A 115,343-nucleotide genomic window follows, 5' to 3' on the forward strand; every position below is an offset into this window, starting at 1 on the left:
CACCTGGTCCATGGCCATTTTACCCTATGGGACTCTGTTTTGGGATGACAGGTTATCCCTGTCATCCCCTTCGATTGCGGAATGCCGTCAGGCGGCCTGAACCCGCGTTTCGTGCGAAGCCAAAATCTCCGGAAGGGATACGGAAAGCTGATCCCTCATATCGGCGCGCAGCATGGAAAACGCGACATTCGCCTCGATGAAGCCGCGCTTGCTGCCGCAATCGAACGTACGGCCCTGATAGGGATGGGCGTGGAACGATTGCGTCTTTGCAAGACGCTGCATGCTGTCGGTCAGCTGGATCTCGTTGCCTGCGCCGCGCTCCTGTCCGGCAAGCAGTTCGAAAATCTCCGGCTGCAGGATGTAGCGTCCGTTGATGTAGTAATTCGATGGCGCTACGGAGGGATCCGGCTTTTCAACCATGCCCGTTACCTCGAAACCGTGCTGTACCGATGTACCCGTGGCGACGATGCCGTAGCTGGAGGTTTCCTCCGGCGCGCATTCTTCCACCGCGATGACATTGCCGCCGACTTCCTCGTAGAGTTCCATGAGACCTGCCATGCAGCCCTGGCGCCCATAGGAGACCATATCGGGAAGCAGAAGCGCGAAAGGTTCGTTGCCAACCAGCTCCCGCGCGCACCATACCGCATGTCCAAGCCCGAGCGGCACTTGCTGGCGCGTATAGCTGACGGTTCCTGCCACCGGCAGCATCTTTTCGAGCTGTGTGACCTGGGTAGTCTTGCCCGAACGGGTAAGCGTCGCGATCAGTTCGGGCGCGCTGTCGAAGTAGTCTTCGATTGCGGTTTTGTTGCGGCTCGTCACGAAGATGATGTGCTCGATACCGGCTTGCATCGCCTCATCGACCGCATATTGCACGACCGGACGATCGACGATCGTCAGCATCTCCTTGGGCATCGCCTTGGTGGCCGGCAGGAATCGGGTTCCGTTTCCGGCGACCGGAATGACGGCTTTCCGAACTGGTCTGTTCTGCTCCATTGCTTAGTCCTTTCTTGAAGGGCTGCCCTTTGTCCGGGTGGCAGTTCAGTGAGCGCCGGCCGCTCCTATCAACCGGCGCATGCGAATTGCGATCGGCATCCGCAAATGCCGGAGGGCACGCGGATTTTCGAGCGCGGTTTTCAAAAAGCCGCCGATGGACCGCTTCTTGATCTCGTTGACGAGCGTAAGGAAGGAGCTCGCCTCCACCAGGCTGCTGGTGCGCTGATATTGCGCTGCCATCGCCTCGGCATCCAGTTTGAAACGCGACAGGAACACCTTGTCCGCGGCGAGCATCGCCTCGACATGGCGGTGCTCGAGTACCCGCGAAATCGACCCTTGGCGGATATGGTAGATGTAGCCGACCTCCGGCTCGATAACGCAGAGCGCGCCGCTTGCAAGCGCCGAAGCGAAGAGAATGTAATCCTCGCCGATCCTCAAGGCCTCATCGAAGCCGAGGCCGTGCTCAACAAGGAAGGCCCTTTCGAAGATCGGCTTCATATAGCCGAAATTGAAGGTGGATTCGAAAATGACGTTCGAGCGAATGAAATCCGGAAGGGTCACCACCCCACGCCGTTCCAGATCGTCCGATGAGAACATCGTCGTCCTGGAGCCGCCCATGGAGACGACGTCGAGATTGTCGACGACGATCTGAGCGCCTGCCGCCTCGGCTCGGGCGATCATGCACGCCAGGCGGTGGGGCAGCACGGCATCGTCGGAATCGAGGGTCGCTATCCATCGCCCGGATGCTGCGGCGATGCCGGCATTGCGCGCCGCGCCCGGCCCGCCGTTGCGAGCCTGTAAAATCAGCCGAACCCGCGGATCGGGATATCTGCGGACGAGATCGGCGGTGCCGTCCGTCGAGCAATCGTCCACGACGATAACTTCGACGGTCACCGCTTCCTGAGCGAGCGCGCTGTCGATCGCGCGCTTAAGCGTATCCTCCGAATTATAGGCGGCGATCACGAAGCTGACATCAGGGAAAATCGTGCTCGCGGTCATGCAGCCTCCGCAGTCCCGTATTGCCGAATTTCACGTATTCCAAGAACACCGCTCAGCGTACCCACATGCAGGACGCCCCGGAGAAAATTGCGGTTGCGGCGCACCGGCGAAAGGCAGGTCACCGCCATAAAGACCGCGCAATAGGCCGCTTTCAGCCCTGCCACGACCGCATGCTTCAGCACACCGAAGGAACTGCTCTTTTCCGCGAGAATGCGCCCATGCGTCTGGCCGAAGCGGAAGCGCCGTTTGACCAGCCAGTTCAGGCTCGCACGCGTAGCCGGCACAGGTTCGTAGACCAGCGCGCCCTCGGCAAAGGCGATCACACCGCCTGTTTCGAAAATATCGGAGAAGAACTGCGTGTCCTCTCCGCCGCTCTGACCGAGAGCCCGGGAGAACCGCCGCGCTTCGACATCCGGCGAGCGCATGTCGAGCAGGACATTGCAGGTATAGCCGGTCCTGATGGTCTTGCCGACCCAGACCGGCATGGTCGAATGGAAATCACCCTGACGCATCCAGTCGGGCGCTTCCGCATCATAGAGCGAGCGAACCGGTCCGAGCACGGCGGCGGCTCCGGTTTCCCTCGCGACCTTCAGAAGCTCGGCCAGCCATTGCGGCGACGCCGTCTCGTCGTCGTCTATGAAAACAAGATAGTCCGCATCGCATTCGGCAAGGCATGCATTGCGCGCGATCGAAATATTCGATTTCGGGCAATGGACATAGGCGATCTGGAAGGGCGACTGCTGCCGCAGGCCATCGACCAACGACCGGGCGCTCGGGCCGGCATCATTGTCCGCGACGATCAGGCGGATTCTGACGCCCTCCGGCACACGGAGCGCGAAAAGCGACAGGAGCGTGTCTTCGAGCCCCGGCCTCCGGAAAGTGCAGATGCCGATATCGATGCGGGTTGGCGCTTGCAGCTTGATCAGCTCGCCCATCCGGTCGTCCTCCGTGAGGGTATGCGCAGAGAAGGTATGCGCAGGAGTTCCAGCCAGAACCCGGCAGACCAGGCAAAGTGCATGATCATCGCCGAGATCGCGGCAAGCGGTCCGTAGGCATTCCTTTGGCCGATGGCGATCCAGAAGCCGTAACCGAGGCAGGCGGCCGCCCAGAGAAGAAAGGGTATGGCGGCCGACCAGTGCAGGACGGCAAGACAGGCGCCGATCGCGACCGGCACCACCGCCAGCGGCAACGCCTGCCTGAGCTTCGGGATCGCGCGATGCTTGATGAGGTTCCTGGCGCGCCCGCGCCCATAGCCGAGATATTGCCGGAAGAGCTTGCCCGCGCTCGAACGCGGGTAGTAGATCATGTAGGTCTTTCCGGTCATCCAGATCCGGAACCCTGCCTTTCGCAGCCGGAAATCCAGTTCCGCATCCTCGTTATGGCTGAAGCTCTCGTCATAGCCCGCAACCGTGCGGAACGCCGCGATGCGCATCAGCGCGTGATGGCCGTGGTCTACCCATTGGCCGGCTGCGCCGCTTCGATGTTTCGAGCCGCCATTGCCGAGCTTGGAGTTCTGGGCGACGGCGGTCGCCTTCTGGAAAGCGCCGAAGCCGATCGTATCCATCGCGACCACGATGGAATCGGCGCCCGTATCGACGGCTTCCTGGAGAAGGACCTGGCAGAAATCCGTCGGATAATCGCCATGCGCATCGATGCGGATCAGATAGTCCCTTCCCTCGCCATATCCCTCGACGGCCAGGTTGACCGCCGCACTTTGGAGGCGCTTCGGATTGTCCAGCAGAACGAGATCGGGAATTTCGCCCTTCAGGTCGCTGACGATCTCACGCGTGCCGTCCGTGCTCCCGCCATCGGCCACGACGATCAGGAAATTCATGTTGCCGCGGCTGTCGGTCAACTGTCGCAGGAGGCGAGCGATATTGGCCGCCTCATTGAGGCAGGGAATGACGATCAGCGCTTTCATATCGGGCAGAGGACGCGAGATCATGACTTCCACCTCAGGATTGGACGGTTGAGACGACCGGGCTGGTTGCCCGTGAGGATCGCCCGGAGCCGAGCGCCGCGAGCTTGCCGACAAGCGCGCGGCATTCCGCCGGTCCGGTTACCCATTGCGAACGCTCCACCGATGCGAGGCGGGTAAAGAGCGTTGCGTAACGGGCGGCATCCATCGTTTCAAAAAGTGTCACCAGTTCGTCAGGATCGGCACTTTTCAGTGTCAATCCTATGCCCCGCTCCTGAACGAAGCGTCCGGTTTCGGTCCGGGAGAGCGCAATCGGCACGGCGCCGTGCAGGCCGCCTTCGTAAAGCCTGTTCGGCAGAAGCCATTCGGAATTCAGCCCTTCCTCGAAGAAATCGATCGCCCAGGTGAACTGAACGTCGTCATAGATCGCCGCCAGATCCTCCGGGTTTCGATAGGCGCCATGGAATTCGACATGAGGCGCTGCCTTCACGATCGCGTCGAAATCGGAAAATTCACTGTAGGCGGGCCGACCGCGCAGAACGATCTCCACGCGGCCGTCCATCCGTCTTGCAAATTCCACGAGGCGTTCCAGCGACTTGCGGCAGCGAAGCGCTCCGAACCAGCCGATGCGCCACGGCTTTCCCGGAGCCGGCGGCCGGGCGGCCGGCGGGCTCGGCGCAGAAGAGGAATCGAGTTCGAGCACCTTGTTTTCAAGAAGCAGGACCGGCAGGTTCAGCGCGGAGCGAGGTTTAAAGTAGTTTTCGACGAAAGCCGGCGAACTGGTGATCAGCAGTCGCGCATGCCGCCCATAATACCATTCCGCCAGCCTCAGAATGCGGCCCTTTACACCTTCGTCGAGCAGCAGCCGGTGAATGTCGAGGCATTCGTAGACGATCGGAACGCCGCCACCGAAGAGCGAGGCGGCACTGCCGGCAAGCGCCAGCGTCTCGAGGTTTCGCGCGATGATGACATCCGGTTTCGGAACGCCCGCAAGAAGGGTTTTCAGCTTCGAACGGGCGGAGACCACCGCACCGATCCGCTGAGCGAAGCGGCCGTCGGCGGTCCTGCCGAGCTCGATGGTGGTGACATCCGGATCCTCCGCCAGCAGGCTCTCCCCCCGCACGAATCCGGCGATGGTGAGCGTCGCCCCTCCCGTCTTGAGAGTCAGCACGCGCCGCCGGATGGCCGCATCGGCGAGATCATGTGCCAGATAGAGGATATGCATGGTCACCCGTTCCAACTCCATTCTTCGTGGGGAGAGCCGACCCGTTCAGTCGAGCTTGCAGACTACGGATTCAGGAAAGTGGCAGTCTTCTCCGAGCGCCGTGAACGCCACGCGGTCGATGCTCATGGAAACCGGGCCGTTATAGGAGAACGGCCCCATCCAGCTCGTCAGCGTATCCGAACCCCATAGGCTCAGGAATATCTTCTGGGCGTTGGAGGGGATCTTCGCCGGATCCGTCACTTCCTGCACCAACTCGCCGTTCACGAAATAGCGCAGACGGTTCTCTTCCCAGATGAAGGCATAATCGTTGAAGTCCTTGTCGGCGCCGTTGGCGACAGGCACGAGCTTTTCATTGCCGCCCTTGCCGGAGATGTACTGATTGACCTGCACCTCACCGGTGTTCTTGCCGAGGACTTCGAAATCGATCTCGTCATGCGGCTTCTGGTCCACCGGACCGATATAACCGAAGAAGGCGGAGTTCAGGCCGGAGCCGGTGGCCGTCTTCATCCGCACCTCATAGGTGCCGTAGCCAAAGCGGGCTCGGGTCTGTATCTCGCCGCAAGCATAGTTTCGCTCGCCGGCAGCCGCCTCGACGAACCCGAGCTGAAGCACGCCGTTTTCGACGCTCACCTGCTTTTTCGACCAAGTGCAGTTCTGATGGCTGCCGTTGCTCCATCCATCGGAGACATACCAGAACGAGGTATCCAGCCGATCGAAATTCTCGACGAAGGACGTTCCGTTCGCGTCGTCTTGAGCGGACACAGCCGGAGCCGCAATGCCGAAGCTTAGAGCAAGAGCGAGGGCGCCCGATTTGCAGGTTCGTCGAAAATGCGGGGAGTTCATCATGGCGTTCACCTCTGCTGTTGTACTATTGCCTCGCCGGCCACGCTCGGGCCGACGGGTGTGCGTTCTTCGTCTGACCCCGGAGGCAAACGCTTGCGCCCCCGGCTACCCGTCAGCACCTGGTAGAGTGACGGCGCCATGCGCAGAACGAGGCGGTTCGAAACGATGAGAACGAGAAAGACGAGAGAGATCGCGCCGACATAGAAATAGGGATAGGCGTCTTCGCTGCCGACCCGGTTCCAGACCATCCAGAGAAGAACCAGCAGCGGATAATGGCCGCAGAACATCCAGAAGCTGAGACTTCCGGTGCCTGCGAGCTTCTTGCCGACCGAACTTCGAATGAGGAAGGAAGACATCAGCCAGAACCCGATGGCGCCGACGATCGCGAGTGTGTTGCGGCCAAGCTCGAGCCAGAAGGGGAAATCCGGACCGGTATGATATTGCCCGATGGCGAGCAGCATGGCCGCGGCCAGAACCGCGATGGAGCCCACGAGCGCGTATCCGTCCAATGCTTTCGGATCGAATTGCCGGAGGGCAAGGAAGATGCCGAAGGTGAAGCTGAACAGGATCGACTTCTTCAGCACGATACCCATGGTCACATCCGGCAGGATCGCCAGCAGGAACAGCACGGACAGGGTGATGGCCGCATAGCGGCGCACCAGAAACGCCAATATGGGAGAAAGCAGAATGCAGACCACCAGGTCACGCAGGAAATAGAGCGGCAGGTTGATCGGGAAACCTTCCGCTGCCACGGCATGGCTCGCGAATTCGCGGGGCGAGGCGCTCCACAGGTCCGGGAAATAGCCATCTCCGATTCCCACGTGTTGCATCGCCAGGACGGTGGCCAGAAGCACGCCGTTCCAAAGGAGAAACGGAAGCAGGACGGTCTTCGCCTTCGAACGCAAGACCTTTCCATAGTCGAACGCCTGCCGCCCCCGCTGGAACAGGAGATAGCCGGAAATTACGCTGAGGCACGGCACGCCGATGCGGAACAGGCTATCGCCGATGAAAACCCGCAACCAGTCGAACAGGCCATTCGCCCCCAGGAAGGGGCTCGTTGCCGGATTGTGAGGCACGTGTACGAAGACAATGCCCGAGATCAGGACGATCCGCATCAAATTGATACGGGAGGAGATGTTCTGATCGACAGTCAAAACGAGTCACTCCTTTTGGGGCTGTGCCTCCCGTCACCGCCATTTCAATCAGAGCAGACTTGAGCCCGCAACGAAAAGGATCATATCCAGTTTGGTACAAAATGTGGCGGTGCAGCAAAAATTGTAGGGGCTTACGAAAACGGCCGTCATGATAGTGTCACCTAACGCATCGACCGATGATCTAAATCGCTCCTCCAGTCGCATGAGAACGCTTGGAACCTCGATTAAATTCGAAAGTGCTTATTTTGCATTCTACCGCACTGCAGCATCACCAAAAATAAATTTCCGGTGATGTGGAAAAGTTCCGTTTCGAGCCCGCGGGAAGACGCGCACGCGCGCCATCGCGACTCAAATGTGGCGAAATGTGGGCAATTGAGAGGCAAACTCAAGCCGAAGAGATCGCGCTCTCCGGGGCAATTCCACGCCGGCGAACCATCTGGAAAATTTTTCGCAGCAGCGCCCGTTCGGTGACCAACACCAGCACCCCATAGAGCACGGCGCCGACGATCCCGCCCGCCGCCACCTGCAGATAGGGATTGGTTAACTGTGATTCGAAGGCATGCAGGAAGAACCGAACGCCAAGCCCCATCGCAAGCGCGGTCACCATGGAACGGCTGGTGGTCATCAGCCCCTTGAAGAATGGGATGTCGTCGACCCTGAAGACCGCCCAGGAATAACCGAAGAGGGTGATGGCGTTGACGACGCAGAGCGCGACCATGGCGTCGACGAGATCGCCCCAATAGGCGGCCCCGGCGATCGCCACCGTGGTCGCGATCGCGCGGATGACGGCCGACCAGAACAGGACCTGCCCGTGCCCCGTGCCCTTGAGATAGGGGATGAAGGTGCTGCAGGGCGTGACGATCGCCTTCGAAACCGCCAGCAAGCCGAGTACCGGCCAGGCATAAGCCCATTGGGGACCGAAAAGCACCAGCATGGCCGGTTCCGCGATGGCCCACAGACCGAACATCGCCGGCGCCAGCAGCACCGTCGTCACCTGCGTGCTCAGCATCAGGGCATCCGAGCGGCGCTTGCGGTCATCGCCCATGAGGCTGAATGCCGGAAAAAGCACGCCCATGACGGCCGAAAGAACGACCTGGTTGGGAATACTGGCGAACCGGTTCGCGGCGGAAAAAGCGCCAGCATCGCTGAGGCCGAGAAGACGCGCGATAACGATCATCGGCGACTGGAAAGTAACGAAATTGGCGATTTCGGAGCCCATGATACCCGAAGTGAAGGACAGCAGGGGAACGATCTTGCGCGGCTTCATGACGAAGCGCGGCACATAGCCCGAGACGAAATAAAGGCCGACGAGCCGGATCAGCGCGGAGGAGAAGAGTTGCACCACGAGCGCCCATACTCCGAAGCCGAAATAGGCGAGCGCCACGGCGAGGAGCGCGGCGGCGCATTCGGAAACCGTGCTGAGAACCGCATCCTTGCTGAAATTCATCTGCCGCGCGAGCAGCGAATAGGCGACATCACCGGCAAGCTGGAGCGGAATGAGCAGTGCCATGATCCGCAAAAGATAGGCGCTTTCGGCCGCTCCCATCAGCACAGCAAGCTCGTCGGACCACCAGAAAAGCGCAAGCGCCATCAGGCAGGCCATGGCCAGATTCGCCCAGAAGACCGTATGGACGGTCTCGTCATCCCCTTCCCTGTCGACCACCAGGGCGGACGTCAAACCCGCGCCGCCGATCATGGCCAGAAACTGCACCACGGTGAGCGCAACCGCGACCGCGCCAAAGTCCTCCGGCGTCAGCAGCCGCGCCAGAATAGGCACCGTGACAAATTTCAGCCCGAATGTCGCGGTCTTTGATAGCACGCTCCAGCCGACGTTGGTCGTGATCGTTTTCACGCCTTGCGTTGGAGGCATATCTAGATTCCTATAGCTGGAGTTTACCGGAATACGGCACGAACTGCCGCTTACCCAAGCCCGACGAGGTCCTCGGCGGGCAATTCTTTGAAGAAAGCAGGGGCGAAAGAATGGCGACGTTCACGGTTGTTATCCCATTTTACCAGAAAGAATCCGGAATATTGCGCCGCGCGCTGAAATCGGTCTTCGAGCAAAGCTTTCAGGATTTTGATATCATCGTCGTGGACGACGAGTCACCCCTCCCCGCGGATATCGAGCTTCAACCTCTTGAAGAAGAGCAGAAATCCCGCATCAAGGTGGTCAAGCAGGCGAATGCCGGCCCGGGCGGCGCGCGCAACACGGGCCTTGATAACGTGCCGGCCTCCACCCGTTTCGTGGCCCTTCTCGATTCCGACGATCTATGGCTGCCGCATCACCTGCAGAACGCTTACGACACCATGACCCGCTTCGATGCAGAGTGCTACTGGGCCTCGATGCAGGCAAGCGACGATTTCTACTACCACTTCGGCATGGCGGAACTCGAGCGGCAGGAAGGCGGCACACGTCTCAGCGAAGCCCCGCTGGTGATCGAGATGCCGGACCTCGCAAGCGTGATGCTGAAGAACTGGAGCTTCCTGCATCTCTCCTGCATGGTGATCGGACGCAAACTCTTTGAGAACGTCCGCTTCGAGCCGTCGCTGCGCCTTGCGGCCGAGGACGTGCTGTTCTTCTGCGATTGCATCCTCAAGGCGAACCGCACCCTGCTGTGCGACGAAGACGGTGCGACCCGCGGCAGGGGCCTCAACATCTTCCACAGCATCGACAACCAATCGCCCCAGTTCCTGCGCCAGCAATTCAATACCTGGGTCGCGCTCGACACCCTGGAACAACGTTTTGCGGCACGTCCGAAAGACGTCGCGTCGATCGCCTCCTACAAGAACACCACGAGGCGGCAGGCCCTGTGGAGCCAGGCGGGCCTCGTCAAGCGCCGTAGGGTGCCCGATTTGAGCCTGCTCGCACGCTGGGCCGTTCGCGATCCCGGCCTCTTGCGGGCCGCCTTCGAACTCGGCGCCGGAAAGTTCAGCCGCGCCGGGCGCTGACCGCATGGCGACATCCAGTCATCCATTCTTAGAAACCCTCCCGAGGAGGCCATCATGAAGCCCTACTACTGGGAATCGCATCACGGAAACTTCGGCGACGACCTCAATCTCTGGCTATGGGATTTCCTCCTGCCGGGGTTCCGGGAGGTGCAGCCAGATATGCTGCTTGTCGGGGTCGGAACCGTTCTTACCCCTGATCTTCTGCCGGCCGGCACCCGCAAGCTGGTGATCGGCAGCGGCACCGGCTACGGTGCGCAGCCGGATGTGAGCGACACGACGGAATGGGACGTCCGCTGCGTGCGCGGCCCGCTGACCGCCAGCAAGCTCGGGCTTCCGCCGGAGCGCGCGATCACCGATCCAGCGGTCATGATTTCCGATATGCCGGAATTCCAGAACCTGCCGAAGCTTCACCAGAAAACCTTCGTTCCCCACTGGGAATCGGCCGAATTCGGCATGTGGGAGGCGGTTTGCGAGCCAGCCGGCCTCACCTATCTCGATCCGCGCGGCGAAGCGAAATCCGTCATCCGCCACATTGCGCAATCGGAACTCGTGATCGCCGAATCCATGCACGGCGCGATCCTTGCCGACGCCTTCCGGGTGCCCTGGATTGCGGTCAGCACCTCGCGCGCGATCAACAGCTTCAAGTGGACCGATTGGGCAAGCACCGTTGGCGCGACCTATAGGCCCCGCCATGTCCCGGTTTCGACCCGCGCGGAAGCGATCGCCAAGCGTTCGCGTTTCTGGGGCATGCGCTTCGATGCCCAGGGAGCCGCAGCAGCCCCGAATACCGGCCACCAGCAAAGCGATGAAGTGCTGACGCGGCCTGCGCCATCCGGGCCCGGCCTCAAAGGCATGGCGAAGCAGCTGCTCGCAGCCCCTTCCGTGCTGGCGCTCTGGCAGGCGAGCCGCGCTGAACCGCAACTGAGCTCCGACGAGGCGCTGGAACGCCAGAAAGGGCGTTTCCGCGACGTCCTGGAAGGTATCCGGCGCGATTACTTCTGAGTCGCCGGAACCCCCGGCAGCAGATAGCGGAGGTTCTGTGTGGGAGCGGGTCTGTCGAGGCCCGATCTTTTGCGCAGAGCCTCCAGCTTGTCGGAGAGAATACCCGTCGCGATTGCCGGAACCGCCATCGGCCGACGCAATGTCCAGGCAATCGCCGCCGCCTTGCCGGACTGTGCCTTCGTGTCGAGAAATGCCCGCAATTCATAGCGTTCCCGGATATGCCGCTCATGGCGGGCGATCGCCGCCCTTCCCTCAGGCGATAGCAGGCCCGGTACCGCCTGCAGCGCGCGATCGGCCTCGTAGAGCCGTCTGAGGTCTTCGGTGCGATGGCGGCCGCTGAGCGAGTCGTGGCGGACGATCGCGCCATAGCCGCAGTGTTCGATCACCGTATAGCGCGCGCCTTTCGCCAGCGCCTGGACATAGAATTCGTAGTCCTCTCCAAGCCGCAGATCCTCGTTATACCGAAGGCCGTGCGCCTCGAGAAACGAGCGGCGGATTATCGGCTTCAGAAAGCCGATCTCACCGCGCTTGAGCCCACGCTTGGAAATGTTTCCCTCAATGAACTCGACCAGCGAGATCCGGCGAGGCCGGGGTTCGAAGCGGGCCGGCTCCACGGCCCCCGAGGAACCGTGGATGAAGGCGATATTGTCCGCAATCAGATCCCAGCCCTGCTCCTGCAGCATCGGCCTGAAGCGGCCCGGAAAGAAGAAATCGTCGGCGTCCAGAATGGCGATCAGGGGCGAGCGCGAGACCGAGATCGCGTGATTGCGCGCCGCCGAAGGCCCCCTGTTTTGGCTGAATGAGACGACGTTGAGCCGCCCCGATCGGTCATCCGCGCGGCTTGCCGCAAGGGCCGTGTCATCCGATGATCCATCGTCGACCACCACCACTTCGGCAACCTCCGGCTCCCGCAGCGCGGAACGAATGGCATCCCCGATAGTGCCTGCCGCGTTCTTCGCGGCGATGATGACGCAGATTGCTTCGGTCGAGGTGGCGTTCATGTCACTTCCCTTCGCTTTTGTCTCGCAGACTATGAAGTGAGGAAAATGACGACTGTATGGAGGAGACCGGGGTTATGTCCACCGGCTGGGAGATTCGCGTGCTTTGCTTCAGTGATCGCTGATCTCGAGCTTGGCGGCGGCTTTCGCCGGAAGCTCGTCGTGCCGGCTCGCATCCCCCTTGCGCCTGATTGCTGCCGAATCCGGGGCATTTTCCTGCCGCGACATCTTTTCGCGACGTACAAGATAGAGGACGCCAATAAAATACCCGATCTGCAACAGAACCGCACAGATCACGGTCTGTATAAAAGTCGTCAGGATGGACCCATTGATAAAATACGAGGCGATCGCGAAAGCGAGGAGTGCCACAGTCATGCTTACAAAAACACGTGGTGCGTACATGAACTTTCCTCCCAAACCGATATCTTCTCAGTTTGTCGGTCCTCTTGGCTCCTCTCATCGAGAACCATATTGGGATGACTGCGATGTTTCAAGGTTTTCGCCCCATCTCATGCCACGCATTTCGTGAAACTTTCGTAAGCTTTCATCGCTTTCTTGGCTTCGCGAAGAACATCACGACAAGATCTTCGCCGCATTTTTGCCATTTTATCGCCCCACTTGGCCGCATTGTTGGGGCTATCGCGGGCTCAGCCGTGGAGTTCGTCCGGAACTCCGATCAACTTTTGTTACAAACTTCTGAGCCGGCAAACTGCCTCTTTGCGCTGCAGCATTGTATTGCAGTGCAAAAAACTTAGGCCTTAGGTCCTAGCGGGAAGATTCTTTGGTCGGAGCTCCCTGCAACAAGCAAGCGCTAGACTTGGCTTACCCATACAAGAAATCGGGGAAACACCCTGCTATCTCTCAAGTCCGACCATGTTTTTCAGGAGCTTTACGCACCCGCTCAAGTAATCATTTAGACGTAGGCGAGTTTTAATCGACCCGATACGGGTACAAATGCGTCTCTCGGAACCCTCCCATACCTCCAAGAGCACCTGCCCCGAAAAAAGAACATTCGCATCAAATTCAGAACACAGACATATTATCCCATCGTTACGGCATGATGCCAGCGACGGCACCGACTATCGCAAAACCTAAATGGAGTTTTCTCTATGAAGTCCGCGACACGTTCGGCAGATTCTCCGTTTTCGACCGACGGCGAGGTTGAACTCTCCTTACCCATTGGTGGTATCGCAAAACGCAGTTTCGATGTGACCATGGCCGTTCTGGCCCTGGTCCTACTCAGCCCCATCTTCCTGATGATCATGGGGCTGGTGAAGTTCACCGATGGAGGCAAGGTCTTTTACGGCCACCGCCGGATCGGTCATAACGGCAGGTATTTCAAATGCCTGAAATTCCGCACCATGGTCGTCAACGGCGACGAGGTCCTGCGGAACCATCTCGCGACCAATCCGCAGGCCGCGGAAGAGTGGCGTGCGACCCGGAAACTGAAGAACGATCCACGCGTCACGGCGGTTGGAACCGTTCTGCGCAAATTGAGCCTCGATGAGCTTCCCCAGCTCATCAACATCATCCGGGGCGAGATGAGCGTTGTCGGCCCGCGGCCCGTGGTGGATGAGGAACTCGGCCTCTACGACTCCTCCGCCGTCTATTATCTGCGCACCCGCCCGGGGCTCACCGGTCTGTGGCAGATCAGCGGCCGCAACGACGTTTCCTATGAACGCCGCATCGCTTTCGACACGCACTATGTCGAGAACTGGTCGCTGCGGCGAGACGTCTGGATCATCGCCATGACCATACCTGCCGTTTGCCTCTCCCGCGGCAGTTACTGAACATCGGCCAGGCCGAAGCAGAATGCACAATTCAGATCAGGCTCACGGCCCCTTAGCGCGGGGCCATACCCGCGCTGAACGAAGGAATTCTTTCATGATACGCCACTTCACTACCGCCCGCAGTTCCGGACGATTGCGCATTGCAGCGGGCTTCCTTCTGCTTGCCTTCGCCTGCCCGGCTGCGGCAGCGGAGGATACTTCCTACAAGCTCGGCGTCATGGATAAGATCCGCGTCCGGGTTGCCGAATGGCAGCCTGCCGACGGTAGCGTCCGCAACTGGGATGTGATCGGCGGCGAATACACGGTAGGCCCTCAGGGCGCCGTCTCGCTTCCCTTTGTCGGCGACCTGGATACCGCCGGTAAAACGACTTCCGAAGTGGCGGCTGAGATCGGGAAACGGCTGCAGAGCGAGTTCGCCCTGCGCAATCTCCCCTCAGCCTCGGTGGAAGTAGCGGAGTTCCGGCCGATCTTCGTGGCGGGCGACGTCCATACTCCGGGGGAATACCCCTTCAAGCCTAACCTTACCGTGCTGAAGGCAGTGAGCCTTGCCGGAGGGCTGCGCAGATCCGATGCGGGCCAGCGGTTCGCCCGTGATTTCATCAATGCTCGCGGCGATGCCGCCGTATACGATTCCGAACGCAGCCGTCTTCTGGCGCGCCGCGCCCGGTTGCTTGCGGAGGTTTCAGGCGCCGGCGAACTGAATGTTCCCAAGGAACTCGAGAGTGCAGGTAACGCCAAGGAACTCATCGAGAGCGAAGCGGCGCTGATGAAATCCCGCCGGGAGCGCTATGAGGCGCAGCTCAAGGCACTCGCAGACCTGCGCGCTCTTCTCGAGACCGAGGTCGAATCGCTCGGCCGGAAGGCCGCGACCCAGAAGCAGCGGCTGGAACTGGTCACGCAAGACCGCGACAGGGTCAGCCGGCTCACCGAGCAGGGCCTCGCCACGAGCGCCCGGCGGCTCTCCGTCGAGGAGGATGCCGCGGATGTCGAATCGACGCTTCTCGATATCGATACCGCCACCCTGCGCGCCAAGCAGGATATAACCAAGGCGAACCAGGACGAGATCAACCTGCGCAACGACTGGGTGGCCCAGCGCGCCAAGGAGCTTCAGGACACCGAAGCCGAACTCGACAAGCTCGGTCTACAGATCACCACCAGCCGCGAACTGATGTCGGAAGCTCTGGCGCAATCGGCCGAGGCCCTGAAATTCGACCCGAACGGCCAGGCCGCGACGATAAAATACGTCGTTGTGCGCGACGAAGGACAGGGACCGAAAGAGGTCTCCGTCGATGAGCACGTGCAGCTTCGGCCCGGCGACGTCGTGAAGGTCAGCTCCGAACTGCTGATGCAATGAGGGTGGCATGAAGATCGCCAAGTCGGTTCTCATCGAACCTCAGCGTAACGATCTCTACGGGATGGCGGCAATCGCGCTGTCCTTCTTCGTCTTCGCCTATTCGAGCAACTTCGGAGCGGTTTCCATTCTGGCCTATTATGCCTTGTGGTTCCCCCTCCTCCTGGTCGATTATCGTCGCGTGGCGGGCAATTCCTTCCGCTATCTCTGGATCTTCGGCTTCGCGCTCTTCTGCTTCCTTTCGGTGTTCTGGTCTCTTGCGCCTTCGGTTTCGATGCGCGCGGCCATCCAGTATATGACACATCTCATCTGCGCGCTCATCGCCATGCGGACGATGTCCGTCGAGACCCTTTGCCGCGGAGCGATCCTCGGCTGCGGGCTCGTGCTCGTCTATTCGCTTCTGTTCGGCGGTTATCACTACGACGCACTGGACGGCACATACAGCTTCGTGGGCGCCTTCGCCTCGAAAAACCAGCTCGGCTTCTATGCCTCGCTCGGCGTTTTCTTCTCCTTCGCAACGGTAGCGGTTTTCCGCGCACGCAATCTCTGGCTCGCAGGCTGCGGGGTGGTCGGACTTCTCTCCGCCTATTCGCTTTTCGCCTCCCAATCGGCGACTTCCGTCATCACGACGCTGGCCGTCGTCGCCCTCTGCGCCGGCCTCTATGCCATCATGATGCTCGCTCCCCGCAACCGGCGGCTATTCTTCGGCGCAGCACTCGTGCTTGCGGCGGGCGCGGGCGCTGCCGCGCTGCAATTCGGGGCTATGGATGCGATCCTTGCCATCTTCGGCAAGGACTCCACCCTCACGGGCAGGACCTACCTCTGGCAGCAGGGTATTGCCGCCGCTGGCGAGACGCCGTTCTTCGGGGTCGGCTATCAGGGCTACTGGGTTCCGGGCTTTGCCGAGGCGGAGAGACTGTGGCAGGAGTTCTATATCGGATCGCGCAGCGGCTTCCATTTCCACAATACCTATATCGAGGCCATGGTGGAAACAGGTCTGGGCGGAACCCTTATCCTGTCATTCATCCTGCTTTCGACGCTCACCGGCCATCTGAGACGTTTCCTGACCGTGGAACGGAGCCCGGAATCGCTCGTCCTCCTCGGTGTGGCGAGCCTGCTTCTCGTCCGTTCCTTCGTGGAGGTGGATATCATCCACCCCTATCACATCGGCTCCTTCCTGTTCTATTTCGCTGCGGGAAAGCTCACGGTTCCCGAGCGCCGCACCGTCCGGACCCATTTCGAGCCCTTCGTTTCCGGCCCCAGCAGCGCGCAGCCTGGCTGAAGGATTTAGCCGCATGCCGACGCTCTATTCTATCCAATATCTCAGGGCATTCGCGGCAATCGCGGTGGTTGTCTTTCATGCCGCCCACCGCATGGGCCTGCCATTTACGATCGGTGCTGCCGGCGTCGATATCTTTTTCGTCGTCAGCGGCTTCATCATGATGGCGATCAGCGACAATCGCGCCTCATCTCCAGCCAGCTTCCTCCGCAACCGCGTTCTGCGCATCGCACCCACCTATTGGATAGCGACTGTGGTGATGGTCCTCGGCGCGATCCTCGGCCTCTTTCCCAACCTGAAGCTCGACCCGGCACACATCGCCGGATCATTCCTGTTCATCCCGGTCGCCTCGCCCAATTCCGGAAACCTCTGGCCGGTGCTTGTTCAGGGATGGACGCTGAACTACGAAATCTTCTTCTACGCCGTCTTCGCGCTCGTCCTTTTCCTGAAACCGGCATTGCGATTGCCGGCGCTGGCGCTTCTGTTCGGTCTGCTCGTCGTCGGCGGCGCCCTGCTGCAGCCGGCAAACCCGCTCGCCGGTTTCTATACCGCGCCGGTGATCCTGGAGTTCGTGGCAGGCGCGGCGATCGCGAAAGCCTGGCAGTCGGGACGCCTCCCTTCGCCCGGGATCGGCCTGCTTCTCGTTTGCCTATCGATAGCGGGCTTTGCCGCGATACACCTGCTGCGGCTGGAATTCGATGCCTGGACCTGCGGGCCATTGGCGATCATGCTCGTCACCGGAGCGCTCGCGGTGGAGGTCGGCGCCAAGCTCCCAAAGTTCCCGGCGCTCACCTATCTCGGCGACAGCTCCTATTCCATCTATCTCTGGCACACATTCGCGATCTCGGTCGTGGCCGAGATCGGGGCCGCGCTCGCGCTTTCCATCCCGGCCATTGTACTTACCGCCGTCGTTATCGGCACGATGGCCGGCATTGCCGCCTATGAGTGTCTGGAGCGGCCGATCCAGCTTCTCCTTAAAGGGAAACGCTCCGCGCTGTGGCGCCTGCCCCTGCGCAACCAAGCCGGGCGGACGCCTGCGCAATAGTTCCGGCCGTCAGGCGAGGAAATCGGCCCGATGCGGCGTGAAGCTGTCGATCAGCCTGCCGGCCTCCAGCGCCACGACGCCGTGCACCACGTTCGAAGGCACGATGAAGCTATCGCCGGCCGAAAGCGTCGCCTTCTCCTCACCCACGGTTACCTCGAACTGTCCCTCGGCGATATAGCTTGCCTGCACATGGGGATGCGAGTGCAATGCACCCACGCCGCCCTTTTCGAAGGTGAATTCCACCATCATGAGTTCATCGGTGTGAAGGAGGACGCGGCGCTTGTTGCCGCTTCCGAGATCGGTCGTCTCGCCTTCATTCTGCCGGGAGAATATCTTAGTCGCCATATCGTTTCTCACATCAAAAAGGATTGGAGCCGGGAAACCCGGCCCTACAAAAATCACCGCAGGACATCCATCGGCACGACCTCGACATCGGTGTAATCGACATTGTCTCCCGCCATGGCCCAGATGAATGCGTAATTGGCGGTACCGCAGCCGGAATGGATCGACCACGGCGGAGAGACCACCGCCTCCTCATTGGCCATCACGACATGGCGCGTTTCGGTCGGTTCTCCCATGAAATGGAATACCCTCGCCGTGTCCGGCAGGTCGAAATAGAGATAGGCTTCCATCCGCCGGTCGTGCACATGGCAGGGCATGGTGTTCCATACCGAGCCGGTGGCAAGCTGCGTCATGCCGACCACCAGCTGGCAGGTCTTGGCGCCTTCCGGATGGATGAACTGGAAGATCGAACGCTCGTTCGATGTCGCCTGGCTGCCGAGGTCGAGGCGCTTGGCATCCCCGATGCGGATGAGCTTGGTCGGGTGTTTTTGATGCGCCGGCGCGCTGAGGAGGTAGAATTTCGCCGGACTTGACGCATCGTCCGAAGAAAAGCTCATGTTACTGCCCATGCCGGCATAGAGCATGTCGCGCGGTCCGAGCGAAAACTTCTCGCCATCCACCTCGATCGATCCGGCCCCCCCGATATTGACGGCGATCAGCTCACGCCGTTCCAGGAAGCTCTTCGTGCCGAGCGGCCGGATCGTTTCCAGAGCCAGCGGCTCCCCAGCAGGCGTCGCCCCGCCAACCACCATCCGGTCGTAATGCGTATAGGTGAGGTTGATCTTTCCGGCTTCGAAGAGCCCGCCGATATGGAAGTTTTCACGCAGCTCGGCGCTTCCCATCCGCGCGGCGGTAGCCGGATCGAACGCATTGCGGGTGGTGTGTCGGATGTGGCTCTCGGTCATGGAATCCTTCTTCCTTCCTGGTATTATGATCGGTCAGCACGCGCATTCGCGCGGCCAAATCGGTATTCGGTCTGCTGGTCGTTCAAGCGCTCCCGATAGCGCTGCTGGCTCGCGGTCAGATGATGCCGCATGGCATTCCTGGCAGCTTCCGGGTCTCCGGCTGAAATGGCCTGGAGGATGCGAAGATGCTCCTGCTGGAGCCCTTCCTGATATTGCCGGCTCAAGGTGCTGTCGGTTCCCCAGGGCGAGGTGATGTCGCAGGGGATGGCTCGTATGCCGAGCGCGTCGAGAACTTCGACATAGAAGGGATTGTTGGTGGCTTCCGCGATTGCCTTGTGGAACATGAAATCACTTCTTCCGGTCGTCTTGCCCTTTTCAAGCAGCCGGTCGAATTCGAAAAAGGCTTCCTGGATCGCCGCTTCCTGCGCGGCATTGCGGCGGATGGCGGCGAGGCCGGCACTTTCGATCTCGAGCCCCATGCGCACCTCCAGGACGTTTATCGCATGGGATATCTTGCCTATGTCCTGGCTGATCGAGCTGAACGCCATGGCCGGCCGCTCGCAGACGAACATGCCGGCTCCCTGCCGTGATTCCACGAGCCCGTCGGCCGCGAGGCTGGCGATCGCCTCGCGCACGACGGTCCGGCTCACGCCGAACAGCTCCGTCAACCGGCTCTCGGTCGGCAGCCTCTCCGCCGGACCGATTTCCCCCGACAGGATTTTCGAGCGGAGAGCGGCGACGATCCGCTCGGAGAGCTTGGGCTTCCGCTCGGCCCTTGATGTCGCGGTCAGGTCGCTTGCCATGTCCATCCTTTACCGGAATACGCTCGGCAGCCACAGCGAGATGGCCGGTATATACGTGACCAGGCCGAGGACCACGATGCCGGCCAGATAGAAAGGCCAGATCGAGCGCATCGCCTGCCAGACCGTTATCTTGCCGACCGCGCAGGCCACGAACTGCACCGCCCCCACCGGCGGAGTGTTGAGCCCGATGCCGAGATTGAGGATCAGGATCACGCCGAAATGCACGGGATCGATGCCATAGGCGACCACGACCGGCAGGAAGATCGGGGTGCAGATGATGATCATCGGCCCCATGTCCATGAACGTGCCGAGCAGCAGCATGAGCAGGTTGAGCAGCAGCAGGATCATCAACGGGTCCTGCGAGATATTGTTCAGCACGTCGATGAGCTGCGCCGGCACCCGGAGATAAGCCATGAGCCAGGAGAAGGACGCCGCCGTGCCGATGATGAGGAGCACCATGGCGGTGGTACGCACGGCACCCAGCGTCGAATGCACGAAGTTCTTCCAGCTCAGCGAGCGGTAGACCAGCAGCGTCACGAGGAATGCATAGAAGACCGCGATGCACGAGCTTTCCGTCGCCGTGAAGATGCCCGAACGCACGCCGCCGAAAATGATGACGATCAGCATCAGGCCCGGCAGCGAGTTGAGGAAGAAATAGCCGACGCGGGCGAAACCGGGAAAGACCTCCGTTGGGTAGCCGCGGCTTCGGGCGACGAAATAGGCCGTCACCATCAGCGCAGCCGCAAACAGCAGCCCGGGCAGGATGCCGGCGGTGAAGAGATCGGCGATCGAGATCTTCCCGCCGGCCGCGATCGAATAGATGATCATGTTGTGCGACGGTGGGAGGAGAAGCGCGATGAGCGCCGCCATGGAGGTGACGTTGACCGCATAATCGGCGCCGTAGCCGCGCGCCTTCATCTGCGGGATCATCAGCCCGCCGACTGCAGCCGCTTCCGCAACTGCGGAGCCGGAAATGCCGCCGAAAAGCGTCGAGGCGGCGATGTTCACCTGCCCCAGGCCACCGCGCATATGCCCGACCAGCGAGCCGGCGAAGGCAACGATGCGCTGGGCAATACCGCCGCGCACCATCAGGTCGCCGGCATAGATGAAAAAGGGAATGGCAAGCAGCGTGAAGACGCTCATGCCGGAATTCATCTGCTGGAAAATGACGAGCGGCGGCAGGCCCATATAGAGGATGGTCGCGAAGCTCGCCACGCCGAGGCAGAAGGCGATCGGTGTGCCGATCAGCATCAGGAGCGTGAAGGTTCCGAACAGGATCCAGTTTTCCATGGTTCAGACCTCCTTGACCTGATCGAGTGCCGGGATCGGTTCTTCGGCCGTCGCATCGGCATCGACGTCGAAGCCGGAAAAGCGCAACACCAGCCGCTCCAAGGCGAAAAGGCTGATGAGCAGACCGCCTCCCACCAGCGGCAGATAGCGAATACCTTCCGGAATGCCGAGCGCCGGCAGGCGTGCCCGCCACTGGAGCTGAACCAGTTGCCAGCCGTAGACGATCATCCCGACGGCAAAGGCCAGAACCACCACATCGGAGATTGCGCGCAGATATTTCTTGCCGCCCGGAGGCAGGGCATAGAGTAGGACATCGAAGCCCAAGTGATAATTCTCGCGCACGCCGACGGCGGCGCCTAGGAATATGAACCAGCTCATCAGCATGACGGCCGTGAGCTCGGTCCAGGTATTCGTCCAGTTCAGCACGTAACGCACGAAAACCTGCCAGAACACGATACAGGTCATGAGGACCAGTCCCGCGCCCGCGATATAAAGTGCACCGTCGCAAATTCTGTTCAACAATCGGACGACGGCGTTCATGCGCGGCCTTTCGGCCGTATCATGCGCCTCCCCGATGCTTTTAGCTTCTGCCATCACCGTTCCCGCTTTTTTCATTGCCTTGTGGGAGACGGGCGGAACCCGTCTCCCGAGCATCGGAACCCGTTACTGGGTTTCCTGAATGCGCTTCACGAGATCCTGCAGCTTCGGATCTTTGACGTGCTTGTCGTAGACCGGCTTCATCGCATCGATGAAGGCCTGCTTGTCGAGCTCGTTGATCTTCGACCCGCCGGCTTCCACCGCGGAGCGCGACTTGGCGACCTGCGCATCCCAGAGCTCGTACTGCTTCGTAACGCTGTCCTTGGCCGCCTGCCTGAAGAGCGTCTGATCCTCCGGCGAGAGCTGGTCCCAGCTACGCTTGGACATCACCAGGACTTCCGGCACGATCAGATGCTCATCGAGCGAGAAGAACTTGGCGACTTCCGCATGCTTGGCGGTATCGTAGCTCGGGAAATTGTTCTCCGCGCCGTCGATGACGCCCGTCTCGATGCCGGTATAGACCTCGCCATAGGGCATCGGGGTCGCGCTGGCGCCGAGTGCCGCCACCATGTCAACGAAGATATCGGACTGCATGACGCGGAACTTCATACCCTTGAGATCGTCGATCGAGCTGATCGCCTTCTTGGAATTGTAGAAGGAGCGGGCGCCGCCGTCATAGAAGGCGAGGCCCACCACGCCATGCGGCTCGAAAGCGGCAAGGATCTCATCGCCGATCGGTCCATTCATCACCTTGCGAGCGTGTTCCACCGAGCGGAAGATGTAGGGAAGCGATGGCATAGTCGTCTCGGGAATCAGGCCGTTCCAAGGTCCCATCGAGACGCGGTTGAGGTCGATCACGCCCGTGCGGACCTGCTCGATCGTATCGGCTTCCTGGCCGAGCTGCGCGGAGTGATAGACCTCCACCGAATAGCGGCCGCCCGTGCGCTCCTTGATAAGCTCGCCGAAATACTTGACCGCTTCCACGGTCGGGTATCCGTCCGGATGGGTATCGGATGACCGAAGGACGGTCTGCGCTGCGGCTGTCCCCGCGAATGACAACGCCGCCACCGCGGCGACCATAGCTAGTTTCTTGAAATGCAACATGGTTTCCTCCCGTTTGCATGGCGCCCTCGCGCCTTCGAAGCCGACACACCTCCACGGCGGATCGGCAGTCTCCCTGATAAAGTCGAATTCCTCTTCACTCCCCTCCCTTCTCCCTGTGCTTGTGTTGCAAGGAGATTGGAGTGCCGGGTGAACGTCCGTTCGGTTCGCGTCGAAAAACGCATGGCGCCGCGGCCGGGCGCTTGCGCCCGTCCGAACCGGTCATGTCATTCAGATGCGAAACACGGTGCCGCCCTCCCTCGGCTCCTCATATGGCTAGGACACAACCGAGGGCGATGTCAACATACAAGATATCACAATTTGTATGATGACTTGTTTCGAGATGGTGGGGCGTTAGCCTAGGCCGGTTTCTGGATCGCCTCGGTCAGCTTCTTGCGCCGGAGCAGCATACCGTAGAGATCGCGCGGCTCGTCCGGATCGGCAAGCAGATCGAGGTTTTCGTAGAGGCTGGTGCCGGCAAGCTTGTCGCGGACGTAACGTAGCGCGGAGAAGTCCTCGGTCGCGAAACCAACGCTGTCGAACAACGTGACCTGGCTGGCGCCGTTTCGGCCCGTCGCCAGTCCTGTGATGACTTGCCAGAGCTCCGTCACCGGATGATCGGCCGGCATCTGTTGGATTTCGCCTTCGACGCGCGTCTGCGGCGGATACTCGACGAAGATATCGGAGCGGAGCAGGATATCGCGGTGCAGTTCCGTCTTGCCGGGGCAATCGCCGCCGACGGCATTGATGTGAACGCCCGGCCCGACCATGTTGTCAGTGAGGATGGTGGCGTTCTGCTTGTCGGCGGTCACCGTGGTGATGATCTGCGCGCCCTCGACCGCCTCCTCCGAGCTTCGGCAGGAGTGGATTTCGAAACCGAGCCCCTCCAGGTTGCGGGCGCAGCGTTCTGTGGCCTGCCGGTCGATATCGTAGAGACGCAGTTTTTGGACACCGAGAAGCGCCTTGAAAGCAATCGCCTGGAACTCACTCTGGGCGCCATTGCCGATGATCGCCATGCAATCAGCCGTCTTTGGCGCGAGATGCTTCGCTGCAACGGCCGAGGTCGCCGCGGTGCGGAGCGCCGTCAGGATGGTCATTTCCGAGATGAGCAGCGGATAGCCGCTGTCGACATCCGAGAGGACCCCGAAAGCGGTCACCGTCTGGCGTCCGCTGCGCGTATTCTTGGGATGGCCGTTGACATATTTGAAGCTGTAGAACCGGCCGTCGCTGGTCGGCATGAGCTCGATCACACCCTCATGCGAATGGGAGGCGACGCGCGGTACCTTGTCGAAGGACTCCCAGCGCCGGAAGTCGGCCTCGATATAAACGGCAAGCTCGGCGAGAAAGGTCTCGACCCCGATGCCGAGTACCAGGTCCATCATGTTCTCGACGCTGATGAACGGCACGATGTTCAAGTTGGGCAGGGCGGGCATATCGGCTCCTATCCTTGGCGCCGAGCGAACGGCGCTTCTCCGCGGCTGCGGCACGCGGTCATCCGGATTACGGAGAAGGACTATGCGGCCGACAGTCTTCCATGCGGTAAGCTGCCATGAATAGGCCGGCATGCCAATTGGATAAGTTGTACTGAGCTGCAGTCAGCCGAGCGCTACCCCATTGGTCGCGACATAGACCGAATAGAGCGAGGTCGTTGCTGTGATGAACAGCCGGTTCCTTCGCGGACCGCCGAAGGTGAGGTTCGCCACCGTCTGCGGTACCAGGATCTTGCCGAGAAGCGTTCCTTCGGGAGAGAAGCAGTGGACGCCGTCCCCCGCGCTCGTCCAGACATTGCCGTGGGCGTCCACGCGAAAGCCGTCGGGAAGCCCGTTGTCGAGGCTGCAGAAGACACGGCCGTCGGCAAGCTTCTTCCCTTCGACAATATCGAAGACGCGGATATGGCGCGGCGCGTTGATGTCGTGGCTGGAGGCGGAATCCGCGACATAGAGCTTGCTCTCGTCGGGCGAGAAGGCAAGCCCGTTCGGCTGACCGAAATCGGTGACGACCGCCTCCAGCCCACCGGTCTCGGGATCAAGGCGGTAGACATTGCGCGTCGGCTGCTCCGGCTCCGCCCTGAAGCCTTCGTAGTCGGATTTGATGCCATAGGTCGGGTCGGTGAACCAGATGCTGCCATCCGAGCGCACCACCACATCGTTGGGCGAGTTCAGCCGCTTGCCTTGGTAGCTATCCGCAAGCACGGTTAGCGAGCCGTCGATTTCCGTGCGCACCACCCGCCTGCCGCCATGCTCGCAGGAAATCAGCCTCCCCTGCCGGTCGCGGGTATTGCCATTGACGAAATTGGATGGCTCCCGGAAGACGGAAACACCGCCGTCCTGCACGAAGCGCAGCATCCGCTGGTTCGGAATATCACTCCAGATCAGGCAGTTGAGATCGGCAAACCAGACAGGCCCCTCTGCCCAGCGGCAGCCGGAATAGAGTTCTTCCAGCCTCGCGCTGCCGACGATCAGGTGCCGGAAGCGTTCGTCGTGGATTTCATAGATGGAAGGGGTCTGCGGCATGATTATTGTCCGATTGAAAGTGGCTCACCGGCCGGCCTGTCGCCCGCCGGCGACGAGGATGACCGCAATGATGATGAGGCCCGTCAGGATGAGGCGGAAGCCGGCGCCGAAACCATAGGTGTTGAGCATCGAAACCACCAGGAACATGAAGAGCGAGGCCCCCCATATGCCCGGAATATTGGAATTTCCGCCGGCGACCGCCGTACCGCCGATCACCACGACGGCTATCGACAGCAAGAGATATTCGCCCCCCATGTTGAGCGCGGCCCCGCCTGAGAAGCTTGCGAGCAGATAACCGCAGATGGAAGCGAGCGCTGCGCAGAGAATATAGGTGACGAGCCGTGTGCCATCGACCGGAATACCCGTCATCCGGGCCGCGAACATGCTCTGGCCGATCGCCGAGATCCAGCGACCGTAAATGCTCTTTTCCAGCAGAAGCCAGGCGACGGCGGAAAGGATCAGCGCCACGATCGCCACGTTCGGAATGCCGAACAGGGTGGAAGTGGTGAAATTCGCGAGGACTTCCGGCGGTTTGATCCGCAAGCCGCGGTTCGCCCAAATCGCCGTCGATTGCACGATGAAGCTCATGGAAAGCGTCGCGATGATGGGCGGTATCCGTAGAAGCTTGATGAGCGCATAGTTGCCGATGCCGATCGCAATCCCCAATAGGACCGAGACGAGCAGGCCGACGACGATCATGCTGTCCTGGACATCCATCAGTTTCAGCGCCAGCGTGCCGGAAAGCGTCATGGTCGCGGGTACGGAGAGATCGATATTGCCGGGACCAAGGGTGATGACGAACATCTGCCCTATGCCGACGATCACGTAGAAGGATGCGAAGGTGAGTGCCGCCTGCGACAGCCCGAAAGCGCTTGCGCCGCCGGTGAACAGCACCGTGACGATCCAGACGATGACGGTGGCGGCGAAGGACCATATCCACGGCTTGGAGGGGAGCGAGAAGAAATTCATCGGTTCTTCTCCCGCTTCTCGAGCCGGTTCAGAAAGAGCCGCAGCGCCAGCACCACGATCAGGATCGCGCCCTGTGCGCCGATCTGCCAGTCGGGCGATATGCGCATGAAGGAGAGGAACGAGCCGGCAAGCGTCAGTGTCAGCGCGCCGATGACGGCTCCTATCGGGGAGACCTTGCCGCCCACGAACTCGCCGCCGCCGAGGATGACGCCTGCGATTGAGAGCAGCGTGTAGCGCAATGCGATATTGGCGTCCGCCGATGTCGTAAGCCCCACGAGCGCGATGCCCGAGAGCACCGCGAAAAGGCCCGCCAGCGCATAAGCCCCGGCACGGATGCGGATCACCGACCAGCCAGCTCGCTCGACGGATCGGAAATTGCCGCCGACGCCGCGGATCAGCACGCCGAAGGAAGAGCGCATGATGAGGAAATGCGTGACGACGGCTATGACGACGCTGGCCACGATCGCCATCGGAACGAACGGCGGCCTTGACGTCATTACCCAGCGCGCCCAGCCGGGAGCCTCGCCGCCGGGCGAAGGCAGCATCAGGACCGCAAGCCCGCCCCAGATGAAGCTCATGCCGAGTGTGACGACGATCGAGGGAAGCTCGCGCAGATGTATGATGACGCCCATCGCCGCATAGGCCGCGATGGCGCCAAGAAAGATCAGGATGCCGATCGCAGGCGAGGCCTGCAGGAAGGTGGCCGTCACGCAGGCGCAGAAGCTGACGAAAGTGCCCATCGAAAGATCGAGGTCATTGACCGCCATGATGAGCATCTGCGCGACCGTCGCGAGCGCGATCGGCACCGCCAGATTGAAGAGCAGGTTGAGCCCCGTATAGCTCATCGCCCGCGGCTGCATGTAGAAGACCGCGGCAAGCAGAACGGCAAGCGACAGCGCCGGAATGATGAGGCGGATAGTTCCCGAGGAAAGCTTCATGCCGCCTCACCTCCATGGAAGGATGCGGCAAGCACGTTCTTCTCGGTGATCTCGTCGCCTGTCAGTTCCGCGACGATCGCGCCTTCCCTGAACACGTAGACGCGGTCACAAAGGCGTATTTCGTCCATTTCGGTGGAATACCAGATGAAGGTTCGGCCGGATTTCGCCTCGGCGCGAAGGATTTCGTAGACTTCCTGCTTGGTGCCGACATCCACCCCGCGCATCGGATCGTCCATCAGCACGATCTTCGCGGTCGTGGCGAGCGCACGGGCAAACAGCACCTTCTGCTGATTACCCCCGGAAAGCGACAGGATACGGTTCTCCATGTCGGGCGTGCGTATTTCTATGCGCTTCTTCCAGCCTTCGCCGAGTAGATCCTCGCGGCTCTGATCGACCAGGCTGCGGGAAGAAAGCTGGCCGAGGGAGGCGATACTGAGGTTCTTCAATATGCTCCAGAGCGGAAATGTGCCGTTGAGGCTGCGATCGCCGGCAACGAAGGCGATCTCCCGCCGCCGCGCCGGCAACCAGTTGCTGTTGCCGGAAAGGTAGAGATGGAGAAGTGCATCGGTCTGGCCGTGCCCGCCAAGGCCCGCCAGCCCGATCATCTCACCGCGATGAGCCTCGAAGGGCAGGCCATGCCCCTTTCTCGGCGGCATCGTCAGGACCGCCGCACCGCTTCTCGTCGTCACAGACCGCTGCCATTCCAGCTCGCGCACCACATTGCCCATCGCCTCGACCAGGCTGCGTGTCGAAAATTCTTTTGCGGCGCGATCGGCGACGACGCGGCCATCCTTCATCACCACGATCCGGTCGGAAGTGGAAAGGATTTCGCCAAGAATATGGGAAATGAGGAGCACCGCTCCCCCTTCCGAGACGAAACGGCGGATATAGGCCATGAGCTGCGCTGCAAGTCCCGCATCGAGCGAGGAGGTCGGCTCGTCGAGAATGACCAGCTTCGGACGCTCGCCCGCACCGGAAAAACTGATGGCGATCTCCACCATCTGCCGCTCGGCGATCGAGAGATCGTCCACCGTGCTGTCGCAATCGATGCCGTGGCCGGGAAATATTTCCTCGAGCTGCCGCCTGACGAGTTCGAGTGCGCGGGCGCGCCAGTTCCAGCCCTTGAGTTCGCTATGCGTCACGCGGACGTTTTCGTTCACCGTCAGGTTCGGGCAGAGCGACAGTTCCTGGAAGACGCAGCGCACGCCATTGGCCCGCGCCACGGAAATTCCGTGCTGGCCGGAACCGCCGCCATAGCTGACCTCGCCCTCATGCGGGCTGAGGCCGCCATTGATGACATTGACGATGGTGGACTTGCCGGCGCCGTTATGACCCACCAGACCGACGCATTCGCCGGCATGGATGATAAGGTCCGCCCCGTCCAACGCCTTGACGGCGCCGAACGTCACCTTGATGCCGCGCGCGGCTGCCACCTCTTGTTTCAATACGGCTTCAGTCATGTGGGGATCATGGTCGGTATTCGGCCAGGTGAACATTAGAAATGGCGGGACGGTTTCGGAAAGAAACGCCGCCCCGCCGCACGAGAGTTTTCAGGCTGTCACTTGGCCGCCTCGATCACCTTCTGGGCGTCTTCGAGCGAATATTCCACATTCGCCACGCCGCCCTTCTGGGTGTTCGCCAGATTGGCTTCGAGATTGTCCTGATCGATGCGCAGGAACGGCACCACGAGGTCTTTCTTCACTTCCTTGCCGTCGAGGATCTGCTGGGCCACCCAGAAGGCAAGCGTCGAAACGCCCGGCGCGATGGAGACCGACATCGTCTCGTAACCATCCTTATCCTTCTGGCTCTTCCACCATACCAGCTCGTCTTCGCGATTGCCCATGACGATGGTCGGCGTTGGACGATTGGCGGCCGCGAATGCCTGGGCGGCGCCATATCCGTCGCCGCCTTGCGTCACGACCGCGGCGACTTCGGGAAGGCTCGGAAGAATGCCCGCGACAGCGCGCTGCGCGACGTCCTGGGCCCAGTCGCCGTTGACCGAGCCGACGATCTTGAACTGCGGGTTCTTCTCGACGCCGGCCTGGATGCCCGCATGGATTTCGTCATCCACCGAGACGCCGGCAAGTCCGCGGATTTCAAGCAGGTTGCCGCCGTTCGGCATCTTCTTGGCGAGATATTCGATCTGGCTTTCGCCCATGGCCTTGAAGTCCACGGCGATGCGCCATGCGCAAGGCTCGGTCACGATGCCGTCGAACGACACGACGGTAATGCCGGCGTCGCAGGCTTCCTTGATCGCGCCGTTCAGAGCGGTTGGGGATGCTGCGTTGACGACGATCGCGTCATAGCCCTGGAGGATGAGATTCTGAATCTGCGCGGCCTGCTCGGTCGCCTGGTTTTCGGCCGTGGTGAACGGATCGGCCGCAGCCACGACGCCCTTTTCCACCGCCTCCTTGGTGATCTTGTCCCAGCTTGTCAGCATCGCCTGTCGCCAGGAATTGCCGGCATAGTTGTTGGACAAGGCGATCTTCTTCTCGGCCGTATCCGCGAGCGCGGAAACCGGCCCTGCGATGCACGCGATGGCGACCGATGCAAACAGCATCTTCCCGATAGTCATGATTTCCTCCCTAAAGCTCTCTCGGGGGTCACTTCGGTCCGCTCCTCAACGGCCATCCGAAGATAATGATTGCGCTGAGCCCCCTATGCTCAGTAAAGCCAGCATGGAGGAGAAATCAGGTGCTGTATAGGCGCATACAAGCAAGCCGTTTGCGGGCTTTCGCGCAAAATCTGCGGGTTCCCGCAGGACAAGCGCTCAAAGCTGGCGCTTAATTGTATCCGAAGGACTTGGGAGGAGTCCGCCGATGCTCAATCCGGCGCAGAATTCGCTGTTCGACCGCTATCTCGGCATCTCCCGACTGCTGGCTGGCCAGCTCGATTTTCACTCCATCATCCAGGCCGTCGCCGCGGAGATCAGCCACATCATCCCGCATGAGCACCTCGACGTCTGCATCAAGATGCTGGATGGCAAATACCACATCGCCTACGAGAGCGGCCTGGAGACTGCCTGGAGCAAACATCCGCCGGCCCTCTTGACCGGCAGCCCGATCCGCACGCTTCTTACGGGCGAAGCCGATTTCCTCCTGTCGCCGGATGCCTGTTCCGATCCCCGCTTCCACTTCGAAGGCGCCTTTTCGAGCCCGATCATAGAGCTGTCGCTACACAGCCGACTGCATGTGCCGCTGAAAGCGCAAGGGAGCATCATCGGAGCGCTGAGCTGCTCCAGCCACCAGATCGACGCCTATACGATGGAAGACGTCGAGAATGCCCGCTCGATTGCCGATCTGCTGGCGCCGTATTTCTTCGCGCTGCGTGCGGCCGAACAGGCCAAGCTTTCGGCGATCGTGGAAGCAGAGGCCCGCGCCCGCGAGGAAGGACTGAGGCTTGGTGCGTTGAAGCTTACGGAAGCACTCGAGGCCGAGCGCCAGCGGATCGGCATGGATCTCCACGACCAGACGCTTGCCGACCTTACAAGGCTGACGCGGCGCATGGAGCGACTGACGCGCCTGCCGGACATGCCCGGCGAGACGCTGGAACCCCTGTGCCGCGCCATGCAGCAATGCATGCACGACCTGCGCCAGATCATCGAGGAGGCAAAACCCTCCGTCCTCCAGCTCTTCGGCGTCGCCGAGGCGATCGAAAACCATCTCGACCGTTCGGGCCGTGACAGCGGCCTGCCCATTGAATGGCGGATGATCGATGAAAGCGAAGGGGCGCTTCAGGGCCTCGACCAGACGGTTGCGACTGCCCTGTTCCGCATCGTCCAGGAGGCGGTCAACAACGCCATAAGGCATGCCCAGCCGCAAGACATCCTTGTCCGCCTCCGCAAGCTCGAACGATCCCTCCTGGTCGAGGTGATCGATGATGGCGACGGCATGCAGGACCCGCACGGCCAGAGGGGGCATGGGATCGACAATATGAAAACGCGTGCCCGCCTGATCTCCGCAAAATTCGAGATGGGCCGGAACAATGACGGCAAGGGCACTTTCGTCAGGGTCGCGCTGCCCGTCGAGCCGTAACCATTTCGGAGAATGACCATGAAAGTCCTGATCGTCGAGGATGATCCGCTGCACCGTTCCTACCTGCACGAGGCGGTGCGTGCCGCGCTTCCGGAATGCGATGCCGTGCTTGAGGCGGAAAACGGTGCGAGCGGTGAAATCCAGGCCAGAAAATCCCGTGCCGAGCACGTGGTGATGGATCTGCAGATGAGCGAGCGGAACGGCATCGAGGCGGCCCGCACGATCTGGCGCGAAAGGCCGGACACCAAGATTCTCTTCTGGTCGAACTACTCCGATGAAGCCTATGTCCGCGGTGTTTCCAGGATCGTCCCGGAAGGAGCGACCTACGGCTATGTGCTGAAATCGACCTCGGACGAACGGCTACGGCTGGCTCTCAGAAGCGTTTTCGTGGAGTCGCAATGCGTCATCGACCGCGAGGTTCGTGGCATTCAGCAGAAGAGCCTGGGAAATGCGCATGGCCTGAGCGATGCCGAATATGAGATCCTGGTGGACGTAGCCCTCGGCCTTACGGATAAGGCCATTGCGCAGAGGAAGAGGCTGTCGCTTCGAAGTGTCCAGAACCGGCTGCAGAGCCTCTATGAAAAGCTCGATATCTATCAGTTGCCCGGCGCAGAGGCAGAGGGCTGGTATAATCTCAGGATGCGCGCCGTCACCGTGGCGCTCCTGCGCAAAGTGTTGAACTCCAGCGCCCTGGAACGGGCCGAACGCGAACTGCGGGACAGTATTTCATCCTGAAGACTACACAGCCCTCGTTCTATGGACAGGGCCGCGGCATCATGCGTAGTATGGATTTTAGGCAGCTGCAAAACCTGCCGAATAATTGCACAAAATGGGGATCACCATGAAAAAGACCGCCGCCCTCATCGCCGCCACCTTCCTGATGTGCTCGGCAGCCCATGCTGAGACCGCCGTTTCCATCGGCATCTCGGGCTGGACCGGCTTTGCGCCGCTGACGCTTGCCAAGCAAGCTGGCATTTTCGAGAAGAACGGCCTCGACGTCACCATCAAGAAGATCCCCCAGGCAAGCCGCCATCTGGCGCTCGCCTCCGGCGATGTCCAGTGCGCCGCCACGACGGTGGAAACCTGGATCGTCTGGAATGCCAATGGGGTTCCGGCAATCCAGATCTTCCAGCTCGACAAGTCCCATGGAGCCGATGGCATCGCGGTGCGCAACGACGTTTCCAGCGTTGCCGATCTCAAGGGCAAGACGATCGCAGCCTCCGCGCCGGGCACCTCTCCCTATTTCTTCCTGGCCTATATCCTGAAGGAGAACGGCCTCACCATGAAGGACGTGAAGGTCGTCAACCTAGAACCCGGCCCGGCTGCCCAGGCCTTCGTGGCGGGACAGAACGATGCGGCCATGACCTATGAGCCCTACTTGTCCACAGTCCGGGCAGCACCCGATCAGGGCAAGATCCTTGCGACCACGCTCGAATATCCGGCGGTGATGGATACGTTCGGCTGCACGCCGGCCTTCCTGAAGGAGAACCCGGAAGCCGCCAAGGCTTTCGCAGACAGCTATTTCGAAGCTCTCGAGATGATCAGGGCGGAACCTGAAAAATCCTACGGCATTATGGGCGCCGACGTGAAACAATCGGCGGAAGCCTTTGCCGGCTCCGCCAAGTTCCTCGAATGGCAGGACAAGGCCGCCAACCAGACCTTCTTCGAAGGCGAGTTCAAGACCTTCTCCGCCAAAGCGGCCGATCTCTTGATGGAAATCGGCATCATCAAGACCAAGCCCGATCTTGCAACGATTGTGGATACCTCCTTCATCAAGTAAAGCAGCCGAGATCGGCGGGGCAGCGGCTGCTCCGCCAGCCATAGCACCGGGTAAACATGCGACCTCTCGAACCGATCGGCCCACAGGCGCGCGTCCTGCTGGGCATTCTCTTCTTCATTCTATTCTTCGCCGTCTGGGGTATCGCCACACTCGGCGGCTTCGTCTCGCCGACCTTCCTCGCCGATCCGATCACGATGGTGAAGGACGGCATCTATCTCCTGACCGAGCAGGGGTTTCTTGCCGATATCGGCGTGACGGTATGGCGGGTGGTCGGCGGTTTCGTGCTGGCGGCGGCCATTGCCGTGCCGGTCGGGATCGCCATGGGCGCTTATAAGCCGATCGAGGCGCTGCTGGAGCCCTTCGTCTCCTTCGCGCGCTATCTGCCTGCTTCCGCTTTCGTGCCCCTTCTCATCCTCTGGGCCGGCATCGGCGAACTCCAGAAACTCCTGGTTATCTTCATCGGCGCCGTATTCCAGATCATCCTCATGGTGGCGGTTTCCGTGGCGGGAACCCGCCGCGATCTGGTCGAGGCGGCCTATACGCTTGGCGCGAAGGACAGAGGGATCGTCAGCCGCGTCCTGATCCCGGCCAATGCACCGGAGATCGCCGAGACGCTACGCCTGGTCCTTGGCTGGGCCTGGACCTACGTGATCGTCGCGGAACTGATCGGCGCTTCTTCCGGCATCGGCTACATGATTATCAACAGCCAAGCCTTGATGGCCACAGGCCAGATCATCTTCGGCATCATCGTCATCGGCCTGATCGGACTTATCTCCGATTTCGCCTTCAAGACCCTGAACCGCTGGCTGTTTGCCTGGAGGCTTGCATGAGCGAACTCGTCATCAAGGGCGTCAGCCGCACCTTTCCCGGTGTACGCGGCGGCAAACCCGTGCAGGCGCTGCAGCCGACCGACCTCGAGATCCAACGCAACGATTTCGTGACGATCCTTGGCCCCTCGGGCTGCGGCAAGTCCACCCTGCTGCGCATCATCGCCGGTCTCGACCGGCCGACGGCGGGTACGGTGACGCTTTCCGGCAGGCAAGTCGCCGGGCCGGGCGCAGACCGGGGAATGGTCTTCCAGTCCTACACACTCTTCCCCTGGCTGACGGTGCGCGAAAACGTTGCCTTCGGTTTGCGGGAGCGCGGCGTACCGGCAAAGGAAATAAGGGAGATCGTCGACAGCTATATCGACAAGGTCGGGCTGCGCGGCTTCGAAAACCATTGGCCGAAGCAGCTTTCGGGCGGCATGCAGCAGCGCACGGCGATCGCAAGGGCGCTTGCCAACGATCCGCGGATCCTCCTGCTGGATGAGCCCTTCGGTGCTCTCGACAACCAGACGCGCGGCCTCATGCAGGAACTGCTGCTCGGCATATGGGAGCGGGAGCAGAAGACGGTGATTTTTGTGACCCACGATATCGAGGAAGCCGTGTTCATGGCCTCCCGGGTGGTGACCATGACCGCTCGCCCCGGGCGGATCAAATCCATCACCGAGGTCAACCTGCCGCATCCTCGCCACTACACCATCAAGGTCAGCCCGGAATTCTCCGAATTGCGCCTGAAGCTTACCGACGAGATCCGTGACGAAGCGATCGCTGCGACACGCGATTGAGCGCGTCGCAGCCTGTTCGTTGAACCCCAGCCATTTAGCCGGTTGCTACCTAAGCCGCAGAATTTAGGTAGCAACCATGCAATCCTGTTCGTGTCCGCTCCTAATTCGTCATCCCCGAGGCGAACAGGTTGTTGAGCTTGTAGGCGACTTCGGTCCGGTTGGTGGCCTTCAGCTTTTTCATGATGTTTCGGATATGAACCTTCACCGTGCTTTCCCGCAGGTTGAGTTCATAAGCGATGATCTTGTTGGCCTTGCCCTTGCGAAGTGCTTCGACGACTTCCTCCTGCCGCAGCGTGAACATTCCCGATAGCGCGCGCGGCGCCCCCCCTGGAGCCTCGTTCACCAGATGCCGAACGGAAAGCACGCTGCTTGCAGGCACGAAAATGCCGCCCGCCACAGCCAGTCCGATCGCCTCCACACAGACGGCGATGCCGACCGAGGACGGAATGAACCCCCGCGCGCCGTATTCGAGCATCTTCACGACCTGCGTCAGGTCGTCCGCGTCCGAAAGAACGATGATCGGGATCGACTTAAACTCGGCGGCGAATCTGGAGAAATCGCTTGCCAGAGTGGCGTCGTCTGCCCGGCGGCTGCCGATGTTGAACAGAATGGCCTCGAGAGGCGGATGGATATCCTGTTCCCTCCTCCATTCTTCCACGGAGCCGACAGCACATACGTCCATCTTCAGCCCGCGCCCGATAAGCCCGCGCGCAAGGCATTCCCGATCCAACGCCCTTTGATCGATGATGAGAAGGCAACCCCTGTAGCCTGTCTCCATGTCCCCCTTGCCGGCTCTGTCGGCCGACTTGGAAATTTCATTCGGAATGCGAAAGGCCTCCGCGACAGCCGGAGTACGCCCATAACCGTTTATCGTCGAACTCATCTTACCCCCTTGCCTGAGCGCGGGCGTCATGCCCACGTTCAGGACCCTGACTTACGAGTGCCCAAACAGTCTGCCGTTTTTACCTGTCCATTATTAGTTAACCTCAATATACAACCTATACCTAATTTAGTCCATCTTCATGTAAATAAATATTGCAGAAACTCTCAATAAGTGGACATAGCAAGCGCTGATAGATACTTACATTTTCCTCGCTGGCTTACGTGAACGTCAAAAAATTGGCTTCGATCCCAAGGAAAGGACCCAGTTGTATACTTGAAGTATCTGATCCGCTTTTGCTTTCCAGGTGTATCGCTTTCTAACGCGCTGTCCCGCTTCGGTACTCATTGAGGCCAGCAGTTCGGGATTGCGCTCAAACATCGAGAACACGTCGCAAAAACCTGCAATCAGGCTTTCCCGGCTGGTAAAATCGACTGCCACCCCGCTTTGCCGGTCTATGAGTTCCGGCGGCCCGCCGTAATTCGCCACGATCGGAACGAGACCCATCGCCATGGCCTCCAGAACCACGCCGCCGCCGAATTCGCGAACGCTCGGCAAAGCCAGCGCCTGATATCGGGACAGGGTAGTCGCGAGGTCCTTCTGCTGCACCCAGCCCGCGAAACGAACGCACTCCTCCAGCCCGTGTCGCCGCACCGTCGCTTCCAGTTCGCCTCGCTGCGGTCCGTCGCCGATGATGAGGACTTCGATATCCAGCGTCCCGCGATAGGCCGCGACCGCCTCGATCAGCATGTCCGCGCCCTTGTAGGGAACCAATCTCCCGATGAAGGCGATTGCCAGTCTACCATCCACGAGCCTGCGGGGCTGAAATGGAAACCGGTCGGGGTCAGCGGCGTTTTCCGGAATGAGAAAAGCCCGATCTGCGCACTCGCTCGGGAATTCGCTCAACGTGTGACGGGATCCTGCGATGAGCGCAGCCGCGTTCGATCTCGTTACCCGATAAAACGGCATCAGGGCGTGGATATTCCTGACTTTGGAAAGCCACTCCCGCTCGCGGCTCTGGACATCCGCGAAACCCCGAGGCCACGGCACCCCACCGTTGAGCGGGCCGAGGACGAACGGAATCCCATGCTTTTTCAGCTTTCGCACGATCGGGCTCTGGCTTGTCGGGCTGAGCGGCGTAATTCTGTGCACGAGGTCAAATTCACCGGCCACCAGCCGCTTGCCCAGAAGTCTCCAGACCTGCCGTTCGAAGCTGTAGTAGGAAAGCGAGGAAAGCGCCGTCACCAAGGTCCAGCCCTTGTTATCGCCGCCCCTCAAGAGCTCACCGAACCGATAGAGCCTTCGCGCGGTGCGCTCGTTGTCGATGACGACAAAATCCTTCTCCTCGATCAGCCCGGCACGCAGCAAGGCTTCGCGGTTTCGGATTTGAGTCACGATAAGAGCGTCTGTCCGGTCCATGATGGCGCGCGCGAGATTCCAGCCGACCAGCGGCACACTCGTCCATTCCGGATTGGCGGCTTCCACGATCAGTAGCGGACGCACGCGTTCACCCTGCGCCATTGCCCGGCGCCGGGAAAGATCTGCATTTCGGATTTTCTCTGCGGAAGGCTTCCGCAAAGTCAGGCCGCGTAAAGCCCGGAGGAAGCCGCCGGTGTCCTGCCCCACGACAATCATCGGCAAGAGACCCTTTTCATGGGCTCGGCCACGAGCGCGAGACAAGCCTCCACATCTTGAAAAACCAACGATTTAAAACATGCCCACATGGAGTATTCCGAGCTTGATCTTCACGAGCATCGGCTAACTCCGCAGGAGTATGAAATTGCCGTCCTCACCCGTTAAAAGTAATTCCAGATGATGAAAGTTTATTACTGCCCATAGCTGCCTATCAATTTACCAGAAGTAGGAGAAGCTTACTACTTTCGGGGTAGGAAACCACAATTGAGAGCCCGCACCGATTGCATCGTCATCAGAATATCCTGCCGAAATGCTCGAAAACGATCGTGGCGATCCAGCCGGCGGCATAACCGGCGGGCCAGGCAAGTAGCACGGTGATCTCATAGAACGGGTTGTTCAGCCGATGGCGTCTGTTGAAATGGAAGATCACCGGCAGCGTCGGCAAGGCGTGCAGGGCGATCGCCCACAGGGCGCCGGAAAATCCGAATGCATAATAGGCGAGCGGAACACAGACGAAGACCGAAACCGCGCGGATGAAATTCAGAACGCTCTGGTTCCGAGGCTCGTCTATGGCCAGGTATACGGCCGACATGACGCCGAACCGTGTGACCAGTAGGCTGAAGGACAGTATTTCGATGATCGAGGCGGCGTTCAGGTAGCGATCGTCATAAAGCAGATCGATGATGACCTTGCCGGCGGCGTAGACGGCGCCGGCGCTGCCGATGAATACGAGATCGAACGGCAGCCGCACTTTTTGGTAGACGCTGCTCAAGTGTTCCGGCCGCTCGCGGGCAACCTTGCTGAGGGCCGGCATCGCCACGCTCGAGAACAAACGGCCGCCCGCCCCCTCCAGCATGGCGATCAGGTTGAACGCGAGAATGTAGAGACCGAGCATGGCCGGGCTCGTCCATCCCGCAAGCAGGATGCGGTCGCCGTTCGCGGCAATGACGGTCAGGATCGAGGACAGCATGATCCACCGGCCGAACCGGATGAGATCGTTGACGGCGGTCTTGTCCCAGCGCAGCCGGTTGCCGGCACCGGGAAGCCAGACATGGCTTAGGATCGTCGTCGCAGCGGAAGAGACCAGCGTGGAGAAGACGAAGGACCAGATCGAGCCGGTGTACCAGGCAAGCATAACCGCAACGGCGAGGCTTATGACCTGGGCCACGATCTCGATGACCGTGATCCTGCCGAGATCGAGGTGCCGATAGGCCGAAATCAGCTTCGTCGATTGCAGTCCCATAAGAACGGTCGAAAAACATGTCCCAATAATCACTGCCGGAAGTTCGGGAACGGTATAAACCGAGCCGGGAGGGAACCACCCTCGCCCGGCTCCCTGCCCGATGCAGACGGCAATGAGCACGCAAACGAGCCAGATGAAGCATCCATGGATAATCTGGAGCGTCCACGCCGTATCGAGATAGGATCGGCTATCCCCCATCCGGCTCTGGATCGCTGCGGGCCGCAAGCCGAGATCGGAAAGCATCGCCACGGAGACCTGCACCATGGTCGCAATGGCCATGATGCCGAACATTTCCGGGATCAAGAGCCGTGTCAGGATAAGGCTGCTGGCGATCCGCAGCACCTGCACGACGACATAGCCGACCATCGACCAGCCGGCGGCCCGCATGATGAGACCGCGGAACCCGCCCCCTTGCACCTGGGCCGGCATTTCGGCATTTGGAACCGCCGCCTCGCCTTCCGCAGCAGGAGGCTTCCGTTTCCAATCGGGAGAAGTCAGCGCTTCGGCCACTGCGGAACTCCTGCTTTCACGAGGTGCGTGTTCCAGCCCCGCCTCGAAATCGGAGACGTGGCGATCTGAAAGGCAACCTCGCCATCATGGGAGGACAGACGGCTTGGCAAAATATTCCTGCGGTGGTCGAAACCTTGTGTCGTCACGTCATGCGAGCTCGGCCGCCCTTGGGGAGACGGCAATTTGCGGGTGAGAAAGCGTTCCTTCGGCTTCACTCTGATGCCTTGCCCGGCTGCCAACGTCGGACGCGGCAATGACAGCGCGCATGCGCTCCGCAAGAACGCGGGCATAGGGATCGATCACCATGCTGTCGTGGTCGCCCGGCACTTCGTGAACCGAGAGATTTGCGACATGTTCGGCCCAGCCATTGTCCGCCAGGAGAATGTTCCGGCTTTCCTGCAGGCAACGCCCGCCGCTCAAGCGATAGAAGACCGCCGGCTTCGGCCGAAAGAGCGTTACCGTTCCGGCATAGGGCCGCACCTGATATTGCTGGGCGGCGCGCCTGAATGCCACCTCGATCTTCTCGTTGTTGAACTGCTCCGACGAGCCCGATTTGTGTTCGGCTTCCTGCCTGCTGCGGTTCTCGGCCTGGTGGCGGTTGCGGTCGCGCAGATATTTGCCGAAATAGTTGGCTTTGTGTCGCCGTATATCCTGCCATTTCATGGAAAGGCGGTCGCCGAAGGACAAAGGAGGCTGACGTGGTTGCGGGGTATCGAGCATTACGACCTGCGCCACCTCCTCTCCCGCCTCGACAAGCTGCCGGGCCATTTCGTAAGCGGTGATCCCGCCTCCCGAATATCCGGCGAGCAAATAAGGCCCGTGCGGCTGCACGGTCCGGATCTCGGCGATGTAGTCGGCGGCCATTTCCTCGAAACTGGCATGCGGCTCGTGATCTCCGTAGAGCCCGCGCGCCTGCAGCCCATAGACCGGCCGATCCGCTCCGATCGATATCGCCAGATGGCGGAGATTGAGCACGTTGCCGAACATGCCGGCGCAGATGAAGAGCGGCGTTGCCGCGGTATTCTTGCCGGGCTTCATGAGCACCAGGTGCATCGGCTTCGGCGCCTCTGCATCCGGCTTTGGCTGGGAACCTTCGCCTTCGAGAACATCCGGAAGCTCGGCCATGATCCGCTCCGCGCATTGCGCAATCGTCGGCGCATCGAACAGGGTCGATATCGGCAGATCGAGCCCGTATTGCTTCTTGATCATCCGGAAAAGTCGGACGGCTATCAGCGAATGCCCGCCCATGTCGAAGAAACCATCATGAATGCCGACCTTGCCGATGCCGAGGAGCTCCCGCCAATAACCGGCGAGCACCTCTTCCACCGGATTGCGCGGGGCGACGAACTCGTTTTCCAGCTCCGGCCGTTCGAATTCCTCACCCGCCGGGGCCGCGGTTTCTGGCGAGACGGAGACCCAATCTTTCAGCAGGTCGAGATCGATCGAGCTGACGATCGGCTGAGGCTCGGATGTGCCGAGAGCCCGCACCAGCGCCTCGAACCCTTCCAGGGGCAGGATGCCGTTGCGCAATTGCGCGCCGAGCTTCAGCATTGCCGGCGAAGGGGCCGTCCGCCTTGTCGTCTGACTTGCGGGCGTATTCGTGTCCCCGGCAGTTCCGAGCACGAGATCGTTTTCGAGACGCCGCATGACGAAGCCCGGGGCTTCGAAGAGCACCTGACCGCTCCGGTCCGTGATGGTCACATCAAAGGCGGCATAGCCTTCACCGAAATCGCTGCTGTCCGCGAGGCGGACCACACTGACGATTTCCGCCGGAAGCGGCTCGTAGAGGAACACCCGGCCATAGGTCGCCGGCGCCCAAAGCGAGGCGTCGGGATCGTAGTCTTCGGCCAGTTGCATGGCAAAGCCGGTGGCAATGTCGAGCAGGCCCGGATGCAGCAGGACACCCGACGCGAGATCGCGAGTGAACTCCGGATTGAGGCGCAATTCGGCCATGGCCTCGCCGGCTCTCACCGCCATGGAGCGCAGCACACCCCAGCGGGGGCCGAAACGGATATGCTTTTCCTGAACCGCCCGAAGAGCGCCGTTCCCCTCAGCCACCTGCTTCTTCTCATAGCAGGAAAGAAGCGTGGCGGTGTCGATCGGCTCCGGTTGTTCCCCCGCCAGAGGCTTCAGCATGGCTTCCGCATGTTTCGTGAAAGCCATGCTTTCACCATCCGGATCGCCGGCAAGCAGCGTCACCCGGTAGTATTCGCCTTCGGGTTCAAGGCGAAGGCGTAGCGCCTTGGCCTCACCATTCTTGAAGGCCATCGGCTTCAGGAAGACGAGGTCGCTCACCTCCAACCGGAAGGATAGCCCATATTCGCGAACCGCCTGCGCAATGAGTTCGAGATAGCCGGTGCCGGGCATCACAGCCTGGCCGGAGACCAGCCTATGCTCGTTCAGCATCCACTCGGTCTCGGGGCTGACGATTGCTTCCAGCCAGGGGATGCCCGCCTCGTCCTCCTTCCAGTGCTGGAAGAAGGGGCCGATGGCTTGTCCCTCGACAGACTTCAGCCAAGCCGCACTCTGCGGCGCCCCCAGCGCCCGAGCGGCGAGACCGACCTCGTTCCAGATGCCCCAGTGAAGCGCGACCGTCCTGCGATCGGATCGCTGAGAACAACTTTGCGCATAGGCATTCAGATAGGCGTTCGCCGCAACATAATCGACCTGGCCGGCACGCACGACATCCGTGCTGGTGGAGGAGAAGAGGACGAGGAAATCGAGCGCCACATCCTTCAAGGCTGCATCCAGCACGGCCGTGCCGAGCACCTTGGGCGTCATCACATGATCGATGCTTTCCCGCGTTTTCGTCTGGATCAGGCCATCATCGACCGCGCCCGCGGCGTGAAAGACGCCGTTGATCTCCCCGAACCGGGAAAGCGTTTCGGCCACGGCACGGTCCATCTGTTCGGAATTGCCGGCATCGCCGTTGAGGTAGAGCACCTCGGCTCCATTTTCCTCCAGCATGAGGATGGCGGAGATCGCGCGGCGAATGCCATCACGGCCGTGGGTGCGGCTGTAGAAATCCCACTCTTCGCGCGGCGGCAGGGCCGTGCGGCCGACAAGAGCTATCCTTGCCCGGAATCGGCGTGCGAGTTCGCCGCCAAGCGCCAGTGCGATATCGCTGAGCCCGCCGATCAAAAGATAGACCCCGTTTTGACGGAGCTTCACATCCTCGTCGGTAATCTCGTTGAGAGCGAGGCGCTGATGGACCTGCGTCCAGCGCCGCCCGTTGCGGAAGGCGATGACTTCGGAGATCGGGGCCGCATTCAGGTCTTCCCAAAGCTGCTCGTGAAGCGGCGCGCTACCCGGAGCGTCTTCCGTGCCGCGCCGCTTGATCCCCCGCAGGGAAAACCCTTTCTTCCGCTCGCTGCTTCGGTGCGGCAGATCGATATCGATCAGCTTCACGGTCGCGCCGGCCATCTCCTTGGGTAATACGAGGCCAGGCCCCAGCACCGTCGCCTTCTCCGGATAGGGCAGCGCTTCTCCCGCGACCTGCTGCATCCCGTTGGAGACGATCGTGACGTGGATGTCGGCGGCGCTGCCCGCATCGCCGAGCGCCTGCGCGAGATGCAACATGCTGTCGAAACCGCATTCCTGGTTTCGGTGGAAGAAGTTCGAACCAGGCCTGAAGATCTCGTCCTGCGTCAGAAGCCACATATGCACGATGCGTGTCGGCAGGCCGCCATCGGCGAGAAGCCCCGCGATCAACGCATCGTATCCGGCACGCCCGAATTCGGGGCAGAGCACGTATTCCTCCGCGCTGCGGCGGATGAAAGCGTCACCCAACGATACCGTCACAACGCGATGGCCGCAGGCTTTGAGGCGCGCCGCCAATTGCTGTCCGATGCCGGCCTCATCGAGGAAGAAGAGCCAGGATTGCGGCTCCCTCTCCGCACCCGCCTCGTAGCCCGCAAGCGTCTGTTTCCAGGCGGGACAATATCCCCAGCGCGCGATGTCAGGCTCCTTGGCCAAGGTCCGCTCGCGATCGTTGCGCCTGTCGCCGATTGTGAACGGCTCGATGAAATAGCGGCGATGCTGGAAGGGATAGGTCGGCAGCCTCACCTTTTTCGGCGAGCGCGCCCGCCAGAGCCGATCGATATCGACCTCGAGACCCAGCGAATGGGCGCGCCCTACCGCCGAGAGGAAGTAGAGCCGGTCGTCGCCCGCCTCATCCGGATGCGGCAGGCTGTTGATGACCTGGTTGCCGGGGATTGCCCCTTGCGCCTTTGCAAGCGACGACAATACCCGCCCCGGGCCCACCTCGATATAGATGCGCCCGGGATCAGCGAAAAGCGTCGCCATTCCGTCCGAGAAATGCACGGTGGAACGAAGGTGACCGACCCAGTACATCGGATCGGTCGCCTCTTCGGCACTGAGCGACAAGCCCGTACGATTCGATAGGATCGGTATTGCCGGAGCGCGAAGAGGAATGCTGCGGAGAAAAGCCTCGAATGCCTTGAGGATCGGATCGACCAGCCGCGAATGGGCGGCAATGTCGATAGGAACACGGGTCGCGTCGATACCCTTTTCGGAAAGAAGCTTTCGGAAAGCCTCGAGATCCTCGTTGAGGCCCGAGACGACACAGAGCGAGGGCGCGTTGACGGATGCGATATCGAGAGACCGAGGCAGAAGCTCCAGAAGCGCCTTATGATCCAATGGCACGCTGAGCATCCCGCCGGGGCGAACCGTTTCGAACAGCTTGCCGCGCAGATGCACGAGGTTCACCGCATCCTTGAACGACATCACGCCCGCGAGGCAGGCAGCGGCATTCTCGCCCATGGAATGGCCGATAAGAGCCTTCGGCTTCACGCCCCAGACGATCCAGAGCCGCGCCAGCGCAATCTCGGTGATGAGAATGGCGGGAAGCTGAAGAGAGGGACGCAGAAACGCCTTCTGGGCGGCCGCCCCACCCTCACCCAGCCAGGTCGAGCGGATTTCCCGAGCGGCATCGGGCGGCAAATAGGAAAGGCCTTCCTCGATACTCGCGCGGAAACCGTCGTCTTCCGCATGAAGCCGCTTGGCCATTCCCACATATTGAACACCGCCTCCCGGAAAGAGGAAGACCGCACCGGAATTCTCTGGGACGGCTGTATGGACATATCCCCGGCTCGCCGCATTCGAAAGGGCCTCGGCGGCATCCTCGCGCCCGCGGACGGCAAGCACCATGCGATGTTCGAAATGCTTGCGGCCGTGCTGCAGCGTATAGCCGATGTCGGCAAGCGAGAGCCCCGGTTGATCGGCAATCGTCGAAGCGAGCTGACCGGAGGCCTGGTCCAGTGCCTTGCGCTGCCGCGCCGAAAGGAAGAGCAACATAGGATCGTCATCCGTTCCGGCGGCCGCCCCGTCTACGGCAATATCCGGCAGATAGCGGGAAGGCGCCTGTTCGATGATGGCATGCGCATTGGTCCCGCCGACCCCGAGCGAGTTCACCGCCGCCCGACGAGGACCGGCGACATGCGGCCATTTCGTCAGCTTTCCGGCAACTCGAAAGGGGCTCTTCTCGAAATCGATCGCCGGATTCGGGCGTTCGAAGCCGAGCGTCGGCGGTATCTCCCCATGGCCGATGGCAAGCGCAGCCTTGATGAGGCCGACGACGCCGGCGGCGGTATCCAGATGGCCGATATTGGACTTGACCGATCCCACATGGCAGAATCCGCTCCGGTCCGTGCTCTGCCGGAAAGCTGCGGTCAGAGCCTCGATCTCGATCGGATCGCCCAGGAACGTGCCGGTCCCGTGGCACTCCACATATTGGATCGTGTCGGCGGCGACGCCGGCGAGCCCTTGAGCCTCGATGATCGCTTCTGCCTGACCGCTGACGCTCGGCGCCAGATAGCCGGCCTTGCTGTTGCCGTCGTTGTTGACTGCAGTACCCTTGATGACCGCATGAATGACATCGCCGTCGCGCAGGGCGTCCGAGAGCCGCCGCAAGGCGACCACGCCGACACCGCTGCCGAAGACCGTTCCGGCTGCCCGATGATCGAAAGTCCGACAATGCCCATCCGGCGAGAGTATCTCTCCTTCTTGGAACATGTAGCCGCGCCGGTGCGGGAACTCGATGGTGACCCCACCCGCAAGCGCCATGTCGCACTCGCCCGAAAGCAGGCTTTGGCAGGCATAGTGCACCGCCACCAGCGAGGTGGAGCAGGCTGTCTGGACGTTCACGCTCGGCCCGCGCAGGTCGAACGTGAAGGAGGCCCGTGTCGCCAGGAAATCCTTGTCGTTGCCGGTATGGCGCAGCAGGAACATGCCGACCTGATCGACAAGGTTCCGGTTGCTGCAGACATTGAAATAGAAATAGCTTCCCATGCCGCAACCGGCAAAAACGCCGACCGGCCCGGAATGGGTGTGAGGCAGCCGGCCGGCGTCTTCCATGGCCTCCCAGGCGCATTCCAGGAAATGCCTGTGCTGGGGGTCCATGATCGCAGCTTCTTTCGGGTTGAGCCCGAAGAATTCCGCATCGAACATTTCCATATCGGGGAGTTCCGCGCTGCGAGGCACGTAATTCGGATGGTGGATGCGCTCGGGGTCCTCGCCTTCGGCCAGCAGCTCTTCCGGCGAAAACGTGCGGATGGATTCCACACCGTCGCGAAGGTTTTTCCAGAATTCCTCGAGGTTTCGGGCACCCGGCACCCGCAATGCCATGCCTACAATGGCGATATCGCTCGCGCAGACCTGGTTCGACCCTTCAAGCATCAATTCCGCCCCAGTCTGAAGTGAAACTTCGACCAGGACATCATGCTGGATGAGCCATGGGCATCGTTCCGCTTCCCCCACTGATCCTGCCGCCAGAATTCGCGGCACCTTCAATGTGCTGTCAGCGCCGAGGCAATCGCAATTACTCCTTTCGGAGCCGTCATCATCCGTTCGGCGGGGGCATTGGCCCTGCCCGCGCTTCAGGCTTAGGCGCAATCATCCCCATGGGTGATCCAGCGCATGTTGATCTTCACAGTGCCCCCAGTTTCTATCGAAGTGCCTGGAAATAACGAGGAATGGGGACGACTTTCATGGGCGAGCTGAAGTGTGTTCTGATCGGGGGCGGGCTGCTGCTCGTCCAATGCGCGGAAATTCTGAAGGCACGCGGGCACGGTATTCAGGCCGTCGTCACCTCGAATGGTCCGGTGAAGAACTGGGCCTCGGCTCTGGGCGTTCCGGTCGTCGCACAGGACGGCGATTATGCCGCGGAGCTGACCCGGCATGACTATGATTGGCTCTTCAGCATCGCCAATCTCAGGATCGTTCCCCAGGCAGCCTGGCGGCATGCCCGCCTCGGCGCGGTCAATTTCCACGACGGCCTACTGCCCGCAATCGCTGGCCTCAACACGCCGGCATGGGCGATTCTCGAAGGCCGGGATCGGCATGGGGTGACATGGCACGCGATCAACGACGGGATCGACGAGGGCGACATCTATGCCCAGCAGGATTTCGAAATCAGCCCGGACGAGACCGCGCTCACGCTCAACACGAAATGCTTCGAGGCCGGCATGGCGACTTTCTCCGCTCTGCTGGATGATATCGAACGCGGCGCGCTGCGGCCGCGGCGGCAGGACTTTTCCGCGAGAACCTATTACGAGCGCCTGAAGCGCCCGGAGGCTGCCGGCACGCTCGATTTCACCCGTCCTGCGGCCGAGCTTTCCCGTCTCGTGCGCGGCCTGGACTTTGGCGCCACCTATCTCAACCCGCTCGCTACGGCCAAGGTGCGGTTCGGCGCGAATGTCTTCACCGTCACCAGCTTGCGCATTCTCGATGGAGAACTGAGGAGCGATCCCGGCCTTGTCCTGTCGGTCGGCGCCGATGGTTTGACAGTCGGAACCGCCGACAAGCCGGTCCTTCTCGAAGCCGTGCTGAAGAACAATGGGGCGGAGGTCCTGCTCTCCTCCGTCCTGCACGCAGGCGACCGCTTGCCGATCCTCAACGAGGTGAAGCGGATTTCCCTGTCCGAGGCCCTCGCGACCATTACGCCGAATGAGGCATTCTTTCGCCGCAAGCTGGAGAATGCAGCCGACATTTCCCTTCTCTACGTCAAGGGCCGGGAGGCAAGTGCTGCTCCGGATATCGCGGCGATTCCGCTTTCCCTTGCCGAAGGCTTTACGCGGCAGGAGCGGATTGTGCTCGTCACCGCCTTTCTCATGCGCCTTTCGGGAGAGGCTGCATTCGATATCGCCTATGCAAGCGATGGTCTTGCGGATTTCTGTGCCCGCCATCCCGGCTATTTCGCCGAATCCCTGCCGCTTCACGTAGATCCCGCGAAACATGCTTCGGTCGATGACCTGATCGCGGCGATCAGTCAATCTTTGAAAGACCTGGACGAGCGGCAAACCTATCCGCTCGATCTCATTGAACGCTATCCGGGCCTCCATGCGCCGCAACTGACGGTCGGCATCGTGGACACGAAAAATCCGGCAAACGCGGATGCCCTGCCGGGCTGTGCCCTCACATTCCGGCTCGGCGAAACGAAAGCCGACTTGCTCTACGACCGCACGCGTATCGATGAAGCACAAGCGAGGGATTTGGCGGCAAGATTCACCGTGCTTGCGGCAGCCTTCGAAAAGCGATCCACTCCGCTTCATGAGCTGCCGTTGATGTCGGACACCGAGCGCGGCAAAGTCCTCTACGACTGGAACCGCACGGAACGGGAATATGACAGGCTCTCCTGCGTCCACGAACTCATCGAACGGCAGGTAGACCTGACCCCCGATGCCGAAGCGCTCGCCTTCCATGGCCACTCCCTCACCTATCGCCAGATGGACGAGCGCGCCAACCGCATCGCCCAGGCGCTTCGCGCGGAGGGCGTGGGGCCGGATACGACGGTCGGGCTCTACCTTCCGCGATCGCTCGATCTGGTCGTCGGCGCGCTCGCCATCATGAAGGCGGGCGGCGCCTATATCCCGCTCGATCCGCATTTTCCGGCAGACCGCCTCGCCTTCATGATCAAGGACAGCAAGGCAAGGCTGGTGCTGACGGAACGGCGTATGGCAAGCGCTGCGACACTGGCGGGCACCAACTTCCTGTGCATCGAGGATATCCTGAAAGGCGCACCGTCGGCGGACCGCCCATCGAGCGGCGTCGCACCCGATAATCTCGCCTATGTCATATACACGTCGGGTTCCACAGGACTGCCGAAAGGCGTCATGATCGAGCACCGCAATGTCGTGAACTTCTTCTCCGGCATGGACGAACGCGTCCCGCTCGATACCGATCGGCGCAATGTCTGGCTGGCGGTAACCAGCCTCTCCTTCGACATTTCCGTGCTCGAACTTTTCTGGACGCTGGCGCGCGGCTTCAAGGTCGTCATCCACTCCTCGGAAGTGCTCGAAGCCAAGGCGAAGGGCACATCTTCCGCGGGCGGAGGCACAAACCTTGATTTCGGCCTCTTCTATTGGGGTAACGATGGCGGCGCAGGCGCGGAAAAATACCGCCTGCTGATCGAGGGCGCGAAATTTGCGGATGCGAACGACTTCGACGCCATCTGGACGCCCGAACGTCATTTCCACGCTTTCGGCGGCCCCTATCCCAATCCGGCGGTCACCGGGGCCGCGATCGCCGCGGTTACGAAAAATCTTTCGATCCGCGCCGGCAGCTGCGTCCTGCCGCTTCACCACCCTGCGCGCGTGGCCGAGGAATGGGCCGTCATCGACAACCTGAGCAACGGGCGAGTGGCGCTCGCCTTCGCCTCGGGCTGGATGCCGGAGGATTTCGTGCTGCGCCCGGAAAACGCACCACCGAAGAACAAGGCAGGCCTCATCCGCGACATCGAAACGGTCCGCAAACTATGGCGCGGCGAACACGTCGACTTCGATTTCGGCGCCGGCACTGTCAGCGTCCTCACCCAGCCCCGTCCGGTTCAGAAGGAACTGCCCGTCTGGCTGACCACCGCTGGCAATCCCGAGAGCTATCGTGAAGCGGCAAGAGTGGGCGCCAATGTGCTGACCCACCTGCTGGGGCAGTCGGTCGAGGAGCTTGCCGAAAAGATCGCGATCTACAGGCAGACCTTGGCCGAAACCGGCCGCAACCCCGCCGACCACAAAGTCACGCTGATGCTGCACACCCTTCTCGGCGCGGACCGAGAGGAGGTTCGCGATCTCGCACGTGAGCCGATGAAGGAATACCTGCGCAGCGCGGCTGCGCTCATCAAGCAATATGCCTGGGCTTTCCCGGCCTTCAAGAAGCCGCAAGGCATCTCCCAGCCGATGGATATCGATCTCCAGTCGCTCTCACCGGAAGAGATGGACGCAATCCTGGAATTCGCCTTCCTGCGCTATTTCGAGGATAGCGGCCTGTTCGGCACCATCGAGGATGCCATGGCGCGGCTCGATCAGGTCAAGGCCGCCGGCGTCGACGAAATCGCCTGCCTGATCGATTTCGGATTGCCCGACCGCATCGTGCTGGAACGGCTCGAACTGTTGGCCGACGTGGTTCGGTTGAACCGCGGCCCGGCAGGTGACGAACCGGCGGAAAGCTTCGCGGACGAAATCCGCAAGCATGCCGTCACCCATCTGCAATGCACGCCCTCCATGGCACGAATGTTCATGATGGTGGACGAGGATCGCGCGGCACTTGCCCATATCCGGCACCTGTTCCTGGGTGGCGAGGCGCTGCAGGGGTCCCAGCTTGCCGCGTTGAGAACGGTGACGGACGCAACGATCGAGAACATGTATGGCCCGACGGAGACGACCATCTGGTCCTCGACATTCGCCGCCACGTCCTCGACCGGGATCGTTCCGATCGGCCGGCCGATCGCCAATACCCAGCTCTACGTGCTCGACGGCGCCTTGAACCCCGTACCGCCCGGAGAAATCGGAGAGCTCTATATCGGCGGCGAAGGCGTGGCGCGCGGCTACTTCAATCGCGAACAGCTCACGAGCGAGCGCTTCCTGCCCAACCCGTTTGCCGGAGGCCGGATCTATCGTACCGGCGATCTCGCCCGCTTCGAGCAGAACGGCATCCTGCATTTCCTCGGCCGGACGGACCATCAGGTCAAGATACGCGGCTACCGTATCGAGCTTGGGGAGATCGAGGCCCGGATCGGCTCCTTCGCCGGCATCCGCGAGGTGGTGGTGGTCGCCCGCAAGGATGCGCCGGGAGATCCACGCTTGGTTGCCTATATCCGGACGGACGGCACGCCCGTCAGCGAGCAGGCTCTGCGCGCGCATATCGCCGAGGCTCTGCCGGATGCCATGGTGCCCTCGTATTTCGTGACGATGGAAGCTTTCCCGCTGACACCGAATGCCAAGGTGGATCGCAATCGGCTGCCCGCGCCGGCCGAAAAGACGCAGCCGGCGGCAATCACCCTCACCGAGCCCGCCAACAGCCTCCAGCAGGAGATCGGCGACGTGTTCAGCCGAGCGCTCGGACTGGACCGGGTCGGCATTTTCGACAACTTCTTCTCGCTCGGTGGTCACTCGCTCCTGGCGGTCCAGATTCACCGCGAGATAAAGACGAAGCTCGCGCCGGACCTGACGATAACCGATATCTTCCGTTTCCCGACGGTCGCTCTGCTTGCCGATCATATCTCCGGCAAGGGCAAGGCGGATGCTCAATTGGAAAGGGCTGCGGAGCGGGCTGCAATGCGGCGGAGCGCGCTGGAGCGGCGGCCGGTGCTGGTCCGCGCGGAAACCAAGGTCTAGCCGGCCATGCTGCTTGCGAACCTGTTCGATCCCTGGGTGGCGGTGAGCGAGGCGGCTCTCCCCCGAAGCATCGGCATGCTCTATCCGGAAGAGCGGGCGGCGATCGCCGGTGCGGTCTATCGCCGGCGCCTGGAATTTTCCGCCGGGCGTGCTTGCGCCAGGCAGGCCATGGATGCGCTCGGCCTGCCGGCTGCGGCAATCCCGGTCAGCACCGACAGGACGCCGATCTGGCCGGAGGGCGTCATCGGAAGCATCAGCCATTCGACCAAAAAATGCGCTGCCGCCGTTGCTCTCCATTCGGACGGAATAACGGCGATCGGGCTCGATATCGAAGAGGCCTCACCCCTGGAAGAGGAATTCTCGGAGGAGATATGCACGACCGGCGAGCGCGACTGGCTCGCCTCTCGACCTGTCGGAGAGCGGGGTCTGCTGCTGAAGGCGATCTTCTGCGCCAAGGAAAGTGCCTATAAATGTCAGTACACGCTTACGAGAACGATCTTCGACTTCGACGTGTTGCGGATCGAAATGAACCTGCCGGAGGGCCAATTCTCGGCATATTTCGAGGCGGATGTTCTACCGTTCAAACGCGGTGACCGGCTGAATGGCAGGATAAGGTTCTTCGGGGATCACATCGCTGCCGGCGCGATGCTCCGCTGACCAGACTTCGGCACTGCTATCCGATCCGCTGTCTGCGGCCGAAGAGTTCGTGCGAGAAAAGCCGGGCCAGGGGGAGAACCGCATAGACATATCGCCGCCAGAGTCTCTTCGGGTCGGATGCGAGCCTGTGCAGCCACTCTAGCCCGGAATGGCGCATCCAGATCGGAGCCCGCTTCTTGGCGCCGACGAGGAATTCCAGCGATGCGCCGATGCAGAGGCCAATTCCTTTTGCATCGGGCCGGAGCGATAGTTCATAAGCGATCTTTTCCGATTGAGGAGACCCGATCGCGATGAAGACAAACCGGGCTTCGGCGGCGGCTGCGAATTCCACACAGGCCCGCAAGGCCTCGGTATTATGTAACACCCCCTGAGGCGGCAGGTGCGCGCGAAATCTCACTTTCGGATAAGCGACTCGGAGGTCGCGGACGATGCCGTCACTGGCCGCGATGAGGGTAACCGGATCGCCGTCGCGTAGGATCGTTCTGAAAATGCGGGCAGTGAGATCGGAACCGGTGACCACAGGTAACCGGAAGCGAAGTAGCCAGGCCAAGCCCGAAATCGGGCGGCTGTCGCAAAGCGATAGCCAGGCTCGGCTGTAATAATGCCGGATTTCGTTATTGCCCTGCAGGCGAACGACATGATCGACATTCGGCGTGACGACGTAGCGGAACGGCATCTGCGGCTCCGCCTGACGCAGGAGCGCAAGAACAGCATCGGCCGTGAGGCAATCGAACGGCGCGTCCATGAAATGCCGCCGGCCCTCACGGTCGAGAGAATCCAGGTTCGGTGACGGAACATCGATGACAGCCATGTACCCTGCCTCCGCTTCTGCACAACGCTTCCGCACGGCAGCCGTCGGGGACGAGCACCGTTTCACTAAAACATTGCTTTGATTGGCTTTATTCTAGTGAGATCACGTATGGCGCCTCAATTCTCCGGCGCATATCAAAAGGGTGTAGCAGGACGCTGCCTCTCCTCGACCGGTTCAAAAAGGATGAGCCGCCGATCACTCGAACGGCGTAGCGCAGCTAGCTAAGAAAGCTGCATCCTTCGACTATGATGACCGCATGGGAAATCTCAGCCCGAAAGCGATCCGGGATGCTGCATTACATTCTAAGTTCCACGGCTATGCTGCTGTCGGTCACATTGTTCATTCCGACCGCCATTTTTGCCGCGGAGTGTATCGCGGGGAGTTTTAGTAAGCGTAATCAAACAAACTCCACAGTTCATCACCGGCCGGCAGCCGCGATCCTCGTGCCCGCTCACAACGAAGAACTGAATATCACTGATACCGTGCTCGATATTCAGAGCCGGATGCGGGAAGGCGATCGGCTCATTGTGATTGCGGACAACTGCACGGATTACACCGCCGCTCTTGCCCGCAGCGCCGGCGCCGAGGTCGTCGAGCGCGACGATATGATGCGCCGCGGCAAGGGATATGCTCTGGATGCCGGCATGAATTATCTTGCGGCAACGCCAGCGGAAGTCGTGGTCATCGTCGATGCCGACTGCCGGCTGCAGCCCGATGCTCTCGACCACCTCGTTTCCATGGCTCACGCAACCGGCAAGCCGATCCAATCGCGTTATCTGCTGACCGCCCCTCCCGGCGCTAGGCCTGGTCTTGCGGTGTCGGAATTCGCCGTCCTCCTCAAGAACCGGATCAGGCTTCACGGATTGTCGATGCTCGGACTTCCAGCGCAACTGACCGGCTCTGGTATGGCATTTCCCTGGCAGGTCCTGCGGAAGGCGGAGCTGGCCAGCGGGAACCTGGTGGAGGACATGAAGCTCGGGCTGGACCTCGCACGCGCCGGCCACGAACCTCGCTACTGCGATGCGGCGGTGGTCACCAGCGAATTCCCCTGCACGAAGAAGGGGCTGGAAACGCAGGCTTCCCGCTGGGAAGCAGGCCGTTTCGCGCTCGTGAAGCCCCTGCTTTCGGCCCTCCTCGACCCCGATACCTTCCGCAGGCCGAACTATTTTTTCCTGGTTCTGGATGCCCTCGTCCCGCCCGTGACGCTGCTGGCCGCCCTTCTTCTACTGTCGCTGGCCCCGGCAGTCCTGCTTGCGGCAATTGGCGGCGCGACTTTGCCTCTCCTGATCTCGGCCGTCAGCCTCATGATGTTCAGCGCCGCCTTGATGATCGCGTGGTGGATTTGGGGAAGGGATGTGCTCCCCTTGAATGCGCTCGGCAAGCTACCGGGTTTTGCGCTGACGAAGCTGAAGCTCTATCCACGCCAGGTCATCGCAGCCCGAAATGCGACCTGGGTCAGGACCGACCGCGAGAGGTCTCCCGGCGCTTGAGGCACAGTCACGAACAGGACGTCGGGCACGATGCCGCTGCCGAAATCGCGCCGGTTCTCGGTCCGCTCTTGATGGCGGTGAGCTCGGCACCGATATGGGCTCCCACCCGCAGGGCGTTGGCAGCGATCGTCAGGCTGGGATTGACGCCGCCGCTCGTGGGGAAGAAAGAAGCATCCACGACGTAGAGGTTCTGCAGATCATGGGCGCGGTTGTTGGCATCCAGAACCGCGGTTGCGGGATCGGAGCCGAAGCGGCATGTACCGCAGGGATGGCCGTAGTTCAGGTTGATGTCGCTGTTCAGTACCACCAGCTTGTGCCGCTCGAAAGCCCGCCGGTAAAGGCGCCGGAATGCCCGGATCCGTTCGCGCAGCTCTTCATGAACCGTATATTCGAAGTAGATCGCGCCGGGCTCCTGAACATTGGGGCGCACACGGTTTTCCGGATAGGGCAGATCCTCCATGATAGAAGCGAATATCGTCGCCTTGCCGAAGATCAGGGCGCCGATCATTGCCGGCGCGCGCATGAAGGGCATGAGCGGCTTGAACCAGTGCCAGCCGCGGCGGTCGATCACGGATTTCAGGAAATGCAGGACATTGCTGGTCGTCGCGGTCAGCCCGGTCGATTGAATGACGCCGAATCTGGAACCCTCATGCTCATAAAAATCGCGCAGGCCAATCGACTTTCCGGGCTCCGACACGCGCGTCCGCCCCCTGGGCCAAACGGCAAAGAAATCGGAAATATGGAACATCAGATTGCGCCCCACGAGATCGGAGGAATTGGCGAGCCCTTTCGGCCAGAACCCGTTTGCGGAATTGAGAAGCAGCAACGGCGTAGACAGGGCTCCGGCAGCCAGGACATATAGCTTCGCCGCCACCGAAAACGTCTCTCCGTCCCTCCGGCATGAGAGTGCCCTGACTGCCTTGTCGTCGGCCTCGACGCGCTCCACGACGCATCGATCGAGGATCATCGCGTTTCCGGTTGCCAGCGCAGGCTCGATGAAGGCGCTGCGGGCATCCTGCTTGCAGGCCTTGTGGCAGACGATGCCGCCGCACTGGTCGCATCCATCCACATAGCGGCAGGCCGTATGGACCCGGTACGGATGCATGCCGTTCGACCGGGTGGAGTGGAAGAAATGCTGGTCGCAAGCGGTCATCGCGGGTGGATCGATCAGTTCAGCGAGCGGCTCGAGCGGATCCTGGCTGCCTCTCACCTGCAGTAGTCTCTCCGCCATGCGGTAATAGGGATCGAGGCTCTCGTAGCCGATCGGCCAAGCCGGCTCGCCTTGACTGTCGATGATGTCGAAGTCGCTTGGCGAGAAGCGTTCGAGCGCCGCCGCATAGAGAAGAGTCGATCCGCCGGCGCCGCATCCGAGTGCGGGAAAGAAGCGTACCGGACGGGCATCCACCATGCCGGAGATCTGCTGCGGCCAGCGCCCGTTTTTCAGGCGAGCCTCCTGATCGAACGTGTCGGGATCGTCCTCGAGATCCTGCGAAAAACTGGAGAGACCCTTTTCTATGAAAAGCACCCGATGCCCGGCCTTTGCCAACGAGTAACCGAGCGCCGCACCGCCCATGCCGGCGCCGACTATGGCGACGTCCCACTCGAACTCCATATACGCCTCCCTTGCAGGATAGAGGCTTCAGAGCCTTGGTGTTGCCCTCTCTTCGGACGACCCGGCCCCTTGATCGTCTTTGGAACAGTCGTGACCCGACTTGGACGATCTGAAGGATTTCACCTGAACGTGGTTATAAAAAACATTGCAATTTGTGTCCACTTATCACGATTTAAAACTAAATACCGATCACCCTATAAGCCGTTTAGCTCCAACCTCCGGAAAAAGAACGTCGGAGACAAAGGTTTATCCCAAAACTATACTTCCTAAGGTGTAGCTCGGATACGTTGTTTCCGCTTCGTAGACAATGGTACTTCTATTCCCGTTAAGGGATTGTTTACGATGTTGACGCCGATCGAGCCCAAAAACGAAGTGCTCCATTCCCTGCCTGAACAGGTGCCGCAGCGCGGAGGCCTCGACTATGGCGTCATCCCCTATGTCGCCGCCGCCGTCGATTTTCTTTATCTCCTCGGAGCAAGCGCGATCGGCTTCACAGGCTACGATTACCTCGTCTTCCGGTCCACTCCGGACCCTTCCCTCTTCATCGGCACCGGGCTTGTCCTGTCGATGATCTTCGTGCTCGCCATGCACAGCAGCCAGGCCTACAGCCCGGAAAGCATCCAGCTTCGCAGGCAGCAGATCGGCCTGATATGCGTGCTGATCCCGAGTGTGCTGGCCTTTCTTCTGACCGTCATCTTCTTCCTGAAGATCGGCACGATGTTCTCGCGAGGAGCAACCCTGGTGACGGCCGCCGTTTCCATCGCCGGCCTCATCTGCACACGCTATTTCTGGCATTGGTACCTGCCCTCGGCAGCCACCTCCGCCTCCTTCCGCTTGAAGCGCGTGCTGCTGATCTGCCCCGCGGATTTTTCGGCCGAGCAATGGCAGATCGGCGCCAAGGCAAGCGGCATGACTGTCGCCCAGATCCTGCGCCTTTCCGAGGACAACCTGCTGGCGGCAGATTCCATCGAGAGATTGAAGCGGGGTCTCGCCGAGCATCTGGACGAGGTCTTCATCATATGGCGCGATCCGAACGTCGCCGATCTGGAACTCTATCTCGGCGAACTCAGGCGCTCCGCCTTGCCCGTGAACGTCACTTTCGATGGCGTCGTGGGCCGCCTCACCAGCGCCCCTTCCCGCAAAATCGGGGGGATGACGGCATTCCAGACGCAGCGCCCGCCGCTGAATTTCTACGAGCGCGGCACGAAGCGCATATTCGACATCGTCTTTTCGCTTACGTCACTTCTGGTCCTGCTGCCGCTGCTGGCCGCCGTCGCCATCGCCATCAAGCTGGAAAGCAAGGGGCCGGTTCTGTTCAGGCAATACCGCAAGGGATATGGCGGCCGTCCCTTCCGCATTCTGAAGTTCCGCAGCATGACCGTCATGGAGGACGGCGGCGACATCCGCCAGGCCACCCGGAACGACCCGCGCGTGACGCGGCTCGGAAAGGTGCTCCGCGCCTCCAGCATCGATGAACTGCCGCAGCTATGGAATGTTCTTCGCGGGGAAATGTCGATCGTCGGTCCTCGTCCCCATGCGCTCGCCCATGACGATCTCTACGATGCCCAGATCGTCAAATACGCCTTCCGGCGGCACGTGAAGCCGGGGCTCACCGGATGGGCGCAGATCAACAATTGCCGCGGGGAAACGCCGAACATCGAGAAGATGGAAGAACGCGTGTTCCACGATCTCTGGTATATCAACAACTGGTCCTTCTGGCTGGACATGAAGATCATCGCGCGAACGACGGTCCAGGTCTGCCACTCCGGCAAGGCCTATTGAGCGCCCGTGAACTCTGAAAGGGGTCAACCATCAAAACCGGGTGACGTCCCGCATCCCCGAAGCCTCGATCAGGATTTCCCGCGGTGGCGTATGACTGATGAAGTGGATGGGGCTTGCCGTCAGGCCGTAGGCGCCGCTGTTGTGAACGGCGATCAGATCGCCCTCCTCCAGCCGCGGAAGCTCGACGCCGATGGCCAGCCTGTCGATGGACGTGCAGAGTGGGCCCACCAGATTAACCTTCTCGGTCTCCCCCTGCCCTCCGACCTTGTGCATCGAATAGTTTCTGTGCATCACCATTCCGAAATGGCCGGATGCCGGCAAGTGATTGTTCATTCCGCCATCGCAGACGCCGATCTTCACACCGCGGGACTCCTTGATGGAGACGACGCGCGTCAGAAAATACCCGGCTTCGCCGACGAGATACCGCCCCAGTTCCAGGATCAGGCGCGTATCGGTGAATTGCGGCTCGGCCTTGAGGGCGTCGAGCTCGGCTGCGATACCGTCTGCAACAACCGCAAGATCGAGCGGGCTGTCACCATCATGATAGGGAATGCCGAGGCCGGAACCGAAAACCAGTTTCGCCGGGCGCGGGATATAGCGGCCGCAAACCTCCCGGAAGATAGTGAGGAAATTCCGGTAATTCTCGCAGATCGCCTCCGGCTTCAGGCATTGCGTGCCGGCATAGATATGCAGGCCGGCAATCCGCAGGTTGGGAAGGGCGGCGATCCGAGGCATCTCCCTGGATACGTCCTCCCAATCTATGCCGAAGGGCGAGGGCCTGCCGGCCATCTGGTCGCCAAATCCCTTCGGAACCACTGGAGGTGCGATCCGGACAAGCACATCCTGCACATGCCCTGCGCTGCGCGCCGCCCCGTCGGCCAGATATGCCTCCCGAACCGATTCCAGAATCATTTCACCGATCCCGCCCTCGATCGCTTCATGGATTTCGAAATCGCGCTTCCCAGGTCCTGTAAAGCTGATCTGGCCCGGCTCCCAGCCGGCGGCGATCGCCGTCCTGAACTCGCCGATCGAGGATACATCAAGAAATTCGGCCTGACTTTTCATGAAAGCCAGCAGCGCCGGATTGGGATTGCTCTTTGCGGCAAAGCTCAGCGCGAACCGCCCCTCGAATGCCTCCCGCAGCAGCCTGGAGCGGCTTTCGATCGCTGAGGTGAAGTAGACATATGCGGGTGTCCCAAAGGACGCCGCCGCACTCTGGAGCCAGACATCGAGCGCAGAGGTGTGGTTCATCAGGCGACGGCTTCGGCAAAGCGAAGGATTCGGGCCGGCGTGTCGAAATTCTCGAGCGTCACGTCCTCCGCGTGGATTGCCGTGCCTGTGGTCTCCTCGATGAAGGCAAGCAGGTTCACCATCGAAACCGAATCGAGAAGGCCGGAGGAAAAAAGCTCGCTCTCGCTATCCGCATCGCCGATGCTGAGCGTATCCTTCAGGTACGCGATCAGCTTTCCATGGGTAAGCGCCATCATACATTCTCCCTGATTTCGCTATTTGCAGAACTGATCGATGCGCCGATGCCGAGCGGCCCGCCGCCGGATCGCATCCATTCGCGGCAGAGGCGAACCACGTCCGGCCGCGCGAGTTTTCCGCTCGATGTGCGCGGCATGCTTTCCCGCCAGACATGGAACCGGTGAGGCACCATGTAGGAAGGCATGGCGCGGCGGCAGTAGCGCAGCAGGGCCTCCTCGTCGAAGCTGCCGATGGGCATGGCGGCCACGTGGACGGCCTGCCCGAGGTCCTCGTGATCGACGCCGAACGCCACCGCCTCGGCGACCACGCCGCTGCGGCAGATGAGGTCCTCGATTTCGTCGGGGCTCACGCGGAAACCGCTCGTCTTGATCATCGCGTCGTTGCGGCCGACGAACCAGAGATCTCCATCGGCGTCGATCCTGACGATATCGCCGCTATAGACGACCGGCTCGTCTCCAATCAGGTTCCAGAGTTCCGGACAGGGCCTGATCTTCTGCTCCGTCACCTCCGGCCTGCCCCAGTAGCCGAGGCTCACCAGCGGTCCGCGATGCACGAGTTCACCCTGCTCGCCGGGATGGGCGATGCCCTCGCCAGGCTTGATCACATAGACTTCCGCACCGGGGATCGCCTGACCGATCGCTCCCATCTTGCGCCGGAACTTCTCTGGCGCGAGATAGGTCGATCGGAAGGCCTCGGTCAGCCCGTACATCAGATAGACGTCGACCTCCGGAAAGACGCGCGGAATCTGCTGCAGGATATTGAGCGATATCTTGCCGCCGGAATTGGTGATCCGCCTGAGATCGGGAAAATCCGTCGGTCTTTCCGCAAGCAAGCGCACGATCTGGCTCCAGAGCGGCGGCACTGCCGCAACGCCGGTGATCCGATGCCTCTGCATCGTCTGGATGATTTCGGCCGCCATGGAAACGGCCTGGTGAACCACGGTGCCGCCGACCAGCATCATGGTGGTGAGCTGGTTGAGGCCATAGTCGAAACTGTAGGGCAGCACGCTCAACAGCCGCTCGTCCTCGCGTAGCCCGAGATAGCGCGCCACCGAGCGGGCGCCCGCAACGATGTTGCGATGGGTGAGCATGACCCCCTTCGGCATTCCGGTGGAACCGGACGTGTAGATGATCATCGCAAGCTCGGTATCGAGCCGCGATATCTCGTCGCCGGCCAGTTCATGGGGCAGGTGATCCCAGGCGTCGAACATCGCTTCTGCCGGCAGATTGCCCTTGACGAGCACGCTCTCCACCGTGCCGGGAAGCCTTCGCACGACCAGCGCCTCGGCAGTCCGGGATTCGACGATCATCAGCCGCGCGCCGCAATCGTCGGCAACGTATTCGAGCTGCTCGATCGTCCACTGGGTGTTCACATTGACGATCACCGCGCCGACCTTGGCCACCGCGAACATGGCGGCGACTTCCGCGACGCTTTTGCGCAGATGCACGATCACCCGGTCGCCCGGCCGGATGTCGCGGCCCTGCAGGTAGCCCGCCAGCCGATCCACCTCCGACGCCAGCGCCGCATAGCTCACCGCGCGATGGCCATCGATAACCGCCGGCTTGCCGGGCCGCACGTCGATATTGTCGGCCAGAAGCTGATAGAAGCTTGTCGTCAGTGCGTTCATGAGCGGCTCCTCATCTGCATCGGCGGCTCTCAGGTATCCGTATCTGTCTTTCCGTCCCGGCTCAGGAATGGTCCGAGGCGGGGATAGATCTTCGCGGGCGACCCCACCACGACCGAATCCGAGGGAATGTCGGTGGTGACCGCCGTATTGGCGGCGATGCGGACCCGATCGCCGATCTGGATTTCGCCGAGAATGGTCGAGTTCACGCCGATGAAGACGTCGTCACCGATCGTCGGCGCACCCGCGGTCATGTTCGTCCCGATCGTGACATTGTGCATGATGCCGCATCGCTTTCCGATCACCGCGCCGGGATGGATGGATATCGACCCCTCCGCATGGATGATGTGGAACCCCTCGCCCAATGTCGCCTGTGCAGGAATCCAGACCCGCGTGATCGTCGAGACGATGGCGCTGACCGCGCCGTAGATTTTCCTGCAGACCTTGCGGACAAAGGAATTCCGGCGTTCCTCCCCCCAGCGGCCGAAGCGATAGACGAGAAGCGTAATGAAGCCCGCATTGAAAACCGTCCCGCCATGCCGCTCGTAATCCTTGCGGACTTGTGCCCGGAACGAGACCACCTTCTGCGGCTCGGCCGCGTTTGATTGGGAAGCGATGGTTAGAAGCCGCGAAATCATGCGTGCACCAGCTCCATTGTCCGCTCGATATCACTCCACTCGACACGGAAGTTCTTGCGATCTCCATCGCCCACGACGAAGGCGAAGCCCTGCCCCTGACGATCCGTGATGACCTTGAGGACAGAGACCACCCGGTCTGCCGGCTGGATCACGAAAAGGCTGGCATCCTGCGACATGACCGTCAGCGCATGAACCAGATGGCTGCCCTCGACGCCCGCGACAACGCTGGCGCCGGCGCAGGCATTGACGATATCGTCGACGGATGAGGCGAGCGGATCGATGATCCGGAAGCCGTGACGAGCGGCGAACTGCTCGGCGATCTCCGTCTCGTTCGACAATATGCGGTGATCGCCCTTGTCGCCCCTGAGAATGAATACGCCGGGATGACTGGAAGGTTTGGCCGAGGCGAGCAGCTTTTCCCTGATCTCGAGGGCACGCTTCTTCTTTCCTTCGTTCTGACCCTTGTCCCTGAAGAGGATGAGTTCGTCGAAGTGGATGTCGCCGACATAGATCGGCCTCAGGTCCAATTTCTGCGCATATTGCGGTTCATGGCCGCGCGTGATCGGCCGTGTCGTGACTGGCGTGCCGTATTCCTCCGCCAGTGAATAGGTCAGGCAATCGTCGGAAAGCCAGTTGCCGAACCAGCGATTGCCTATCCAGCTCTCGAAGAGCGCGCCGCTGGTGGTGTCCCTCGGGGAAGCGTAGACGGGCAGCTTACGGGCCCGCGGCCTCAGACTCTTGGAGGCGTTTCGCGCATAGAGCACGCCGTCGATCAGATCGACATCCTTGAGCCGATAGCCGATGGTCGCCTCCTGGGTGGTTTCGTATTTCCCCCGAAAGCCTTTCAGCACTTCGGCGACGGAACCGAATTCTGCGCCGCGGATGCGGTCGAGATGATGGGGCAGGAACTTGGCGGGAGGAATGAAACGCTTGGTGGCGGGTGCGATCGTCCAACGTTCCGAAGCAACCGCCTCGATATCCGGAAAGGGCATACCGGCGGCTTTTCTGAACGAATGCACGATGGGCCGAAACGAAATCAACTCACTGTCCCCGCTGCGTTTAACGGGCGCTATGAGCAGAAGCACGCCTCCCCTTTGTTCCACGCCCTCATGGAGATAATCGCATAGTTGCGGCGGCTTTCGCCGTAGCCATTGGGCGATCGGCCTACTCATTTCGATGTATCAGGCGGGTGTCGGCTCCTGTTGCCCCAGAAAACCGGCTATCGCCTGGGCGCTGATGCGGTGATGGAAGCTGGCGGCTATCTTGGCGCGCGAGGCCTGCCTCAGACGCCGCGAGAAATCCTCGTTTCCGAGTACCTCCTCTATCGCATCCGCCATTTCCTTCGGCTGCCGTGGCTGGACCAATATCGCATCCACCCTGTGGTCGATGAGTTCGCTATTTCCCCCCACGTCGGTCACGATCACCGGCAGCTCCATGGCCATGGCCTCCATGATGGCGACGGAAATACCCTCATCCAGGCTTGCGAGCGCGAAGATATGCGCATCATCGAGAGCCTGCCGAACCCGTGTTTCGGAAACCGCCCCAAGTAGTTCGACATTTTCCGTGAGGCGCTTGTCGCAGATCAGAGCCTCCAGCCTCTTGCGATAGCCGCGGCCGCCCTGCTCGTCCTCCCCGGCGATCTGCAGGCGGACGTCGATACCCCGCTCGCGCAGCATTTCCACGGTTTCGAGAAGGATGTCGTGACCCTTTACCGGATTGAGCCGGCCGCAGGTGAAGATCCGGCACGGCTCGCCCGGCTTCCAGGGCACATAAGGCCGGCTGCGGTGGATTTGATCGAGATCCACGCCCATGGGCGCGATCGCGATCCGGGAGGGCTTGGCGCCGTTCAGCCGCTCGCTGACAACGTCGAACAGCCGCCTGGAAATCACCGTCGCGAAGGCGGCGTTCCTCCATTTCTGCGGCTGATTGGGCCCATATCCCTCCAGCGTCGGCCCATGCAGCGTCAGGCTGTAAGGTATCCCCGAAAGCAACGATGCGAGCGCTGCGACATTGGCCGCGTCGGCGCAGGAATGCACATGGATATGCGTCCATTGCCCGCGGCGCGCGAGCCAGGCGAGCTTAGCGGCAGCCGGTATCATCGCCAGTGATCTCAAGCGGCCCGCCGGAGACCTGACTTCCGCGCTCGCAGCCGCAGCAAGGCTCCGGCCTATCCCTCTCGGCCCCGCCCGCACCAGCTCCCCGAGCGCGGCAAGCGTATCGCGCGGACGGAAGGGGAGGAGATAGCTGGTCTTCCCGCGTGCTTCTTCCGCCCAGGAATGCGAGGTCACAGCCTTCGGCGGATGCGAAGTGGAAACGAATTCCGCCTCTATGCCGAGTTCGGCCAGGGCCTGATGCTCCCGCCAGAGAAAGATATGGGTCTGTCCTGGAAACTCCGGTATGAAGAAACCGATCTTCTGGGTCATCGATGCTCACCCAAGACCGTTTCTGAACCGCCAGGCAAAGTGGATGGTGTTCTTCAGACGGTGAAGCTGCGCCATCAGACGACTGCGCTCGTCGGGACGCCGGATTTGCACCGTGTAGGACATGTATTGCAGCACGAAAGCAAGCGGTACCGGCTTGGCGCAATCCCCGGCATCGCTCGACGCTCGAGCCCGATAATTTCTCACAAACTCCGCCGCAAACGTCCGTAGCGCGGAAGCCTGAGTCGCATCGAACATCCGTGGCGGAGAAAGCTCGTCCATTCCGCGGCCGTAGATCGTCGCAAAACTGACCGCCGCCACATAATAAGCTCCGAGCGGTGTCAGATGAACCGTATCGGCAAAGATCGCATCCATGCGGGCCGCGCCATCCTGATCCTCGAAGCCGTTGAAGGCGGGATCGGACATGAGGCGTTCGACAAGTTCCGCCAGCGCCAGCGATGTCGGAATGAACCGCACCCGGTCCGGACGCCCGGCCGCCGCGATCTCGGCATTCACCCGCTCCACGACACAGCGCCAGACCGGCAGCGCTTGCCGCTCGTAATCGATCCAACCAACGGGGTCGCGCCTGTCCGTCAGACTGATCCATGGGGTGTAGAAATAACTGGTTCCGGCGGGATTGGCGGCGATGAAGTCACTGTGGAATCGGTAAAGCGCGCTCACCGTATCGTGCCATGCAAGCGAATCGAGAAGCCCATGCTGCTCCGTGATGATGAGCAGATCGTAGGGCCTGGTATCGAGACGGGGAAATTTTCCCGCCAAGCGCTGACCGATGGAAGAGCCGCTCGCGTGCTGCATCTTCCATGAAATGGGAATGCCGGCATTGCCTGCGATTTCGCTCAGGTAATCGGGGAAAGGACGATCCGTCAGGCTATGTCCCGAGATCAGCGCATGCCCCTTGTCGGAAGGCAGGAAGGGCTGCTGCAACCCGGAGGAAGGATGAACTTCGATAGTCTCCGATCCCAACATGGCCGCCCCGACGGCAATCGAGAAGATTGTCGAACTTGCACAGGCAATCGCGAACATTCTTGAAAAGCTCATTCTCCGCCGCTCCGGCCTTCGCGACGTATCGCAGGTTCACGTGCGTCTATGGGGCACATGGTTGTGCCGGCACTTCGATTTCACAAGCTTACGATTGGGCGGACCGCCCTACCCTAAAGGCGCGAGGATCACGTCCGGCCTCATCCATTCGGGCTATATCCAAAAGCCGAGGCGTACTCCTTTGTGCCTCGTTTCCAGTCGTCGGGCGCCGCCGTAATATTGGTCACCCTATCCCCGGAGGGATGGGCAGGGGTTCTGCAAATAACCATCTGGAGTGATTGAATGCGTGGGAGGACGAGTCTCGCGGGCCTGTTTCTTTGCCTGTCGTTCATCGGCGCTGCAGCGCAAACCACCTACCGCCTGCAGCCGGGCGATACGCTGCAGGTATGGATCGCGCAGGAGCCGGAACTCGGCCGCGAAATCGTCATCGCTCCGGATGGCTGGCTCTCCTTTCCGCTAGCCGGGCACCTGAAGGGGGCCGACCTCTCCCTGTCGGAACTGGAAGCCCAGCTTCTCGACCGGCTGAAACCCTATTTCAAGGACGTTCCGAACCTTACCATCATGCTGCGCCCGAACGCCCAGCATCAGTCGCTCATCTATGTTACCGGCGAGGTGGTCACGCCCGGCGAATATCCCCATCGCGCCGACATGACGGTTCTGCACGGCATCAGCGTCGCCGGCGGCGTCTATCGGACCGCTTTGCTCGCCGCCGACCAGGACAGGTCGGTAGTCGTGCAGCGCGAGGTGGAACACGCGGGCAAGCATCTGGAAGAGCTGAAAGCCCGCATACAGCGGCTGGAGGCGGAGCTTAAGGAAGCGACCACCCTCGGCACGCCCGAAGAGCTCGCGTCCAACCCCGCGCTGGCACAGGAACAGTCGCTCCTGAATTCCCGCCGCGAGGCGGTTTCCATGGAGGAGAGGGCTCAGCGCCAGGCCGAGGAGCTCACCGAAAGGAATGCCGCCGCCCTGCGCGAACAGGTCGATATGGTCTCGAAACGGGTGGATCTCGCCAAACGCCGCCTACAAAGCATCACCACACTGGTCGCGAAGGGCGGAGCGGAAAGCTCCCAGCAAATGGTGCAGGAAGGCGTGATCGCTGAACTCGAGGGGCAGGTCAGCCGTCTGATGTCGGAAATAGCGACGGCCGAGCGGGCGCGCCTTGCGGAAAACGCCCGTTACGAAAGCGCAAGACAGGGGCGTCACACCCAATTGCTCGTGGAGCTCAACGCCGCCAGGCGCGACTATGAGGAGACCGAGGCAAGGCTCTCCGACAGCACCCGCATCATGTCGATCTACGGAGAAAATGCGCTGGCCAACCAACAGAGGGCCCGGCGCGTGCTCTCCTACCGCATAGTCCGCTCGGTCGATGGCGAGATACGGGAACTGGATGCCACGGAGACCACACCTCTTATGCCGGGGGATCTGTTGCGCTTGTCCTACCACGATGTGGAGCCGGCCCCTGTCGCAAATGCCGCTCCCGCATCCCAGCCGGAAGATCCTCCACCCGCGCAATCCACCGAAACAGTGGCGCGATGAGGAAGGGTTTCATGGCCAAAGTGTTCAGCTGCCGACACGACGAGGCGAGAAAATGATCAACGAGCTGATCCGCAACATCATCTACTATTGCGAGGTTGCGCTCGCCAAACCCCTCTATGCCATCGTGCCGGTGCTGATCGCTCTTGTCGCCGGAGCGGGCATCATCCTGAGCATGCCCCGGAACTATCACTCGGAAGCCCTGCTGTTGATGGAGTTCCAGCAGATCCCGTCGACCCTGGTCTCTCCGACCGTCTCCAACGACCGGCTGCAGTTCATCGAACAGCGCGTGCTCTCCCGCAACAACCTCCTCGAACTGGCGGACAAATACGATCTTTTCCCCGGACTGAAGAACGCCCTGCCCAAGAACAATTTCGCAGGCATCGTGCGCAATCACATTACGCTTCAGATCGAGATGACGGATGGGGCCGACCAGATCGCGAGGAGCGCAACGGTGCGGGTCGGCTTCAAATACGGCGATCCGGCCCTGACTGCGCCGATCGTTTCGGACCTCGTGTCGCGGATCGTCGATGAAAACAAGCGCCTGCGCACCGCACGGGCTTCCGAAACGGCGACCTTTCTCAACCGGGAGATGGACGGATTGGCACGGCGTTTTCGCGAGCGCGAAGCCGCCTGGTCCGAGTATATCGAGGAAAACAAGGAAGCCCACCCCTCGCGGATGCCGACCATCCTGATCGAGCTCCAAGCGAAGGAGCAGGAGCTTGCAACCTTCGAGCGGACCGTCGTCGCCCTCAACGAGGAAATTCGTCTTCTGGAAGCGCAGCTCCGCATGGGTGTCGAGCAGGCGAGCGATGCGAACCGTCTCCACTCCCAGATCGCGACGCTGGAAGCCGATCTCGCCGCCAAATCGCTCGTCTATTCCGATGCCCATCCGCAAGTCCGCGCGATGAGACAACGCTTCGAAGAACTGCAATCCCGGATTGCCATCGCATCTCCGGTTGCCGCAACCGAGATGCCGACGGCCGAGGAGATCAAGAACCTGCCCGCGGAATTCATTCTGGTCGCCGAGCGCATCGCCAATATCAAGCCGCGCCAGGAGCAAACTGTAAACCAGCGAAATGAACTCGCCGGGCGGATCAACCGCTTGAGGGAAATCATCTCGCGTGCGCCGGAAGTCGAGGCGCAGATCCAGGCCAACGAAGCGGAAAAGCTTTCCCTGCAAAGAAGCATGGATGAGATGCAGGCCAAGCTCGACACCGCGCTTCTCGGCGAGCGGCTCGAGGAACGCCAGGCCATGCAGCAGATCGATATCGTCGAGCAGCCGGAGATCCCCACGGGCCCGTCCGGCCCGCGACGCCTCTATCTGGCGCTCGCCGTATGCGTCGCCGCCGGTGCTGCCGGCCTTGCGGGGATCTATGCCGCCCATCTTTTCGACGGTTCAATCCGTGGAACATTTGACCTTGCACAGGCCCTTGCAGGCCAGACGCTGGTGGTGATTCCGCGCTGGACCCCGGAGCGGCGCAGAGTAACGGCCTATTGGCGAACCCGCGGAAACGCCGGTCCGGCAGGAACCTAGCAGACTGACATGCCGTGAATGGAAGCCGCATAGATCGCAAAGGCACAGCATCCATGGAAATCATCAAGAACCTCTCGCCCAACAGCAGAATGGTGGACCGGCTGGACGATGCCGAGGTCGTCGAGTTCGACGCTCGGGCGGCGAATGTTGCGGTCAACGGGCACCACGTTTCGGAAGCAGGCTCCGCTGCCGAGGAGGTCGAACAGCTCTCCGCCGCGCTCCTTTACGCCAAGCGCATCATCGCTTTCGACAGCGACAGCTCGATGGCGCATGCTTACGACGCGCTGCGCAACCAATTGCTGAACGAGCCGGAAGACCGCGACATGCGGGTGATTTCGGTCATCGCGCCGACACGGGGCTGCGGCGCGACGGTGACGGCCGTCAATCTTGCCTTCAGCTTCGCCCGGGTGCCGGGAACGAGCGTACTGCTTGTGGACGCCAATGCACGAAGGCCGGCGGTCGGAGATGTTCTTGGACTGCCCGATGAACCGTTATTGGATGATCCGCTTGGCGGTTGGTTGACCTCGGTCGGTCTGCGCGGGGTGGATATCCACCTTCTGCGTGCCGCCTGGGGACCCGGCAAGATTCCGCTCGCGGCCGATCTTGCGCGAATGAGGGCGCAGGTGCGCTATGCCCGCCAGATATTGAAGCCGACGGTTACGCTGCTCGACCTGCCGCCGATGCTGAGTTCGGACGAGGCGGTTCCGTTCGTGGACGAGTCCGACACGGTCGTCTTCGTCCTGGCGGTCAATCGCTCGAAGCTTTCCGAACTGGAGATCTGCCGCAGTTATCTCAAGCCCGGCAAGGGAATGCAGGTCGTCCTCAACAAGACGAAGAGGCACGGTCTCTGATGTCTTCCGGCCCGGATGATCTTCTCGACGGCACCGGCTTCAAGCTGGCGATCGTCATCGTCAATTTCCGCACCGCCGATCTCGTCGTCGATTGTCTGGCGTCCCTGCATGTGCCGGGAACCATACCCTCGGAAACCCGCATCGTCGTTGTCGATGGAGCCTCCGGCGACGGCTCGGCCGAGCGCATCTCAGCAGCCATCAGCGAGAACGGTTGGGCCGACACCACAGGTCTTGCTCTCGATGTGAACGGCGGCTTTGCCTATGGCAACAACCGGGGCATCGAATATGCCAGGGCGAATTTCGGCAATCCGCGTTATGTCCTGCTGCTCAATCCCGATACGGTTGCCCGGCCGGGCAGTATTACCCGGCTGGTCGAGTTCATGGACGCCAATGGCGAGGCGGGCATAGCCGGCAGCCGCCTTGAGCACCCGGACGGCAAGGGGCAGGCCTGCGCCTTCCGCTTTCCCTCCATTGCCAATGAATTCGAAAGCGAAGCCAAGTTCGGCCCGATCACCCGCCTGCTCGATCGCTGGCGCATCGCTCCCGATATGCCGAAGGAAGCCAGCCGGATCGACTGGGTATCGGGCGCCTGCATGATCGTGCGCGCGGATGTGTTGAGAGAGGTCGGCTATCTCGACGAGGGATATTTCCTCTATTACGAGGAGCTCGATTTCTGCCTTCGCGCAGCCCGCGCCGGCTGGTCCTGCTGGCATGTCCCGGAGAGCCGGGTCGTGCATCTTGTCGGCCAGTCGACGGGCGTCACGCGGCACGATCGCCCTTCGAGACGACCGGTCTACTGGTTCGAATCCAGGCGCCGATACTACCTCAAGCACAAGGGCACGGTTTACGCGGTCCTTGCCGACCTCGCCTGGCTCGCTGGCCACCTGCTATGGCGCACCCGCCTGCTGATCGAGGGCGGCCACGGAAACGCGCCGCCGCATCTCCTGCAGGATTTCATCCGCCACGCCCGCCCCTTCCGCAGCACCTGAATCACTCTAGGCGGTACCGGCCTGCGCCATCAGGCTTTCCAGGAGTGCCGCCGACCTGTTGATATCGTGCCGCTCCAGCGTACGCAGGCGGCCTGCCTCGCCCTTTCGGAAGAGTTCGAAATCGCTCGCTGAAAGCGCCTGCCGCATTGCGTTTGCGAGCGCATCGAGATCGCCGGCGGGAACGAGCCAGCCATTGTCCGGCTGCACCAGCTCGGGAATGCCGGCGATATAGGTCGAGATCACCGGGCGCTTCAACGCCAGGCTCTCCATCAGCACGACCGGCAGCCCTTCCGCGAAACTCGGCAGCACCAGCGCCCTTGCCCGCAGGATCTCGCTTCGGACGGCTTCCTGTGCGAGCGTGCCCGTCAGGATCACACTGTCCTCAAGGCCGAGCCGGCCGGTCTCCCGTTCGATCTCCGCTCTCAGCGGCCCGTCGCCCACCAGAACCAGCTTGAAATGCAATCCTTCCGCCCGGAGCTTCGCGGCCGCCTGCAGCAGCAGGATATGTCCTTTCTGCTCCGATAGGCGCGCGATGCAGAGAAGCCTCGGCTCCATGCCATGGGCCTCCACGTCATCCTTCAGATAGCGCTCGTCGATCCCGCAGCGCACCACCTGCACCTTTCGCCAATCCTTGAGATCGGCCCAGCGCAGCAACTGGCTACGGCCGTAAGAGCTGACCGCCACGACGAAGGAGGAGGCGCAGATCTTTTCGCCGAGCGCCAGCTTTTCAGGCCGGTCGAATTCTTCCGGCCCATGCACCGTGAAGCTGAAACGGAGACCGCCGATCTGATGCGCCAATACAGCTACAGTCGTGGGATTGGTGCCGAAATGGACATGCAAATGCTCTATCCGGTCTTTTCGGCACCAGTCCGCCAGGATCATCCCTTCGTAGAAATAGGCGAGATGTCTGAAATACTGCCCGCGGGAGGCCCGCGCGAACCGGAACGCGCTGGCGAATGCCCGCACCGCCGAGGCGGGATTGGCTGAAAAGCTTCGCAGGACGCTTGCGAGCGCCAGCAAGGCGCGCACCTTCAGCAGGTGCCGCGTTTTCTCTCCCTCAAGAAGATCGTCGGGGTCCTTCAACTCGCCCCGGAAGGGTCGCACAGCATATCTTGCGATCTCATGCCCCCGCGCTTCGAGGGCTAAGATTTCCCGGCGTATGAAAGTATGGCTCGGCGCTGGATACTGGTTGGTGAAATACGCGATACGCATTTCGCAAGCGCCTTTTTCCTGTCCGCTCGCTGTGGCGGTCTCCTCCTTCGGGTATAGCAAAACAGGCCGCGAAGACTGAGCCGGACAAAAAGCGTAGGCGCCCCTCACCCCTTCCACCAAAGGGGTAGGTTTACACGCCACGAGCTAAATTTTAGAGACGGTATAGAGACTTATCCGAGAAGCGGCTGGCGCCGGAGGCGCGCCCGGATGGATACGGCAACCATAGCTCACCGTGATTTTCCCGCCCTGGGCGCCACGACCGGCGTGGTCGTCATCGGGCGGAACGAGGGCGAGCGTCTGATCCGCTGCCTCGATTCCCTTGCGCCATACCGCGATCGCACGGTTTACGTCGATTCCGGCTCCTGTGACGGCAGCATCGAGGCTGCCGCCGAACGCTGCGCCTTCGTCCTGCAGCTCGACTTGACCCGACCCTTCACGGCGGCCCGCGCCCGCAATGCCGGCTTCGACGCCCTGATGCAACGCTGGCCCGATACGGCTTTCGTACAGTTCGTCGACGGCGATTGCGAAGTCGATGGCCGCTGGATCGAAACCGCCGCAGCCTTCCTGATCGCGAGAAAGGATGTCGCCCTGGTTTTCGGGCGTCGTCGGGAGCGTCATCCGGAACGCACGATTTTCAACGCCATGTGCGATCAGGAATGGGAAGGCGTTCCGGGCGAAGTCCAGGAATGCGGCGGGGACATTCTGATCAGGGCCTCCGCCCTATGGGAGCTTGGCGGCTATTCGAACCACCTGATCGCCGGTGAGGAGCCGGAGCTTTGCATCCGCCTGCGCAAGAAGGCTTGGCGGATTTGGCGCCTGCCCGTGGAAATGACCCGCCATGATGCCGACATAACCCGCCTCGGCCAATGGTGGAAACGAAGCGTGCGCTGCGGACATGCCTACGCGGAAGTATCCCATCTGCATCGCGGCTCGCCATTCAGGATCTGGACGCGGAATGTCCGCCGCTCTGTCTTCTGGGGCGGCCTCCTGCCCTTGATCGCGCTTGCCAGCGCGATCGTTCAGCCCGCCGCTCTCGGGCTCCTTCTGGTCTACCCGCTTCAGATCGTCCGTTTGGCCCGCAGGTCTCCGGCCACCCCCGCCCGCTGGACCAATGCCATCTTCGCCGTGCTCGGCAAATTCGCCGAAATGCAGGGCATCGTCCGTTTCCATATCAACAGGCTCATCGGACGGCGGCAGGCGATCATCGAATACAAATGAGGGGTCAATGACCGGCCGGATAGGCGAGCGGCTTCCAGTTCGGGTCGGGCCAGACGAAGGGATTGCCGTCGGCCTCGGGCCGCGCATTCGCGAAGTAATCCCGGCAGCGCCCGACCTGGCCGCCTTCTCCCTTCATCGTCCAATAGCTTTCGCAGGCGTTTTTGGCGATTCCCTCGCGGCAATCCTCCATCGTCAGTCCGTTCAGATCGGTCTTGGCTTCGAATTCCCGCACATGGCTCCAGGCGATCGTCTGCAGTGCCTTGGCCGCCTCGGGACGCACCACGGGCGGCGCTTTCGCCCCCACCGGAGAGGCGTGATAGATGGAGGCATAGTGCACGGCCGCCATGAAATAGATGCCGAGATCGGTCAGGTGCACGTCGTCCCTGAATATCCGGTCGAGCCTCTGCTGCACCGTACCGGATATGCCCGGCACGTCTCCCTTCAGCGCATGTTCCACGAGTTCGACCATCGCGGTGCCGCCGGGCAGAACCGAAAGCCGGGCGGGACGCTCCTCTGCCTCCAGGGTGAGCTGCACCTTGCGGGCAACGCATTGGAAAACCAGCGAGGCATTCCTCTCATGCCTGATCCAGGGTTCGGGATCGGCCTTATCCACCCCCAGCCAGACGTGGTAATAGAGCGTGCGGGCCTTGGGATTGCCCTCCACCAACCGGTCATGGAAGCTCCTGAGATAGCCGACCGAATTCTCCCAGATCACGGTGCCTATCACCGAATGTCCCTCGGTCGCGACCAGCGTGTCGTAACGACGGCCCTGCGCCAGGCGCTTGGGATTTCGAAACTCTTCGACGACGTTCATCCCGTCGCCCTTGCGGTTCTTGCCATAGCTGTAGCCGGCCCAGCCTCCGTCACCCCAGGTGCGGACCCTCAGAGGCGAACCGATGACGATCTGCTGCTCCCAGCCGATCTCCTTTCCCAGGCTTCTTGCGATAAGCTCGATATATTCCGGCAGCGGATTGTCCATCAGGCTGTGGCCCGTATAGAGCACCTGGGCAGACTGCCGCTCCCCTTCCGTCGCCATGGATATCGAAGCGGTGGAAACCAGCACCGAGGCGGCAAGCGCAGCGCCGAATTTTGCAAGAATACGCATGTTCCTCACTCCTTTCGAATATCCGCGAACGCCCAGTATTTGTTAAGGACGAAAAGGATCGCCGGCACGCCAACCCCCATGATCGGCAGGGCGTAGGTGTAGGGGTAGGCAAGCATGTACACGAGGACGTGGACGGTGGCCGCATTCATGAGGAAACCCGTCAGCGAGACGGCGATGTAGCGCAGGAAGCGTCGCCGCCTTTGCAGCCGGTCCATGCTCTTCGAAGGGAAAGTCCAGCTCGATTGACCCGAAAACGAAACGATGAAGGCAGCAAGGAAGCCTGCCACATTTGCAAGCGACGGCTCGATATTTGCGAGATCGATTGCCAGGCTGAAAACGAGAAGATGCACGAAAGTCGCTGCAAGCCCGACCAGGCCGAAGCGCGAAAGCTGTCCGGCCAGCTTCTTGAGGTCCGGCATCGGCAATATCTGCTTCGCAGTGTTCATCGGCCGCCCACCACGCGCATTTTCTGCAAGCGTCCGGTCGGCTGCGCAATGGGAGGCGTCGGGCCGATCCCAACGGTCCGCATCCTGCCCGTGACCTTCTCCACGAATTCCCATTGGATGCCGAGGCCCAGCCGCACGAGCGCCGCGCCGATACCGGCAAGCGCCCAATAGATATGGGGAATGACCGATACGCTGCTGGTGGTCGCGATCGTGAAGAGCACCGCCAGCAAGAGGGCCAAATAGCCCTGATAGCTCACGAGATCCGTTTTGCTCCTGAGGAAGAGGCTCGCGGTCTTGGCTGCGATCATCCCGAAGACAAGCAGGAAGAGGACGAGGCCGATCAAGCCGTATTGCAGGGCCACCTGCAGATAGGAGTTCACGACATCGACGATGCCCTGGCCCTGGATCATTCTCAGCATCTCCGGCTCTCCCAGGAAGGTCTCCGAACCGAGCAACGGATAACGGCCGATGACGATCATCGAGTTTTCGAAGAGCTGCGAGCGATAGGTCTCGCTGCCGCGGTCGGCGGAACCGACGAACGGAAGCAGGTTGATGAAGCGATCGATGAACGTCGGATGCAGGGCTGCCACGGCGAGCAGCACGGGAAGGCCCCCGAAAAGCAACCGGAGCGATCTTCGCAGATTGGTAAGGAGCAGCACCACTGCGCAGAATGCGAAGCCGAGCCACGGACCGCGCGATACGCTGGACAACAGCCCGCCCATCATGAGGGCGAGCGCCGCATAGCGCCACAGGCCGATGGCCTGCCGCGTCCGAAGTGCCAGCAGGCAGCCTCCTCCCGCCATGCAAAGGAAGCCGAAGGCGATGGATTCAACGGAAGTCGTCGCCGCGCGCAACAGCCCGTCACGGAAAAGATACGCGGTGAGCAGGAAGACATCCCACTCCTGCAGCACCACATAATAGACCCGCCAGCTTCTCCAGATCTCGAACATGCCGACCGCCGCAAGCGGCATGGTCGCAACCGCGAAGGCGAGGAGCGCCTGGTTCACCTCCTGGGCCGACCGCAGGGCGCGGCTGAAAACGAAATAGGGAAGCAGGATGTCGAGGAAATAGCCCGGCACGACCCGCAGGATGGAGTTGAAGTCTCCGAGCCGTAGCGAAAGCAGGCAAACGAAGCCGAAGAAGGCCAGGATCGCCGCATCGGTGCCGCGGAGCTCGCGGTTTTCCCGGTTCCGCCAGAGATCGACGGCAATGGGCAGGAGGATCAGCAGCGCGAGCAGCCGTGGCGGATTGAGGTCGATGATCCTGTTGAAGATCGGCGGAATTCCCATCCCCACAGCGACGCACGGCGCCGCAAACATCAGGACGAGATAAAGAAGAACCGGCCGCTTGGAATAGCGAAGTATGTAAATGCTCATCAGGATGAGCACGAAGGCGAAGTCCAGAAAGCTCCTCGACAGGAAGGTCGCGCAAGTGGTCGCGAACCAGCAGTTCCGCCATAGCCGGAACTCGTCCTCGTCGATGAGCGGAACGGCGATCCTCCTGGCGATGTAGAACGCAGGAATGCTGACGATCAGAACATAGGTGAGTGCTCGAAGATATTCAGGCATCTGGAGGCTCACGCTCGGCGTAGCGGCGGGATGGCGGGGCTTCCCGCTCGCAATCATCCTGTTCCATATCCGCCCTCGGAAAGTTTCATGCGCACAGTTCCGACGCCAGCGTATAGGCGGGCTCCCGCCGCCACAGCCTGCCCAAAGGAGGTAACGTCTACTTCGACCTGCCTATGGCACCCCCTTTTGGAGTGATTGTTTTCTTCACCCCGCTGACCTTCGATTCCGGACGATGCCGCGCGGCACAAAGACCGCGGTACCTTTCAGCGAAAACCTGCGGGAGCAGTCATGGGGACCGGAAAGACAAAACTGGCCGTGAACCGCCGCACGCTTTTGCAGCTCCTGTCGAGCGCGGCGGTCGCGCCCTTGTTGGGCGCGAGTTCCGACCACACGACGGCGGACGACCTGCCTCCGGGTCGCCTGGGGCTCAATCTCAGCGGCATGAGCTATTGGGCAACGGAGCAAGTCTTTTCCAACCTCGCCCATAATGCAGCTCGCTGGCGGGTCCAGATTGAAGGAGCCCCCTTCACCTGGGACACCCCCCTTCCCCCGATGACGCCGGAGGGCTATCCGAAGGAGGTTCCGAAGGGAGCGGTGCTGGACAGTTTCCTGATCTTTACCGAGCACCGCAGGAACCTTCCCGTCGAGCTTTCCGTCCACTACGACGGCAAGGGCCGGATCGGCTATGTGGGCGGCGCCGAACTGGAGACTCGCGCACCGGGACGCGACGATGTCCGCAATCTTCGCAAGTCCGATCCCTTCACGGCCCGCATCCTGGAAACCGATCCGGCCGATCCCATCCGCAACATTCGCGTCCACGAACGCGGAAAGATGCCCGAGAGCAACTTTCGGGAGCCGTTCCTGAAACGCCTCGAAGGCATGGCAGCACTTCGCTTCATGGACTGGATGGGAACCAACAACTCGGCGGTCCGCACCTGGAAGGACCAGCCGAGGGTCGGCCAGTTCGGCCGTTCCGATCTTGGCGTGCCGCACGAATACATGATCGAGCTTTGCAACCTGGTGAAGATCGATCCCTGGTTCAACATGCCTCATCTGGCCGATGACGATTACGTCCGCCGCTTCGCGCTTGCGGTGAAGGATGGCCTCGATCCGGACCTCAAGGTGAATGTGGAATATTCCAACGAGGTCTGGAACATGATTTTCGGCCAGGCCGATTATGCTGGCAAGCAGGGGCTGGCGCTCGGCTTCTCGGATAACGGCTACGAAGCGCAGCTTCGCTACTACGCTCATCGCACGAGCGAAATCCTTGCCATCTGGGAAGACGTCTTCGGCACCCAGAAGGAGCGGATCGTCGGCATCTACGCCGCCCAGTCCGTCAACGACTGGACCAGCACCACCATCCTCTCCTGGAAGGGGGTGAAGGAACATGCCGATGTCCTCGCCATCGCACCCTACTTCGGCGGCGGACTTGGGTCGCCCGAACGCGCGGAGGAGGTTTCGACATGGTCGCTCGACCGGCTGTTTCTGGAACTCGAGCGCGAGATCGCGACGGAGAACAGGAGGGCCATTCTGTCCCAGGCGGTGGTCGCCGGGGAATATGGCGTCAAGCTCTATGCCTATGAGGGCGGCCAGCACCTCGTCGGACATGGCGGCGCGGAAAACAATGAAAAGCTCGCCGACCTCTTCATCACCGCAAACCGCGATCCGCGCATGGGGGAACTCTATCTCCGCCATCTGAAGACCTGGTGGGCCTCCGGAGGCGATCTCTATGCGGTCTTCTCGTCCATGGGAGAACCCAGCAAATGGGGAAGCTGGGGGCTTCTGGAAATCGAGGGTGCCGACCATCCGAAATGGCAGGCGATCCAGCACCTCATCAAGGGATGAGCACCCTTCTCCAATCGGCGTAGGGCACGCCTTGTCCTCCACCGCTTGGCATAGTCCTTATCCGAATGGGCAGGTCGGCAGACGGCGGGGCGGAGCCCTAGAGTCGAACACTCAGAAAAGGCCGGGTGCGCTCCCATGACGAATGTGATTGCAGGCGAAAAACCGTTCTCGACCATCAGCCTGATCGTTCCCGTCCATAACGAGGAGGCGGCAGTCGGGCCTTTCATTGAGGCCGTGCGCACCACGCTGGATCCGCTCTCGCGCCACGGCGTGTTCTTCGATTTCATCTTCATCAACGACGGAAGCCGCGACCGCACCCTGGAATGCCTGATGGAGGCGCAGGTGAGCGAACCGCGCATCCGCATCATCGATCTTTCACGCAATTTCGGAAAAGAGGCGGCGATGACGGCCGGCCTCGATGCCTGCGAGAGCGACGCCGCGATCCCCATCGATTGCGACCTGCAGGACCCTCCGCAGGTCATCCCCCTACTCGTCGAAAAGTGGCGGGAAGGCTATGAGGTCGTGCTCGCCAAGCGTGCCGACCGGTCGAGCGACGGGTTTCTGAAGCATTGGACGGCGTCCATGTTCTACCGGCTGCACAACCTGATCGCCTCGCAGCCCATCCCTGCGGATGTGGGAGATTTCCGCCTCATGGACCGCCAGGTGATCGAGGCGCTCAAGGCGCTCCCCGAGCGCCGGCGCTTCATGAAGGGCCTGTTTGCCTGGGTAGGCTTCAGGACGGCAACGGTCGAATATGTGCGCGAGGCTCGGGTCGCCGGCAGGTCCAAGTTCTCTGGCTGGCGGCTCTGGAATTTCGCGCTTGAGGGCATCACGTCCTTCTCGACGCTGCCGCTCGAGATCTGGACCTATATCGGCGCCGGCATTTCCGGCGTGTCCTTCCTCTACGGCGTCTTCACTATCGCCAAGACCCTGCTCTTCGGCGTGGATGTCCCCGGTTATGCCTCGCTGTTGGTCAGCATGCTCTTCCTCGGGGGAATCCAGATCCTGGGGATCGGCATCCTCGGTCAGTATCTCGGCCGCGTCTATTCGGAGATCAAGCAGCGGCCGATCTACATCGTTAGGCGCAGGATCGAGGCCACCACCACGCCCAGCCTCAAGCCGGTCGCCATGGGGCGCAAGCCACGCCGCTACGCTTCCCTTTCATGAAATTTACTCTGCCGGAACAGAGGATTGCGCCCGTCTGAAGACCGCAGCCTCGCTGGCCCGATTGCTCCAGATGATGATGGCGATGCAGATCGCGACAAGCACGAGCGTCCGCGAATGGACGAGCAGCGGAAAATCGATATCGCGAAGCAGCCTCTGCGGGATGAAAAAGAGGACCGCCATCGCGGAATAGAAGCCGAACCTGGCGAAACTGCCGCTTTCCAGCACCATCAGCAATCCGTAGCTCCACAGCAGGATGACCGCCACATAGTCATAGTCATGGGCATAGAGGAAGGTGAACGAAAGCACGAGCAGAGCGTGGATCGTCGTCGTTCGGTTCAGATAGCGTCGATATCCGTAGAGAAGGCCAAGACCCGCCAGGCATGAGATCACCATCAGCATACGGCTGGGTGTAAAACCATGCGCCACCAGCAGGCTTTCGAGCCCCACCACGAAGGGTGATCCCGGCGCGTTGATAGCGACGCTCGAATATCCCCCGAGTGAGGTGAGCCAGCTTTCGAAGGGTACGAGAGGACCGAACATGAATGCGCCAGGCACGATCATCAGCGCGGCGAGCAAACCGCCGACCACCAGCACGCCGATATTGAGCGACAGGATGAGCCACAAGACATAAAGGATGGACAGCTGCGGCTTGAGGGTCGCGATCCCGAGCAGGAGGCCCGAGACGAACCAGCGGCCATTCCGCAGAAAGTGCCAGGATAGAAGCAGCGCGGCGGTAACCGGCAGGGTCATCTGTCCCTGATAGAGGCTGGTGGCCGTATAGGGATTGCCGATGATGAGAGCCAGCGCCAGCGCCTGGGCGATCGTCATGTTCCTAAAGCTGTCTATATGCAGGAACCAGATATTGGCGAGATAACAAAGGATCGCGATCGAAATCAGGCTGATGGCGATATGAAGCCAGAGCGCGGCGGACTGCGGAAGGAAATTATAGGCGGCGATGACCGAAAGCGAGTGCGGCGGATAGGAATAGGGCTGCGGCGAATTCATCAACGCCAGCCAGGGATCAGCCCCGTCCATAAAGAGCGTCCCGCTGCGATAGAAGACGAGGAAGTCGTCGCCGATCGGGGCGGCCTTCAGCATTCCCTCTATTCCGATCGCGTAAAGCATCGCGAACGCGATCGCGAGGATGCCTGCGGAGACGAAGCCGTTGGAAACGAACGGGATGCGAGCCACCTTCATCATGAGCCCTCGCCGACGGAAGCACGACGGATGCCGTTCGGCATCCCTATCGTTTGATAGCGGCGGAAAGGGATCACGACGAGTGCTTCAATAAGCGTAGCCTAAGCCTTATGGCGGGCTTGCGGCTCTGCGCAACACGCATACTTCCAAGAGATGACCCCTGGTGATGTTCCTGAAACCGGGCAGACTTCGATATGATCGAGACGATGGGTGGAGCGCCGCCGTCATCGAACTTCCGCGGACATGTTCGGGCACGATAGTTCAGGGGATCCGTATGAATGACAATCTCTCCGATTTTGTCGTGATACCGGAGAACGCTCCGCTGCGCTTCCGGTCGCGGCTGGGCTTGATGCCCAGCGAAACGCCCCGCGTGGCCTTCATCGCAGGGCCTGGCGACGTCGCCGGAACGTTCGATCATTGGATCGAGGGGCGCTTCGACCCGCGCACGCCCGTGGTCGCCTATTCGACGATGTTCTACACGCTGATCGAGAAGCTGCAGTCCATGGCGCTCATCATCTCGGAACCGGAAGGTCTGCCGAAGCATCGCGACCCTCGCTTCCGTTTCGTGAGGATCCCGCGCGATCGGCCGAACGGCAGCTTTTCCTATCGCAAGGCGAGCCTCGTCTTCAGCCGGAATGTGGCCCGTGAATTGAAGAAATTCGAGCCTCACGTCGTCCTGCTCGGTGTCGACACCCCCTGGTGGTTGATGCGCTCCATTCCCAAGAGCACGCGCGTCGTACTGACGGCGCACAACAATTTCTGGCCGATGGGGCTCAAGTCGGACAGTCTCAAGGATCGGTTGAAGCGGCGGATGACGAGCATGTCGATGCAGCGCGTCTGCTCCGGCGTCTGCACCTCCGAGGAAACCAGACGGCAGGTCACGGAACTCCGGCCCGGCGCCGGAACCGGCCTCTATTCGGAAGTACCGCAGGTCCTTTCGAAATTCCTGAGGGTTCCGCGCCGGCCGGAGCAATTGACCCGCATCCTGTTTCTCGGCCGTCTTCAGGAGGAGAAGGGGGTTTTCGATCTTCTGGCCGCCTTTGAAGCCGTGGCGTTTCGAAACCCCGGCCTGACCCTGGCTTTCGCGGGCACCGGAGAGGTCGAGGACGAATTGCGCAGGCGCATGGCATTATCCCCGCACCGGAGTCGGATCAGCATGCTGGGACAGCTTAGCGCGGAAGACGTGCACCGGGAGCTCGAGCGCACGGATCTCCTCGTCTGCCCGACCCGAAGCACGTTTCCCGAAGGGCTGGCGCTCGTGGTGGTCGAAGCGGCTGTGCACGGCGTTCCTGCGATCTTGAGTTCGGTCGTGCCCGCGAAGGAACTCGTCGCCGAGGCCTGCGTGGAGTTTCCCGCAAACGATGCGCAAGCTCTGACCTCGGCGCTGGCCTCGCTGGCGAACGACACCGAAAAACTGCACGAGCTGCAGGACATGCTCGCCAAGGGCCGGCAGAAGTTCTTCGATCGCTCGCTTTCCTGGGGCAGCCAGCTCTACAACGCTTTCGTGGCGTGACGCCGCGCACGAAAAAGGCCGGTCACCGAAGCGGCAACCGGCCGTTTCACCCCGCCGAAACCCAAGGCGTTCTGCTCAAGTCCGCCGGTTAAGCCTAGCACAACCTCGCAGCCCTGGAATTGCAAACCGGCAACACCCGCACCGCAATTTCCTGGCGGGAGCCCGCGGGGCATAGACCATTCGATTGAATTGACTTTGGGATGCAACCAAAAGAAAATTACCCTGCCAAAACAGTCCAATTGAAGGCTCGAACGGGAAAAACGGTCGGGCCTTCATCTTTTTGGTGTAAATGACGTCGGCCTTGCCGCGTGATATCATTTGCCGGAGACCTTATGGTCTCACGTTCAGAACGTACTGTCCTTTGGCACCTCCGGCGAAATGGGAGGTGAGGTGCCATTCCCATAAGGACAGATCGCATAGCATATGGGCCATCGGCCTTTCTCCATCGCATGCGCATTTGTCTTTTTGGACACTCTATTTCGGAGCAGCATCAAAATGCTCCACCTGACGGAGGAGGACAAAATGCACGCCAATCTCCTGAAAAGGATGACGTTCCATTGCGCCGGCTGCCATCACGCCGTGGCTATCCACGATGATGAGCTTCTGGACAGCGAAGATATTCTCTGGTGCTTCCGATGCGGAGCAAGGCTGGGATCCTATACGAGCATCAAGGAACAGCAGAGGCCGGCCAAGAACTGAGCGATTCCGCGCGATGGAGATAGCCAGGGTGAGGAGGCCCCGGCATTTCCCGCTCGTCGGGCCGTGGCTGTTCAAGTCGTCCCCGTGCATGCAACCTGCGGACAGCCGCAGGTCACTTCCTTTTTTCTTATGCCCGTCAGCGTTCGGCGAACGCCCGCGACATGCTGTCGGTGATCGGCTTCACGAGATAGCTGAAGAAGGTTCTCTCGGCCGTCTGGATCATCACCTCGGCCGGCATGCCCGGCTGGGGCGTGAAACCCCTCACCCTGGCGAGCTCCTGCGACGAGACGTTGATGCGGGCGATGTAGACATCATGGTTGTTGGCAGGGTTCGCCTTGCTGTCTTCCAGCGCATCGGCGGAGACATAGATGACGTCGCCGTAGATCACGGGGGTCGTGCGCTGGTTCAGCGCCACCAGACGTATGCTCGACGTCTGCCCGATCTTCACGCTGTCGATCTCGTTGCGGGGAACCTTCGCCTCGATGATCAGCGGCACTCCCGCCGGCAGGATTTCCATGATCCCCTTCCCGCTTTCGATGACGCCGCCGGTGGTGTGATAATAGGTCCGCACGACAGTGCCGGAAACCGGCGCCACGATCGTGGCACGCCGCAACACGTCGTCCGCTTCGCGGAACTGCTCGCGTACGGCATCCCGCTCGCCCTGAATGGACTGCAGCCTGTCGAGTGCCTCTTCCCGGTAGGTATCTTCGGCGCGCGCGATTTCCTGCTGCTCCTTCAGCAATTGCGCACCGGTTTCGGCGACCTCGGCTTCGAGGCGGCCTATCTGCCCTTCGGCATCGGCGATCGCTCTCTGGAGTGCCTTGACCTCGGTTGCCCGCAGCAGGCCTTTGGTCAAGAGAACGCGTTTGGTTTCATACTCATCCTTCAGGAGCGCAAGTTGACGGAGAACCGCTTCCTTCTGCCTGCTATAGCCTTCGCTGCGGAATTCCAGCGCCTTGATATTCTGCCGCAACAGGGAAAGTTCGGTGGCGAGCTTGAGGCGCTGGGCCTTGAAGTTGAGCTGTTGTGTCAGCACCAGCGAAGAGACATCCTGGTCGTCTTTCAGGTCGCCTAGGAAATCCGGAAGCGTCATCGTATCGGCAGCCTCCGATTGTGCGGCGAGCCGGGCAGCCGTCGCCTCCAGCCTTACGCGCCGCAGGAAAAGCTCCTGCTTCTTGGCCTTCGCCGCCGTCTCGTCGAGCAGTACGAGCGGCTGGTTCTCGACCACCTGGTCGCCCTCCTTCACGAGCAGTTCCTTGATGATGCCGCCTTCGAAATGCTGAACGACCTTGTTGCGGCCGGTCGCGACGAAACTGCCCTGCGCGATCACCGCGGCCGCGAGCGGCGCGGTCGCTGCCCATGTTCCGAACCCGCCGAAAGCGACCGCCACCAGCACGACCCCCGCGGTCGTGTGTTTCCAGATCGAACGCGGAACCTCGGAATACCACTCGATGTCGTGGAGCTTCGGACCTTCAGGCATCTTCACCTCCCACTCCCTATTGTAGCTGATGGCCGAAAGAGCCGTTCTCGATGCTGATACCGCGCGCCTCGATCGCCTTCAAAACCTCCATGCGCATGCCGAACAGCGCGACCGTGCCGTTCACGACGAGGAGGATCTTGTCGACCGTATTCAGGAGTGCCGGCCGCTGGGTGATGGTGGCGACCGTGATCCGGTTCTCCTTGGCATGCTGGAGCGCACGCAGGAGCGCCGCATCGCCCGCACCGTCGAGGTTCGAATTCGGCTCGTCCAGCACCACCATGCGCGGGTCGCCGAAAAAAGCTCTCGCCAACGCGATCCGCTGCTTCTGGCCGCCGGAGAGCGGCGAGCCATCCGTCGCCACCACGGTCTCGTATCCGTGCGGAAGATTGGCGATCATCTCGTGAACGTCGGCGAGCATCGCGGCCCGATAGATCTGCTCGTCGGTGGCATCCTGCCGCATGCGGGCGATGTTCGCCTTGATCGTTCCGGGGAAGAGCTGCACATCCTGCGGCAGGTAGCCGATGTTTTCGCCGAACTGCCGCTGGTCCCAATTACGCAGGTCCATCAGGTCCAGCCGCACATTGCCCGAAGTGGGCAGGATCGAGCCGACGAGCATCTTTCCGAGAGTCGTCTTGCCCGCTCCCGAATTGCCGATGATGGCGAGCGAATCCCCCGGTTGCAGCGAGAAGGAAATGCCGTTGAGCACCACGCGCTTGGTTCCCTGCGGCACGTAAAGCAGCCTCTCGACATCGAGGCGACCCTCCGGTTTCGGCAGGTTCAGCCGCTCGAAATTGAGGGGCGATGACTTCAGGAGCGCCGTGATGCGGCCATAGGCGGCGCGCGACTGGCTGTATTGGTTCCAGCCCTCGATGGCGCCTTCGATCGGCGCAAGCGCGCGGCCGGCGATGATGGACGCGGCGATCACCATGCCGCCGGTAAGTTCGCCCTCGATCGAAAGATACGCGCCCCAGCCCAGCATGGCGATCTGGGTGACGAGCCGGCAGGCCTTCGAAATGGATGCGATGGTGATGTTGCGGTCCTGAGCGACGACCTGCGACCTCAGCGATGAGGCCGTGTCCCTTCCCCAGATCTGCACGGTCTCGGGGATCATCGCCAGCGCGTTGATGATCTGCGAATTTCGCGACATGGATTCGAGATGAAGATTGGCCTTCACCTGGGCCGTATTGGCCTCCGCGAAGGGCTCGGCCGTCATGCGCTGGTTGACGAGCGTGAAGGCGAGCAGCAGAAGCGCCGTCAGGACGACGATATATCCCAGATGGGGATGGATCAGGAAAACGGCGAGCACGAAAACCGGCGCGATCGGCGCATCCAGGAAGGACAGCAGGGTTCGCGAGACCAGGAAGGAGCGAACCTGCTGCAGGTCCCCGAGGATCTGGTACTCCTTCCCGTTGCTCTGCAGCGAGGCGCGGGCGGCAGCGCTTAGGATGGGAGCTCCGAGCTGCGCGGCGACCTCCACCGCCGTCCGCATCAGGATGCAGCGCCTCAGCGCGTCGAACGCGGCTTGCAGGATGACCGCCGCCACGATGATGATCGTCAGCATGACCAGCGTGTCGAGCGAGCGGCTCGTCAGCACCCGGTCGGATATCTGGAACAGATAGACGGGGATCGCCAGCACGAGGACATTGCTTGCAACCGTGAACAGCATCACGAACGCCAGGTTCGTCCGCACGGCATCTATGCCGGCCTTGAGGCTTGCGGAAAAGTCCACCGGCTCGAGCCGCTTGTGGAACTTGCCGCCGCCTCCGCCCGATCCGGGTCCGCCACCGGCGGCGGGCGACTTTCCGGGAGGATTGCTCTCGGTCCTGAGCGGCCCCGTATCGCCCTCTATCGTGACCATGCCTTCGGCGCCTTTGGCCTCGGCGGGCTGTCCGCCGGCCGGTTTCGGCCGAACCTCGATCTCGGGCTCGACAACCCGTTCGCTCGCAGGCATAGGCAGGATATCGGCTATCTGGGAATTTTCAGGTGACCGCGCCGTATTCGGTTGTGGGCTCTTGGGTTCCAATCGGGATATCGTTGCTGAACTGGTGGCGGTATCGGATGACAGTTTCAGACATTCTTCCACAGCGCGCTCCAGCTTTTCATAGATGTCCTCGCTTTCAGCCTTGGGACCCGGTTGTGAATTCGGGATTGAGGGCGCTTCGGCCCGTTTTGAAATCTCCGACATGCTTCCCCCCATCATCCGAGCACATGCTGCAGTCCGTCGTTCTGGTAATGACTGTCGTGTTCGGGCGCCGGGAGGCCTTGCGCATCGGTCTCGGCGGTCAGCATGGAGTCGTCCAGGAAAACCACCGCTTCATTGACGAGTTCATTGGGATCGCGGGCGGCGAGTTCCGGATCGCTCGAAATCAGCTCCGCCTGAATGAGCGTTTCCTGGGAGTACTGCTCCCCGCCCACATAGGTCTTGCCCATGGAATCAAGATCGAGGATCGCCGCAGTGTTGACGAGCGTATTGTCGCCCGTCGAAACCGACCAGGACGCATCCGGATGAGGATTGACCGCGTTCATCGCGAGCGCGATCTGGTCGTCGTCCCCCACGATCGTGGTCTGGCGGATGTATTGGATGTTGAGCAGGTCTCCGCTGATATAGAGCACCCGCAATCCTTCCATTCCCGCAAACGCGGGATCGGTGAGCACGCCGTTGGGAAGGCTGTTCCTGCCGGCGGCTATCCCGTTTGCCGCATCGAGATAGGCGGAAGGAAGCGCGTCGAACCGGTCCGCTCCGCCGATATTGTAGATGTAGGCCTGGTTCCACAGGAGGTTCCCCGCGCCGGAGAAGGCTCCCTCCCCCGTCGTCTCGAAGCCCGAGACCGCTCCGACGACATCATTGTCGAACAGCAGGTTGAACTGATGAATGATATTGGCATCATATACCGAACCGCCGACGATGATCAGATCGTAGGAGAGCCCGAGCTCGTAGAGCGAGACGTGGTTCGTGCTCGTGTTATCGCCGGCGATGACGCTTGTCGTCACGCCTGACGACGACAGGATGCCGATATCGTTGTCGGATACGAAGATATATTGCTCGAGCCAGTTGGCGATCATCAGATCGCCCTGGATCTCAGTGATCGCCCAGGCACTGGGGAAGCCGCCGGTGACCGGTTGAGCGCCGGTGTCCTCCGACGAATCCATGCGTTCGAAGGTCGCGATGTTGAAGATCTCGTTGGCTCCGGCGCTGTTCGTCCAGCTCTCGATCGCGGAGGTGATTGCGTCCGTATCCCAGATCGCATTGGTCTGGATGATGGCGTTGATCTCGAAATGGTCGCCGAGAACCGCGGTGACGGTCGCGGCGGTCCAGAGGTTCTGCATCACCGCGTTGTTGACCACGGTATTGCCGCCGGCGACGACCTCCACCGAGACGTCGATGGTGACTGTTCCATCGGCATGCACGACGACATTGGGCGCGGGGCCGTCGTCGGTATCGTCGTCGCCTTCTTCTTCGTCGTCGAAGGAGTGGTAATCGGAAAGTTTGGGCGCCTCGGTCACCAGCTCGCCGTTGACATAGATGCCTTCGATGGTCGCCGCCTGATGAACGAAGACTTCCATCGGGCTTTCCGCGCTGGCCGTCCAGTTCTTCAATTGCGAGGCTATGGTCTCGATGAGCTCGATCAGTTCATCGCCGGAACCCGGCATTTCAGGGTCGCCGATCGGCGATAGGGACAGAATATCCTCCGCCGCCTCGAGCAGATCGGTATCGTTCACCGGTTCCGGATTGAAGGCCAGGCCGCTGCCGCCGACATTGAAATAGTCGTCATCGGAAAGGCCTGCCGCCTGCACCATATAGTTCGCGACCGATCCCGGCGGATCGATCTCCAGCGTGACCGACATGCTGCGCGGACCGGCCGGACCGAGATCCCTCGGCAGGTCCATGCCGGGATATTCGCTCGGGCCATCCACGACGGGGATCGGCGGATGCTGGATATGCGACAGAAACGCCGGATGCGTGATGGGCTTCACATAAGCGGGCGCCTTGTAGCTGACGCCGGGATCGAAGCCGAGAAACTCGAAAGGCGCTTCGAAGTTGGAATCGAAGACCGGCTCGACGCGCAGGTGATGCTGCGGCACGTGATAGGTGAAATCGGTATAGGCCTCGCGAAGGCGCACGTCTTCGATGGTTGTATGAAACAGACCGATGAAGTGGGAGATTTCCTCGGTGATCTTGTCCATCGTCGTCATGACTGGAGCCTTTCGACTGCCGTCTTTCAATGATTTCCGGGAACAGATGGACTGCGCAGGCTGGCTGCGCAGTCCGGGAGGTTATGATTTGTCGCTAATCACGACGAAGACGAGCGTTACACGGTACCATCGTCGTCTTCACCAACCGTGGTGCTGGTAAGGTCGCCGCCCACGATCGTCATGTCGATGGCGTTCTGCTGCAGGTTCGCGCCAAGCACGATTTCCTGGTTGAACGCGCTCGTTTCGACGAATGCATCGGCAGAGGCGCTGCTTGTCCCGGTGACGTAACCGTCGTCGCCGTTGTTGGAACCCCAGGTCCCGCCTGCGCCGCCGGCGCCGCCAAAACCTGTTGTCGCTATGCCACCAGCTCCACCGGCTCCGCCGGCTCCACCGAAGGCCCAGCCGCCCATACCGTCGCCGCCGGTACCATCGGCCCATGCCCCGCTCAGTGCATTGCCGCCGTTGCCGCCGCCAGCCCAAGCGTCACCTCCATATGCGTCTCCGGTCGTTGCATCGCCGCTCATCGCGGCTCCGCCGATACCTGACCCACCGGCACCACCGGCGCCGCCCGTGCCAGAACCAGTGCCAGCACCGGAGCCCGTGCCTGTGCCAGAGCCGGTGGCATCGCCACCGCCGCCGCCATCACCGGCACCCGAGGCACCGCCGCCAGCCCCGCCATTACCTCCTGCGGGATCGCCGGCATCGCCACCGGTATTGCTGCCGCCGTCACCACCGGTGCCGCCGTCTCCAGCAACCGCAACGATCGGATTGACGAAGCCCAGATTGAGGCCTGTCAGGTTCGTTGCATCGCCACCGTCAGCATCGCCGCCGCGGCCGGCATCGGTTGCATCGCCGCCGTAGGAATCACCGGCGTCGCCACCATCACCACCGCTACCTGCGCTATTGCTGCCGCCGGCTGCACCGGCGCCGCCAGCTGCCAGGCCGGCACCAAGCCCGAGGCCGAGACCAAGGCCGAGGCCTACGCCATGGCCGCCTTCACCACCGCGAGCACCTGTGCCGCTGCCGCCGGTCGCACCGCCGGAGCTTGCACCGCCGCTAAAGCCGGAGCCGCCTACCGCTGTACCACCGGCCCCGGCACCACCAAGTGCGGTGGACGCCGCAGTGCCACCGGTACCGTCACCGCCGGCTGCGAAGCCGCCGAGGGCGCCACCGCCTTCGCCGCCGTCACCGCCATTGGCATCGGCATGGCCGCCGCCGCCGCCACCGCCGCCGCCGGCATCGATGCCGTCGGAAGCAACCGCGACACCGCCTTGCGGATCGGAGTCCTGGGTGAACCCGCCGGTATTATCGACGGTGGCATTCGTGAGGGTGTCGTTGTCCTGAATGTTGGCAACCTGGCTGAAGACATTGCCCACGTCGTTGCCGCCGCCGGTCAATGCGCCGTTCAGGATGTCTGCCATTTGGATATTGAACACGCCATCGACCGAACCGCCTTCATACACATCGATGTCAGCGAAATCGTCATCTGTCGGAAGATAGTCTTCCATGCTCACGCCGACATCGACCGTCACATCGACCGTGGTTTCGTTGACGTTCTTGTTGAAGTTGGCGTTCAGATTGCCATTCAAATTACCGTTGAGGTTGCCGTTTCCGTTGCCATTCAGGTTACCGTTGTAATTGTCGGACTCGCTGCTCTGGCTCTGTTCCTGGCTCTGCTCCTCGCTCTGCTGCTGCTGTTGTTGTTCGCGTTGCTGCTGTTGCTCCTGCTGTTCCTGACTGTCGTCATCGAGAAACGTGTCAAATGGGTTGCGTCTGTCTACCATGACTGTGTCCTCTGTCTCGCCGCGACAGCGTGACCGCCATTCATCTTCTTGGGGTCTTTGCCTGCGGCTGTTGAAGTGGAATCAGGTCTGCTTTGGCATCGGGGCGCGCGTCTACGCGACCGTTCGCCGGTCTCTTCTTGCGATGTCTGATTTTTTTCTATTCCTCCCTGCATATCCGAGAGGGCTGAAAGCTCGGTGGTCAGCACGCGATACGCTGGTTCCTGACCATACCCGACGCAGTGCCGCGTTCGACCGCGACCCGTCCCGGAACGGAGGCATACTGTGGCCTCATTGGCTATCAGTTTTAAGGTGATAGTTAGAGCTAGCGCGACCTGGTGAAGCAATCTCGCGCATAGGCAGATGGTCTAGACAGCGCCCCAGCAAGAAGAAGTAGTCAAAATCGGCGAGCCTTCTCCCAAAGTATGCTCCGATCTACATCGAAGCAGGAAAAGCGGCTCCCAGTCACTCTTTGTTCCGCATTTTCCGACTCTGAGACAGGTTTAGTCCATTGTTCCATAGCTCTTTTGGTCTATTCCCACGGGCCGGGCCTTGGATTACGTTTCTCTAATAAAAGAGGTCAGCAGCGCTGCGCGGATTGGCTTCGTGGAGATAGGGAGGGGCTTAAACCATGCAGATTCCGCAAGACGTCCTGCAAAATCTCAATGCGGATCTTGCTACCGCCGCCTTGAGAAAAATGAATTCTTTCCGCACTTTGCTCTTCATCTGTACGCCGGGTACGATCTCGAACGCGATGGCGGCCGCCATTGAAAGCGAGTTCCCCTGGCTCTCCGTCCGGACCGTTCCGGACTTGAGCCTCGCCTTGGCGGAGTTCGAAAACCCTGTACAACTCGTGCTCGCCGATATCGATTTCGCGCGTCCGCTCAAGGATCACTGGTCGACCTTCGCTGAGCGCCATCCCACCGCCTCACTCGCGCTCGTCGGGATGGATGACGTGGCGATAACCGAGGATCGGCTGGCGGCGATCGATCCCCAGATCGTTCGCGGCATCCTTCCCCTCTCCGTCAATCTCGACGTCTTTCTTTCCGTCCTGCGCATTATCCTGAAAGGCGGCACCTACTTCCCCTCGATCGGCTATCGTCCGTCCGTCGCGACCGCGTGGGACCGGAGCGAGGGCCGGCCCGGGCGGGAGCATATGCTGTCGGAGGGCGAAACGCCTTCCCTTCGCTCGATCGACAAGCTGACGAAACGCGAGAACGAAATCCTCGCCAGGATTGCCATGGGCAATCAGAACAAGATCATCGCCGCCGCGCTCGGGCTTTCCGAGCACACCGTCAAGATCCACATTCACAACATCATCACCAAGCTCGGTGTGCATAACAGGACCGAAGTCGTCGCCCTCTATTTCGAGCACAAGCGCAAGGAAGCCCTCGATGCACGCGACCAGAACCCTGGCCAGGACAGTAGATCGACCTCGGGCGACGATAACTAGGTTCCGGGACGTCCTGCTCCTTCTCGGGCAACTGAACTATACTTGGACGAATACCGAGAGCCTGCTGATCCATATGATCGCCGGCCTTGCCGGGGTGGACAAGGAAACCGCGATCGTCATCTTCCTGACGCTCAACACCACGCGCGCCCGCATCGATCTCGTCGAGCGGCTCACCAAGATGCAGAAGACCCCGCCGGCCTGCCGGGTCGAGGTTCTCGAAGCGACCCGTCGTCTTTCGGAGGAAGCCAAGCTCCGAAACAAGTATAATCACTGCATCTATTCTTTCGATCCCGACAGCGGTCTCGGCCTTACCCAATCCATGCGGATCTTCGAAAGCAAGGACGAGATCAAGTACGGAAAGATCGAGAAGCTCGACGAGCAGGAGATCGGCCGCATCAGGGAAAGCATTACCTCGCTCGCCGGGATCAACCGCATGTTCTGGGATATCACGGAGCGTTACGGCTTTCCGAAATAGCCTGCTCTCCTGTCGGAGCCACGGTCCGGTCTGATCTCGAAGCCGGAAAAATGCCGGACACGGTCTTCCTCATTTCCGAAAAGACGTCAGATATAATCCGGCACGCCGTTCTCGGGCGGCGCGCGATATCTGCGCTTGAAGCGGAAACAAGGAGGATACCCGCCATGAAGCTGAAAGAACCATCGCTCTTCCGTCAGGCAGCCCTCGTCGGCGGCGATTGGATCGAGGCGGCAGCGGACAGCGCCATCGCGGTGAACAACCCCGCCACCGGCGAGATCATCGGCCGAGTGCCGAAGCTCGGCGTGAAGGAGACCAGGGAGGCGATCGAGGCCGCGCGGCTTGCGCAGAAAGGCTGGGCCGCCCGCACAGCCAAGGAGCGCTCCGTAATCCTGCGCAAGTGGTTCGACCTGATGATCGAAAACAAGGAGGACCTCGGCAAGATCCTCACACTCGAGCAAGGAAAACCTCTGGCGGAGGCGACCGGCGAGATCGTCTATGGCGCAAGCTTTATCGAATGGTTCGCGGAGGAAGCACGCCGCGTCTATGGCGACATCGTTCCCGGCCACCAGCCCGACAAGCGCATCATGGTGATGAAGCAGCCGATCGGCGTCGTCGCGGCGATCACGCCCTGGAATTTCCCGAACGCCATGATCACCCGCAAGGCCGGTCCCGCTTTCGCGGCCGGCTGCGCCATGGTGTTGAAGCCGGCGTCTCAGACACCGTTTTCCGCCATCGCCATCGCCGTGCTTGCCGAGCGGGCCGGCCTGCCAAAGGGCCTCTTCAGCGTGCTGACCGGTTCGGCATCCGAGATCGGCGGCGAGATGACCGCCAATCCGACGGTACGCAAACTTACCTTCACCGGTTCCACCGAAATCGGCGCGCAGCTCTACAAGCAGAGCGCGCCCACCATCAAGAAGCTCGGCCTGGAACTCGGCGGCAATGCGCCCTTCATCGTCTTCGACGATGCCGATCTCGAGGCCGCCGTCGAGGGCGCGCTGATCGCCAAGTTCCGCAACAACGGCCAGACCTGCGTCTGCGCCAACCGCATCTATGTCCAGGATGGGGTCTATGAGGAGTTTTCGCAGAAGCTTGCCGCGGCTGCCGGAAAGCTGAAGACCGGCGATGGCTTCGACGAGGGCGTGATCCTCGGCCCGCTGATCGACAAGGCGGCGCTGGAGAAGGTCGAGGAGCATGTGGCCGACGCCACCGGCAAGGGAGCCCGCGTCGTCATCGGCGGCAAGCGGCACTCGCTCGGCGGCACCTTCTTCGAGCCGACCGTCCTGGCCGATGTCACAAGCGAGATGATCGTCGCTCGCGAAGAGACCTTCGGACCAGTCGCCCCGCTCTTCCGCTTCAAGGACGAGGCGGATGTCATCGAACAAGCCAACGACACCGAGTTCGGCCTTGCCTCCTATTTCTACGCCAAGGACCTTGCCCGCGTCTTCCGGGTGGCCGAGGCGCTGGAATATGGCATGGTCGGCGTCAATACGGGGCTGATCTCCACGGCCGAAGCGCCCTTTGGCGGCGTCAAGCTCTCCGGCCTCGGACGTGAGGGGTCGAGATACGGCATCGAGGAATTCCTCGAGATCAAATATGTCTGTCTCGGCGGCATTGCTTAGACGGGGACCGTCTCCGGAAGAGTGCGCTGAACCAGCCGAGGCAGCATCCAGCGGAACGCGATGCTGCGCGCGCTCTGGAAGAGGATCAGCGAAATCCAGAGCCCATGATTGCCGAAGAGCGGCTGCAGGATCGCCCAGGCCGCGAAATAGAGGGCGAGCGACAGCAGCATGAGGTTGCGCATCTCGCGCGACCACGTCGCGCCGATATAGATGCCGTCCATCTGGAAAGCGACGACGCCGAAAAGGGGCAGGAGCGCTGCATAGGGAAGGAAGGTCAGCGAAAGCGCCGTGATCGTCGCGTTCGGCGAGGCAAGCCCGATCACCCACGAGCCGCTGAGCAGGAAGGAGAAGGAAACGACTGCTCCGAAGACGAAACCCCATAGCGTCGTCAGCCGCACCATCCGGTCGAAGGCCGGCCGGTAGCGCGCCCCGACCGCGCGCCCCGCAAGCTGCTCCGCGGCGGTGGCTATACCGTCCAGGAAGGCGACGCCGAAGAAATAGAAACGCAGCAGGATGGTGTTCGCGGCAAGTATCTCGATGCCCAGCATCCCGCTCTGCCGGGTGAAGAATGAGAGCCCGATCAGAAGCGAAAAGGAGCGGATCATCATGTCGCCATTGACGGCAAAGAGCCGCTTCACGCTTTGGAGGTCCGGCAGCTCCCAGGAATGGCGGTCGGTCCTGAGCACGATGAGCCACAATCCGGCGAGCGCCGTCACCGCTTCCGCAACCAGGCCTGCGAGCGCCACGCCGGCCACGCCCCAGCCGAGGCCGAGCACCCACCAGAAGCTCAAGACGAGGTTGAGGCCGTTCAGCAGCGTCTGCAGGAGCATCGCCGTCAGCGCCTCGCCGCGGCCTATGATCCAGCCGAAGATGACGAAATTGAAGAGCACGAAAGGTGCCGACCAGACCCGCCAGCCGAAATAGGTTCGGGCAGCTTCCGCGACCGCGCCCTCGGCCCCGAGGACTGCAAGTCCGCCAACCCCGATGGGCACGTGCAGGAGAAGGATGAGAAAACCCGAAACGATTGCGATCAGCAGGCCGCCGAGCAGCATGCGCTGCTCGAAACGCCGGTCGCCGGCGCCGAGCGCCTGCGCCGTGAAGCCGGTGGTCGCGCCGCGCAGGAAGTTGAAGGAGATGAAAAGCACGTCGAATATGACCGCGGCGAGCGCCACGCCGCCGATCAGCGCCTCGTCTCCCAGCTGCCCGATAACGCCCGTCGCAACGAGGCTGACGAGCGGCGTCGAGATATGCGCCACCATCATCGGAATGGCGATGCGCAGCACCTCCCGATGGGTGACGTCGAAGGACCGCGCCGGGTCCGACATGCTATGGGCGGCTTCCCCGGACAATCAGGTCTTCCGGAGTGGTTCGCCGAGCGTATGCATCAGCCGGTTCGCCCATCCGAAGATCGCGATCGAATGGATGAGATCGAGGATTTCGAGATCGCTGAGGCCCACTTCGCGAAGATGATAGAACTGGTAGACGCCGACATTGTCCGGATGGGCGGTGAGATCGACGCCGAAATTGAACAGCGCCTGGTCATAGGCTTCAAGATCGGCATCGAGGCCGTTCTTGTAGATCTCGTCCACCACCTCCGGCCGTTTCTCGAGCTGGATGAAGCGGTTGGCATGCACCGAGGCGCAATAGATACAATGGTTGACGAAGGAGGCCGCCAGCGCGCCGAGCTCGCGGCCGCCGCGCGAAAGCCCGCCTTCGCTGTACATGATATCGTTGAAGAGCGGCGTGCGCTCGGCAAGCGTCTCGGCCTCCTGCGCCAGCACCAGCACATAGGCCGAAACCTTGGTGTTCGAGGGCGTCACCTTGAGCGCGTCGAGCTGTTCGGGCGTCGCCTTTTCAAGCTCGACCGGCTTCAGATAGGGGTTCCATTCGAGCGGCTCGAGCGTGAATTCGTGCACGACGTCAGACATGTCAGTTGTCCCTCAGCATCTTCAGGCCGGCCACCACCAGCACCTGGTAATTCACGAAAGCAATCAAACCCGCAAGCGCCACGATGTCCCGGTCGTCCAGCCCGGCGGCAGAAAGCGCCTCGATATTGCCGCGCGTCGCCTGCTTGGGAGTAAGCGTTACGAGATCGACATGGCGCAGGATCGCGGCAAGGCGGCTTTCTCCATCGGCCGGCATCCAGGCTGGATCGACGATCGACACTATCTCGTCCGCACCGCCTTCCTTGGCGATCAGCTCGCGGTAATGGGACGCGAGTTCCGTTGATTTCCAGAGGCCCGCCATGCGGGCGGCGAGTGCGGCACGCTCGGCATAGGAGAAATTGCGCGCCTCTTTCGGTCGGAGCGCGGCCTCGTAGCTCGCCTGCGTCAACTGCTTGAGCTTCGCCCGCTCGTTACGAAGCGCGGCAAGCGGCGAGGAAGGGTCAAGGCCGAGGACATGGTCGATCACGTCCGTCGTCGGTGCAGTCGTCATGAAAAAGGTCCTTTCAATCTGCCGACAGGGCTTCGTCGAGGAAACTCAGGCGATCCTGGCCCCAGTAGAGCACGTCCTTGTAGATCCAGGTCGGCGTGCCGAAAACGCCGCGGCAGCGGGCCTCCTCATGGCTGTCGAGCCAGGCCTGCATTATCTCCGGCTCATCCTCCATCGCCTGCAGCTTGGGCCCGTCCAGACCGAGGCGGTTCGCGACTTCGATGCGCACGTCCGGCAGCGTCACGTCCTTCTCCTCGCTCCACAGCGCATGGAGAAGCGCATGGCTGAGTTCGAGCGCCGGCAGGCCGAGCCGGTCGGCTGCGATCACCATACGCGCCGCGAATTCGTTGTTGGTGGGGTAGTATTTCGGCTTCAACACCAGCGGCATATTCAGCCGCTTGCGCCAGCGGTCGAGTTCCACAGCGTGATAATCCTGGCGCGGCTGCGGACGCGAGCGCAGCGGCACGCCGCCGTTTTCCGGCACGATGCGCGTCGGGCGCACCACGACGTCGAGATCGTGCTTCTCGATCAGCGCCTTGAACTGCGGCCAGCCGAGATAGGCCCAGGGCGAACTGAGCGCGTGGTAGTAATAAACGGTCTTGCGCATGGCGTTCCTCAGGCGGTCTTCTGTTCGGGTTGCTCGGGCAGGTCGGCATCGGCATCCACCCATTCCGATCCGTCGAGCTCCGGCTTCTCGTAGTCGAGAAGCGCCTGCCAGTGGTGGTGGATATCACGGATGAAGAGATGAGCGGCCACGCCGCGGGCAAGCCATTGAGCACCCTCGCTGATCGCCGGAATGTCGCCGCTCACCTTGCCGAGGCTCATCGTGGCGCCGTAGTTGAAGCAATGGATATCCTTCAGCCACGGAGCCGTTCCCTTCTCCTTCTCGGTAAACGAGAAATCGTCCTCCAGCCACGGAAAGCGGCCGAGGCTCGGGTTTTCCTCGCCGGGCAGCGGAGTGATGCGGTCCTCCCAGCAGGCGATCTTGTCCCGATAAGGCGAAAGTTCGCTGCGTGCGAGCGGATCGACGGTGAAGCCCGTACCGAGGATGACGAAATCGGCGTGAAAGACGCGTCCGTTCGTCGTCGTGATGACGACCTCGCCGCCTTCCTCGCGCATGGACTGGATGCCGCAATCGAAATGGAAGTAGGCGTTCGGGTGCCGGCTGACGCGTAGCGTCGAATTATGAGGTGCCGGCGTCTGCTGCTTGGTGGAATAGTCCATGATCCGCCAGCGCCATTCCGGCGAAATCTCCGGGAAACCAGCCGTCACCCCGTAGGAGCCGATGCCCATCAGCTTGTTGATGGTCGGCATCTTCTTGCGGCGGGCAAGCAGCCGCACCTCGCCGGCACCATTCTCCAGTGCTTCGGCGGCATTGTCGACTGCCGAGGCTCCGACGCCGATCACCACCACGCGCTTGCCCTTAAGCGCCTCGAAATCGATCTCGTCGGAAGAATGCGCCCAGGACTTGTGCCTCCGCATTCCCTTGACGAAATCCGGAATATCGGCCGCGCCGAGCCCGTCACGGCCGGTCGCCATCACCAGCTTGCGCGTCAGGATCGAGGGGACGGCGCCGCCAGCCACCTCGAGTTCCAGCAAGCCGTCCTCGCGCGGAACAACCCGCGTCACATGAGTGCCGTTCTCCACCGGGATCGACAGCACCTCGCGGTACCAGTCCAGATAATCCATCCACATCGGCCGCGGGATGCGGAAAAGCTCCTCCCAGGCGGGCACGCCATAGAGCGCCGTGTACCAGGCGCGGAAGGTGAGCGAAGCCATACCGTGCGCTGGCCCGAGCAGGTTCTTCGGCGAACGGAGCGTTTCCATCCGCGCATAGGTCTTCCATGGACCTTCCTTGCCGCGGGCGGCGCGATCGACGATGCGCAGGTTGCGGATGCCGACCCGGTTGAGCGCGAACCAGGCCACCAGGCCGCACATGCCCCCGCCGATGATGACCACATCGCTGACCGGCTTGCCATCGACCTCGGGCAAGGCCGGCGACCAGTTTGCCGGCGGATAGTTCAGGTAATCCAGGTCCTGCTTCACGCGGGCATTGAGCTCTGCAAGCCTCGGATCATCGAGAATGGTCATCATCCAGTCCTGTCGTTCAAGGCCGATCGCCCGGCAGCCGAGCAGCCAGTCATCATCATTTGTTCAGCTTCAGTCGGCGAGCGCGACGGCGTCTTCCTCGCGCCAGCCGATCCACACCCGGTCGTCCGTGATCCGCGACAATGCCACCGGATCGAGCTGCGCCGCGATCACCTGGCCATTCGGAAGCTCGATCGTCAGTGAGGTGTGGTCGCCCTTGAAGAGACGCTGGGTAATCCGCCCCTCGAAGGCGAGCTTCTCCGCGGGCTTCGCTGCAAAGACGGATACGGCCTCGGGCCTAAGCGCCACAGCGACACGGCTGCCGGCCTGAAGGTCCTGACCGTTCAAGCCCGCATGAACGACGCTGCCGTTCCATTCGATCGCGGCGAGACCACCTTTGGTTCCCTTGAGCGTCCCTTCGATGAAATTGCTCTCGCCGATGAAGTTCGCCACGAAGCGGCTGCGCGGCCGCGAATAGAGCGTGTGGGGATCGCCCATCTGCTCGATCCGGCCGCTGTTCATCACCACGATCACGTCGGACATGGTGAGCGCTTCCTCCTGATCGTGGGTGACGAAGATGAAGGTCTTTCCGGTCGTCCGCTGAATGGATTTCAGCTCCACCTGCATCTGCTGGCGCAGCTTGGCATCGAGCGCGCTCAAGGGCTCGTCGAGAAGCAATACGTTGGGGTTGGGCGCAAGCGCCCGCATCAGCGCCACGCGCTGGCGCTGTCCGCCCGAAAGCTGGGCCGGCATACGGTCGGCGAATTCCTGCAGCCGCACGAGCGAAAGAAGCTCCATGGTGCGCTTGTGGATGGCCTCCGACGCAAGCCCCTTCAGCTCCAGGCCGAAAGCCACGTTGCGGCGCACGCTCAAATGCGGAAAGAGGGCATAATCCTGGAAGACGATGTTGACGTTGCGCTTGTTGGGCGGCAGCCGGCTGATTTCCTTGCCGTCCAGATAGATCTCGCCGGAAGTTGGCGTCTCGAAGCCGCCGAGCATGCGGAGCGTGGTGGACTTGCCGCAGCCCGACGGGCCGAGCAGCGTCACGAACTGGCCGGGCTCGATCGAAAGGTCGAGACTGTCGACCGCGATCGAAGAGCCGTAATGTTTGTTGACGTTGCGGAATTGAACTACGGGCTGCATCGGTCAGGTCCTCGAACGGCGGGTGAAGTGCTCGGCATAAAGGCCGACGGCTGCGGTCACGATCAGCACCAGCGTCGCCATGGCATTGATCTCGGGAGACATGCCGCCCTGCACCTTGGCGAAGATCAGCATGGGGAGCGTGGGCTGATAGCCGCCCAGGAAGAAGGTGCGAACGAAATCGTCGATACTGGTCAGCACGCAGAAGATCATGCCGCCGACAAGCGCGGGCGCCAGGAAGGGAATGGTGATCCGGATGAAGGCTATGAAGCTATCGGCGCCAAGATCGCGCGCCGCGTCTATGAGATTGTTCGGCATCGACCGCAGCCGCGTCAGCACCATGATCACCACGAAGGGAACCGCATGCACGGTATGACCCAGGATGATCGCGCCCGTTCCGGTCGGAATGTCGAGCACGCGAATGAAGATGCGCATCGAGATCGCGTTGATGAGGCCCGGCACAACGGCGGGAAGGCAGGCGAGCGCGAAGATCGCAGCACGCCCCCATATGCCCTCCGCCGAGATCAGAAGCGCGATCCATACCCCCATGATGGTGGCGAAGATCGTCGTCATCAGCGCGATGAAGATCGAATAGCCGGACGCCTCCAGGAACTGCTTGTCCTGCACCACCTTGGCATACCAGCCGAGCGTCCAGTCGCCGATCGGAAAGGCGATGAAATTGGCGTCCTTGAAGCTCATCGCCGTCATCAGCGTAAGCGGCAGGAGAAGATAGATGACGAAGACCCAGTAGGAGGCCTGGAGCGCGGTCTTCGGTGCATCGGAGAAATAATGGCGCATGGTCTTCTCCTCACATCAGCCGGACCGAGCGCCCGCCGGCGACCCGCATGAAAAGGCCTACGGTCGAAAGCGAAACGACCAGCATCAGGATGGAGAAGGCCGCACCTTCCGGCCATTTGTCGCTCGAACCGTGGAAGAGGCTGGCGATGATTTCCGGAAAGATCACCGAGTTCGGGCCGCCGAGCAGCAGCGGCGCGGCGAACACCCCGATCGAGGTCAGGTAGACCAGGCTGCAGCCGGATACGATCCCGTCCTTGGAAAGCGGCAGGATGACGCGGCGGAACCTCTGGAACGGCCCCGCCCCGAGATCGGCCGCGGCATCAATAAGCTGCGGTGGTATCTTCTCGATCGCCGAATAGAGCGGCAGAAGCATGTAGAGCGCGATCAGGTAGATCACCCCGAAGCCAAGCGAAAAGTAGTTGTAGAGGAGCGGTATGGGCCGGTCGATGAAGCCGATCTCCCGCAACAGCACGTTCACCGCGCCGCGATTGGCAAGCAGCATGATGACCGAAAACGTGCGGATGATTTCTCCGGCCCAGAAAGGGATGAGCAGCAGGAGCAGTGCCCGGGTCCGGTTCTGCGGCTTGATGATCTTGGCGACGTAATAGGCGACCGGATAGGTGACAACCAGCGCGGCCACCGTCACCACCGCCGCAAAGATCAGACTGCGCACGAAAGGCAGGAAATAGAGCGGCTCCTGGAAGAACAGCCGGTAATTGTCGAGCGTATGGACGGGGCCTTCCGCCGCCGGCGGATAGTTGTCGAGTAAGCTGATGCGGGCCATCTGGTAGATCGGGCCGACATGAAGCACGACGATCCATGTGAGCGGCACGGCGAGCAGCAGGATGAGCCTCGCCCGGGTGCTGTTGGCGATCAGGCCGACCGTGGCCGAATAAAGCCCCGAGTTGGTGATCTTCCCTATCCAACCGGCATAAGCCGGCCCGGCGCGGGGCGCCGAGGTTCCTGTCTCGGTCATGCTGCTATCGACCATTTCATCTGTTCCCGGACTTCTCTTTTATCGGCCGGCCTTCATGGAAGGCCAGCCTGTTTGGTGCGATCGGGGCGAGTTGCCGGTCAGGCGGCTTTGATTTCCGCGGTGGCCTTGTCGATCATGTCGTTCTTCATGTCGCGGTTGACCGAGCTGAAGAACTGCACCCGCTGCATCTGCTCGTCCGGCAGGACGTTGGCGGCCCGCTCACGCTCGTCCAGCACCTTGTCGACGCCCGCGAAAGCCGAGGCGAAGCCGGACTGGCGGGTCATCGCGGCGCCGATCTCCGGTGAGGAGAGGATCGCATCGAGGAAGGTATAGGCCGCATCCGCGTTCGGCGCATTGTTGACGACGTTGAAGGAGTAGAGGAACCCGTAGGTGCCCTCCTTCGGAACCGAAAGCTCGATCGGATGGCCATCCATGATGAGCTTCGCCGCCGGACCGGACCATGCCTGCGCCACATAGATGTCCTCGTTGACGAACATCTGCTGCACTTCTGAGCCCGCGTCATAATATTTGCGGACCTTGTCCTTGTGCTGGATCAGGTAGTCGCGGGCCTTGTTGGTCGCCGCCTGCGCGACGTCCGGCTTGTCTCCGTAGGTCACGTAGTCGCCGTCGTCGCCCAGATAGCGCATGGTGATCGAAAGGAAATCGGAAATGATATACGAGGTGAGGCCCTTGTATTCCTCTTCGAACATGATGCTCCAGCTATCGCTGGCCTTGGTATAGTCCGTGTTGCGCACCAGGCCCTCGAAGCCGGCGAGCAGCGGCACGCCATAGGTGGAGCCGTCGATGGTGAGCTGCGGCGCGCCGGTATAGGCGGGAGCGAGATTGCCCCAGTTCTTCAGCCGTCCGGTATCGAGCTTCGCCAGAAGATTGGACTTGATGAACTGCGAGACGCGGTGACCCGTGACGGTCACGATATCGGTCGAGGGCGAGGCGCCCTCGGCCGAAAGCAGGTTGTACTGCTTGCCCTGGTCGTCCGTCAGGCGCACGCGCACTTCGATGCCCGTATCCTTCTGGAATTGGTCGATGAATTCCTGCGGAACGAACTTGTCGTAGGTCGTGATGTTGACGACCTTGCCTTGCGCGAAAGCCGGGCGAATGACCGCCGGCGCGGCCAGCATGCCGGTACCGGCGGCGAGAAGCTTGAGGGTGGAACGGCGGGTTTGCCTGAAGTCTTTCATGTCACTCACCTTTTTTCTCCTGTCCGGGTTCTTGACGGCATGCAGACTTCACACCCCCAGCTAGTGTAACGGCGCTGCCAGCCCCATTTCTCCCTTGGCCGAACGGATCGGCTCAAGCGAAATCCCCACTGCCGCATCCGCGTGCAGGAGGGTGGAATCGAATGTCGGGATGTCGAAATCCGCGGCGCTCACCAGAAGGCCGATCTCGGTGCAGCCCAGGATGACGCTGTCGGCGCCGGCGGCCTTCCCCTTTGCGACGATCTCCTTGTAGCGCCGGTGCGACGTATCCTTCACCACGCCGCAGCACAGCTCCCCGAATATGATATCGTGCACATCCTGGCGGTCGTCGGCATCGGGTATCATGACCTCGAGGCCGAAATTCTCTTCCATGCGCTTGCGGTAGAAGTCCTGCTCCATCGTATAGCGGGTGGCGAGCAGCAGCGGACGGCGGCATCCCGCATCGGCGATCGCTTCACCGGTCACATCGGCAATGTGGATCAACGGCACCCCGACGGAAGCCTGCACCTCGTCCGCCAGCAGATGCATCGTGTTGGTGCAGATCAGGATCATATCCGCGCCCGCCTGCTCGAGTTCTTTCGCCACCTTGCTCAATTCACCGGCTGCCTGCTCCCAAGCCCCTAATTTTTGAAGGGTTACGATATCGTGAAAATTCACGGAACGCAGCACCACATCCGCAGAATTTAGACCGCCCAATGCTTCTCGTACCTGCTCGTTGACCCTGCGGTAATAGACGGCGGTGCTTTCCCAGCTCATGCCGCCGATCAGGCCTATCCTTTTCATTTTCCATCCCTTTGATTTGTTGTCTTGGTCCTGGGACGATATCCAACAAACACGGAAGGCTGGTTGCTTTTTTCACCCCGTAATGGGATTATTTTGTAAGATCATCCTAATTCCAATGGATAGACGAGGATGTTTATACAAATCAGGAGGAATGTTTAAATCATAATCACAAAGCCTGAAAATTGGGCCGGCCTCCTGGGGTGAGCTGAGAAATCGAAAGCGCCTTCCGCCGGGGTTATAACCGCCGAAGCGGCCCGGAAGCCAAGAAGCCATCTTCATACGACAGCCGCGAACTGAAAAAATTCACCTACGAAACCGCAAGAATTGAAAATCTGTCCCGGAGGCGAGCATGTTCGACCACATCGACCGAAAGATCATCGAGATACTCCAGCAGAACGCCGAAAAATCGGTGGTCGAGATCGCCGACGAGGTCGGACTTTCCCACACGCCCTGCTGGCGCCGCATCAAGCGCATGGAGGACATGGGCCTGATCCGCAGCCGTGTTGCGCTGATCGACCGCCGCATGGCGAACGTCCCCATGACCATCTTCATCTCCGTGAAGGTGCCACGGCACACCACTACCTGGCTCGATACATTCCGCAAGGAGATCCGCGACATTCCGGAAATCCTGGAGGCCTACCGCCTGACCGGCGAGACGGATTACCTGCTGCGCACAGTCGTTCCCAATATCGACGTCTACGACCAGGTCTATAAGAATCTCATCAGCCGGGTGGAGTTTTCCGACCTCAGTTCCTCGATCGCCATGGAGGAAATGAAGTTTACAACCGCCTTGCCGACGAAATACATGTAAAGCCTCCCGCCCAGCCGCCCCTCGAGCAGACGAAGGAACACCCATGCGCGTCAGCATTCTCGGAGCCGGAGCTATAGCCTTCGGTGTCGCCGCCTATCTCGCCAGGAACGGCCATGATCCGATGCTCTGGTCCCCTTCGGGCAAGCGCACCCGCGCATTGGCCGAGGGCGAAGCCCTGGTGGCGAAGGGCGCGGTGGAATTCTCCGGCAAGGTCCGCGTTGCGAGAGATTGCGCCGAAGCCGTCAGGGACAGTGAAGTCGTCATCATTGCCATGCCCGCCAACGGTCATCGCGCGGCTTTCGATGCGGCAATCCCCCATCTGCGGCCCGGCCAGCCGGTCATCATCTCCTCGCATAGCTCCTTCGGCGCGCTCTACCTCTCGAAAGGGCTTGCGGCGCGCGGCGTGCGTCTGCCGATTTCCGTCTGGGGCACAACCGTGCTGACCGGACGTCAGCAGGGCGAAACGGCTGTGAACGTCAACACGGTGCGCCAGAAGATCGACGTCGCCACCCTGCCCAAGTCCGAGATCGATGCCGGCCATGCGCTCTGCACGGAGCTTTTCGGCGACCGGTTCGTCAAGCGTGACGGGCTGCTGGCAATCGCGCTCAGCAATTTGAACCCGCAGAACCATCTCGGCATCGCCCTCCTCAACCTCACCCGCATGGAAAAGGGCGAGAACTGGGGCCAGGGCGACAACATCACCCCGACCGTCGGCCGGGTGATCGAGGCGCTGGATGAAGAACGATTAGCGATCGCCAAGAGCTTCGGCCTTTCGGTCCGCACGGTCCGGGAGCATTTTTCGCTCTCCTTCCACGTGCCGATCGGCACCGTCTCCGAGATGAACCAGCAGATGCACGCGGCGGGCCGCGGCGGTTTCGGCCCCTCCACGGTCGACAGCCGGTATATCTTCGAGGATGTCCCCTTCGGCCTCGTGCCCACCTCCCTGCTCGGCCGGCTGAGTGGTCATCCCGCTATCCTGCATGAAGCCGGAACGGCTCTGCTTTCCGCCGCAACCGGCAGAGATCTCGCCGCCGAAAACGATCTTCTCCCGCATCTCGGCCTCGAAAAGCTTTCCATCGGCGAACTCGAAACATTGTGCGCCAACGGCTATTGGTAGCGCTCCGGAGAGGCGCGCATCAGCTCTCCAGGATGCGTGCCTTGGGTCGAACGAACGTCTTTCGGCCAGCCTTCCATCCGGCGAGCGTAGCGGCCGAGGAACGGACGGCGCTTAGGGGATCGGCCGCATCGAGAACGACGATATCGGCCGGGCCGCCGATCCTGAGGCCGTATTGAGCACGCATTATGGCTGCGGCCTGTCCGCTAACCATCTGGAAGACGTGGTCGATATCAGCGTCGCGCGATAGCTGCATCACATTGGCGTAAAGATTGGCCATCCTTGCCAGCGACGCGTCGCCGAAGGGCGTGAACGGGTTCAGCACATTGTTGGTGGCGATCGCCGTTCTGACACCATCCGCCGACAGAAGATGGGCCGGCGCGATCCCACGCGGGATGTTCGAGACGTGGCCGTGGCCCATCAGGAAAAGGTCGGTCGCCGGCAGGACGGTGAGCGCGATCCCGGCCTCCGCGATCTTCCGTCCGACCGCGGACCGGTCCGCCGGCCCGAGGGCGGAGAGGTTGGTGACGTGACCGATGGTGACGCGACCGCCATAGCCATTCGCCCGTGTCGCCTCGATGACGGCTGGCAGGTCTGTCCTTGCGGGATCGAGATGAAAATCGAGGTGGAAATCCACGTCGACGTCATGCCTTTTCGCCAGCGCGAATATCCTGCGGACATGTTCTTCCGGACGGTGATCGGTATAGGGGCATCCCCCGATCAGATCGGCGCCGGCACGTAGCGCCTCGTCGAGCATATCTTCCGTTTCAGGCTCCTGCGTCAGCCCCTCCTGGGCGAAGGCGCAGATCTCGATGTCGATCGCGAACGCATACCGCTCGCGAACCCGTTTGATGGCCTCGAAGGATCGCATGCCGGCGCGGGGATCGATCTCGACAAAGGTCCGCATGCGGTTGGTGCCGTGAACGATGGCCTGGCGGACCAGGGCCGAGGCCCGTTCATAAACGTCTTCTTCGGAGAAACCGGCCTTGGCCCTGGCCGTTTCGCGCACCGCCTCCTCCAGCGTGCCTTCGCAAATCGAGCAGCGTTCAAGAATACAGGCCTTGTCGAGATGGATGTGGCTGTCGACGAAACCCGCGAAAGCGAATTTCCCGTCGACATCCTCTTCCTCCACGGCGTGGCAGCGGATTTCCGGCCGCATTTCGACGATGAGCCCGTCGCGGATCGCGATGTCGATCACCTCCGATCGCTGCGATATGCATGCATTGCGAAGAACGAGATCGGCCCGCATGTCCTGCCTCAAACTCCGATCGCGCAGCCGTCGCTGCGGGGGTCGTGCGCGCCGTCGATCCATCCGTCTTCGCCAATCCGGATGACGCCGGCCTGCCCCGCCAGCGCGCTCAGCGCCGGGAGAGCGACCGTCTCGTGTCCGCGCCGGGAAAGGGCGTTCAGAACCTCCGCGCCGGCGGTCTCCTCGATCTTGAGATTGTCCCTTGTGTCGGAAAACGTCCGGCCGAGCAGGAATCTCGGCGCGGAAAGCGCTGCGAGCGGATCGAAACCGTGATCGATCAATCTGCTGAGCAGCACGGTCAGCGTTTGCGGCTGCCCGTCGGCCCCTTGCGTTCCATAGAGGAGGCAGGGCTTTCCGTCGCGCAGGCCCATGCCGGGATTGAGCGTGTAGAACGGCCGCTTGCCGGGGGCGAGCACGTTCGGACTGGCGGGATCGGTGCTGAAGGCCGCTCCGCGGTTTTGCCACAGGATGCCGGTGTCATCGAGCAGGACGCCGCTGCCCCAATCGTAATAGGTGCTTTGCAGGACACTCGCGGAGCGGCCGTTTCCATCGACCGCGGCGAGATAGACCGTATCGCCGTTCCGGAATGGGGCCGGCCATGGCAACGCCGCCTTCCGGTCGATCGCTCCGGCCTTGCGGGAAAGAACCGTGTCGGCGAGCCAGGCAGCGCAGTCCTGCGCGACATGGTCCGGATCGGCGATGCGTCCGCGCTCGAGAAACGCCTGTTTCACGGCCTCGACGCAAAGGTGATAGAAATCCGCGGATGCCGGGTCCACGTCCTGCATGGCGAAGTGCGACAGGATGCCCATGATGGAGAGCGTCGTTACCCCCTGAGACGGCGGCGGTGGTGCCAGAAGCTCCAGATCCCTGTATGTCAGGGACAGGGGAGCGACGATTTTTGCGGACGTCTTCTCCAGGTCACGCCTGCGGATGGGACTACCCGCCGCCTCCAGACCCGCTGCAATGCGGCCGGCGACCTCTCCCTCGTAGAATTCGCGATGGCCGTGCGTCGCAAGCCGCTCCAGGACGGACGCGAGCTGCGGTTGCCGCTGGATGCCTTCGGTCGCGAAGAAAGTCGAGACATTCGACCAGCCGCCGATTTCGCCCTTTCGGAACTCGTGCCAATATCTCTGCGACCGGCTGACCGGAAAGCCAGCGGCGGCGAGTTCGATCGCGTCCTCGAGAAGGCTCGAAAGGTTCTCCGTTCCGCCCCAATGCGCATGCGAATACCGCAGGGCCTCGCCCCAGCTGTCGACAAGCGCGGCGGTCGTCAGTGCCGACAGGGGGCCGCGCGCGGGGATGGTTTCGAGCTTCGGCAAATTCTCTGCCGCCTGCCCTATGCCCATGATCGCGTCGCGCCTGCCGGCGCGGTCCGCCACGAGCCAGATGGCGTCGCCGCCCAGACCGCAGAAATGCGGATAAAGAACCGTCAGCGCGGCACCTGCGGCAATCACCGCCTCGATCGCGGTGCCGCCGCGGCGCAGAACCTTCGCGCCTGCCTCGCTTGCGGCGTGATGCGGCGTGGTGACCATGCCGTGCCGGGACCGGGCTGCGGCTTGCGCCGTCTGCTGCGTGAAAATCCGTTCCGGCATCGTCATCCCCTCGGCCATCGCATGCTTTCCCGGTTTTTTCCGTCGCTGCTACTCGGAAGCCGACATGTAACGGCTGAGGATTTCGCTGATATCGGGACCGTCGTCCTTGTCGTCCACCTTGGCCCGATCCTCAACCGCGTGGAGGTGATGATCCATGATGCGGGTCGCCGCATCCGCATCGAGGTTTTTCAAGGCCTCGATAAGCTGGATATGCTCGTCGATCCCGCATTCCGCCGAATGCGGGCGCCCGAACCGGGCAAGGATCAGCGACGAGCGCGAAACCACCTGGCTGATGAAATCGATGAGCAGTTTCGAGCCGGTCAGTTCGGCGAGCAGAATATGAAATTCGCCCGCGAGGCGAATGGAGCGAGGCGAAGAGGCCTGCAGCGCCCGCTCCTCCTCCCGCACATGGCTGATCAGCGCATCGATGCCGTCCTTCGGCATGCGTTTGCAAAGCCGCTCGATCACCTCTCGCTCCAGGCAGCGGCGAAGGGCGAAGACCTCCTCCGCCTCCTCCAGCGTCGGCATGGCGACTGCGGCGCCGCGGTTCGGCTTGATCTCCACGAGGCCGTCGGAGGAGAGCCGCACCAGGGCGTTGCGTGCGCTTGTCCGGCTGACGCTGAACGTGTCGCCGATCGAATCTTCCGGCAGCTTGGTGCCGGGCTTCAGCGCCTGCTCGAGAATGGCGCGACGGAGCGAAGCGTAGATCGCGTCGCTTCTGGTCAGGTTCGTGGACATCGCTTTCGGCTTCCCGTTCGAATGCATTTTCCACGGCATATTGCATAAATTTTGTACCTTATCTACCCATTTATATTGCATCCAATTTTCTGTTGAAATTGCATACGAGATAATCTACGTTCCGCCTAAGCCGCAGAGAACGGCACTTCCAAGGCTCACGAAACGGCTTATGGGCCGCCCGATGAGAACCTCGCATGCAATTCGTCGCAGGAATGTTCTGCTGAATTGGATACAATAAAAGGGGACCAAGATGATCAAAACGAAGAGATTATTGGCGACAGGCATTGCCCTGTTCGCACTATCCATGCCGGCCGCAGCCGGCACCCTGAAATGGGGAGCCTCACGCGACATCAGCTCGCTCGATCCCTATTCCTATGGTGACAGCTTTGCGCTCGGCGTACTCAACCACGCCTATGAAGGGCTGGTGCGTTACGACCGCAACTTGAAGATCGAGCCGGCGCTCGCCGCCTCCTGGGAAATCGTTTCGCCAACCACCTGGCGGTTCAAGCTGCGCGAGGGCGTGAAATTCCACAACGGCGCCGATTTCACCGCCGAGGACGTCCAGGCCTCGCTCCTGCGCGCCAGCGATCCGAAATCGCCGCTGCGCGGCAACATTCCCTCCTACAAAGGATCGCGCGTCATCGATGCTCACACGATCGAAATCGATGTCGCGACCAATTATCCGCTGCTGCTGAACGATCTCACCACCATCTACGTCTTCGACGCGGGCTGGCTGAAGGACAACAATGCCGAAGCCCCGACCGACGTCGGCTCGGGCGTCGAAGGTTATGCCACCTATCACGAGAACGGAACGGGTCCATTCAAGGTCGAAAGCCGCCAGCCGGATGCCAAGACCGTGTTCGTGAAGTTCGACGGCTGGTGGGATAAGCCGCAACACAATATCGACCGGATCGAGCTGACGCCGATCGCCTCCAGCGCGACCCGCGTGGCAGCACTTCTATCCGGCGATATCGACTTTACCGACCAGGCGCCGGTGCAGGACCTGCCGCGGCTTGAAGCTGCCTCGTCACAGGTCAAGCTTCTCGAAGGCACCGATCTTCGCACCGTGATGATCGGCTTCAGCCAGCGCGACCAGCTTCTCTCGGGCGCACCGAACCCGATGAAGGACGTGCGCGTGCGCCAGGCGATGCAGCTCGCGATCGATCTCGACCTCATCCAGAAGCGCGTCATGCGCGGCAAGTCCCGCAATGCCGGCGCGCTCGTCGCACCGCAGATCCCGGGCTATGACGCAGCGCTGGACGAGCCGGTGAAAGCGGACCCCGAAAAGGCCAAGGCGCTTCTGAAGGAAGCCGGCGCGGAAGGCTTCGAATTCGAGTTCAACTGCGCGGACAGCCTCGTCAACGAAGAACAGATCTGTCAGGCGGTCGCCTCCATGTGGTCCCGTGTCGGCCTGAAGCCGAAGCTCGACCAGGGCACCCGCGCCGTGCAGACCCCGAAACGTTCCGCCGGCAAGGTCGATGTCTACACGCTCGGCTGGGCGACGCTGCCGATGCTCGACACTTACAGCCTCACCTCGCAGGTGCTGCACACCAAGGAAGGCTCGTTCGGCATCTTCAACTGGGGCGGCTGGTCCGACAAGGAGTTCGACGAGGTGACCAAGGCCTCCGCCGTCGAGCTCGATCAGACGAAGCGTCTTGCGATAGAAGCCCAGTCGCTGAAGATGGCCAAGGAGCACGCCCTGATGATCCCGCTGCACCAGCAGCCGCTCGCCTGGGCGACCAATGCGAAGATCGCGGATTTCCCGCTCTTCTCGGATAACCTTCCCCGCTTATGGCTGGTGAAGATGTAAATCCGAAGATCCCCGCCGTGCAACGCTTGCGGCGGGGATCGCCTCCTCCTTCTGTTCGGATAAAGGACCGCGCGCCATGCTCGCCTTCCTCATCAAGCGGATCGGCAATGCCGTTCTCGTGATGCTGACGGTCGCCTTTCTTGCATTCCTCATCTTCCGCTTCCTGGGCGACCCGGTCGAGATGATGGTCAATGAAAGCGCGACCCAGGTCGAACGCGACGAATTGCGGGCGCGCCTCGGCCTCAATGACGGCTTCCTCGTTCAATATGCCCGCTTCGTCACCAATGCCGCACAGGGCGAATTCGGCCTCTCCTGGCGCAACCAGCAATCCGTGATCGGCCTGATCGCCGAGCGTTTCCCGGCGACCTTCGAACTGGTCCTCATCGCGACCTTCCTGTCGCTCGCAATCGGCATACCACTCGGCGTGTTCACCGCGATCGGCCGCGGGCGCTGGTGGGCGGAAGGCTTGCAGTTCAGCTCGATCGTCGGTGTCTCGCTACCGAGCTTCCTCGTCGGCATCCTGCTGATCCTCATCTTTTCGGTCACGCTCGGCTGGCTACCCGGTTACGGCCGCGGCGATGTCGTGCGCGTCGGCTGGTGGTCGACGGGATTGCTGACACCTTCCGGGCGGGCGGCCGTTGTGCTGCCGGCGCTTTCGCTCTCGCTCTTCCAGATCACGCTCGTCATGCGGCTGGTGCGCGCCGAAATGCTGGAAACGCTGCGCACCGATTTCATCAAGTTCGCCCGTGCCCGCGGCGTCAGAAGACGGGCGCTGTGGTTCCGCCATGCGCTCAAGAACTGTCTGATGCCCGTGGTCACCCTCACCGCCATGCAGGTCGGCAATCTGATCGCCTTCGCGCTCGTCACGGAGACCGTCTTCCAGTGGCCAGGCATGGGCATGCTCTTCATGCAGGCGGTGACCTTCGTCGATATCCCGGTCATGGCGGCCTATCTCTGCATAGTATCCTTCATCTTCGTCACGCTGAACACGCTGGTCGATATCGCCTATGCGGTCATCGATCCGCGCCTGCGCAACGCCTGACCGGGAGGCTCTCATGACCGCCATCGAACCCGTCAAGTCTTCCGCCCCGCCCTCGCGCCTCTCGCGCGTGTTCCAATCCGATCTGTGGTGGAGCTTCAAGCAGCATCCTTCCGCGATCGCCGCCGCCATCCTGCTTGCGGTGCTGATCGGCACGGCCTTCTTCGCGCCATGGATCACGGTGCAGAACCCTTACGATCTCGCCTCGCTGGATCTGCTCAACGCTGAGATCCCGCCCGTCTGGATGGAGGGCGGGCAATGGCCGTTCCTCCTCGGCACCGACGTGCAGGGGCGTGATCTGCTTTCGGCGATCCTCTACGGTTCGCGCGCCTCGATCGTCATCGGCGCCGCCTCGGTCGCCGTGTCACTGATCGTCGGCTCGGTGGTTGGTCTCGTGGCCGGCTATTACGGCAAATGGGCGGATGGCCTCCTGATGCGCGCCGGCGACGTGCTGCTTTCCATGCCGACCATGCTGATCGCCATCCTCGTCTCGGCGCTCGCCCGGCAGATGCTACCGCCTTACCTGCGCGAAGTCGGCGCCTCGGGCGTCATCGTCTTCGCCATCTCCCTGTCGGCATGGGTGCAATATGCGCGCACCGTACGTGCCCAGACCATGGTGGAGCGCAATAAGGAATATGTGCAGGCCGCCCGGCTGATCCGCGTCTCGAAATGGCGGATCATGCTGAAACACATCCTTCCCAACACCACCACGCCGCTCCTGGTCACGGCCACGCTGAACTTCGGCCTCGGCATCCTGATCGAGGCGACACTTTCTTTTCTCGGTGTCGGCATGCCGCCTGAACAGCCGTCGCTCGGCACACTGATCCGCATCGGCAACCAGTATCTTTTCTCCGGCCTGTGGTGGATCGTGCTCTTTCCGGGCCTGCAGCTCTGCCTGCTCGTCGTCTCCATCAACGTGCTCGGCGACTGGCTGCGCGACGCCCTCAACCCCAAACTGCGCTGAGGCATATCCATGAGCGATCTTCTGATTACCAACGCAAGGCCCATGGGCGGTGCATCCGCCGATATCCTGATCAAGGGTGGCCGCATCGCCGCCATTGGACAAGGGCTCGGCGCGGAAAATATTGCGGTTGAGGATGCGGGTGGCCGTATCGCAATCCCCGGCCTGGTCGATGCCCATACCCATCTCGACAAGTCGCTCCTCGGCTATCCGTGGTACGTGAACGAGGTCGGCCCGCGGCTGATCGATAAGATCGACAACGAGCGCAAAGTGAAGCGCGAATACGGGCTCGACGCGCATGTCCAGTCCATGCGCCAGTCGCTGCAATCGGTCAGCTACGGGACGACGCTGATCCGCAGCCACGTGGATATCGATACCGACCAGGGCCTGATCGCTCTGGAAGGCGTGATGGAGACGCGCCGGCAGCTTGAAGGCGTGGTCGAGATCGAGATCGTCGCCTTTCCGCAATCCGGGCTGATGCGACGGCCGGGCACAGCGGAGCTTTTGGACAGAGCGACGGCCATGGGCGCCGATCTCGTCGGCGGCCTCGACCCCTGCGGTATGGACCGAGACCCCAAGGCCCATCTCGACACGATTTTCGCGCTCGCCGAGAAACACGGAAAAGGCATCGATATTCATCTCCATGAAGGCGGCGAGCTTGGAGCCTTCTCGATGGAGATGATCTTCGAACGCATCCGGGCTCTCGACATGCGGGGCAAGGTCGCTGTCAGCCACGCCTTCTGTCTGGGCGATCCAGACTGGAATATGACGCAGGCGCTGATCGACACCTGCGCAGAACTCGATGTCCCGATTCTCACGACCGCGCCGCCCTCGCGGGAAGTGCCGTCGCTCAAACGGCTGCGGTCGGCGGGCGTCCGCTTCGGAGCGGGTGTCGACGGCTTCCGTGACACCTGGGGACCCTATGGCAACGGCGACATGCTGGAGCGCGCCATGCTGCTCGGGATGAAGAACAACCTGCGCCGCGACGACGAACTGCTGCTGGCTCTCGATGTCTGCACCACCGGCGGAGCCAAGGCCATGGACCGGGAAGATCACGCACTCACCGTCGGCGGACGCGGTGATGTCGTGCTCGTCGAGGGCGAAACCGTCGGCGAGGCGATCGTCACGCATCAACCGCGCAATCTGGTGGTAACGGCCGGAAACGTCGTCGCGCGCGACGGCAAGAGCCTGAGGGCACGCCCATGAACTGGTCGGCTCTTCCCCTCGGCAAACGGCCGCCCGGTCGCTGGGCGCTCAAGGCCCGCTTCGTCATTGCCGATCTTCCCGAAGGCCGGCGCCTCATCCCGGATGGCGAAGTGGTGATCGAGAACGATCGCATCGTCTGGGTCGGCCGCCGCTTCGAAGGTGAGCTTTCCGCCCGTTACGACATGGGTGAGGCTCTCATCGGCCCCGGCTTCGTGGATCTCGACGCGCTCTCCGATCTCGACACGACCGTGCTCGGCATGGACAACCAGCCCGGCTGGAGGAAAGGCCGCGTCTGGCCGACGGATTATGCGGCGCGCGCTTACGAGATGTACTCGCCGGAGGAGCTCGCCTTTCAGAAGCGCTATGCCTTCGCGCAACTCCTCCTGAACGGCATCACCTCGGCCCTTCCCATCGCCTCGCTCTTCTATCGTGCCTGGGGCGAGACGGTGGCGGAGTTCGAAGCCGCCGCCGTCGCGGCCGAAGATCTCGGCCTGCGCGTCTGGCTCGGTCCCGCTTATCGCAGCGGCGGCGTGATCCTCGACGCGACGGGTGCCATGCAGCCGGTGTTCGATGAGGAGCGCGGACTTGCCGAACTCGCCGATGCGGCGGCCTTAGTCCGGCGCATCCATGGCGCCGCCGGCGGCCTGATCTCCGGCATGTTCGCGCCGGACAGGGTGGAGACATGCACCGAAACGCTGCTGCGCCACACATTCGACACCGCGAACGATCTCGATATGCCGGTACGCCTACATATGGCGCAGGGCGAGATGGAATTGCAGACGGTCCGTCGTCTGCACGGCGTCACAGCGCCGGAATGGCTCGACCGTCTCGGCCTTCTTTCCCCGCGCCTGATCGCGCCGCATGCGACTGTCGCCATCGATGACGATCTCGCCCGTTATGCGGCGAGCGGCGTGACCATCGCCCATTGCCCGCTCGTCTCGGCCCGTCACGGCTCCTCGCTGAAATCATTTTCCAGGGTAAAGTCGATGGGCATCCGCATCGGCATGGGCACCGACACCGCGCCGCCCGACATGGTGCTGAACATGGCCGTCGGCGTGATGGCGAACCGCATCGCCGAAGGCCGCGGTGATACCGGATCGGCCGCCGAATTCTACGACGCGGCGACCATCGCCGGCGCGGACGCCCTCAATCGCCCTGACCTCGGACGCATTGCGCCGGGTTCGAAGGCCGATATCGCCGTCTTCGACATGGCGGACCGTATGATCGCCCCGCGCATCGACCCGGTCCAAACCCTCGTCTACGGCGCGACCGGCCGCGTCACGCGCGCCACGATCGTCGACGGCCGGCTCTCCATGCGTGATGGGCAGGTGGCCGGCATCGATCTTGCCGCAGCCCGAGGCCAAGCCCAGGCGCAGTTCGATGGACTTGTCGCGCGATATCCGGAACGCACGTTCGGGCATCCGCCCGTCGAAGAGATTTTCCCGCCGAGCTATCCGCTCGGCCAGACCTCGAGCGAGGTGTCACAATGAACAGTCAGACCCCGGCCCTTGAGGTCAAAGGCCTGTCCGTCGAGTTTCCGACCCGCAAAGGTGTTTTGACGGCCCTTTCGGATGTGTCGCTGACCGTCGAGCGCGGCGAGATTCTCGGCGTCGTCGGTGAATCCGGCGCGGGCAAATCGATGACCGGCATGGCCGTGCTCGGCCTGCTCGAACCGCCGGGCCGCATCGCCGCCGGCGAGATCCGCATCGGCGGCCAGCGCACCGACAATCTGAGCGACGCGGAAATGGAAACCGTGCGCGGCCGCATGGTCGGCGCGATCTTCCAGGATCCGTTGACCTCGCTCAATCCACTCTTCTCCGTCGGCCAGCAGCTCACCGAAACGATCCGGCTGCATTCCGATCGGAACCGGGCTGAGGCGCGTGCCCATGCGATCGGCCTTCTGAAACAGGTCGGCATTCCAGGCGCGGACGAGCGCATAGACCACTATCCGCACCAGTTTTCCGGCGGCATGCGGCAGCGCGTGGTCATCGCGCTGGCGCTCGCCGGCAATCCCCAGCTGATCATCGCCGACGAGCCGACGACGGCGCTCGACGTCTCTATCCAGGCGCAGATCACCACGCTCCTGCGCACCCTTTGCCGCGAACATGGCGCCGGCGTCATGCTCGTCACCCACGACATGGGCGTCATCGCAGAGACCGCGGACCGGGTGGCCGTCATGTATGCCGGCCGCGTCATCGAGGTCGGCTTGGTCGAGGAGGTGCTGAACAAGCCGAAGCATCCCTATACGCGGGGCCTCATGGGCTCGATCCCGGCGCTCGGCGCACGCGTCGAGCGCCTCACCCAGATCGACGGCGCCATGCCGCGGCTCAACGCCATCCCGCCCGGCTGCGCCTTCAATCCGCGCTGTTCGGAGGCCGGCGCGCGCTGTCGCGAGGTGCGCCCGGCACTGGTGGCGAATGCCCGTGGCAGCGTCGCCTGCCTGGTTCACGATGGAGGTGTCGCATGAGAAGCCCTGACAATGCGCTGGAAGTGGATCAACTGACACGCGTCTTCGACGTGTCCGCCCCTTGGCTGAACCGGGTGATCGACCGCAAGCCGAAACGCTACCTGCGCGCCGTGCAGGACGTCACCTTCACCGTCCGGAAGGGCAAATGCCTGGCGCTCGTCGGCGAATCCGGCTGCGGCAAGTCCACCGTGGCGCGCCTGGTGACCGGTCTCTATGCGCCGAGCGAGGGCGCCATCCTTTTCGCACCGGCCCAAAAGGGTGCAAACAGCGGCAAGCCTATGGAAGCGCAGATGATCTTCCAGGACCCGCATGCGAGCCTCAATCCGCGCTGGCGCGTCGGCGACATCATAGCCGAGCCGATCCGCGAATTCGGCCTTCGTGACGGCAACGAGGCGATCGCCGCGCGTGTCGCCGAACTGCTGCGAACCGTCGGCCTCTCGCCGGACGATGCCGGACGTTACCCGCACGAGTTCTCCGGCGGCCAGCGGCAGCGCATCTCGATCGCGAGGGCTCTGGCAAGCGAGCCGGAATTCCTCGTCTGCGACGAACCGACATCCGCGCTCGACGTCTCGGTCCAGGCGCAGATTCTCAACCTGATGCGCAAATTGCAGGACGAGCTCGGCCTTACCTACCTCTTCATCAGCCACAATCTGGCGGTCGTCCGGCACATGGCCGACCGTATCGCCGTCATGTATCTCGGCCGGATCGTCGAGGAGGCGGAGACCGAGGCGCTCTTCGCCGATCCGCAGCATCCCTATACGCAGCTCCTGCTGCAGACGATCCCAGACGTCGCCTCCCCCAACCGCAACCGGGAGCTCATGGGCGGCGAGCCGCCAAGCCCGCTCGACCCGCCGAAGGGCTGCGCCTTCCATCCGCGCTGTCCGCTCGCCGCGGAACGCTGCAGAACGAGCGCACCCGAGGTGCGGGCACGGCAGGGTGGCGGCACGGTCGCCTGCCATCTGGCGCCTTAAAAACTAACAGAAGATTTGAGGAAACCCCATGAACGAGATCACAACGGTTTTCACCAATGCAAAGCTCGCCGACGGGCTGCTCCATGACATCCATGTCGCGAACGGCCGCATCACCTCGATCGAGCCCGTATCGTCGCGGAAAGCACCCGAAAGCGCGATCGATATTTCCGGTGACCTCCTCGTTCCGGGTTTCGTCGAAGGGCACATCCATCTCGATACGAGCTT

94 protein-coding genes (1 of these 94 running past the window's edge) are annotated in these 115,343 nt (G+C 61.6%); 37 read left to right on the forward strand and 57 right to left on the reverse strand.

The window, feature by feature from the left end:
* Positions 1-87: 87 nt before the first annotated feature.
* The 8 genes from galU to ACE04I_RS03300 form a co-directional block, all read right to left on the reverse strand.
* A complete protein-coding gene (gene galU / locus ACE04I_RS03265) occupies positions 88-993 on the reverse strand; it encodes a UTP--glucose-1-phosphate uridylyltransferase GalU (protein ID WP_487206624.1) in 906 nt (301 codons plus the stop codon).
* Positions 994-1,038: 45 nt separating this feature from the next.
* A complete protein-coding gene (locus tag ACE04I_RS03270; protein ID WP_487206625.1) occupies positions 1,039-1,992 on the reverse strand; it encodes a glycosyltransferase family 2 protein in 954 nt (317 codons plus the stop codon).
* Positions 1,989-2,927: a glycosyltransferase family 2 protein gene (locus ACE04I_RS03275; protein ID WP_046794963.1), complete on the reverse strand. Its 939-nt coding sequence runs from the start codon at positions 2,925-2,927 to the stop codon at positions 1,989-1,991. Before ACE04I_RS03275 ends, ACE04I_RS03270 begins: the two co-directional genes overlap by 4 nt.
* Positions 2,915-3,937: a glycosyltransferase family 2 protein gene (locus ACE04I_RS03280; RefSeq protein ID WP_046794964.1), complete on the reverse strand. Its 1,023-nt coding sequence runs from the start codon at positions 3,935-3,937 to the stop codon at positions 2,915-2,917. The genes ACE04I_RS03275 and ACE04I_RS03280 overlap by 13 nt, the downstream gene beginning before the upstream one ends.
* Before the next feature lie 10 nt (positions 3,938-3,947).
* On the reverse strand, positions 3,948-5,135 hold the full coding sequence (locus tag ACE04I_RS03285) for a glycosyltransferase (protein ID WP_046794965.1): 1,188 nt from the start codon (positions 5,133-5,135) through the stop codon (positions 3,948-3,950).
* Between the two features lie 45 nt (positions 5,136-5,180).
* On the reverse strand, positions 5,181-5,978 hold the full coding sequence (gene exoK, locus ACE04I_RS03290) for an endo-1,3-1,4-beta-glycanase ExoK (RefSeq protein WP_046795112.1): 798 nt from the start codon (positions 5,976-5,978) through the stop codon (positions 5,181-5,183).
* Between the two features lie 8 nt (positions 5,979-5,986).
* Entirely contained in the window at positions 5,987-7,132 is a 1,146-nt protein-coding gene (locus tag ACE04I_RS03295) for an acyltransferase family protein (RefSeq protein ID WP_046794966.1), read from the reverse strand.
* A 385-nt stretch (positions 7,133-7,517) separates the two neighbouring features.
* Entirely contained in the window at positions 7,518-9,002 is a 1,485-nt protein-coding gene (locus ACE04I_RS03300; protein WP_046794967.1) for a lipopolysaccharide biosynthesis protein, read from the reverse strand.
* Between the two features lie 110 nt (positions 9,003-9,112).
* Between ACE04I_RS03300 and ACE04I_RS03305 the strand changes: the two genes are divergently transcribed.
* Together ACE04I_RS03305 and ACE04I_RS03310 are read left to right on the forward strand one after the other, a co-directional pair.
* Entirely contained in the window at positions 9,113-10,081 is a 969-nt protein-coding gene (locus ACE04I_RS03305; protein WP_046794968.1) for a glycosyltransferase family 2 protein, read from the forward strand.
* Between the two features lie 54 nt (positions 10,082-10,135).
* On the forward strand, positions 10,136-11,083 hold the full coding sequence (locus ACE04I_RS03310; protein ID WP_046794969.1) for a polysaccharide pyruvyl transferase family protein: 948 nt from the start codon (positions 10,136-10,138) through the stop codon (positions 11,081-11,083).
* Here the strand turns inward: ACE04I_RS03310 and ACE04I_RS03315 are convergent.
* Positions 11,074-12,084 carry a glycosyltransferase family 2 protein gene (locus ACE04I_RS03315; protein ID WP_046794970.1) on the reverse strand — a complete coding sequence of 337 codons (1,011 nt, stop codon included), beginning with the start codon at positions 12,082-12,084 and terminating at the stop codon, positions 11,074-11,076. The genes ACE04I_RS03310 and ACE04I_RS03315 overlap by 10 nt on opposite strands.
* A gap of 108 nt (positions 12,085-12,192) precedes the next feature.
* A complete protein-coding gene (locus ACE04I_RS03320; RefSeq protein WP_046794971.1) occupies positions 12,193-12,483 on the reverse strand; it encodes an exopolysaccharide production repressor protein in 291 nt (96 codons plus the stop codon).
* Positions 12,484-13,190: 707 nt separating this feature from the next.
* Here ACE04I_RS03320 and ACE04I_RS03325 point away from each other — a divergent pair.
* The 4 genes from ACE04I_RS03325 (at position 13,191) to ACE04I_RS03340 (ending at position 17,546) form a co-directional block, all read left to right on the forward strand.
* A complete protein-coding gene (locus ACE04I_RS03325) occupies positions 13,191-13,871 on the forward strand; it encodes a sugar transferase (RefSeq protein ID WP_487206626.1) in 681 nt (226 codons plus the stop codon).
* A 94-nt stretch (positions 13,872-13,965) separates the two neighbouring features.
* Positions 13,966-15,225, forward strand: coding sequence for a polysaccharide biosynthesis/export family protein (locus tag ACE04I_RS03330; RefSeq protein ID WP_046794973.1), 1,260 nt, complete (start codon positions 13,966-13,968; stop codon positions 15,223-15,225).
* Between the two features lie 7 nt (positions 15,226-15,232).
* Positions 15,233-16,504 (forward strand): O-antigen ligase family protein, encoded by a 1,272-nt coding sequence (locus ACE04I_RS03335; RefSeq protein ID WP_046794974.1) that lies wholly within the window; start codon positions 15,233-15,235, stop codon positions 16,502-16,504.
* Positions 16,505-16,517: 13 nt separating this feature from the next.
* Positions 16,518-17,546 carry an acyltransferase family protein gene (locus ACE04I_RS03340; protein ID WP_046794975.1) on the forward strand — a complete coding sequence of 343 codons (1,029 nt, stop codon included), beginning with the start codon at positions 16,518-16,520 and terminating at the stop codon, positions 17,544-17,546.
* Positions 17,547-17,555: 9 nt separating this feature from the next.
* Here ACE04I_RS03340 and ACE04I_RS03345 read toward each other — a convergent pair whose 3' ends face one another.
* The 12 genes from ACE04I_RS03345 to ACE04I_RS03400 all read right to left on the reverse strand — a co-directional run bounded on the left by ACE04I_RS03345 (position 17,556) and on the right by ACE04I_RS03400 (position 29,519).
* Positions 17,556-17,891 carry a cupin domain-containing protein gene (locus ACE04I_RS03345; RefSeq protein ID WP_487206627.1) on the reverse strand — a complete coding sequence of 112 codons (336 nt, stop codon included), beginning with the start codon at positions 17,889-17,891 and terminating at the stop codon, positions 17,556-17,558.
* A 53-nt stretch (positions 17,892-17,944) separates the two neighbouring features.
* A complete protein-coding gene (kduI, locus tag ACE04I_RS03350; protein ID WP_046794977.1) occupies positions 17,945-18,793 on the reverse strand; it encodes a 5-dehydro-4-deoxy-D-glucuronate isomerase in 849 nt (282 codons plus the stop codon).
* 23 nt (positions 18,794-18,816) lie between these two features.
* Positions 18,817-19,596: a FadR/GntR family transcriptional regulator gene (locus tag ACE04I_RS03355; RefSeq protein WP_046795113.1), complete on the reverse strand. Its 780-nt coding sequence runs from the start codon at positions 19,594-19,596 to the stop codon at positions 18,817-18,819.
* A 9-nt stretch (positions 19,597-19,605) separates the two neighbouring features.
* Complete coding sequence (locus tag ACE04I_RS03360; RefSeq protein ID WP_046794978.1) at positions 19,606-20,886, reverse strand: TRAP transporter large permease; 1,281 nt, start codon at positions 20,884-20,886, stop codon at positions 19,606-19,608.
* A gap of 3 nt (positions 20,887-20,889) precedes the next feature.
* Positions 20,890-21,426: a TRAP transporter small permease gene (locus ACE04I_RS03365; RefSeq protein WP_046795114.1), complete on the reverse strand. Its 537-nt coding sequence runs from the start codon at positions 21,424-21,426 to the stop codon at positions 20,890-20,892.
* 123 nt (positions 21,427-21,549) lie between these two features.
* On the reverse strand, positions 21,550-22,527 hold the full coding sequence (locus tag ACE04I_RS03370) for a TRAP transporter substrate-binding protein (protein ID WP_487206628.1): 978 nt from the start codon (positions 22,525-22,527) through the stop codon (positions 21,550-21,552).
* A 356-nt stretch (positions 22,528-22,883) separates the two neighbouring features.
* Positions 22,884-23,957, reverse strand: a complete 1,074-nt coding sequence (locus tag ACE04I_RS03375; RefSeq protein ID WP_046794980.1) for an ornithine cyclodeaminase — start codon at positions 23,955-23,957, stop codon at positions 22,884-22,886.
* Positions 23,958-24,119: 162 nt separating this feature from the next.
* Complete coding sequence (locus ACE04I_RS03380) at positions 24,120-25,037, reverse strand: SMP-30/gluconolactonase/LRE family protein (RefSeq protein WP_046794981.1); 918 nt, start codon at positions 25,035-25,037, stop codon at positions 24,120-24,122.
* Between the two features lie 24 nt (positions 25,038-25,061).
* Positions 25,062-26,006 carry an ABC transporter permease gene (locus tag ACE04I_RS03385; protein ID WP_046794982.1) on the reverse strand — a complete coding sequence of 315 codons (945 nt, stop codon included), beginning with the start codon at positions 26,004-26,006 and terminating at the stop codon, positions 25,062-25,064.
* Positions 26,003-26,944 (reverse strand): ABC transporter permease, encoded by a 942-nt coding sequence (locus ACE04I_RS03390; protein ID WP_046794983.1) that lies wholly within the window; start codon positions 26,942-26,944, stop codon positions 26,003-26,005. Before ACE04I_RS03390 ends, ACE04I_RS03385 begins: the two co-directional genes overlap by 4 nt.
* Positions 26,941-28,404, reverse strand: a complete 1,464-nt coding sequence (locus ACE04I_RS03395; RefSeq protein ID WP_046795115.1) for a sugar ABC transporter ATP-binding protein — start codon at positions 28,402-28,404, stop codon at positions 26,941-26,943. The genes ACE04I_RS03390 and ACE04I_RS03395 overlap by 4 nt, the downstream gene beginning before the upstream one ends.
* A gap of 98 nt (positions 28,405-28,502) precedes the next feature.
* Positions 28,503-29,519, reverse strand: coding sequence for an ABC transporter substrate-binding protein (locus ACE04I_RS03400; RefSeq protein WP_046794984.1), 1,017 nt, complete (start codon positions 29,517-29,519; stop codon positions 28,503-28,505).
* 244 nt (positions 29,520-29,763) lie between these two features.
* Between ACE04I_RS03400 and ACE04I_RS03405 the strand changes: the two genes are divergently transcribed.
* The 5 genes from ACE04I_RS03405 (at position 29,764) to ACE04I_RS03425 (ending at position 34,367) form a co-directional block, all read left to right on the forward strand.
* Positions 29,764-30,978, forward strand: a complete 1,215-nt coding sequence (locus ACE04I_RS03405) for a GAF domain-containing sensor histidine kinase (RefSeq protein ID WP_046794985.1) — start codon at positions 29,764-29,766, stop codon at positions 30,976-30,978.
* 18 nt (positions 30,979-30,996) lie between these two features.
* Positions 30,997-31,713, forward strand: coding sequence for a response regulator transcription factor (locus ACE04I_RS03410; RefSeq protein WP_046794986.1), 717 nt, complete (start codon positions 30,997-30,999; stop codon positions 31,711-31,713).
* A 106-nt stretch (positions 31,714-31,819) separates the two neighbouring features.
* The gene (locus ACE04I_RS03415; RefSeq protein ID WP_046795116.1) at positions 31,820-32,758 is read left to right on the forward strand and encodes an ABC transporter substrate-binding protein; all 939 of its coding nucleotides are present in this window, start codon (positions 31,820-31,822) and stop codon (positions 32,756-32,758) included.
* 56 nt (positions 32,759-32,814) lie between these two features.
* Positions 32,815-33,588, forward strand: coding sequence for an ABC transporter permease (locus ACE04I_RS03420; RefSeq protein WP_137326530.1), 774 nt, complete (start codon positions 32,815-32,817; stop codon positions 33,586-33,588).
* Positions 33,585-34,367 carry an ABC transporter ATP-binding protein gene (locus ACE04I_RS03425; RefSeq protein ID WP_046794988.1) on the forward strand — a complete coding sequence of 261 codons (783 nt, stop codon included), beginning with the start codon at positions 33,585-33,587 and terminating at the stop codon, positions 34,365-34,367. The genes ACE04I_RS03420 and ACE04I_RS03425 overlap by 4 nt, the downstream gene beginning before the upstream one ends.
* A 100-nt stretch (positions 34,368-34,467) precedes the next feature.
* Here ACE04I_RS03425 and ACE04I_RS03430 read toward each other — a convergent pair whose 3' ends face one another.
* From ACE04I_RS03430 to ACE04I_RS03445, 4 genes are all read right to left on the reverse strand, one after another.
* Positions 34,468-35,250 (reverse strand): response regulator transcription factor, encoded by a 783-nt coding sequence (locus ACE04I_RS03430; protein ID WP_046794989.1) that lies wholly within the window; start codon positions 35,248-35,250, stop codon positions 34,468-34,470.
* A gap of 228 nt (positions 35,251-35,478) precedes the next feature.
* Entirely contained in the window at positions 35,479-36,882 is a 1,404-nt protein-coding gene (locus tag ACE04I_RS03435) for a glycosyltransferase family 4 protein (protein ID WP_052760413.1), read from the reverse strand.
* Between the two features lie 292 nt (positions 36,883-37,174).
* Positions 37,175-38,635 (reverse strand): oligosaccharide flippase family protein, encoded by a 1,461-nt coding sequence (locus tag ACE04I_RS03440; protein WP_046794990.1) that lies wholly within the window; start codon positions 38,633-38,635, stop codon positions 37,175-37,177.
* Positions 38,636-38,782: 147 nt separating this feature from the next.
* Complete coding sequence (locus ACE04I_RS03445; RefSeq protein ID WP_137326531.1) at positions 38,783-45,331, reverse strand: type I polyketide synthase; 6,549 nt, start codon at positions 45,329-45,331, stop codon at positions 38,783-38,785.
* Positions 45,332-45,642: 311 nt separating this feature from the next.
* On the opposite strand from ACE04I_RS03445, the gene ACE04I_RS03450 reads away from it, so the two are divergent.
* Entirely contained in the window at positions 45,643-50,262 is a 4,620-nt protein-coding gene (locus ACE04I_RS03450; protein WP_046795118.1) for a MupA/Atu3671 family FMN-dependent luciferase-like monooxygenase, read from the forward strand.
* Positions 50,263-50,268: 6 nt separating this feature from the next.
* On the forward strand, positions 50,269-50,919 hold the full coding sequence (locus tag ACE04I_RS03455; protein ID WP_052760414.1) for a 4'-phosphopantetheinyl transferase family protein: 651 nt from the start codon (positions 50,269-50,271) through the stop codon (positions 50,917-50,919).
* 16 nt (positions 50,920-50,935) lie between these two features.
* On the opposite strand, the gene ACE04I_RS03460 is transcribed toward ACE04I_RS03455, so the two are convergent.
* Positions 50,936-51,730, reverse strand: coding sequence for a WecB/TagA/CpsF family glycosyltransferase (locus ACE04I_RS03460; RefSeq protein ID WP_046794992.1), 795 nt, complete (start codon positions 51,728-51,730; stop codon positions 50,936-50,938).
* A gap of 317 nt (positions 51,731-52,047) precedes the next feature.
* Between ACE04I_RS03460 and ACE04I_RS03465 the strand changes: the two genes are divergently transcribed.
* Positions 52,048-53,220 (forward strand): glycosyltransferase family 2 protein, encoded by a 1,173-nt coding sequence (locus ACE04I_RS03465; RefSeq protein WP_348625762.1) that lies wholly within the window; start codon positions 52,048-52,050, stop codon positions 53,218-53,220.
* A 7-nt stretch (positions 53,221-53,227) separates the two neighbouring features.
* On the opposite strand, the gene ACE04I_RS03470 is transcribed toward ACE04I_RS03465, so the two are convergent.
* Positions 53,228-54,832, reverse strand: a complete 1,605-nt coding sequence (locus ACE04I_RS03470) for a GMC family oxidoreductase (protein ID WP_046794994.1) — start codon at positions 54,830-54,832, stop codon at positions 53,228-53,230.
* Positions 54,833-55,174: 342 nt separating this feature from the next.
* Between ACE04I_RS03470 and ACE04I_RS03475 the strand changes: the two genes are divergently transcribed.
* Positions 55,175-56,614, forward strand: a complete 1,440-nt coding sequence (locus tag ACE04I_RS03475) for an exopolysaccharide biosynthesis polyprenyl glycosylphosphotransferase (RefSeq protein WP_052760416.1) — start codon at positions 55,175-55,177, stop codon at positions 56,612-56,614.
* Positions 56,615-56,644: 30 nt separating this feature from the next.
* Here ACE04I_RS03475 and ACE04I_RS03480 read toward each other — a convergent pair whose 3' ends face one another.
* The 7 genes from ACE04I_RS03480 to ACE04I_RS03510 form a co-directional block, all read right to left on the reverse strand.
* Positions 56,645-57,865, reverse strand: a complete 1,221-nt coding sequence (locus tag ACE04I_RS03480) for a type III PLP-dependent enzyme domain-containing protein (protein ID WP_046794995.1) — start codon at positions 57,863-57,865, stop codon at positions 56,645-56,647.
* On the reverse strand, positions 57,865-58,101 hold the full coding sequence (locus ACE04I_RS03485; RefSeq protein ID WP_245282095.1) for a phosphopantetheine-binding protein: 237 nt from the start codon (positions 58,099-58,101) through the stop codon (positions 57,865-57,867). The genes ACE04I_RS03480 and ACE04I_RS03485 overlap by 1 nt, the downstream gene beginning before the upstream one ends.
* Entirely contained in the window at positions 58,098-59,729 is a 1,632-nt protein-coding gene (locus ACE04I_RS03490) for an AMP-binding protein (RefSeq protein WP_046794997.1), read from the reverse strand. The genes ACE04I_RS03485 and ACE04I_RS03490 overlap by 4 nt, the downstream gene beginning before the upstream one ends.
* A 29-nt stretch (positions 59,730-59,758) precedes the next feature.
* Positions 59,759-60,364, reverse strand: coding sequence for a serine O-acetyltransferase (locus tag ACE04I_RS03495; protein WP_487206629.1), 606 nt, complete (start codon positions 60,362-60,364; stop codon positions 59,759-59,761).
* Entirely contained in the window at positions 60,361-61,356 is a 996-nt protein-coding gene (locus tag ACE04I_RS03500; protein ID WP_052760417.1) for a glycosyltransferase family 61 protein, read from the reverse strand. Before ACE04I_RS03500 ends, ACE04I_RS03495 begins: the two co-directional genes overlap by 4 nt.
* A 189-nt stretch (positions 61,357-61,545) precedes the next feature.
* Positions 61,546-62,787, reverse strand: coding sequence for an exopolysaccharide biosynthesis GT4 family glycosyltransferase EpsE (epsE, locus tag ACE04I_RS03505; protein ID WP_046794999.1), 1,242 nt, complete (start codon positions 62,785-62,787; stop codon positions 61,546-61,548).
* Between the two features lie 6 nt (positions 62,788-62,793).
* A complete protein-coding gene (locus ACE04I_RS03510; protein WP_137326532.1) occupies positions 62,794-63,843 on the reverse strand; it encodes a hypothetical protein in 1,050 nt (349 codons plus the stop codon).
* 282 nt (positions 63,844-64,125) lie between these two features.
* On the opposite strand from ACE04I_RS03510, the gene ACE04I_RS03515 reads away from it, so the two are divergent.
* Genes ACE04I_RS03515 through ACE04I_RS03530 form a run of 4 tightly spaced genes read left to right on the forward strand, consistent with a single transcriptional unit; the run spans position 64,126 to position 68,753 of the window.
* The gene (locus tag ACE04I_RS03515; RefSeq protein WP_046795001.1) at positions 64,126-65,379 is read left to right on the forward strand and encodes a polysaccharide biosynthesis/export family protein; all 1,254 of its coding nucleotides are present in this window, start codon (positions 64,126-64,128) and stop codon (positions 65,377-65,379) included.
* Between the two features lie 52 nt (positions 65,380-65,431).
* The gene (locus ACE04I_RS03520) at positions 65,432-66,913 is read left to right on the forward strand and encodes a GumC family protein (RefSeq protein WP_046795002.1); all 1,482 of its coding nucleotides are present in this window, start codon (positions 65,432-65,434) and stop codon (positions 66,911-66,913) included.
* 53 nt (positions 66,914-66,966) lie between these two features.
* Positions 66,967-67,764 carry a P-loop NTPase family protein gene (locus ACE04I_RS03525; protein ID WP_052760418.1) on the forward strand — a complete coding sequence of 266 codons (798 nt, stop codon included), beginning with the start codon at positions 66,967-66,969 and terminating at the stop codon, positions 67,762-67,764.
* A complete protein-coding gene (locus tag ACE04I_RS03530) occupies positions 67,764-68,753 on the forward strand; it encodes a glycosyltransferase family 2 protein (protein ID WP_046795003.1) in 990 nt (329 codons plus the stop codon). The genes ACE04I_RS03525 and ACE04I_RS03530 overlap by 1 nt, the downstream gene beginning before the upstream one ends.
* A gap of 6 nt (positions 68,754-68,759) precedes the next feature.
* On the opposite strand, the gene ACE04I_RS03535 is transcribed toward ACE04I_RS03530, so the two are convergent.
* Entirely contained in the window at positions 68,760-69,965 is a 1,206-nt protein-coding gene (locus ACE04I_RS03535; RefSeq protein ID WP_487206630.1) for a glycosyltransferase, read from the reverse strand.
* A gap of 207 nt (positions 69,966-70,172) precedes the next feature.
* Here ACE04I_RS03535 and ACE04I_RS03540 point away from each other — a divergent pair, with 207 nt between their 5' ends.
* Complete coding sequence (locus tag ACE04I_RS03540) at positions 70,173-71,183, forward strand: glycosyltransferase family 2 protein (protein ID WP_046795005.1); 1,011 nt, start codon at positions 70,173-70,175, stop codon at positions 71,181-71,183.
* A gap of 4 nt (positions 71,184-71,187) precedes the next feature.
* Here the strand turns inward: ACE04I_RS03540 and ACE04I_RS03545 are convergent, their stop codons facing one another.
* From ACE04I_RS03545 to ACE04I_RS03555, 3 genes are read right to left on the reverse strand one after another with little or no spacing between them, the layout of a single operon-like run.
* Positions 71,188-72,288, reverse strand: coding sequence for a hypothetical protein (locus ACE04I_RS03545; RefSeq protein WP_197082524.1), 1,101 nt, complete (start codon positions 72,286-72,288; stop codon positions 71,188-71,190).
* A gap of 5 nt (positions 72,289-72,293) precedes the next feature.
* Positions 72,294-72,734: a GtrA family protein gene (locus ACE04I_RS03550; RefSeq protein WP_046795006.1), complete on the reverse strand. Its 441-nt coding sequence runs from the start codon at positions 72,732-72,734 to the stop codon at positions 72,294-72,296.
* Complete coding sequence (locus tag ACE04I_RS03555; protein ID WP_170986274.1) at positions 72,731-74,302, reverse strand: O-antigen ligase family protein; 1,572 nt, start codon at positions 74,300-74,302, stop codon at positions 72,731-72,733. The genes ACE04I_RS03550 and ACE04I_RS03555 overlap by 4 nt, the downstream gene beginning before the upstream one ends.
* Positions 74,303-74,590: 288 nt before the next feature.
* On the opposite strand from ACE04I_RS03555, the gene ACE04I_RS03560 reads away from it, so the two are divergent.
* Both ACE04I_RS03560 and ACE04I_RS03565 read left to right on the forward strand, forming a co-directional pair.
* On the forward strand, positions 74,591-76,147 hold the full coding sequence (locus tag ACE04I_RS03560; RefSeq protein ID WP_082118355.1) for a hypothetical protein: 1,557 nt from the start codon (positions 74,591-74,593) through the stop codon (positions 76,145-76,147).
* Positions 76,148-76,282: 135 nt separating this feature from the next.
* The gene (locus ACE04I_RS03565) at positions 76,283-77,314 is read left to right on the forward strand and encodes a glycosyltransferase family 2 protein (protein WP_046795008.1); all 1,032 of its coding nucleotides are present in this window, start codon (positions 76,283-76,285) and stop codon (positions 77,312-77,314) included.
* A 3-nt stretch (positions 77,315-77,317) separates the two neighbouring features.
* Here the strand turns inward: ACE04I_RS03565 and ACE04I_RS03570 are convergent, their stop codons facing one another.
* On the reverse strand, positions 77,318-78,514 hold the full coding sequence (locus tag ACE04I_RS03570) for a glycosyltransferase family 87 protein (protein ID WP_046795009.1): 1,197 nt from the start codon (positions 78,512-78,514) through the stop codon (positions 77,318-77,320).
* Between the two features lie 271 nt (positions 78,515-78,785).
* Between ACE04I_RS03570 and ACE04I_RS03575 the strand changes: the two genes are divergently transcribed.
* Both ACE04I_RS03575 and ACE04I_RS03580 read left to right on the forward strand, forming a co-directional pair.
* Positions 78,786-80,024: a glycosyltransferase family 4 protein gene (locus ACE04I_RS03575; RefSeq protein WP_046795010.1), complete on the forward strand. Its 1,239-nt coding sequence runs from the start codon at positions 78,786-78,788 to the stop codon at positions 80,022-80,024.
* A 522-nt stretch (positions 80,025-80,546) separates the two neighbouring features.
* Positions 80,547-80,723, forward strand: coding sequence for a hypothetical protein (locus ACE04I_RS03580; protein WP_156176949.1), 177 nt, complete (start codon positions 80,547-80,549; stop codon positions 80,721-80,723).
* 136 nt (positions 80,724-80,859) lie between these two features.
* On the opposite strand, the gene ACE04I_RS03585 is transcribed toward ACE04I_RS03580, so the two are convergent.
* From ACE04I_RS03585 to ACE04I_RS03600, 4 genes are all read right to left on the reverse strand, one after another.
* The gene (locus ACE04I_RS03585) at positions 80,860-82,203 is read right to left on the reverse strand and encodes an HlyD family type I secretion periplasmic adaptor subunit (RefSeq protein ID WP_046795012.1); all 1,344 of its coding nucleotides are present in this window, start codon (positions 82,201-82,203) and stop codon (positions 80,860-80,862) included.
* A gap of 16 nt (positions 82,204-82,219) precedes the next feature.
* Positions 82,220-84,388, reverse strand: coding sequence for a type I secretion system permease/ATPase (locus ACE04I_RS03590; protein ID WP_046795013.1), 2,169 nt, complete (start codon positions 84,386-84,388; stop codon positions 82,220-82,222).
* 11 nt (positions 84,389-84,399) lie between these two features.
* The gene (locus tag ACE04I_RS03595; RefSeq protein WP_487206631.1) at positions 84,400-86,397 is read right to left on the reverse strand and encodes a hypothetical protein; all 1,998 of its coding nucleotides are present in this window, start codon (positions 86,395-86,397) and stop codon (positions 84,400-84,402) included.
* A 116-nt stretch (positions 86,398-86,513) separates the two neighbouring features.
* A complete protein-coding gene (locus ACE04I_RS03600; protein WP_487206632.1) occupies positions 86,514-88,181 on the reverse strand; it encodes a hypothetical protein in 1,668 nt (555 codons plus the stop codon).
* Positions 88,182-88,809: 628 nt separating this feature from the next.
* Between ACE04I_RS03600 and ACE04I_RS03605 the strand changes: the two genes are divergently transcribed.
* The 3 genes from ACE04I_RS03605 to gabD all read left to right on the forward strand — a co-directional run bounded on the left by ACE04I_RS03605 (position 88,810) and on the right by gabD (position 91,725).
* Entirely contained in the window at positions 88,810-89,631 is an 822-nt protein-coding gene (locus ACE04I_RS03605) for a helix-turn-helix transcriptional regulator (RefSeq protein ID WP_487206633.1), read from the forward strand.
* Positions 89,573-90,106 (forward strand): hypothetical protein, encoded by a 534-nt coding sequence (locus tag ACE04I_RS03610; RefSeq protein WP_487206634.1) that lies wholly within the window; start codon positions 89,573-89,575, stop codon positions 90,104-90,106. Before ACE04I_RS03605 ends, ACE04I_RS03610 begins: the two co-directional genes overlap by 59 nt.
* 164 nt (positions 90,107-90,270) lie before the next feature.
* Positions 90,271-91,725, forward strand: a complete 1,455-nt coding sequence (gabD, locus tag ACE04I_RS03615; protein ID WP_046795125.1) for an NADP-dependent succinate-semialdehyde dehydrogenase — start codon at positions 90,271-90,273, stop codon at positions 91,723-91,725.
* Here the strand turns inward: gabD and ACE04I_RS03620 are convergent.
* The 10 genes from ACE04I_RS03620 to ACE04I_RS03665 all read right to left on the reverse strand — a co-directional run bounded on the left by ACE04I_RS03620 (position 91,722) and on the right by ACE04I_RS03665 (position 101,160).
* The gene (locus tag ACE04I_RS03620; protein WP_046795126.1) at positions 91,722-93,050 is read right to left on the reverse strand and encodes an MATE family efflux transporter; all 1,329 of its coding nucleotides are present in this window, start codon (positions 93,048-93,050) and stop codon (positions 91,722-91,724) included. The two genes, gabD and ACE04I_RS03620, sit on opposite strands and share 4 nt — an antisense overlap.
* Positions 93,051-93,074: 24 nt before the next feature.
* Positions 93,075-93,653, reverse strand: coding sequence for a peroxidase-related enzyme (locus ACE04I_RS03625; RefSeq protein WP_487206635.1), 579 nt, complete (start codon positions 93,651-93,653; stop codon positions 93,075-93,077).
* A 1-nt stretch (position 93,654) separates the two neighbouring features.
* Positions 93,655-94,161, reverse strand: a complete 507-nt coding sequence (locus ACE04I_RS03630; RefSeq protein WP_046795019.1) for a CMD domain protein — start codon at positions 94,159-94,161, stop codon at positions 93,655-93,657.
* A 13-nt stretch (positions 94,162-94,174) separates the two neighbouring features.
* On the reverse strand, positions 94,175-94,765 hold the full coding sequence (locus ACE04I_RS03635; RefSeq protein WP_487206636.1) for a DsbA family protein: 591 nt from the start codon (positions 94,763-94,765) through the stop codon (positions 94,175-94,177).
* Positions 94,766-94,773: 8 nt separating this feature from the next.
* Positions 94,774-96,249 carry an NAD(P)-binding domain-containing protein gene (locus ACE04I_RS03640; protein WP_487206637.1) on the reverse strand — a complete coding sequence of 492 codons (1,476 nt, stop codon included), beginning with the start codon at positions 96,247-96,249 and terminating at the stop codon, positions 94,774-94,776.
* A 69-nt stretch (positions 96,250-96,318) separates the two neighbouring features.
* Entirely contained in the window at positions 96,319-97,389 is a 1,071-nt protein-coding gene (locus ACE04I_RS03645; RefSeq protein WP_046795021.1) for an ABC transporter ATP-binding protein, read from the reverse strand.
* A gap of 3 nt (positions 97,390-97,392) precedes the next feature.
* Entirely contained in the window at positions 97,393-98,184 is a 792-nt protein-coding gene (locus ACE04I_RS03650; RefSeq protein ID WP_046795022.1) for an ABC transporter permease, read from the reverse strand.
* Between the two features lie 10 nt (positions 98,185-98,194).
* A complete protein-coding gene (locus ACE04I_RS03655; protein WP_487206638.1) occupies positions 98,195-99,175 on the reverse strand; it encodes an ABC transporter permease in 981 nt (326 codons plus the stop codon).
* Positions 99,176-99,258: 83 nt separating this feature from the next.
* Positions 99,259-100,359 (reverse strand): extracellular solute-binding protein, encoded by a 1,101-nt coding sequence (locus ACE04I_RS03660; RefSeq protein WP_052760419.1) that lies wholly within the window; start codon positions 100,357-100,359, stop codon positions 99,259-99,261.
* A 60-nt stretch (positions 100,360-100,419) separates the two neighbouring features.
* Complete coding sequence (locus tag ACE04I_RS03665) at positions 100,420-101,160, reverse strand: aspartate/glutamate racemase family protein (RefSeq protein ID WP_046795024.1); 741 nt, start codon at positions 101,158-101,160, stop codon at positions 100,420-100,422.
* Positions 101,161-101,509: 349 nt separating this feature from the next.
* Between ACE04I_RS03665 and ACE04I_RS03670 the strand changes: the two genes are divergently transcribed.
* Positions 101,510-101,971: an Lrp/AsnC family transcriptional regulator gene (locus ACE04I_RS03670; protein ID WP_046795025.1), complete on the forward strand. Its 462-nt coding sequence runs from the start codon at positions 101,510-101,512 to the stop codon at positions 101,969-101,971.
* 43 nt (positions 101,972-102,014) lie between these two features.
* On the forward strand, positions 102,015-103,088 hold the full coding sequence (locus ACE04I_RS03675; RefSeq protein WP_046795026.1) for an NAD/NADP-dependent octopine/nopaline dehydrogenase family protein: 1,074 nt from the start codon (positions 102,015-102,017) through the stop codon (positions 103,086-103,088).
* Between the two features lie 19 nt (positions 103,089-103,107).
* On the opposite strand, the gene ACE04I_RS03680 is transcribed toward ACE04I_RS03675, so the two are convergent.
* Genes ACE04I_RS03680 through ACE04I_RS03690 form a run of 3 tightly spaced genes read right to left on the reverse strand, consistent with a single transcriptional unit; the run spans position 103,108 to position 106,664 of the window.
* The gene (locus ACE04I_RS03680; protein ID WP_046795027.1) at positions 103,108-104,334 is read right to left on the reverse strand and encodes an amidohydrolase family protein; all 1,227 of its coding nucleotides are present in this window, start codon (positions 104,332-104,334) and stop codon (positions 103,108-103,110) included.
* Between the two features lie 8 nt (positions 104,335-104,342).
* Positions 104,343-105,926, reverse strand: coding sequence for a gamma-glutamyltransferase family protein (locus ACE04I_RS03685; RefSeq protein WP_245282096.1), 1,584 nt, complete (start codon positions 105,924-105,926; stop codon positions 104,343-104,345).
* Between the two features lie 48 nt (positions 105,927-105,974).
* A complete protein-coding gene (locus ACE04I_RS03690) occupies positions 105,975-106,664 on the reverse strand; it encodes a GntR family transcriptional regulator (RefSeq protein WP_052760420.1) in 690 nt (229 codons plus the stop codon).
* A gap of 250 nt (positions 106,665-106,914) precedes the next feature.
* Between ACE04I_RS03690 and ACE04I_RS03695 the strand changes: the two genes are divergently transcribed.
* The 8 genes from ACE04I_RS03695 to ACE04I_RS03730 form a co-directional block, all read left to right on the forward strand.
* Positions 106,915-108,474, forward strand: a complete 1,560-nt coding sequence (locus ACE04I_RS03695; RefSeq protein WP_487206639.1) for an ABC transporter substrate-binding protein — start codon at positions 106,915-106,917, stop codon at positions 108,472-108,474.
* Between the two features lie 76 nt (positions 108,475-108,550).
* Positions 108,551-109,516 carry an ABC transporter permease gene (locus ACE04I_RS03700; RefSeq protein ID WP_046795030.1) on the forward strand — a complete coding sequence of 322 codons (966 nt, stop codon included), beginning with the start codon at positions 108,551-108,553 and terminating at the stop codon, positions 109,514-109,516.
* Between the two features lie 13 nt (positions 109,517-109,529).
* On the forward strand, positions 109,530-110,477 hold the full coding sequence (locus tag ACE04I_RS03705; protein ID WP_046795031.1) for an ABC transporter permease: 948 nt from the start codon (positions 109,530-109,532) through the stop codon (positions 110,475-110,477).
* Between the two features lie 9 nt (positions 110,478-110,486).
* A complete protein-coding gene (locus tag ACE04I_RS03710; protein WP_046795032.1) occupies positions 110,487-111,680 on the forward strand; it encodes an amidohydrolase family protein in 1,194 nt (397 codons plus the stop codon).
* Entirely contained in the window at positions 111,677-113,170 is a 1,494-nt protein-coding gene (locus ACE04I_RS03715) for an amidohydrolase family protein (RefSeq protein ID WP_487206640.1), read from the forward strand. Before ACE04I_RS03710 ends, ACE04I_RS03715 begins: the two co-directional genes overlap by 4 nt.
* Positions 113,167-114,147, forward strand: coding sequence for an ABC transporter ATP-binding protein (locus tag ACE04I_RS03720; protein ID WP_046795034.1), 981 nt, complete (start codon positions 113,167-113,169; stop codon positions 114,145-114,147). Before ACE04I_RS03715 ends, ACE04I_RS03720 begins: the two co-directional genes overlap by 4 nt.
* Positions 114,144-115,118 carry an ABC transporter ATP-binding protein gene (locus tag ACE04I_RS03725; RefSeq protein WP_046795035.1) on the forward strand — a complete coding sequence of 325 codons (975 nt, stop codon included), beginning with the start codon at positions 114,144-114,146 and terminating at the stop codon, positions 115,116-115,118. The genes ACE04I_RS03720 and ACE04I_RS03725 overlap by 4 nt, the downstream gene beginning before the upstream one ends.
* 28 nt (positions 115,119-115,146) lie before the next feature.
* On the forward strand, positions 115,147-115,343 hold the beginning of the coding sequence (locus tag ACE04I_RS03730; protein ID WP_046795036.1) for an amidohydrolase family protein. Its footprint extends 1,003 nt past the window's final position; 197 of the gene's 1,200 nt are visible here — the first part of the coding sequence; it begins with the start codon at positions 115,147-115,149; its stop codon lies off the right edge, out of view.

It is taken from the genome of Rhizobium moroccans, assembly GCF_057559155.1.

What these genes read in the sequence shown, in the direction of transcription:
- galU (WP_487206624.1), bottom strand. Translation starts at nt 993, where the DNA reads ATGGAGCAGAACAGACCAGTTCGGAAAGCCGTCATTCCGGTCGCCGGA.
- ACE04I_RS03270 (WP_487206625.1), bottom strand. Translation starts at nt 1,992, where the DNA reads ATGACCGCGAGCACGATTTTCCCTGATGTCAGCTTCGTGATCGCCGCC.
- ACE04I_RS03275 (WP_046794963.1), bottom strand. Translation starts at nt 2,927, where the DNA reads ATGGGCGAGCTGATCAAGCTGCAAGCGCCAACCCGCATCGATATCGGC.
- ACE04I_RS03280 (WP_046794964.1), bottom strand. Translation starts at nt 3,937, where the DNA reads ATGATCTCGCGTCCTCTGCCCGATATGAAAGCGCTGATCGTCATTCCC.
- ACE04I_RS03285 (WP_046794965.1), bottom strand. Translation starts at nt 5,135, where the DNA reads ATGCATATCCTCTATCTGGCACATGATCTCGCCGATGCGGCCATCCGG.
- exoK (WP_046795112.1), bottom strand. Translation starts at nt 5,978, where the DNA reads ATGAACTCCCCGCATTTTCGACGAACCTGCAAATCGGGCGCCCTCGCT.
- ACE04I_RS03300 (WP_046794967.1), bottom strand. Translation starts at nt 9,002, where the DNA reads ATGCCTCCAACGCAAGGCGTGAAAACGATCACGACCAACGTCGGCTGG.
- ACE04I_RS03305 (WP_046794968.1), top strand. Translation starts at nt 9,113, where the DNA reads ATGGCGACGTTCACGGTTGTTATCCCATTTTACCAGAAAGAATCCGGA.
- ACE04I_RS03310 (WP_046794969.1), top strand. Translation starts at nt 10,136, where the DNA reads ATGAAGCCCTACTACTGGGAATCGCATCACGGAAACTTCGGCGACGAC.
- ACE04I_RS03315 (WP_046794970.1), bottom strand. Translation starts at nt 12,084, where the DNA reads ATGAACGCCACCTCGACCGAAGCAATCTGCGTCATCATCGCCGCGAAG.
- ACE04I_RS03320 (WP_046794971.1), bottom strand. Translation starts at nt 12,483, where the DNA reads ATGTACGCACCACGTGTTTTTGTAAGCATGACTGTGGCACTCCTCGCT.
- ACE04I_RS03325 (WP_487206626.1), top strand. Translation starts at nt 13,191, where the DNA reads ATGAAGTCCGCGACACGTTCGGCAGATTCTCCGTTTTCGACCGACGGC.
- ACE04I_RS03330 (WP_046794973.1), top strand. Translation starts at nt 13,966, where the DNA reads ATGATACGCCACTTCACTACCGCCCGCAGTTCCGGACGATTGCGCATT.
- ACE04I_RS03335 (WP_046794974.1), top strand. Translation starts at nt 15,233, where the DNA reads ATGAAGATCGCCAAGTCGGTTCTCATCGAACCTCAGCGTAACGATCTC.
- ACE04I_RS03340 (WP_046794975.1), top strand. Translation starts at nt 16,518, where the DNA reads ATGCCGACGCTCTATTCTATCCAATATCTCAGGGCATTCGCGGCAATC.
- ACE04I_RS03345 (WP_487206627.1), bottom strand. Translation starts at nt 17,891, where the DNA reads ATGGCGACTAAGATATTCTCCCGGCAGAATGAAGGCGAGACGACCGAT.
- kduI (WP_046794977.1), bottom strand. Translation starts at nt 18,793, where the DNA reads ATGACCGAGAGCCACATCCGACACACCACCCGCAATGCGTTCGATCCG.
- ACE04I_RS03355 (WP_046795113.1), bottom strand. Translation starts at nt 19,596, where the DNA reads ATGGCAAGCGACCTGACCGCGACATCAAGGGCCGAGCGGAAGCCCAAG.
- ACE04I_RS03360 (WP_046794978.1), bottom strand. Translation starts at nt 20,886, where the DNA reads ATGGAAAACTGGATCCTGTTCGGAACCTTCACGCTCCTGATGCTGATC.
- ACE04I_RS03365 (WP_046795114.1), bottom strand. Translation starts at nt 21,426, where the DNA reads ATGAACGCCGTCGTCCGATTGTTGAACAGAATTTGCGACGGTGCACTT.
- ACE04I_RS03370 (WP_487206628.1), bottom strand. Translation starts at nt 22,527, where the DNA reads ATGTTGCATTTCAAGAAACTAGCTATGGTCGCCGCGGTGGCGGCGTTG.
- ACE04I_RS03375 (WP_046794980.1), bottom strand. Translation starts at nt 23,957, where the DNA reads ATGCCCGCCCTGCCCAACTTGAACATCGTGCCGTTCATCAGCGTCGAG.
- ACE04I_RS03380 (WP_046794981.1), bottom strand. Translation starts at nt 25,037, where the DNA reads ATGCCGCAGACCCCTTCCATCTATGAAATCCACGACGAACGCTTCCGG.
- ACE04I_RS03385 (WP_046794982.1), bottom strand. Translation starts at nt 26,006, where the DNA reads ATGAATTTCTTCTCGCTCCCCTCCAAGCCGTGGATATGGTCCTTCGCC.
- ACE04I_RS03390 (WP_046794983.1), bottom strand. Translation starts at nt 26,944, where the DNA reads ATGAAGCTTTCCTCGGGAACTATCCGCCTCATCATTCCGGCGCTGTCG.
- ACE04I_RS03395 (WP_046795115.1), bottom strand. Translation starts at nt 28,404, where the DNA reads ATGACTGAAGCCGTATTGAAACAAGAGGTGGCAGCCGCGCGCGGCATC.
- ACE04I_RS03400 (WP_046794984.1), bottom strand. Translation starts at nt 29,519, where the DNA reads ATGACTATCGGGAAGATGCTGTTTGCATCGGTCGCCATCGCGTGCATC.
- ACE04I_RS03405 (WP_046794985.1), top strand. Translation starts at nt 29,764, where the DNA reads ATGCTCAATCCGGCGCAGAATTCGCTGTTCGACCGCTATCTCGGCATC.
- ACE04I_RS03410 (WP_046794986.1), top strand. Translation starts at nt 30,997, where the DNA reads ATGAAAGTCCTGATCGTCGAGGATGATCCGCTGCACCGTTCCTACCTG.
- ACE04I_RS03415 (WP_046795116.1), top strand. Translation starts at nt 31,820, where the DNA reads ATGAAAAAGACCGCCGCCCTCATCGCCGCCACCTTCCTGATGTGCTCG.
- ACE04I_RS03420 (WP_137326530.1), top strand. Translation starts at nt 32,815, where the DNA reads ATGCGACCTCTCGAACCGATCGGCCCACAGGCGCGCGTCCTGCTGGGC.
- ACE04I_RS03425 (WP_046794988.1), top strand. Translation starts at nt 33,585, where the DNA reads ATGAGCGAACTCGTCATCAAGGGCGTCAGCCGCACCTTTCCCGGTGTA.
- ACE04I_RS03430 (WP_046794989.1), bottom strand. Translation starts at nt 35,250, where the DNA reads ATGAGTTCGACGATAAACGGTTATGGGCGTACTCCGGCTGTCGCGGAG.
- ACE04I_RS03435 (WP_052760413.1), bottom strand. Translation starts at nt 36,882, where the DNA reads ATGATTGTCGTGGGGCAGGACACCGGCGGCTTCCTCCGGGCTTTACGC.
- ACE04I_RS03445 (WP_137326531.1), bottom strand. Translation starts at nt 45,331, where the DNA reads ATGCTTGAAGGGTCGAACCAGGTCTGCGCGAGCGATATCGCCATTGTA.
- ACE04I_RS03450 (WP_046795118.1), top strand. Translation starts at nt 45,643, where the DNA reads ATGGGCGAGCTGAAGTGTGTTCTGATCGGGGGCGGGCTGCTGCTCGTC.
- ACE04I_RS03455 (WP_052760414.1), top strand. Translation starts at nt 50,269, where the DNA reads ATGCTGCTTGCGAACCTGTTCGATCCCTGGGTGGCGGTGAGCGAGGCG.
- ACE04I_RS03460 (WP_046794992.1), bottom strand. Translation starts at nt 51,730, where the DNA reads ATGGCTGTCATCGATGTTCCGTCACCGAACCTGGATTCTCTCGACCGT.
- ACE04I_RS03465 (WP_348625762.1), top strand. Translation starts at nt 52,048, where the DNA reads ATGCTGCTGTCGGTCACATTGTTCATTCCGACCGCCATTTTTGCCGCG.
- ACE04I_RS03470 (WP_046794994.1), bottom strand. Translation starts at nt 54,832, where the DNA reads ATGGAGTTCGAGTGGGACGTCGCCATAGTCGGCGCCGGCATGGGCGGT.
- ACE04I_RS03475 (WP_052760416.1), top strand. Translation starts at nt 55,175, where the DNA reads ATGTTGACGCCGATCGAGCCCAAAAACGAAGTGCTCCATTCCCTGCCT.
- ACE04I_RS03480 (WP_046794995.1), bottom strand. Translation starts at nt 57,865, where the DNA reads ATGAACCACACCTCTGCGCTCGATGTCTGGCTCCAGAGTGCGGCGGCG.
- ACE04I_RS03485 (WP_245282095.1), bottom strand. Translation starts at nt 58,101, where the DNA reads ATGATGGCGCTTACCCATGGAAAGCTGATCGCGTACCTGAAGGATACG.
- ACE04I_RS03490 (WP_046794997.1), bottom strand. Translation starts at nt 59,729, where the DNA reads ATGAACGCACTGACGACAAGCTTCTATCAGCTTCTGGCCGACAATATC.
- ACE04I_RS03495 (WP_487206629.1), bottom strand. Translation starts at nt 60,364, where the DNA reads ATGATTTCGCGGCTTCTAACCATCGCTTCCCAATCAAACGCGGCCGAG.
- ACE04I_RS03500 (WP_052760417.1), bottom strand. Translation starts at nt 61,356, where the DNA reads ATGCCCTTTCCGGATATCGAGGCGGTTGCTTCGGAACGTTGGACGATC.
- epsE (WP_046794999.1), bottom strand. Translation starts at nt 62,787, where the DNA reads ATGACCCAGAAGATCGGTTTCTTCATACCGGAGTTTCCAGGACAGACC.
- ACE04I_RS03510 (WP_137326532.1), bottom strand. Translation starts at nt 63,843, where the DNA reads ATGAGCTTTTCAAGAATGTTCGCGATTGCCTGTGCAAGTTCGACAATC.
- ACE04I_RS03515 (WP_046795001.1), top strand. Translation starts at nt 64,126, where the DNA reads ATGCGTGGGAGGACGAGTCTCGCGGGCCTGTTTCTTTGCCTGTCGTTC.
- ACE04I_RS03520 (WP_046795002.1), top strand. Translation starts at nt 65,432, where the DNA reads ATGATCAACGAGCTGATCCGCAACATCATCTACTATTGCGAGGTTGCG.
- ACE04I_RS03525 (WP_052760418.1), top strand. Translation starts at nt 66,967, where the DNA reads ATGGAAATCATCAAGAACCTCTCGCCCAACAGCAGAATGGTGGACCGG.
- ACE04I_RS03530 (WP_046795003.1), top strand. Translation starts at nt 67,764, where the DNA reads ATGTCTTCCGGCCCGGATGATCTTCTCGACGGCACCGGCTTCAAGCTG.
- ACE04I_RS03535 (WP_487206630.1), bottom strand. Translation starts at nt 69,965, where the DNA reads ATGCGTATCGCGTATTTCACCAACCAGTATCCAGCGCCGAGCCATACT.
- ACE04I_RS03540 (WP_046795005.1), top strand. Translation starts at nt 70,173, where the DNA reads ATGGATACGGCAACCATAGCTCACCGTGATTTTCCCGCCCTGGGCGCC.
- ACE04I_RS03545 (WP_197082524.1), bottom strand. Translation starts at nt 72,288, where the DNA reads ATGCGTATTCTTGCAAAATTCGGCGCTGCGCTTGCCGCCTCGGTGCTG.
- ACE04I_RS03550 (WP_046795006.1), bottom strand. Translation starts at nt 72,734, where the DNA reads ATGAACACTGCGAAGCAGATATTGCCGATGCCGGACCTCAAGAAGCTG.
- ACE04I_RS03555 (WP_170986274.1), bottom strand. Translation starts at nt 74,302, where the DNA reads ATGCCTGAATATCTTCGAGCACTCACCTATGTTCTGATCGTCAGCATT.
- ACE04I_RS03560 (WP_082118355.1), top strand. Translation starts at nt 74,591, where the DNA reads ATGGGGACCGGAAAGACAAAACTGGCCGTGAACCGCCGCACGCTTTTG.
- ACE04I_RS03565 (WP_046795008.1), top strand. Translation starts at nt 76,283, where the DNA reads ATGACGAATGTGATTGCAGGCGAAAAACCGTTCTCGACCATCAGCCTG.
- ACE04I_RS03570 (WP_046795009.1), bottom strand. Translation starts at nt 78,514, where the DNA reads ATGATGAAGGTGGCTCGCATCCCGTTCGTTTCCAACGGCTTCGTCTCC.
- ACE04I_RS03575 (WP_046795010.1), top strand. Translation starts at nt 78,786, where the DNA reads ATGAATGACAATCTCTCCGATTTTGTCGTGATACCGGAGAACGCTCCG.
- ACE04I_RS03580 (WP_156176949.1), top strand. Translation starts at nt 80,547, where the DNA reads ATGCACGCCAATCTCCTGAAAAGGATGACGTTCCATTGCGCCGGCTGC.
- ACE04I_RS03585 (WP_046795012.1), bottom strand. Translation starts at nt 82,203, where the DNA reads ATGCCTGAAGGTCCGAAGCTCCACGACATCGAGTGGTATTCCGAGGTT.
- ACE04I_RS03590 (WP_046795013.1), bottom strand. Translation starts at nt 84,388, where the DNA reads ATGTCGGAGATTTCAAAACGGGCCGAAGCGCCCTCAATCCCGAATTCA.
- ACE04I_RS03595 (WP_487206631.1), bottom strand. Translation starts at nt 86,397, where the DNA reads ATGACGACGATGGACAAGATCACCGAGGAAATCTCCCACTTCATCGGT.
- ACE04I_RS03600 (WP_487206632.1), bottom strand. Translation starts at nt 88,181, where the DNA reads ATGGTAGACAGACGCAACCCATTTGACACGTTTCTCGATGACGACAGT.
- ACE04I_RS03605 (WP_487206633.1), top strand. Translation starts at nt 88,810, where the DNA reads ATGCAGATTCCGCAAGACGTCCTGCAAAATCTCAATGCGGATCTTGCT.
- ACE04I_RS03610 (WP_487206634.1), top strand. Translation starts at nt 89,573, where the DNA reads ATGCACGCGACCAGAACCCTGGCCAGGACAGTAGATCGACCTCGGGCG.
- gabD (WP_046795125.1), top strand. Translation starts at nt 90,271, where the DNA reads ATGAAGCTGAAAGAACCATCGCTCTTCCGTCAGGCAGCCCTCGTCGGC.
- ACE04I_RS03620 (WP_046795126.1), bottom strand. Translation starts at nt 93,050, where the DNA reads ATGTCGGACCCGGCGCGGTCCTTCGACGTCACCCATCGGGAGGTGCTG.
- ACE04I_RS03625 (WP_487206635.1), bottom strand. Translation starts at nt 93,653, where the DNA reads ATGTCTGACGTCGTGCACGAATTCACGCTCGAGCCGCTCGAATGGAAC.
- ACE04I_RS03630 (WP_046795019.1), bottom strand. Translation starts at nt 94,161, where the DNA reads ATGACGACTGCACCGACGACGGACGTGATCGACCATGTCCTCGGCCTT.
- ACE04I_RS03635 (WP_487206636.1), bottom strand. Translation starts at nt 94,765, where the DNA reads ATGCGCAAGACCGTTTATTACTACCACGCGCTCAGTTCGCCCTGGGCC.
- ACE04I_RS03640 (WP_487206637.1), bottom strand. Translation starts at nt 96,249, where the DNA reads ATGACCATTCTCGATGATCCGAGGCTTGCAGAGCTCAATGCCCGCGTG.
- ACE04I_RS03645 (WP_046795021.1), bottom strand. Translation starts at nt 97,389, where the DNA reads ATGCAGCCCGTAGTTCAATTCCGCAACGTCAACAAACATTACGGCTCT.
- ACE04I_RS03650 (WP_046795022.1), bottom strand. Translation starts at nt 98,184, where the DNA reads ATGCGCCATTATTTCTCCGATGCACCGAAGACCGCGCTCCAGGCCTCC.
- ACE04I_RS03655 (WP_487206638.1), bottom strand. Translation starts at nt 99,175, where the DNA reads ATGGTCGATAGCAGCATGACCGAGACAGGAACCTCGGCGCCCCGCGCC.
- ACE04I_RS03660 (WP_052760419.1), bottom strand. Translation starts at nt 100,359, where the DNA reads ATGAAAGACTTCAGGCAAACCCGCCGTTCCACCCTCAAGCTTCTCGCC.
- ACE04I_RS03665 (WP_046795024.1), bottom strand. Translation starts at nt 101,160, where the DNA reads ATGAAAAGGATAGGCCTGATCGGCGGCATGAGCTGGGAAAGCACCGCC.
- ACE04I_RS03670 (WP_046795025.1), top strand. Translation starts at nt 101,510, where the DNA reads ATGTTCGACCACATCGACCGAAAGATCATCGAGATACTCCAGCAGAAC.
- ACE04I_RS03675 (WP_046795026.1), top strand. Translation starts at nt 102,015, where the DNA reads ATGCGCGTCAGCATTCTCGGAGCCGGAGCTATAGCCTTCGGTGTCGCC.
- ACE04I_RS03680 (WP_046795027.1), bottom strand. Translation starts at nt 104,334, where the DNA reads ATGCGGGCCGATCTCGTTCTTCGCAATGCATGCATATCGCAGCGATCG.
- ACE04I_RS03685 (WP_245282096.1), bottom strand. Translation starts at nt 105,926, where the DNA reads ATGCCGGAACGGATTTTCACGCAGCAGACGGCGCAAGCCGCAGCCCGG.
- ACE04I_RS03690 (WP_052760420.1), bottom strand. Translation starts at nt 106,664, where the DNA reads ATGTCCACGAACCTGACCAGAAGCGACGCGATCTACGCTTCGCTCCGT.
- ACE04I_RS03695 (WP_487206639.1), top strand. Translation starts at nt 106,915, where the DNA reads ATGATCAAAACGAAGAGATTATTGGCGACAGGCATTGCCCTGTTCGCA.
- ACE04I_RS03700 (WP_046795030.1), top strand. Translation starts at nt 108,551, where the DNA reads ATGCTCGCCTTCCTCATCAAGCGGATCGGCAATGCCGTTCTCGTGATG.
- ACE04I_RS03705 (WP_046795031.1), top strand. Translation starts at nt 109,530, where the DNA reads ATGACCGCCATCGAACCCGTCAAGTCTTCCGCCCCGCCCTCGCGCCTC.
- ACE04I_RS03710 (WP_046795032.1), top strand. Translation starts at nt 110,487, where the DNA reads ATGAGCGATCTTCTGATTACCAACGCAAGGCCCATGGGCGGTGCATCC.
- ACE04I_RS03715 (WP_487206640.1), top strand. Translation starts at nt 111,677, where the DNA reads ATGAACTGGTCGGCTCTTCCCCTCGGCAAACGGCCGCCCGGTCGCTGG.
- ACE04I_RS03720 (WP_046795034.1), top strand. Translation starts at nt 113,167, where the DNA reads ATGAACAGTCAGACCCCGGCCCTTGAGGTCAAAGGCCTGTCCGTCGAG.
- ACE04I_RS03725 (WP_046795035.1), top strand. Translation starts at nt 114,144, where the DNA reads ATGAGAAGCCCTGACAATGCGCTGGAAGTGGATCAACTGACACGCGTC.